The sequence below is a fragment of the Pseudomonas sp. GW101-3H06 genome, assembly GCF_059424605.1.
The window spans coordinates 513,049-628,391 of record NZ_JBWKZO010000001.1 but is presented as its reverse complement, the minus strand read 5'-3'; the positions used below and the strand labels follow the sequence as shown (position 1 = coordinate 628,391).

Annotated in this window: 103 protein-coding genes and 3 pseudogenes (2 of these 106 only partly in view); 53 read left to right on the top strand and 53 right to left on the bottom strand. The window is 58.9% G+C overall.

The window, feature by feature from the left end:
• On the bottom strand, nt 1–263 hold the start of the coding sequence (gene putP / locus AC07ZE_RS02905; RefSeq protein WP_207261071.1) for a sodium/proline symporter PutP. 1,222 nt of this gene lie to the left of the window's left edge; 263 of the gene's 1,485 nt are visible here — the first part of the coding sequence; the start codon lies at nt 261–263; its stop codon lies beyond the left edge, outside the window.
• Nucleotides 264–724: 461 nt separating this feature from the next.
• On the opposite strand from putP, the gene putA reads away from it, so the two are divergent.
• The 3 genes from putA to AC07ZE_RS02890 all read left to right on the top strand — a co-directional run bounded on the left by putA (nt 725) and on the right by AC07ZE_RS02890 (nt 7,007).
• On the top strand, nt 725–4,678 hold the full coding sequence (putA, locus tag AC07ZE_RS02900) for a trifunctional transcriptional regulator/proline dehydrogenase/L-glutamate gamma-semialdehyde dehydrogenase (protein ID WP_207261069.1): 3,954 nt from the start codon (nt 725–727) through the stop codon (nt 4,676–4,678).
• 188 nt (nt 4,679–4,866) lie between these two features.
• Nucleotides 4,867–5,073 (top strand): hypothetical protein, encoded by a 207-nt coding sequence (locus tag AC07ZE_RS02895; protein WP_207261060.1) that lies wholly within the window; start codon nt 4,867–4,869, stop codon nt 5,071–5,073.
• Nucleotides 5,074–5,204: 131 nt separating this feature from the next.
• Nucleotides 5,205–7,007, top strand: a complete 1,803-nt coding sequence (locus tag AC07ZE_RS02890) for an acyl-CoA dehydrogenase (protein WP_207261058.1) — start codon at nt 5,205–5,207, stop codon at nt 7,005–7,007.
• A 114-nt stretch (nt 7,008–7,121) separates the two neighbouring features.
• Here AC07ZE_RS02890 and AC07ZE_RS02885 read toward each other — a convergent pair whose 3' ends face one another.
• The 4 genes and pseudogenes from AC07ZE_RS02885 to AC07ZE_RS02870 all read right to left on the bottom strand — a co-directional run bounded on the left by AC07ZE_RS02885 (nt 7,122) and on the right by AC07ZE_RS02870 (nt 9,710).
• Complete coding sequence (locus tag AC07ZE_RS02885; RefSeq protein WP_404940883.1) at nt 7,122–7,853, bottom strand: methyl-accepting chemotaxis protein; 732 nt, start codon at nt 7,851–7,853, stop codon at nt 7,122–7,124.
• Nucleotides 7,854–7,985: 132 nt separating this feature from the next.
• Nucleotides 7,986–9,026: pseudogene (locus tag AC07ZE_RS02880) on the bottom strand (HAMP domain-containing protein); the annotation flags it as partial.
• Nucleotides 9,027–9,171: 145 nt separating this feature from the next.
• Nucleotides 9,172–9,471: a cell division protein ZapA gene (locus AC07ZE_RS02875; RefSeq protein WP_095192202.1), complete on the bottom strand. Its 300-nt coding sequence runs from the start codon at nt 9,469–9,471 to the stop codon at nt 9,172–9,174.
• Nucleotides 9,468–9,710 (bottom strand): hypothetical protein, encoded by a 243-nt coding sequence (locus AC07ZE_RS02870; protein ID WP_207261053.1) that lies wholly within the window; start codon nt 9,708–9,710, stop codon nt 9,468–9,470. Before AC07ZE_RS02870 ends, AC07ZE_RS02875 begins: the two co-directional genes overlap by 4 nt.
• Nucleotides 9,711–9,880: 170 nt before the next feature.
• Between AC07ZE_RS02870 and AC07ZE_RS02865 the strand changes: the two are divergent.
• From AC07ZE_RS02865 to trxC, 6 genes and pseudogenes are all read left to right on the top strand, one after another.
• A pseudogene (locus AC07ZE_RS02865) lies at nt 9,881–10,756 on the top strand (MCP four helix bundle domain-containing protein); the annotation flags it as partial.
• Nucleotides 10,739–11,611 carry a methyl-accepting chemotaxis protein gene (locus AC07ZE_RS02860; protein WP_372242162.1) on the top strand — a complete coding sequence of 291 codons (873 nt, stop codon included), beginning with the start codon at nt 10,739–10,741 and terminating at the stop codon, nt 11,609–11,611. The pseudogene AC07ZE_RS02865 and the gene AC07ZE_RS02860, both read left to right, overlap by 18 nt.
• Nucleotides 11,612–11,801: 190 nt before the next feature.
• Nucleotides 11,802–13,544 (top strand): potassium/proton antiporter, encoded by a 1,743-nt coding sequence (locus AC07ZE_RS02855; protein WP_207261049.1) that lies wholly within the window; start codon nt 11,802–11,804, stop codon nt 13,542–13,544.
• A 35-nt stretch (nt 13,545–13,579) separates the two neighbouring features.
• A complete protein-coding gene (mscK, locus tag AC07ZE_RS02850) occupies nt 13,580–16,933 on the top strand; it encodes a mechanosensitive channel MscK (RefSeq protein WP_207261047.1) in 3,354 nt (1,117 codons plus the stop codon).
• Between the two features lie 48 nt (nt 16,934–16,981).
• Nucleotides 16,982–18,445, top strand: coding sequence for a protein adenylyltransferase SelO (gene selO, locus AC07ZE_RS02845; protein ID WP_207261044.1), 1,464 nt, complete (start codon nt 16,982–16,984; stop codon nt 18,443–18,445).
• A gap of 73 nt (nt 18,446–18,518) precedes the next feature.
• Entirely contained in the window at nt 18,519–18,953 is a 435-nt protein-coding gene (trxC, locus tag AC07ZE_RS02840; RefSeq protein WP_207261042.1) for a thioredoxin TrxC, read from the top strand.
• 112 nt (nt 18,954–19,065) lie between these two features.
• Here trxC and AC07ZE_RS02835 read toward each other — a convergent pair whose 3' ends face one another.
• Nucleotides 19,066–19,836: a ParA family protein gene (locus tag AC07ZE_RS02835; RefSeq protein WP_095192209.1), complete on the bottom strand. Its 771-nt coding sequence runs from the start codon at nt 19,834–19,836 to the stop codon at nt 19,066–19,068.
• A 355-nt stretch (nt 19,837–20,191) separates the two neighbouring features.
• Between AC07ZE_RS02835 and AC07ZE_RS02830 the strand changes: the two genes are divergently transcribed.
• The 19 genes from AC07ZE_RS02830 to AC07ZE_RS02740 all read left to right on the top strand — a co-directional run bounded on the left by AC07ZE_RS02830 (nt 20,192) and on the right by AC07ZE_RS02740 (nt 37,556).
• Entirely contained in the window at nt 20,192–20,917 is a 726-nt protein-coding gene (locus tag AC07ZE_RS02830; protein ID WP_207261040.1) for a beta-ketoacyl synthase chain length factor, read from the top strand.
• On the top strand, nt 20,893–21,696 hold the full coding sequence (locus tag AC07ZE_RS02825; RefSeq protein WP_207261038.1) for a lysophospholipid acyltransferase family protein: 804 nt from the start codon (nt 20,893–20,895) through the stop codon (nt 21,694–21,696). Before AC07ZE_RS02830 ends, AC07ZE_RS02825 begins: the two co-directional genes overlap by 25 nt.
• A complete protein-coding gene (locus AC07ZE_RS02820) occupies nt 21,683–21,943 on the top strand; it encodes a phosphopantetheine-binding protein (protein ID WP_095192212.1) in 261 nt (86 codons plus the stop codon). Before AC07ZE_RS02825 ends, AC07ZE_RS02820 begins: the two co-directional genes overlap by 14 nt.
• Before the next feature lie 9 nt (nt 21,944–21,952).
• Nucleotides 21,953–22,207, top strand: a complete 255-nt coding sequence (locus AC07ZE_RS02815) for an acyl carrier protein (protein ID WP_028622164.1) — start codon at nt 21,953–21,955, stop codon at nt 22,205–22,207.
• Nucleotides 22,204–22,749 carry a COG4648 family protein gene (locus AC07ZE_RS02810; protein ID WP_207261036.1) on the top strand — a complete coding sequence of 182 codons (546 nt, stop codon included), beginning with the start codon at nt 22,204–22,206 and terminating at the stop codon, nt 22,747–22,749. Before AC07ZE_RS02815 ends, AC07ZE_RS02810 begins: the two co-directional genes overlap by 4 nt.
• On the top strand, nt 22,746–24,425 hold the full coding sequence (locus tag AC07ZE_RS02805) for an acyl-CoA synthetase family protein (RefSeq protein ID WP_207261035.1): 1,680 nt from the start codon (nt 22,746–22,748) through the stop codon (nt 24,423–24,425). Before AC07ZE_RS02810 ends, AC07ZE_RS02805 begins: the two co-directional genes overlap by 4 nt.
• Entirely contained in the window at nt 24,418–25,152 is a 735-nt protein-coding gene (locus AC07ZE_RS02800) for a glycosyltransferase family 2 protein (protein ID WP_207261033.1), read from the top strand. Before AC07ZE_RS02805 ends, AC07ZE_RS02800 begins: the two co-directional genes overlap by 8 nt.
• Complete coding sequence (locus AC07ZE_RS02795) at nt 25,149–26,090, top strand: lysophospholipid acyltransferase family protein (protein WP_207261031.1); 942 nt, start codon at nt 25,149–25,151, stop codon at nt 26,088–26,090. Before AC07ZE_RS02800 ends, AC07ZE_RS02795 begins: the two co-directional genes overlap by 4 nt.
• On the top strand, nt 26,071–27,615 hold the full coding sequence (locus tag AC07ZE_RS02790) for an HAL/PAL/TAL family ammonia-lyase (protein WP_207261029.1): 1,545 nt from the start codon (nt 26,071–26,073) through the stop codon (nt 27,613–27,615). The genes AC07ZE_RS02795 and AC07ZE_RS02790 overlap by 20 nt, the downstream gene beginning before the upstream one ends.
• Nucleotides 27,608–28,033 (top strand): acyl-CoA thioesterase, encoded by a 426-nt coding sequence (locus AC07ZE_RS02785; protein WP_207261027.1) that lies wholly within the window; start codon nt 27,608–27,610, stop codon nt 28,031–28,033. Before AC07ZE_RS02790 ends, AC07ZE_RS02785 begins: the two co-directional genes overlap by 8 nt.
• Complete coding sequence (locus AC07ZE_RS02780; protein WP_207261025.1) at nt 28,030–28,632, top strand: outer membrane lipoprotein carrier protein LolA; 603 nt, start codon at nt 28,030–28,032, stop codon at nt 28,630–28,632. The genes AC07ZE_RS02785 and AC07ZE_RS02780 overlap by 4 nt, the downstream gene beginning before the upstream one ends.
• Nucleotides 28,616–30,955 carry an MMPL family transporter gene (locus AC07ZE_RS02775; RefSeq protein WP_207261023.1) on the top strand — a complete coding sequence of 780 codons (2,340 nt, stop codon included), beginning with the start codon at nt 28,616–28,618 and terminating at the stop codon, nt 30,953–30,955. The genes AC07ZE_RS02780 and AC07ZE_RS02775 overlap by 17 nt, the downstream gene beginning before the upstream one ends.
• Nucleotides 30,952–32,112, top strand: coding sequence for a cation:proton antiporter (locus AC07ZE_RS02770; RefSeq protein ID WP_207261020.1), 1,161 nt, complete (start codon nt 30,952–30,954; stop codon nt 32,110–32,112). The genes AC07ZE_RS02775 and AC07ZE_RS02770 overlap by 4 nt, the downstream gene beginning before the upstream one ends.
• Entirely contained in the window at nt 32,099–33,346 is a 1,248-nt protein-coding gene (locus AC07ZE_RS02765) for an NAD(P)/FAD-dependent oxidoreductase (protein WP_207261018.1), read from the top strand. The genes AC07ZE_RS02770 and AC07ZE_RS02765 overlap by 14 nt, the downstream gene beginning before the upstream one ends.
• A gap of 113 nt (nt 33,347–33,459) precedes the next feature.
• The gene (locus AC07ZE_RS02760; protein ID WP_404940882.1) at nt 33,460–33,942 is read left to right on the top strand and encodes a hypothetical protein; all 483 of its coding nucleotides are present in this window, start codon (nt 33,460–33,462) and stop codon (nt 33,940–33,942) included.
• Nucleotides 33,939–35,135: a beta-ketoacyl-[acyl-carrier-protein] synthase family protein gene (locus AC07ZE_RS02755; protein WP_207261014.1), complete on the top strand. Its 1,197-nt coding sequence runs from the start codon at nt 33,939–33,941 to the stop codon at nt 35,133–35,135. Before AC07ZE_RS02760 ends, AC07ZE_RS02755 begins: the two co-directional genes overlap by 4 nt.
• Nucleotides 35,132–35,605, top strand: coding sequence for a hotdog family protein (locus tag AC07ZE_RS02750; RefSeq protein ID WP_207261012.1), 474 nt, complete (start codon nt 35,132–35,134; stop codon nt 35,603–35,605). Before AC07ZE_RS02755 ends, AC07ZE_RS02750 begins: the two co-directional genes overlap by 4 nt.
• On the top strand, nt 35,602–36,330 hold the full coding sequence (fabG, locus tag AC07ZE_RS02745) for a 3-oxoacyl-ACP reductase FabG (protein ID WP_207261010.1): 729 nt from the start codon (nt 35,602–35,604) through the stop codon (nt 36,328–36,330). The genes AC07ZE_RS02750 and fabG overlap by 4 nt, the downstream gene beginning before the upstream one ends.
• The gene (locus tag AC07ZE_RS02740; RefSeq protein ID WP_207261008.1) at nt 36,330–37,556 is read left to right on the top strand and encodes a beta-ketoacyl-ACP synthase; all 1,227 of its coding nucleotides are present in this window, start codon (nt 36,330–36,332) and stop codon (nt 37,554–37,556) included. Before fabG ends, AC07ZE_RS02740 begins: the two co-directional genes overlap by 1 nt.
• Nucleotides 37,557–37,759: 203 nt before the next feature.
• Here AC07ZE_RS02740 and AC07ZE_RS02735 read toward each other — a convergent pair whose 3' ends face one another.
• Both AC07ZE_RS02735 and AC07ZE_RS02730 read right to left on the bottom strand, forming a co-directional pair.
• Entirely contained in the window at nt 37,760–38,023 is a 264-nt protein-coding gene (locus AC07ZE_RS02735; protein ID WP_207261006.1) for a DUF6124 family protein, read from the bottom strand.
• Nucleotides 38,024–38,455: 432 nt separating this feature from the next.
• A complete protein-coding gene (locus AC07ZE_RS02730; protein WP_207261004.1) occupies nt 38,456–39,352 on the bottom strand; it encodes a LysR family transcriptional regulator in 897 nt (298 codons plus the stop codon).
• A 168-nt stretch (nt 39,353–39,520) separates the two neighbouring features.
• On the opposite strand from AC07ZE_RS02730, the gene AC07ZE_RS02725 reads away from it, so the two are divergent.
• The gene (locus AC07ZE_RS02725) at nt 39,521–40,735 is read left to right on the top strand and encodes an MFS transporter (protein WP_219739469.1); all 1,215 of its coding nucleotides are present in this window, start codon (nt 39,521–39,523) and stop codon (nt 40,733–40,735) included.
• Nucleotides 40,736–40,780: 45 nt separating this feature from the next.
• Here the strand turns inward: AC07ZE_RS02725 and AC07ZE_RS02720 are convergent, their stop codons facing one another.
• The 23 genes from AC07ZE_RS02720 to AC07ZE_RS02610 all read right to left on the bottom strand — a co-directional run bounded on the left by AC07ZE_RS02720 (nt 40,781) and on the right by AC07ZE_RS02610 (nt 67,777).
• Nucleotides 40,781–41,233 carry a type II secretion system protein M gene (locus AC07ZE_RS02720; RefSeq protein WP_219739370.1) on the bottom strand — a complete coding sequence of 151 codons (453 nt, stop codon included), beginning with the start codon at nt 41,231–41,233 and terminating at the stop codon, nt 40,781–40,783.
• A complete protein-coding gene (gspL, locus tag AC07ZE_RS02715; protein WP_207261000.1) occupies nt 41,230–42,330 on the bottom strand; it encodes a type II secretion system protein GspL in 1,101 nt (366 codons plus the stop codon). The genes AC07ZE_RS02720 and gspL overlap by 4 nt, the downstream gene beginning before the upstream one ends.
• Nucleotides 42,327–43,157 carry a type II secretion system minor pseudopilin gene (locus tag AC07ZE_RS02710; protein ID WP_207260997.1) on the bottom strand — a complete coding sequence of 277 codons (831 nt, stop codon included), beginning with the start codon at nt 43,155–43,157 and terminating at the stop codon, nt 42,327–42,329. Before AC07ZE_RS02710 ends, gspL begins: the two co-directional genes overlap by 4 nt.
• A complete protein-coding gene (locus AC07ZE_RS02705; protein WP_207260995.1) occupies nt 43,154–43,684 on the bottom strand; it encodes a type II secretion system protein GspJ in 531 nt (176 codons plus the stop codon). Before AC07ZE_RS02705 ends, AC07ZE_RS02710 begins: the two co-directional genes overlap by 4 nt.
• Nucleotides 43,677–44,060, bottom strand: coding sequence for a type II secretion system minor pseudopilin GspI (gene gspI / locus AC07ZE_RS02700; RefSeq protein WP_207260993.1), 384 nt, complete (start codon nt 44,058–44,060; stop codon nt 43,677–43,679). The genes AC07ZE_RS02705 and gspI overlap by 8 nt, the downstream gene beginning before the upstream one ends.
• On the bottom strand, nt 44,053–44,520 hold the full coding sequence (gene gspH / locus AC07ZE_RS02695; protein ID WP_207260982.1) for a type II secretion system minor pseudopilin GspH: 468 nt from the start codon (nt 44,518–44,520) through the stop codon (nt 44,053–44,055). The genes gspI and gspH overlap by 8 nt, the downstream gene beginning before the upstream one ends.
• A gap of 3 nt (nt 44,521–44,523) precedes the next feature.
• Entirely contained in the window at nt 44,524–44,970 is a 447-nt protein-coding gene (gene gspG, locus AC07ZE_RS02690) for a type II secretion system major pseudopilin GspG (protein ID WP_207260972.1), read from the bottom strand.
• Nucleotides 44,971–44,973: 3 nt separating this feature from the next.
• A complete protein-coding gene (gspF, locus tag AC07ZE_RS02685; protein ID WP_207260961.1) occupies nt 44,974–46,179 on the bottom strand; it encodes a type II secretion system inner membrane protein GspF in 1,206 nt (401 codons plus the stop codon).
• Between the two features lie 2 nt (nt 46,180–46,181).
• Nucleotides 46,182–47,663, bottom strand: coding sequence for a type II secretion system ATPase GspE (gene gspE / locus AC07ZE_RS02680; protein WP_207260954.1), 1,482 nt, complete (start codon nt 47,661–47,663; stop codon nt 46,182–46,184).
• Nucleotides 47,660–49,588 carry a type II secretion system secretin GspD gene (gene gspD, locus AC07ZE_RS02675; protein ID WP_207260952.1) on the bottom strand — a complete coding sequence of 643 codons (1,929 nt, stop codon included), beginning with the start codon at nt 49,586–49,588 and terminating at the stop codon, nt 47,660–47,662. The genes gspE and gspD overlap by 4 nt, the downstream gene beginning before the upstream one ends.
• Before the next feature lie 8 nt (nt 49,589–49,596).
• Nucleotides 49,597–50,136 carry a type II secretion system protein N gene (locus AC07ZE_RS02670; RefSeq protein WP_310650354.1) on the bottom strand — a complete coding sequence of 180 codons (540 nt, stop codon included), beginning with the start codon at nt 50,134–50,136 and terminating at the stop codon, nt 49,597–49,599.
• 75 nt (nt 50,137–50,211) lie between these two features.
• A complete protein-coding gene (gene gbpA, locus AC07ZE_RS02665) occupies nt 50,212–51,678 on the bottom strand; it encodes an N-acetylglucosamine-binding protein GbpA (protein ID WP_207260938.1) in 1,467 nt (488 codons plus the stop codon).
• Between the two features lie 292 nt (nt 51,679–51,970).
• Nucleotides 51,971–53,038 carry a uroporphyrinogen decarboxylase gene (gene hemE, locus AC07ZE_RS02660; protein ID WP_096513788.1) on the bottom strand — a complete coding sequence of 356 codons (1,068 nt, stop codon included), beginning with the start codon at nt 53,036–53,038 and terminating at the stop codon, nt 51,971–51,973.
• 253 nt (nt 53,039–53,291) lie between these two features.
• On the bottom strand, nt 53,292–54,710 hold the full coding sequence (locus AC07ZE_RS02655) for an FAD-dependent oxidoreductase (protein ID WP_137804125.1): 1,419 nt from the start codon (nt 54,708–54,710) through the stop codon (nt 53,292–53,294).
• A 32-nt stretch (nt 54,711–54,742) separates the two neighbouring features.
• Nucleotides 54,743–59,191 carry a glutamate synthase large subunit gene (gltB, locus tag AC07ZE_RS02650; RefSeq protein ID WP_207260928.1) on the bottom strand — a complete coding sequence of 1,483 codons (4,449 nt, stop codon included), beginning with the start codon at nt 59,189–59,191 and terminating at the stop codon, nt 54,743–54,745.
• 349 nt (nt 59,192–59,540) lie between these two features.
• Nucleotides 59,541–61,142 carry an AAA family ATPase gene (locus tag AC07ZE_RS02645; RefSeq protein WP_207260926.1) on the bottom strand — a complete coding sequence of 534 codons (1,602 nt, stop codon included), beginning with the start codon at nt 61,140–61,142 and terminating at the stop codon, nt 59,541–59,543.
• A 10-nt stretch (nt 61,143–61,152) separates the two neighbouring features.
• Nucleotides 61,153–62,253 (bottom strand): 3-dehydroquinate synthase, encoded by a 1,101-nt coding sequence (gene aroB, locus AC07ZE_RS02640; protein ID WP_207260924.1) that lies wholly within the window; start codon nt 62,251–62,253, stop codon nt 61,153–61,155.
• 152 nt (nt 62,254–62,405) lie between these two features.
• Entirely contained in the window at nt 62,406–62,924 is a 519-nt protein-coding gene (aroK, locus tag AC07ZE_RS02635) for a shikimate kinase AroK (protein WP_056725695.1), read from the bottom strand.
• A gap of 4 nt (nt 62,925–62,928) precedes the next feature.
• Nucleotides 62,929–64,992, bottom strand: a complete 2,064-nt coding sequence (locus AC07ZE_RS02630; RefSeq protein ID WP_207267750.1) for a type IV pilus secretin PilQ — start codon at nt 64,990–64,992, stop codon at nt 62,929–62,931.
• 13 nt (nt 64,993–65,005) lie between these two features.
• Nucleotides 65,006–65,533, bottom strand: coding sequence for a pilus assembly protein PilP (locus AC07ZE_RS02625; RefSeq protein WP_207260923.1), 528 nt, complete (start codon nt 65,531–65,533; stop codon nt 65,006–65,008).
• Nucleotides 65,530–66,153, bottom strand: coding sequence for a type IV pilus inner membrane component PilO (gene pilO, locus AC07ZE_RS02620; RefSeq protein WP_207260920.1), 624 nt, complete (start codon nt 66,151–66,153; stop codon nt 65,530–65,532). Before pilO ends, AC07ZE_RS02625 begins: the two co-directional genes overlap by 4 nt.
• Complete coding sequence (locus tag AC07ZE_RS02615; protein ID WP_207260910.1) at nt 66,150–66,716, bottom strand: PilN domain-containing protein; 567 nt, start codon at nt 66,714–66,716, stop codon at nt 66,150–66,152. The genes pilO and AC07ZE_RS02615 overlap by 4 nt, the downstream gene beginning before the upstream one ends.
• The gene (locus AC07ZE_RS02610; protein ID WP_207260908.1) at nt 66,716–67,777 is read right to left on the bottom strand and encodes a pilus assembly protein PilM; all 1,062 of its coding nucleotides are present in this window, start codon (nt 67,775–67,777) and stop codon (nt 66,716–66,718) included. The genes AC07ZE_RS02615 and AC07ZE_RS02610 overlap by 1 nt, the downstream gene beginning before the upstream one ends.
• 217 nt (nt 67,778–67,994) lie before the next feature.
• Between AC07ZE_RS02610 and AC07ZE_RS02605 the strand changes: the two genes are divergently transcribed.
• Nucleotides 67,995–70,433 carry a penicillin-binding protein 1A gene (locus AC07ZE_RS02605; protein ID WP_404940881.1) on the top strand — a complete coding sequence of 813 codons (2,439 nt, stop codon included), beginning with the start codon at nt 67,995–67,997 and terminating at the stop codon, nt 70,431–70,433.
• 262 nt (nt 70,434–70,695) lie between these two features.
• Here the strand turns inward: AC07ZE_RS02605 and AC07ZE_RS02600 are convergent, their stop codons facing one another.
• The 3 genes from AC07ZE_RS02600 to rpmE form a co-directional block, all read right to left on the bottom strand.
• Nucleotides 70,696–71,964: a malic enzyme-like NAD(P)-binding protein gene (locus AC07ZE_RS02600; protein WP_095192240.1), complete on the bottom strand. Its 1,269-nt coding sequence runs from the start codon at nt 71,962–71,964 to the stop codon at nt 70,696–70,698.
• A gap of 179 nt (nt 71,965–72,143) precedes the next feature.
• Nucleotides 72,144–72,935, bottom strand: coding sequence for a thermonuclease family protein (locus AC07ZE_RS02595; RefSeq protein WP_207260904.1), 792 nt, complete (start codon nt 72,933–72,935; stop codon nt 72,144–72,146).
• A 35-nt stretch (nt 72,936–72,970) separates the two neighbouring features.
• On the bottom strand, nt 72,971–73,189 hold the full coding sequence (rpmE, locus tag AC07ZE_RS02590; RefSeq protein WP_008047849.1) for a 50S ribosomal protein L31: 219 nt from the start codon (nt 73,187–73,189) through the stop codon (nt 72,971–72,973).
• A gap of 293 nt (nt 73,190–73,482) precedes the next feature.
• Between rpmE and AC07ZE_RS02585 the strand changes: the two genes are divergently transcribed.
• Complete coding sequence (locus AC07ZE_RS02585) at nt 73,483–75,702, top strand: primosomal protein N' (RefSeq protein WP_207260902.1); 2,220 nt, start codon at nt 73,483–73,485, stop codon at nt 75,700–75,702.
• A gap of 90 nt (nt 75,703–75,792) precedes the next feature.
• Here AC07ZE_RS02585 and AC07ZE_RS02580 read toward each other — a convergent pair whose 3' ends face one another.
• Entirely contained in the window at nt 75,793–75,915 is a 123-nt protein-coding gene (locus tag AC07ZE_RS02580) for a hypothetical protein (RefSeq protein WP_256660392.1), read from the bottom strand.
• Between AC07ZE_RS02580 and argS the strand changes: the two genes are divergently transcribed.
• The 9 genes from argS to AC07ZE_RS02535 all read left to right on the top strand — a co-directional run bounded on the left by argS (nt 75,914) and on the right by AC07ZE_RS02535 (nt 86,463).
• Nucleotides 75,914–77,650 carry an arginine--tRNA ligase gene (gene argS / locus AC07ZE_RS02575; RefSeq protein WP_095192243.1) on the top strand — a complete coding sequence of 579 codons (1,737 nt, stop codon included), beginning with the start codon at nt 75,914–75,916 and terminating at the stop codon, nt 77,648–77,650. The genes AC07ZE_RS02580 and argS overlap by 2 nt on opposite strands.
• Before the next feature lies 1 nt (nt 77,651).
• Entirely contained in the window at nt 77,652–78,362 is a 711-nt protein-coding gene (locus AC07ZE_RS02570) for an SPOR domain-containing protein (RefSeq protein ID WP_095192244.1), read from the top strand.
• Between the two features lie 233 nt (nt 78,363–78,595).
• The gene (gene hslV, locus AC07ZE_RS02565; RefSeq protein WP_207260899.1) at nt 78,596–79,135 is read left to right on the top strand and encodes an ATP-dependent protease subunit HslV; all 540 of its coding nucleotides are present in this window, start codon (nt 78,596–78,598) and stop codon (nt 79,133–79,135) included.
• 53 nt (nt 79,136–79,188) lie between these two features.
• Nucleotides 79,189–80,526, top strand: a complete 1,338-nt coding sequence (gene hslU / locus AC07ZE_RS02560; RefSeq protein ID WP_207260897.1) for an ATP-dependent protease ATPase subunit HslU — start codon at nt 79,189–79,191, stop codon at nt 80,524–80,526.
• Nucleotides 80,527–80,673: 147 nt separating this feature from the next.
• Nucleotides 80,674–81,051, top strand: a complete 378-nt coding sequence (locus AC07ZE_RS02555; protein WP_095192247.1) for a gamma-butyrobetaine hydroxylase family protein — start codon at nt 80,674–80,676, stop codon at nt 81,049–81,051.
• A gap of 258 nt (nt 81,052–81,309) precedes the next feature.
• Nucleotides 81,310–82,989: a class II poly(R)-hydroxyalkanoic acid synthase gene (gene phaC / locus AC07ZE_RS02550; RefSeq protein WP_095192248.1), complete on the top strand. Its 1,680-nt coding sequence runs from the start codon at nt 81,310–81,312 to the stop codon at nt 82,987–82,989.
• Between the two features lie 145 nt (nt 82,990–83,134).
• A complete protein-coding gene (gene phaZ / locus AC07ZE_RS02545) occupies nt 83,135–83,989 on the top strand; it encodes a poly(3-hydroxyalkanoate) depolymerase (protein WP_095192250.1) in 855 nt (284 codons plus the stop codon).
• A gap of 113 nt (nt 83,990–84,102) precedes the next feature.
• A complete protein-coding gene (gene phaC, locus AC07ZE_RS02540) occupies nt 84,103–85,785 on the top strand; it encodes a class II poly(R)-hydroxyalkanoic acid synthase (RefSeq protein WP_207260895.1) in 1,683 nt (560 codons plus the stop codon).
• 60 nt (nt 85,786–85,845) lie between these two features.
• On the top strand, nt 85,846–86,463 hold the full coding sequence (locus tag AC07ZE_RS02535; RefSeq protein WP_207260893.1) for a TetR/AcrR family transcriptional regulator: 618 nt from the start codon (nt 85,846–85,848) through the stop codon (nt 86,461–86,463).
• Between the two features lie 71 nt (nt 86,464–86,534).
• On the opposite strand, the gene AC07ZE_RS02530 is transcribed toward AC07ZE_RS02535, so the two are convergent.
• From AC07ZE_RS02530 to AC07ZE_RS02520, 3 genes are all read right to left on the bottom strand, one after another.
• Nucleotides 86,535–87,383, bottom strand: coding sequence for a phasin family protein (locus AC07ZE_RS02530; protein ID WP_207260891.1), 849 nt, complete (start codon nt 87,381–87,383; stop codon nt 86,535–86,537).
• A 10-nt stretch (nt 87,384–87,393) separates the two neighbouring features.
• Nucleotides 87,394–87,816: a phasin family protein gene (locus tag AC07ZE_RS02525; protein WP_207260889.1), complete on the bottom strand. Its 423-nt coding sequence runs from the start codon at nt 87,814–87,816 to the stop codon at nt 87,394–87,396.
• A gap of 243 nt (nt 87,817–88,059) precedes the next feature.
• Nucleotides 88,060–88,335 carry a polyhydroxyalkanoic acid system family protein gene (locus AC07ZE_RS02520; protein ID WP_207260887.1) on the bottom strand — a complete coding sequence of 92 codons (276 nt, stop codon included), beginning with the start codon at nt 88,333–88,335 and terminating at the stop codon, nt 88,060–88,062.
• A 155-nt stretch (nt 88,336–88,490) separates the two neighbouring features.
• Between AC07ZE_RS02520 and ubiE the strand changes: the two genes are divergently transcribed.
• The 11 genes and pseudogenes from ubiE to AC07ZE_RS02465 all read left to right on the top strand — a co-directional run bounded on the left by ubiE (nt 88,491) and on the right by AC07ZE_RS02465 (nt 96,587).
• Complete coding sequence (gene ubiE / locus AC07ZE_RS02515) at nt 88,491–89,261, top strand: bifunctional demethylmenaquinone methyltransferase/2-methoxy-6-polyprenyl-1,4-benzoquinol methylase UbiE (protein ID WP_033045331.1); 771 nt, start codon at nt 88,491–88,493, stop codon at nt 89,259–89,261.
• Nucleotides 89,261–89,884 (top strand): ubiquinone biosynthesis accessory factor UbiJ, encoded by a 624-nt coding sequence (locus AC07ZE_RS02510; RefSeq protein WP_207260878.1) that lies wholly within the window; start codon nt 89,261–89,263, stop codon nt 89,882–89,884. Before ubiE ends, AC07ZE_RS02510 begins: the two co-directional genes overlap by 1 nt.
• Nucleotides 89,881–91,485, top strand: a complete 1,605-nt coding sequence (ubiB, locus tag AC07ZE_RS02505; RefSeq protein WP_207260876.1) for a ubiquinone biosynthesis regulatory protein kinase UbiB — start codon at nt 89,881–89,883, stop codon at nt 91,483–91,485. The genes AC07ZE_RS02510 and ubiB overlap by 4 nt, the downstream gene beginning before the upstream one ends.
• A gap of 80 nt (nt 91,486–91,565) precedes the next feature.
• Nucleotides 91,566–91,967 (top strand): phosphoribosyl-AMP cyclohydrolase, encoded by a 402-nt coding sequence (gene hisI, locus AC07ZE_RS02500; RefSeq protein ID WP_207260867.1) that lies wholly within the window; start codon nt 91,566–91,568, stop codon nt 91,965–91,967.
• Nucleotides 91,960–92,292: a phosphoribosyl-ATP diphosphatase gene (locus AC07ZE_RS02495; RefSeq protein ID WP_046816939.1), complete on the top strand. Its 333-nt coding sequence runs from the start codon at nt 91,960–91,962 to the stop codon at nt 92,290–92,292. Before hisI ends, AC07ZE_RS02495 begins: the two co-directional genes overlap by 8 nt.
• A 25-nt stretch (nt 92,293–92,317) precedes the next feature.
• Nucleotides 92,318–92,596, top strand: a complete 279-nt coding sequence (locus AC07ZE_RS02490; RefSeq protein WP_095192258.1) for a twin-arginine translocase TatA/TatE family subunit — start codon at nt 92,318–92,320, stop codon at nt 92,594–92,596.
• Nucleotides 92,597–92,606: 10 nt separating this feature from the next.
• Nucleotides 92,607–93,050: a Sec-independent protein translocase protein TatB gene (tatB, locus tag AC07ZE_RS02485; protein ID WP_207260857.1), complete on the top strand. Its 444-nt coding sequence runs from the start codon at nt 92,607–92,609 to the stop codon at nt 93,048–93,050.
• Complete coding sequence (tatC, locus tag AC07ZE_RS02480; RefSeq protein WP_207260855.1) at nt 93,047–93,841, top strand: twin-arginine translocase subunit TatC; 795 nt, start codon at nt 93,047–93,049, stop codon at nt 93,839–93,841. Before tatB ends, tatC begins: the two co-directional genes overlap by 4 nt.
• The gene (locus tag AC07ZE_RS02475; RefSeq protein WP_207260845.1) at nt 93,838–94,545 is read left to right on the top strand and encodes a 16S rRNA (uracil(1498)-N(3))-methyltransferase; all 708 of its coding nucleotides are present in this window, start codon (nt 93,838–93,840) and stop codon (nt 94,543–94,545) included. Before tatC ends, AC07ZE_RS02475 begins: the two co-directional genes overlap by 4 nt.
• A gap of 104 nt (nt 94,546–94,649) precedes the next feature.
• A pseudogene (locus tag AC07ZE_RS02470) lies at nt 94,650–95,732 on the top strand (methyl-accepting chemotaxis protein); the annotation flags it as partial.
• Nucleotides 95,724–96,587, top strand: coding sequence for a methyl-accepting chemotaxis protein (locus AC07ZE_RS02465; protein ID WP_404940880.1), 864 nt, complete (start codon nt 95,724–95,726; stop codon nt 96,585–96,587). The pseudogene AC07ZE_RS02470 and the gene AC07ZE_RS02465, both read left to right, overlap by 9 nt.
• A gap of 60 nt (nt 96,588–96,647) precedes the next feature.
• On the opposite strand, the gene AC07ZE_RS02460 is transcribed toward AC07ZE_RS02465, so the two are convergent.
• From AC07ZE_RS02460 to AC07ZE_RS02440, 5 genes are all read right to left on the bottom strand, one after another.
• A complete protein-coding gene (locus AC07ZE_RS02460; RefSeq protein ID WP_207260834.1) occupies nt 96,648–97,418 on the bottom strand; it encodes an ABC-2 family transporter protein in 771 nt (256 codons plus the stop codon).
• Nucleotides 97,419–98,141: an ABC-2 family transporter protein gene (locus AC07ZE_RS02455; RefSeq protein ID WP_207260824.1), complete on the bottom strand. Its 723-nt coding sequence runs from the start codon at nt 98,139–98,141 to the stop codon at nt 97,419–97,421.
• A gap of 69 nt (nt 98,142–98,210) precedes the next feature.
• Nucleotides 98,211–99,221: an ABC transporter ATP-binding protein gene (locus AC07ZE_RS02450; protein WP_207260814.1), complete on the bottom strand. Its 1,011-nt coding sequence runs from the start codon at nt 99,219–99,221 to the stop codon at nt 98,211–98,213.
• Between the two features lie 90 nt (nt 99,222–99,311).
• Nucleotides 99,312–100,772 carry an ABC-F family ATP-binding cassette domain-containing protein gene (locus AC07ZE_RS02445; RefSeq protein ID WP_207260806.1) on the bottom strand — a complete coding sequence of 487 codons (1,461 nt, stop codon included), beginning with the start codon at nt 100,770–100,772 and terminating at the stop codon, nt 99,312–99,314.
• Nucleotides 100,773–100,774: 2 nt separating this feature from the next.
• Nucleotides 100,775–102,187 (bottom strand): phenylacetate--CoA ligase family protein, encoded by a 1,413-nt coding sequence (locus tag AC07ZE_RS02440; RefSeq protein ID WP_207260804.1) that lies wholly within the window; start codon nt 102,185–102,187, stop codon nt 100,775–100,777.
• A gap of 190 nt (nt 102,188–102,377) precedes the next feature.
• Here AC07ZE_RS02440 and AC07ZE_RS02435 point away from each other — a divergent pair, with 190 nt between their 5' ends.
• The gene (locus AC07ZE_RS02435; RefSeq protein ID WP_207260802.1) at nt 102,378–102,815 is read left to right on the top strand and encodes a bleomycin resistance protein; all 438 of its coding nucleotides are present in this window, start codon (nt 102,378–102,380) and stop codon (nt 102,813–102,815) included.
• Nucleotides 102,816–103,007: 192 nt separating this feature from the next.
• Here AC07ZE_RS02435 and AC07ZE_RS02430 read toward each other — a convergent pair whose 3' ends face one another.
• The 3 genes from AC07ZE_RS02430 to AC07ZE_RS02420 are packed head-to-tail and all read right to left on the bottom strand — an operon-like array spanning nt 103,008 to nt 105,094.
• Nucleotides 103,008–103,541: an NAD(P)-dependent oxidoreductase gene (locus AC07ZE_RS02430; RefSeq protein WP_259332001.1), complete on the bottom strand. Its 534-nt coding sequence runs from the start codon at nt 103,539–103,541 to the stop codon at nt 103,008–103,010.
• 15 nt (nt 103,542–103,556) lie between these two features.
• Complete coding sequence (locus AC07ZE_RS02425; protein ID WP_207260798.1) at nt 103,557–103,958, bottom strand: Rossmann-fold NAD(P)-binding domain-containing protein; 402 nt, start codon at nt 103,956–103,958, stop codon at nt 103,557–103,559.
• On the bottom strand, nt 103,955–105,094 hold the full coding sequence (locus tag AC07ZE_RS02420) for an aminotransferase class I/II-fold pyridoxal phosphate-dependent enzyme (protein ID WP_207260796.1): 1,140 nt from the start codon (nt 105,092–105,094) through the stop codon (nt 103,955–103,957). The genes AC07ZE_RS02425 and AC07ZE_RS02420 overlap by 4 nt, the downstream gene beginning before the upstream one ends.
• A 579-nt stretch (nt 105,095–105,673) precedes the next feature.
• Here AC07ZE_RS02420 and AC07ZE_RS02415 point away from each other — a divergent pair.
• Nucleotides 105,674–106,693: an RHS repeat-associated core domain-containing protein gene (locus AC07ZE_RS02415; RefSeq protein ID WP_207260784.1), complete on the top strand. Its 1,020-nt coding sequence runs from the start codon at nt 105,674–105,676 to the stop codon at nt 106,691–106,693.
• Between the two features lie 65 nt (nt 106,694–106,758).
• Here AC07ZE_RS02415 and AC07ZE_RS02410 read toward each other — a convergent pair whose 3' ends face one another.
• The 7 genes from AC07ZE_RS02410 to pip all read right to left on the bottom strand — a co-directional run.
• A complete protein-coding gene (locus AC07ZE_RS02410) occupies nt 106,759–107,493 on the bottom strand; it encodes an amino acid ABC transporter ATP-binding protein (RefSeq protein ID WP_095192263.1) in 735 nt (244 codons plus the stop codon).
• The gene (locus tag AC07ZE_RS02405) at nt 107,486–108,445 is read right to left on the bottom strand and encodes an amino acid ABC transporter permease (protein WP_207260781.1); all 960 of its coding nucleotides are present in this window, start codon (nt 108,443–108,445) and stop codon (nt 107,486–107,488) included. Before AC07ZE_RS02405 ends, AC07ZE_RS02410 begins: the two co-directional genes overlap by 8 nt.
• Nucleotides 108,446–108,576: 131 nt before the next feature.
• The gene (locus AC07ZE_RS02400) at nt 108,577–109,374 is read right to left on the bottom strand and encodes a transporter substrate-binding domain-containing protein (RefSeq protein ID WP_095192265.1); all 798 of its coding nucleotides are present in this window, start codon (nt 109,372–109,374) and stop codon (nt 108,577–108,579) included.
• Between the two features lie 188 nt (nt 109,375–109,562).
• Nucleotides 109,563–112,133, bottom strand: coding sequence for a glucans biosynthesis glucosyltransferase MdoH (gene mdoH, locus AC07ZE_RS02395; protein ID WP_207260778.1), 2,571 nt, complete (start codon nt 112,131–112,133; stop codon nt 109,563–109,565).
• Nucleotides 112,126–113,943 carry a glucan biosynthesis protein G gene (locus AC07ZE_RS02390; protein ID WP_207260775.1) on the bottom strand — a complete coding sequence of 606 codons (1,818 nt, stop codon included), beginning with the start codon at nt 113,941–113,943 and terminating at the stop codon, nt 112,126–112,128. Before AC07ZE_RS02390 ends, mdoH begins: the two co-directional genes overlap by 8 nt.
• 321 nt (nt 113,944–114,264) lie before the next feature.
• Nucleotides 114,265–114,702 (bottom strand): D-aminoacyl-tRNA deacylase, encoded by a 438-nt coding sequence (dtd, locus tag AC07ZE_RS02385; RefSeq protein ID WP_207260772.1) that lies wholly within the window; start codon nt 114,700–114,702, stop codon nt 114,265–114,267.
• Nucleotides 114,699–115,343: the 3' portion of a prolyl aminopeptidase gene (pip, locus tag AC07ZE_RS02380; RefSeq protein ID WP_207260757.1), read on the bottom strand. The gene runs 327 nt beyond the window's last position; 645 of the gene's 972 nt are visible here — the last part of the coding sequence; its start codon lies beyond the right edge, outside the window — the gene reads right to left on this strand; the stop codon is at nt 114,699–114,701. Before pip ends, dtd begins: the two co-directional genes overlap by 4 nt.

The following is a 115,343-nucleotide window of genomic DNA, read 5'->3' as shown; positions in this document are numbered from 1 at the left end:
AGGTACGCACCGACGATCAGGCCGATGGCGATCCAGCTTTCGGAAAGACCGGACATGTAGATGGCGCCCGGCAGGCCCATCAACAACCAGCCGCTCATGTCGGAAGCACCGGCGGACAATGCGGTCACGACGCTGCCCAGGCTGCGACCGCCCAGAATGTAGTCGGAAAGGTTGTTGGTGGAGCGATAGGCCATGAAACCGATCAGCACCATTGCAGCGATGTAGATCACGAACGTGATCAGGGTTGGATTCGTTACGCTCATTAAGTGACGCCCTGGCTTTGTTTTTATGTAGCGGCGGCTGGTGAACCGCTCGCAAACGATGACGTTTGACAGACGATCCGGGATCCCGCGCATTTATGACTGATGTTTCCCCAGGAAAGCCATCAGCCGGCACACCCGCCTTTTCGACGGGTTGCACCTTGGGGCGCGAATGCTATTCAACAAAGCAAATGAGGTGCAACCCATTTTTCGGGAATTAGTTGCACCTAGTCGGATTTACCGCAAAAGTCATTGTTTTTGCTCCCTTTTAGTGCAGTCACGATGCTTTTCTAGAAGTAAAAGCACCAAGCGGGAGCCGCACGTTCGTCCCAGAATTTAATTCCTGACGAGGCGCCGATTTTTCCGACAAAAAAGGGTTGCACCCGGTTGCACCTCTCTCAACGCACGGCTAATCTTGCCGCCAGCTGATGCCACGCAGTCGTGGCAAACATGAGGATAAAAACATGGCTACCACCACCCTTGGGGTCAAACTTGACGACCCGACCCGCGAACGCCTCAAGGCGGCCGCGACCTCGATTGATCGCACGCCGCACTGGCTGATCAAGCAGGCAATTTTCAATTACCTGGAAAAACTCGAGGGTGGTGCAACCCTGACCGAGCTGAACGGTTTGACCACCAGGGACGCTGACGACGCGGGCGAAGTCCATGTCGATCACGCACACCAGTGCTTCCTTGAATTCGCCGAAAGCATCCTGCCGCAATCGGTGCTGCGCGCATCGATCACCGCCGCTTACCGTCGCCCGGAACCCGAAGTGGTGCCGATGCTGATCGAGCAGGCGCGTCTGCCGGCGCCGATGGCCGAAGCCACCAACAAACTCGCCGCCTCGATTGCCGAAAAACTGCGCAATCAGAAGAGTGCTGGCGGTCGCGCAGGCATTGTTCAGGGGCTGCTGCAGGAGTTTTCCCTGTCGTCCCAGGAAGGCGTGGCGCTGATGTGCCTGGCCGAAGCGCTGTTGCGTATCCCGGACAAAGGTACCCGCGACGCACTGATTCGCGACAAGATCAGCACCGGTAACTGGCAGCCACACCTGGGCAACAGCCCGTCGCTGTTCGTCAACGCCGCCACCTGGGGTCTGCTGCTGACTGGCAAGCTGGTCTCCACCCACAACGAAGCCGGCCTGACTTCCTCCCTGAGCCGCATCATCGGCAAGAGCGGCGAACCGATGATCCGCAAGGGCGTCGACATGGCCATGCGCCTGATGGGCGAGCAGTTCGTCACCGGCGAAACCATCGCCGAAGCCCTGGCCAACGCCAGCAAGTTCGAAGCCAAGGGCTTCCGCTATTCCTACGACATGCTCGGTGAAGCCGCACTGACCGAACATGACGCGCAGAAGTACCTGGCCTCGTACGAGCAAGCCATCCACTCGATCGGCAAAGCCTCCCACGGTCGTGGGATTTATGAAGGCCCGGGCATCTCCATCAAGCTGTCGGCACTGCACCCGCGTTACAGCCGCGCGCAGTACGAGCGCGTGATGGACGAGCTGTACCCACGCCTGCTGTCGCTGACCTTGCTGGCCAAGCAGTACGACATCGGCCTGAACATCGACGCCGAAGAAGCCGACCGCCTCGAGTTGTCGCTGGACCTGCTTGAGCGCCTGTGCTTCGAGCCGCAACTGACCGGCTGGAACGGCATCGGCTTCGTGATCCAGGCTTACCAGAAGCGTTGCCCGTACGTGATCGACTACGTGATCGACCTGGCTCGCCGCAGCCGCCATCGCCTGATGATCCGCCTGGTGAAAGGCGCTTACTGGGACAGCGAAATCAAGCGCGCCCAGGTTGAAGGCCTGGAAGGCTACCCGGTCTACACCCGCAAGGTGTACACCGACGTTTCCTACATCGCTTGCGCACGCAAACTGCTGTCGGTGCCGGAAGTCATCTACCCGCAGTTCGCCACGCACAACGCCCACACCCTGTCAGCTATCTATCACATCGCCGGTCAGAATTATTACCCGGGCCAGTACGAGTTCCAGTGCCTGCACGGCATGGGTGAACCCCTGTACGAACAGGTCGTAGGCAAGGTTTCCGAAGGTAAGCTGAACCGTCCGTGCCGCGTGTACGCTCCGGTCGGCACCCACGAAACCCTGCTGGCCTATCTGGTGCGTCGTCTGCTGGAAAACGGCGCGAACACTTCGTTCGTCAACCGCATCGCCGACCAGTCTATTTCGATCCAGGAACTGGTCGCCGATCCGGTAGCCAGCATCGAGCAAATGGCGACGCTGGAAGGCGGTTTCGGCCTGCCGCACCCGCGCATCCCGTTGCCGCGTGACCTGTACGGTTCCGAGCGTGCCAACTCCAGCGGCATCGACATGGCCAACGAACATCGTCTGGCCTCGCTGTCCTGTGCCCTGTTGGCCACCGCACACAATCACTGGAAAGCCGCGCCGATGCTCGGTTGCGCTTCCAGCAACGAAGCACCGGCACCGGTCCTGAACCCGTCCGACCTGCGCGACGTGGTCGGTCACGTACAGGAAGCCACGGTCGACGACGTCGACAACGCCATCCAATGCGCCCTGAACGCCGCACCGATCTGGCAGGCCACCCCGCCGGCCGAACGCGCCGCGATCCTGGAACGCGCCGCCGACCTGATGGAAGCCGAGATCCAGCCGCTGATGGGCCTGCTGGCTCGTGAAGCCGGCAAGACCTTCGCCAACGCCATCGCTGAAGTGCGCGAGGCCGTGGACTTCCTGCGTTACTACGCAGTGCAGGCACGCAACGATTTCACCAATGACGCCCATCGCCCATTGGGTCCGGTGGTGTGCATCAGCCCGTGGAACTTCCCGCTGGCGATCTTCAGTGGCCAGGTGGCCGCCGCACTGGCCGCCGGTAACCCGGTGCTGGCCAAGCCTGCCGAACAGACTCCACTGGTCGCTGCTCAGGCTGTGCGCCTGCTGCTCGAAGCCGGGATTCCGGAGGGTGTGCTGCAACTGCTACCGGGCCGTGGCGAAACTGTCGGCGCCGGCCTGGTCGGCGACGATCGCGTCAAAGGCGTGATGTTCACCGGCTCCACCGAAGTGGCGCGCCTGCTGCAGCGCAACATCGCCGGTCGCCTGGATAGCCAGGGCCGTCCGATTCCGCTGATCGCCGAAACCGGCGGTCAAAACGCCATGATCGTCGACTCCTCGGCGCTGACCGAACAAGTGGTCATCGACGTCGTATCCTCGGCCTTCGACAGCGCCGGTCAACGTTGCTCGGCCTTGCGCGTGCTGTGCTTGCAGGAAGATTCCGCCGACCGCGTCATCGAAATGCTCAAGGGCGCGATGGCTGAAAGCCGGCTCGGCAACCCGGAACGCCTGTCCGTGGACATCGGTCCGGTGATCGACGCTGAAGCCAAGGCAGGCATTGAGAAGCACATCCAGGCCATGCGCGACAAAGGTCGCAGCGTGTACCAGGTGGCCATCGCCGACGCCGAAGAAATCAAACGCGGCACCTTCGTGATGCCGACGCTGATCGAACTGGAAAGCTTCGACGAACTTCAACGGGAGATCTTCGGCCCGGTGCTGCACGTGGTTCGCTACAAGCGCAAAGACATCGATCAACTGATCGGCCAGATCAACGCTTCCGGCTACGGCCTGACCCTGGGCGTGCACACCCGCATCGACGAGACCATCGCCAAGGTGATCGACACCGTCAATGCCGGTAACGTCTATGTGAACCGCAACATCGTCGGCGCCGTGGTCGGTGTGCAGCCATTCGGGGGCGAAGGCTTGTCGGGTACTGGTCCTAAGGCGGGTGGCCCGCTGTACCTGTACCGTCTGTTGTCGACCCGTCCTACCGACGCCATCGAACAATCCTTCGCTCGCGGCGATGCCGCCGTGGCACCGGATGTGCGCCTGCGCGACGCCATGAGCAAGCCGCTGACCGCCCTGAAAGCCTGGGCCGACAGCAACAAGTTCGCGGACCTGAGCGCGTTGTGCGTGCAGTTCGCCGCGCAATCGCAAAGCGGTATCACCCGTGTCCTGGCGGGTCCGACCGGCGAGCGCAACAGCTATGCGATCCTGCCGCGTGAGCACGTGCTGTGCCTGGCAGAAGTCGAAGGCGACCTGCTGACGCAACTGGCAGCGGTACTGTCGGTAGGCGGTTCGGCGGTATGGCCGGAAACTGACCTGAGCAAGGTGCTGTTCGCACGCCTGCCGAAGGACATTCAGGCGCGTATCAAGCTGGTTTCCGACTGGAACAAGGACGAAGTGGTATTTGATGCGGTTCTGCATCACGGCCATTCCGATCAGTTGCGTGCGGTCTGCCAGCAGGTGGCCAAGCGTGCTGGCGCGATTGTTGGTGTGCAGGGTCTGTCGCAAGGGGAATCCAACATTGCGCTGGAACGCCTGGTGATCGAGCGGGCATTGAGCGTTAACACTGCGGCGGCGGGTGGTAATGCAAGCTTGATGACAATCGGCTAAATAGCTATCTAATGATCGTCCCCCATTTTTTGGGGGACGATCACGTCGCACCCAGCCTACCATCCTCCTCGCTGTCAGCAACCTATCACTTTTGATAGGTAGTCAACCTCTTTCATTGGCGTATTTTAAGTCGAGCCTGAGTGGATCTTTTCGCTGTTTTCGGGCATCCCCAAAAACGGAGAACGATCATGGAAAATGAAGGCGGTACTACATTCGACACTATTAAAGGCGAAGCACTGAATGAGCCTATTACTTCACGCGACTACGCTCTAAACGTCCAAGCCGGAGATCTCATCACTTTCCCCAATGGAGAAACTAAAAAGCTCACCAGAAAACATTGGACAAATAACGGGGACGGGACCTTTACCATTCTGTATCACACCCAAAATCCTTAGCTAGAACCTTACGGGAGGCGAATATTTTGTGCGCCTCCCTGTTCTAATCGCCCATCACCCACATCAATCTTACTACCCACTCTCAATTCCCCGACTTAGACTCAGGCGCACTCCAATACAGGTAAGCCGCCATGTCCGAGACGTTGCTCAGTTCCCGCAATCTGGCTTTCGAGCTGTATGAAGTCCTCGATGCCGAGGGCCTGACCCAGCGTGAGCGTTTCGCCGAACACAATCGCGAGACTTTCGATGCCGCCCTCGGCACCGCCCGCAGCATCGCCGAGAAGTTCTTCGCCCCGCACAACCGCAAGGGTGATGAGAACGAGCCGCGCTATGAGGACGGTCAGGCGATTCTGATTCCGGAAGTGAAACCGGCGGTGGACGCTTTCCTCGAGGCCGGATTCCTTAACGCCGCGCGCAGTTTCGACGTTGGCGGTATGCAGCTTCCTACACTGCTCTCCCAGGCCTGCTTCGCGCACTTTCAATCGGCCAATGCGGCATCGACTTCGTACCCGTTCCTGACCATGGGCGCGGCGAACCTGATCGAAAGCTTCGGCACCGAGGAGCAGAAACGGCGTTTCCTGCAACCGATGATCGACGGGCGCTTCTTCGGGACCATGGCCCTCACCGAACCGCACGCGGGTTCATCGCTGTCGGATATTCGTACCCGCGCCGAGCCTGCGTCTGACGGTACTTATCGACTCAAGGGCAACAAGATCTTCATCTCCGGCGGCGATCACCCGTTGTCGGAAAACATCGTGCACATGGTCCTGGCCAAACTGCCGGATGCACCGGCCGGGGTGAAGGGTATTTCGCTGTTTATCGTACCCAAGTTCCTGGTCAACGATGACGGCAGCCTGGGCAAGCGCAACGATGTGTTGCTGGCTGGCCTGTTTCACAAGATGGGCTGGCGTGGCACCACGTCCACCGCACTGAATTTCGGCGATAACGGCGAGTGTGTCGGCTATCTGGTGGGCAAGCCGCACCATGGCTTGAGCTACATGTTCCAGATGATGAACGAAGCGCGGATCGGCGTCGGCATGGGCGCGGTGATGCTCGGGTATGCCGGTTACCTGTATTCGCTGGAGTACGCCCGCGAGCGACCGCAGGGTCGTGTGCCGGACAGCAAGGACCCGAACACCGCACCGGTGGCGATCATTCAGCATGCCGACGTCAAGCGCATGCTGCTGACCCAGAAGGCGTACGTAGAAGGCTCTTTCGACCTGGGGCTGTATGCCGCGCGACTGTTCGACGACACCACTACCCTCGGGACCGAAGCCGAGCGCAAACAAGCCCATGAGTTGCTGGATTTGCTGACGCCGATCGTCAAATCCTGGCCATCGGAGTTCTGCCTGAAAGCCAACGAACTGGCGATCCAGATCCTCGGCGGCCACGGTTATACCCGCGAATACCCGGTGGAACAGTACTACCGTGACAACCGTCTGAACCCGATCCATGAAGGCACTCACGGTATTCAGTCGCTGGACCTGCTGGGTCGCAAACTGGCGCAAAACGGCGGCGCGGGACTCAAGCAACTGACCCGCCTGATCGCCGACACCGCCGAGCGCGCCCAGGCCCATGAGTCGCTGACCGCACTGCGTGAACCGCTGGAGAAACTGGTGGCGCGCCTGCAAACCGTAACCATCGGCCTGCTGACCGATCTGGCCCAGGGCAAGGTCAACAGCAGCCTGGCGAATTCGGCGCTGTACCTGAAAGTGTTTGGCCACACGGTGATTGGCTGGCGCTGGCTGGAACAGGCGATTCGCGCCGAGGAAGGATTGGCCAGGGGCAATGCGGCGGATGTGAACTTTTATAAAGGCAAGTTGCAGGCAGCGCGGTATTTCCTGACCTGGGAAATTCCGGGGTGCCACCATGAATTGGCGATTCTTGAGGCGCGGGATGATGTCTGCCTGAATATGCAGGATGAGTGGTTCTGACCAAAGCCTTGTTGCGCCGCTGAAATCCATTCGCGAGCAGGCTCGCTCCCACAGTGGTTCACGCTCAACTGTGGGAGCGAGCCTGCTCGCGAAGAGGCCAGCACAGGCAACACATCACTTCAACTTGAACCCACCCATCTGCCGCGCCAGATCATCCGCCAACCGCTGCAACGTCTGGCAATCCTCACGACAAGCTCGGACTTCCCCCGCCGTCGCCCGCGCCAGATCGGAAATCCCCTGCACGTTGCGGTTGATTTCTTCGGTCACCGCGGACTGCTCTTCCGTCGCCGTCGCGACTTGGTGGTTCATATCGCTGATGCGTTCAACCTGCCCCGTGATCGCAGTCAACGACGCCCCGGTGCGCTGGCTCGACTCAACACCGGTTCCGGTGGCCGCCTGCCCGGTGTGCATCGACGAAACCGCATTCTCCGCGCCTTGCTTGAGGCTGCCGATCATCTGCTGAATTTCATCGGTGGACGTTTGCGTACGTCGCGCCAACGTGCGCACTTCATCGGCAACCACCGCAAATCCGCGCCCCATATCCCCGGCCCGCGCCGCTTCGATCGCCGCATTCAAAGCCAGAAGATTGGTCTGCTCGGAAATCCCGCGAATCACCGCCAACACCTGATCGATGGAAGCGACCTGATCGGCCAACTCACCCACGGCGCGGGCAGCGATACCGATTTCATCGGACATGCTTTCGATATGGCGAATCGAGCCGCCCACCACTTCCCGCGCTTGCATGGCTTCATCTCGGGCGTTTTGCGAAGCCACTGCAGCATTACCGGCGTTTTGCGCAATTTCCTGGACCGTCAGGCCCATTTCGTGGACAGCGGTAGCGACCATGTCGGTCATTTCCTGCTGACGCCCGGAACGCTCGGCAGTGTTATCCACCACCTTGGCCACCTGACCGACGGCCGTGCGCAGGTGTTCGCTGGTGGTCAGCACTTCGCCAATCATGTCGCGTTGACTATCGAGGAAGCGATTGAAGCCGCGAGCCAGATCGCCCAGCTCATCGGCGCGGCTGGAATCTAACCGGTGAGTCAAATCTCCACCACCGCTACCGATGGCTACCAGTGCAGCTGTTACCTGACGAATCGGCCGCACCAACCCACGGGCCAGCAACACCACGAGTAACAGGCACACCAGCGCCACCGCCAGGCCAATGCCACTGCTCATCCACATCGCGCGTCGCGCTTCAGCGTAGATCTGCGACTGCGGCACTTCGGCCACCAAAGTCCAGCCCAGATCCCGCAACGGCAGGCTCAACGCCAGATAATCCTCGCCATCGCGGGTAAAGCTGCTGGTGGCGGATGCAGTGGAGGTGGAGAGTTGCCCCATGACGGCTTGCGCCGCCGACTCGCCAATCTGTTCGCTCAGGGTACGTTTGCCGCTGAATTGCGCCACGGGATGTACCTGGATCAATCCATCGGAACGCACAAGATAGACCTTGCCGCGCTCTCCGAAGGCGAAATTGTGAATCAGCTCGGACAGCTCTTTCATGCTCAATCCAAGCCCGGCGACACCCACGACTTTACCGGCCTGTTCGACCTTGATGTCGATGAACAGCGCCAACTCTCCCGTGGCCGTGTCGTTGTCAATGTTGAGGGTGCGCGGCTGGCTGCTGTCGAGGAACGAATAGAACCAGGCGTCTTTGGGATTGGAACGGCTCAGGGTCCGGTCCAGACCTTTTTCAGTGAAATAGTGGTTTGAGGCTGTGCCGACAATCAACGCGGTAAAAGCCTTGTGTTCGGCGCGGATACCTTCGAGATACTGCACGAACGACGAAGTCCGGGCGGGATTTTCACCCCCGGCCAACCAGTCGCGCACCATGCTGTTACTGGCGATATCCTTGGCGGCAGTGAGGGGCTGGACGAGGATGCGCTCGATGTCGTTGCGCATCGCTTCGATGCTCGACGGCAGTGCCTGTTCGACCAAATAGCGCTGGGCGAGGCGATTGACCACGAGGGTATAAATGCCAACCACAATCAGGATACTGACCAGCAGGGCGGTGCCCATGCTGAGGATCAACTGCCATTGAATACTGCGTCGCCAGAACTGCATGGAGCACCCCCAAAGAATAAGAGGCTGAAACACTGCAACAGCCATGCCGATTGTATACAACCAGATCGACAATCTATTCTTTGGTTGTGCGCAAAGCCGATCAGGCCTGATTGATCGTCTTGGTGATCACTTCAACCGTGGCGCTGACTTGCTCTTGGTAACGGTCGAGTTCGAGTTTGTGCTGCTTCTGCATTTCGATCTGTTGCGAGCACAGGTTCATGGCGGCCAGCACCAGCAGTCGGTCACCGATCAGGGTCGGGTACTTCTTTTTGGTCTCGGCCAGGGCAGCCTTCAACATCAAAGCAGCATCGAGCAGGGTCTGTTCTTCCCCGGCCGGCGCCTTGATCGAATAGTCCTCCCCCAGGATCGAGACGACTTTTACCCCTGCGCCATAACTCATGCGCTGACTGATTCGACTAGAGGCCCAGCGCTGACGCGCTCAACCAAAGCCTGAATGCGCGCGGCGGTGGCGCCTTGTTTCTCTTCCTGTTCCATCAGGCTCAGTTGCAGGCTTTCGTTTTCATCCTTGGCCTGGGCCAGTTCGGCGCTCAGGGCTTGGTTGGTACCGAGCAGGGTCTGGTTCTGTTGTACCAGGTCGCTGACCAGTTGTTCCAATTGGCTTAGGGATGCTTCCAACATTTTGATTTTCCAGGCATTTTCAAAGGGCGCGTACGATAAAGAAAAGTCACCGTGGATGCCAGGGTTAAACGGGCGCAAAGCCTTGATTTTCCTGACGAGTGACCTATCTCGCGAACTTTAAAGACTGTGATTGGCCGATCTGGTTCCTGCACTTCGTCGCCGTAGCGCTTATGCGGCAAAACCGCGCAGGGACTCAAGACTTTAGTCGTATGACCGATAAGTCATTCATACGTCAGCCTCGGCACCGCTCAGGTGCGCTCTTTTCGGTAATCACCATGTCCCTTCGTAATATGAATATCGCGCCGCGAGCGTTCCTCGGTTTTGCCTTGATTGGCGGCTTGATGCTGGTGCTGGGCGTGTTTGCCCTGAACCAGATGAGCAAGATCCGCGGTGCCGCCGAGAACATCACCGTCAGTAGCGTGCCGAGCATCAAGAGCCTCGACGAGTTCACTCAACTGACGCTTCGCCTGCGCGTGCTGTCTTATCGCCTGCTGGTGAACCGCGAGCCGGACGTGCAACAGAAAACCATCGAGCTGCTGGAATTGCGCAACCAGCAGATTCGCGCCGCCCAGGCCACCTACGAAAAACTGATCGCCAGCCCGCAGGAACGTGCGGCCTACGATCAATACGTACAGCTGCTCGGGCAGTACCGCCAGATCGAAGACCGGATGAAGACCCTGTCGCGCAATAATCAGGTCGACGAACTGCGCAGCCTGCTCAACGCCGATCTGCTGAGCAACTCCGAAGCGATCAACGCTGTGCTGAGCAAGCTGTTGGAGATCAATACCCAGCAGACCCTCGACACCAACCAGCAAGCCGCCGATCAATACGATTCGGCGTTCAATCTGGTCATTACCCTGTTGGTGATCGCCACTGGCCTGACGATTCTGTTCGCCTGGCTGCTGACCAACAGCATCACCAAACCGATCGCCAACGCGCTGAACGCTGCCGAGCAAATCGCCGAGGGCAATCTGACACGCCCGATCACGGTCGACGGCGAGGACGAAGCCGGCCGCTTGCTGCTGGCGATGTCGAAGATGCAGGACAAGCTGCGCGACACCCTGCAGCGAATTTCCGGCTCCGCCACTCAGCTGGCTTCTGCCGCCGAAGAGCTCAACAGTGTCACCGATGAAAGCGCCCGTGGCCTGACCCAACAGAACAACGAGATCGAACAGGCCGCCACGGCAGTCAACGAGATGACCAGCGCCGTGGAAGAAGTCGCGCGCAATGCGGTCAGCACATCCGAAGCATCGAAAAACGCTACAACTTCCGCCGGTGACGGCCGCGATCTGGTGCAGGAAACCGTCAGCGCCATCGAGCGCATGAGCGCCGATGTGCAAAGTACCGCCACCCTGATCGGCGACCTGGCCAATGAATCCCGCGATATCGGCAAAGTGCTGGATGTAATTCGCGGCCTGGCCGACCAGACCAATCTGCTGGCCCTGAACGCCGCCATCGAAGCGGCGCGCGCCGGTGAAGCCGGCCGCGGCTTTGCGGTGGTAGCGGACGAGGTCCGGGCCCTGGCGCACCGCACCCAGCAGTCGACCAGCGAAATCGAACGCATGATCGGCAGCATCCAGAGCGGCACCGAGCACGCGGTGGATTCGATGCGCAACAGCACCGAGCGCGCCGAATCGACCCTGAACATTGCCCGCGGCGCCGGATTGTCGCTGGACACCATCAACAGCGCCATCGTCGAAATCAACGAACGCAACCTGGTCATCGCCAGCGCCGCCGAAGAACAGGCGCAAGTGGCCCGCGAAGTGGACCGCAATCTGGTGAACATTCGTGATTTGTCGGTGCAATCGGCCACCGGCGCCAACCAGACCAGTGCGGCCAGTAGCGAGCTGTCGCGATTGGCAGTGGACCTGAACACGATGGTTGGGCGGTTCAGCCTGTAATCCGCCAACACCGCCCCCTGTGGGAACTGGCTTGCCAGCTCCCACAGGGGATCGGCTGTACCAGCAGGTTGTGTTCTTTTAATCTGCAAAAAGCTTTTTGACAGCATCACATTTCAACAGGTTAGAATCGCTGGCACGCAGACTGCATGGTCAGTTTGTGCCCGTCTTTCAGCTTTCCGGAGTACTGCCTTTGAATGCGACGACCATCAACAGCCTGTTCTTGATCGGCGCGTTGCTGGTAGGTGCGAGCATTCTGGTGAGTTCACTTTCCTCGCGCCTCGGCATCCCGATTCTGGTGATCATCCTGGCGGTGGGCATGGCCGCCGGGGTCGATGGCGGCGGCATCATTTTTAATAACTACCCCACGGCTTACCTCGTCGGCAACCTTGCACTGGCGGTGATCCTGCTCGATGGCGGTTTACGCACCCGAGTGTCGAGTTTCCGCGTGGCGTTGTGGCCAGCATTGTCGCTGGCAACGGTTGGCGTATTGATTACCACCGGGCTGACTGGCATGGCCGCCGCCTGGTTGTTCGACCTGAACATGATTCAAGGCCTGCTGATCGGCGCTATCGTTGGCTCAACCGACGCCGCTGCGGTGTTCTCCCTGTTGGGTGGCAAAGGTCTGAACGAGCGGGTGACCGCAACCCTGGAAATCGAATCCGGCAGCAACGACCCGATGGCGGTGTTCCTCACCGTGACCTTGATCGACATGCTCGCCAGCGGCCAGACCGGCCTGCACTGGAGCCTGTTGACCCACTTGCTGCGCGAGTTTGGCATCGGTGCCGTCATCGGCCTGGGCGGCGGCTGGCTGATGCTGCAAATGGTCAACCGCATCAACCTGGCCACCGGCCTGTATCCGATTCTGGTCATCGCCGGCGGCCTGGTGGTGTTTGCCCTGACCAACGCCCTGCATGGCAGCGGCTTCCTGGCGGTGTATTTGTGCGGACTGGTGATCGGCAACCGGCCGGTGCGCAGCCGCCACGGCATCCTGCACATGCTCGACGGCATGGCCTGGCTGGCGCAGATCGGCATGTTCCTGGTGCTGGGGCTGCTGGTCACGCCCCACGACTTGCTGCCGATAGCATTGCCGGCACTGGGCCTGGCGCTGTGGATGATTCTGTTTGCCCGGCCGCTGTCGGTACTGGTCGGCCTATTGCCATTCAAAGCTTTCCATGGCCGCGAAAAAGCGTTCATTTCCTGGGTAGGCTTGCGTGGCGCGGTACCGATCATTCTGGCAGTGTTCCCATTAATGGCAGGCCTGCCCAACGCCCAGCTTTATTTCAACCTCGCTTTCTTTATCGTGCTGGTGTCGCTGCTGGTACAGGGCACGAGCCTGCCGTGGATCGCCAAACTGTTGAAGGTGACGGTGCCACCGGAGCCTGCGCCGATCTCCCGTTCGGCCCTCGAAGTTCACGTCACCAGCGAGTGGGAGCTGTTCGTTTATCGCCTCGGCGCCGAAAAATGGTGCATCGGTTCGCACCTTCGCGAGCTGAAAATGCCCGAAGGCACCCGTATCGCAGCCCTGTTTCGGGGCGAGCAACTGCTCCATCCGTCGGGTAGTACGGTGCTCGAAGTCGACGATTTATTGTGCGTAATCGGCCATGAACACAATCTGGGAGCCCTTGGAAAACTCTTCAGCCAGGCACCGCAACGAGGCCTCGATTTGCGCTTTTTCGGCGACTTCGTACTCGAAGGAGATGCCCAGTTGGCCGCGGTTGCTGCCCTGTACGGCTTGAAGGTCGAAGGCATCGATCCAAGCATGTCCCTGGGCCACTTCATTGCCCAGAAAGTGGGGGGTGCACCGGTAGTCGGTGACCAGGTGGAATGGAACAACACCATCTGGACCGTAGCGGTCATGGAGGGGAACAAGATCGGTAAAGTGGGCGTCAGATTTCCCGAAGGAAGTCGCCCGGGTCCTGGACTCTTCCTCTAAACTCCATACTTCGTCCTGTTTTTTGATCGGTCTTTATGTCAAGCCTGCGCACCTTTTTTGTCCTGGTCCTGTTGGGCCTGAGCCTTTCCGTCGGCACGCTGCAAGCCGCCGAGTCACCCACCCGCGAAACCGTGCAGGCGAGCCTGGACAAGATCGCCGACCGCAAACTGCCGGAGGCCGATCAAAAAGCCCTGCAGTCGGTCCTGCAAGGCACGCTGACGCAGCTCAACAACCAGCGTGATTACGAGCAGAAGCTCAGCGACCTCAAGCAGCAACTGGCCACGGCCCCCAAACAGACCGTCGAGAACCAGCGTGAGCTGACGCGTCTGAAGGCCAGCAACGTGGTGCCGGTTGCGCAACGCTTTACCAAAGAGTCGATTCAGCAGCTTGAGCAGATGCTCACCGAGCGCTCTACCCAGCAAAGCGATCTGCAAAAGGCACTGGCCGAAGCCAACAGCCTGATCATTACCGCCCAGACTCGCCCCGAGCGCGCCCAGGCGGAAATTTCCGCCAGCCAGACGCGCATCCAGCAGATCAACAATATCCTCAAGGCCGGCAAGGACGCCGGCAAGACCTTGAGCGCCGAGCAGCGTGACCAGCTCAATGCTGAACTCTCGGCACTCAACGCCCTGATTCCCCTGCGTCGCCAGGAACTGGCCGGCAACACTCAGCTGCAAGACCTGGGCAATAGTCAGCATGATTTGCTGTCGGAGCGATCCGACCGGCTGGATCGGGAAATCCAGGAGCTGCAAAACCTGATCAACCAGAAGCGCCTGGCTCAATCCCAGGAGACGGTGACGCAGCAGTCCATCGAAGCGCAAAAGGCCGGTGGCAGCAGCCTGCTGGCGACCGAAAGCGCGGCCAACCTGAAACTCTCGGACTACTTGCTCAAAAGCACTGACCGCCTCAACGAAGTCACCCAGCAGAACCTGCAGACCAAGCAGCAACTGGACAGCGTGACCCAGAGCGATTCGGCCCTGGACGAACAAATCAACGTACTCAAGGGCAGCCTGCTGCTCTCCAAGATTCTCTACAAACAGAAACAGGCCTTGCCGCGTCTGCGGGTCGACCGTGATCTGGCCGACCAGATCGCCGACATTCGTCTGTATCAGTTCGAAGTCAGCCAGCAAAGGGAGCTGCTCAGCAACCCGACCACCTACGTCGACAACCTGCTGTCGACCCAACCACCCGAGCAAGTTACCCCGCAGCTGCGCAAGAGCCTGCTGGAGCTGGCCACCACCCGTGCGGACCTGTTGGAGCGGCTCAACCGCGAACTGAGCGCCGTACTCAACGAATCCATCACCCTGCAACTGAACCAGAAGCAACTGCTCAGCACCGCGCAAAGCCTGCGCGCGACGCTCGATGAGCAGATGTTCTGGATTCCCAGTAACAAGCCGCTCGATCCTGAATGGTTCCGCAGCGTGCCGGACCGCCTGAAACGTCAGATCGATACGCTTCCCCTGGCCTCCAGCCTGAGTGAATTGACCGACGGCCTGACCCAGCGACCGTTGCTGTTCCTGCCTCTGGCACTGTTGATCGGCGCCTTGCTGTGGCGCCGCGAGAGCCTGTACGCCCGACTGAACAAGGTTCACCAGGACATCGGTCACTTCAAGCGCGACAGCCAGTGGCATACGCCGCAGGCGATTCTGATCAACATTCTGCTGGCGATGCCGGTGTCGCTGGGCCTGGCCTTGTGTGGCCTGGCCCTGCAAATCGACGCTCGCGGGCAAAACGCCAACATGGGTGCAGCGTTGCTGCAAATGGCCCAGGCATGGTTGGTGTTCTACACCGCCTATCGGATCCTCGCGCCGGGCGGCGTGGCGGAACTGCATTTCCGCTGGGAGAAGCCCCAGGTCGAATTCCTGCGCGGCTGGGTCCGCCGGCTCGGCATGGTGGTGATGGCACTGGTCGCAGTGGTCGCAGTTGCCGAACTGCAACCGGCGGCGCTCGCCGACGACGTGATGGGCATGCCGGTGGTGCTCATCTGCTACGCCTTGATGACTTGGTTGCTCAGCCGACTGCTCTGGAGCAGCCCGACCCACGAGAACGCATCACTGTTCCGCAAGGCCGTGGCCATCATGTTCACCGCCTTGCCGATCGCTTTGTTCGTGGCAGTGTGCTTCGGTTACTACTACACCGCGCTGAAACTCAGTGACCGGTTGATCAACACCCTGTACCTGCTGATGTTCTGGCTGGTGATCGAAGCCACCTTCGTGCGCGGTCTCAGCGTGGCAGCACGTCGCCTCGCCTACCAGCGAGCCCTGACCAAACGTCAGGCAGCGAAAGAGGCCGGCGACGGTGAAGCGGTGATCGAAGAACCGACCCTGGACATCGAGAAGGTCAACGAACAGTCCCTGCGCCTGATCCGCCTGGCCCTGCTTGGTGGCTTCATGGCTTTGCTGTACTGGGTCTGGGCCGACCTGATCACGGTGTTCTCGTACCTGGACAACATCACCCTCTACGAATACACCAGCGGCACCGGCGCCAACATGAGCATGGTGCCGATCAGCATCGGCGACATGCTCGGCGCCCTGATCATCATCGGCATCACCTTCGCCCTGGCGCGCAACCTGCCGGGTCTGCTGGAAGTCTTCGTCCTGTCGAAGCTGAACCTGGCCCAGGGCAGCGCCTACGCCACCACCACGCTGCTGTCCTACGTGATCGCCGGCGTCGGCTTTGTCTCGACCCTGTCGACCCTCGGCGTCAGCTGGGACAAATTGCAGTGGCTGGTAGCGGCGTTGTCGGTAGGCCTCGGTTTCGGCATGCAGGAGATCTTCGCCAACTTCATCTCCGGCATCATGATTCTGTTCGAGCGCCCGGTGCGGATCGGCGACACCATCACCATCGGCAACCTGTCGGGCACAGTCAGCAAGATCCGCATCCGCGCCACGACCATCACCGACTTCGACCGCAAGGACATCATTGTTCCGAACAAGACGTTCATCACCGGACAACTGATCAACTGGTCCCTGACCGACACCATCACCCGGGTGACGCTCAAACTTGGGGTCGATTACGGCTCGGACCTGGACCTGGTGAAGGAACTGCTACTCAAGGCCGCGCGGGAAAACCCACGAGTGCTCAAGGAACCGGAGCCGCACGTGTATTTCCTGAACTTCGGTGAAAGCACCCTCGATCACGAACTGCGCATGCATGTACGTGACCTCGGCGACCGTAACCCGGTACTGGATGAAGTTAACCGCTTCATTAACCGCGAGTTCAAGAAGCAGCACATCAACATCTCGTTCCGGCAGATGGAGGTCTACCTCAAAAATCTCCATGGCCAGGAATACAAAATGGTACCCATCGAACCGGAAGCGAAAACCATTGTGCCACTCAACGATGACAGGCAACCGCCGTTGGTACCGCCCGCCGCCAAACTCGACTAACCGGCCAATCCCCAGCAGAATGCTCGGACATTCTGCTGGAGACGGCCTTTGAAAGCCCTCGACGAACTGACCTTCGATAATCGCTTCGACCGCCTGGGCGATGCGTTTTCCGCCCATGTGCTGCCCGAACCGATCGACAACCCGCGTCTGGTGGTGGCCAGCCCCGCCGCCATGGCGTTGCTGGATCTTGACCCGGCCGTCGCCGAAACCCAGGAATTCGCCGAGCTGTTCAGCGGCCACAAGCTCTGGGCCGACGCGGTCCCGAGGGCGATGGTCTATTCAGGGCATCAATTCGGTTCCTACAACCCGCAGCTGGGCGACGGCCGTGGCCTGTTGCTGGGTGAGGTGTACAACGAAGCCGGCGAGCATTGGGACCTGCACCTCAAGGGTGCCGGGCAGACGCCCTTCTCGCGCATGGGCGACGGACGGGCGGTACTGCGTTCCTCGATCCGCGAATTCCTCGCCTCCGAAGCCCTGCATGCGCTGAACATCCCGACCACCCGCGCGCTGTGCGTGATCGGCTCCGACACGCCGGTCTGGCGCGAGAAACAGGAGCGCGCAGCCATGGTCCTGCGCCTGTCGCCGAGTCATGTGCGCTTCGGGCACTTCGAGTATTTCTACTACACCAAACGCCCCGAAAAACAGAAAGAACTTGGCGACCACATCCTCGCCATGCATTTTCCAGAATGCCTCGAACAGCCAGAACCTTATCTGGCGATGTTCCGCGAGATCGTCGAGCGCAATGCCGAACTGATTGCCAAGTGGCAAGCCTACGGCTTCTGCCACGGGGTAATGAACACCGACAACATGTCGATCCTCGGTATTACCTTCGACTACGGCCCGTTTGCCTTCCTTGATGACTTCGATGCCAACTTCATCTGCAACCACTCCGATGATCAGGGCCGCTACTCCTTCAGCAACCAGGTACCGATTGGCCAATGGAACCTCAGCGCCTTGGCCCAGGCCCTGACGCCATTCATCAGCGTCGAGGCCCTGCGCGAAACCCTCGGCCTGTACCTGCCGCTGTTCCAGGCTCACTACCTGGACCTGATGCGCCGTCGCCTGGGCTTCACCACCGCTGAAGACGACGACCAGAAATTGCTGGAGCACCTGCTGCAACTGATGCAGAACAGCGGTGTCGACTACAGCCTGTTCTTTCGCCGGCTGGGCAATGAATCACCTGAAGCGGCTGTGCGTCGCCTGCGCGATGACTTCGTCGATCTCAAGGGCTTCGATGCCTGGAGCGAGCTCTACGTCGCCCGGGTAATCCGCGAAGGCACGCTTGACCAGGAGCAACGTCGCCACCGGATGCACGCGGTCAATCCGCTGTACATCCTGCGCAACTACCTGGCGCAAAACGCCATCGATGCAGCAGAAAAGGGCGACTACTCGGAAGTCCGCCGCCTGCACGCGGTGCTCAGTCATCCGTTCGAGGAACAAACGGGGATGGAGAGCTACGCGCAGCGACCGCCCGAGTGGGGCAAGCATCTGGAGATCAGTTGTTCGTCGTGATGTACCGCGCAATTGAAAATTCAAGCGGGTGTCTCCAGATAAGGACTACCCGCTTCTCATTGGACCATCTTTCATGTCAGACCCACTCCTCATCCCCTGCCCTCACTGCAACGGCCTCAACCGCATCCCCGCCGAGCGCCTCAACGACCACCCAAAATGCGGTCGCTGCAAGTCCGAGGTGCTGCTGAACAAACCCTTCGAACTGAAACAGGGTGACTATGCCAGTCAGATCAAGGGTGATCTGCCTCTGTTGGTGGACGTTTGGGCGGATTGGTGCGGGCCGTGCAAGTCGTTTGCACCGATATTCGAGCAAGCGGCCGGGCAGTTGGCGGGCAAGTGTCGACTGGCCAAGCTGGACAGCGAGGCGAATCAGCAGTTGTCGGCGCAGTTGGGGATTCGCTCGATTCCGAGCCTCATCCTGTTCAAGAACGGACGGGAAATCGCACGCCAGAGCGGGGCCTTCCCGTTGCCGCAATTGATGAGTTGGTTGCGTAGTCAGGGGATTTGAAGCTACCACAAGCTAATGTGGAGCGGGCTTGCTCGCAAAAACGGTCTGACAGTCGACATTGATGGTGACTGACACTTCGCTTTCGCGAGCAAGCCCGCTCCCACATTGGGGATCAGGCGTTTTCCAGCAGGTTGTGCAGTTCGACGAACTGTTGCGTCAGCTTGTGCCGCGGGTCGAGGTGGATCAGCGGTGTGTTGGCCTGGTGGGATTCGCGCATACGCACAGAACTGCCCAGGTACACCGGCAGCACCGGCAAACCTTCGGCGATCAATTCGTCGAGAATTTGCTGAGGCAGGCTGGCGCGAGCCTGGAACTGGTTGACCACGATGCCTTCAACTTCCAGGCCTTCGTTATGGTCATCCTTTAATTCGTCAATTTCCGCCAGCAGGCCGTAAAGCGCCTGACGAGAAAAACTGTCGCAATCGAAAGGGATCAGTACGCGATCAGCGGCTATCAGCGCTGAAACCGCATAAAAATTCAGCGCTGGCGGCGTATCGAGGTAAATTCGGTCGTAATCTTCGTCCAGCTCTTCAAGCAATTTACGCAGCTTGTTGATTTTGTGTTTGGCCTCAAGCTTGGGCTGCAAATCCGCCAGCTCGGCTGTAGCGGTGATGACGTGGAGGTTATCGAATGGAGTTTCGTAGATGTCGACCTGGTTTTTCCTGGCGAAAGGCCCGGATGACAAAGTCTGCTTGAAGAAATCGGCAATACCCATCGGAATATCATTGCCAGTGAGTCCCGTCAGGTATTGAGTGGAGTTGGCCTGGGCATCGAGATCCACCAACAGGGTGCGATAGCCCTCGCTGGCGCTGACCGCCGCCAGATTGCAGGCAATGCTGGATTTGCCCACGCCACCTTTCTGATTGAACACCACGCGCCGCATGTGAAAAACCTCCGTGTATCAAAGAATGACCGAGTGTAGTAGTCCACGGCATGGCTTAGCTACCTCGCTGAGACAAGGACTACGCAGTCATCGGCAATCTCCCGCCAAATAAACGGCAAACTCGTGCATAGACCTCCATCAGAGCCGACAGACGGGCCGATAGGGATGTGAATAATTGTCAAACGTTCGGTTTTTTCGAACTGATCGGTACATCTTACTGTGCAAAATGTAACCAGCATTTGCTACACGTTCCCGGCACCGGGATAATGCGCACCACTCGGCGCCAGGCGCCACGTAGAGTGGGTCGTGGTCTTCTGCCACTCACCGCGTCAAGAAGCCCGCAGGGGCGGGATGAATGTCTGTGATCAATTTCAACATCGCCCAGTGGCGCGCGTGGGCCCCGGGGCTCGAAAGCGTGGACGACTGGCAGGCCTGGAGCCAGCAACCGGTGGTACTGCCGGTCAGCGACGCTGCTCCCGACGTCTCGTTCCTGCCAGCCATGCAACGCCGGCGCCTCAGCCGTCTGGCGCGGATGGCGTCCAGTGTCGCCTGGCCGTTGGCCGAGGGTCGTCAGGACCTGCCGCTGGTATATGTTTCCCGTCATGGAGAAACCCCGCGCACCTTCGACATTCTCAGTGATCTGGCCGTCGACCAGCCGCTGTCCCCGACACAGTTCAGCCTGTCAGTCCATAACGCGATCATTGGCCTGTGGTCGATCATGCGCGGCGAAACCAGCGAAATGACCGCTCTGGCCGCTGCCGGTGATGGCCTGGAACATGGCATGCTGGAAGCCGCTGCCCTGCTTAAGGAAGGCGCACCCGCGGTATTGTTGGTAGTGACCGAAGAACGACCGCCCGAGGCTTACTCGACCTGGATCGACGACGTGCCTTTTCCTTATGCCGTAGGCCTGCTGATCACGCCCGGCAATGACTGGCAGTTGTCCCTGAACAGCCCCGCGGATGCGTTGTCCAAACCCCGTTGGCCGCACGCGCTGAATCTGTTGCGTACGTTGCTTGGCCAGCAAACCAATTGCCAACATGCCTGGAAAAATCGTGTATGGACCTGGCAACGCAACCCGTGACCGAAAAAAACCGCGACGCCTACTACTGGCGCCTGCTGGCCACCGCCGCAAGCTTCGCCCTGTTCGGGCTGGGCGGGCTGTGCCTGCGCCTGGTGGTTTTCCCTTTGCTGAGTTGCCTGCCGGGCGATGCCCAGACCCATCGGTTGCGCGCACGACAAACCGTCAGTCGCTGCTTCTGGTTTTTTGTCCGCTTCATGGCGCGCGCCGGTGTGCTGACCTACGACATCCAGGGCGCGGAAAAACTTGGACGTCCCGGGCAAATGATCGTCGCCAATCATCCTTCGCTGATCGATGTGGTGTTTCTCATCGGTCTGGTGCGCCACGCTAATTGCGTGGTCAAGCAGAGCCTGTGGGAAAACCCGTTTACCCGTGGTCCCCTGCGCCGTACCGAATACATCAGCAACGATGGCAGCATGGACATGCTCGATGCCGCCGCCACTGCACTGAAAAGTGGCCAGACTCTGATTATCTTTCCCGAAGGCACCCGCACCCGACCAGGGCAGGCGCCGGCCTTTCATCGGGGGGGTGCGGCAATTGCCGTGCGGGGTGCGAAAATCCTCACCCCAGTGGTCATAAAGGTCAACCCGAGCACTCTGACCAAGGCCGAGCCTTGGTATCGGATCCCAAAACGCCGTGTGCACTTCAGTTTTCGTGTCGGCGCCGATATAGACCCACAGACCTTCGCCGCGCTGGGTCCGCCCCCTCAGGCCTCGCGCAAGCTCAACGACTATTTGCATTCTTACTTCATCAAGGAGCTCGCCGAAGATGAGCGATCTTAACCGTGAAATAAAAGATCTGATCATCGAAGCCCTCGGCCTCGAAGACATCAGCGCCGACGACATCGGCGATCAACAGACGCTATTTGGCGAAGGCCTGGGCCTGGACTCGGTGGACGCACTGGAACTGGGCCTGGCCATCCAGAAAAAGTACGGCATCAAAATCGACGCCGATGCCAAGGACACCCGTAACCACTTCAGCAACGTGGCGAGCCTTGCGGCGTTCGTCACCGCAAAACAGGCAGCTTGAGACCGGACCATGCAAACTCGTGACGATATTTTCAACACATTGCGCGATGCCTTGGTCGAGCTGTTCGAACTGGAGCCCGAGCGCGTGAGCCTCGAATCCAACCTGTACCAGGACCTGGAAATCGACAGCATTGATGCGGTCGACCTGATCGATCACATCAAACGTCAGACCGGCAAGAAAATCGCCGCCGAGGAATTCAAATCGGTGCGTACCGTCAGTGACGTGGTCGAGGCGGTCTACCGTCTGGTTCAACCGGCCGCATGAGCCGACTGATCGGCCTCGGCCTGCTGCTGGCAGGCCTGCTGTACCCCTTCGTGGTGTATTTCGGCATGGAACATTTCGCGCCGTGGCAGTTCGGCTTGCTGCTGGGCAGCCTATGGCTGGCGCGAGCGCTGACCGGACGGCGGCGACCGGGCAGTCTGTGGATGGCCGTGGTGGCCATCGTGTTCTGTCTGTTGCTGGCGCTGTTCGACAGCCCGGCCCTGCTGCGCTGGTACCCGGTCCTGATCAGCGGTTTCATGCTGGTGCTGTTCGCAGCGAGCCTGATCTATGGCCCGCCGATGGTTGAACGCCTGGCCCGTCTGCGTGAGCCGCACCTGCCGGCCAAGGGCGTTCGCTATACCCGCCAGGTGACTATCGCCTGGAGTGTGTTTTTTCTGTGCAACGGTTTGTGCGCCGCCGCCCTGACGCTTTGGGCGCCGCTGAGCTGGTGGATGTTGTACACCGGCCTGATTTCCTACGGATTGATAGGCCTGATGTTTGCCATTGAATGGCTTATACGACAACGGGTACGAGGCCACCCATGAATTGGATAAAACTTGAGCACCTGTTGCTCAAGGCTCAGCCGGAGCGTGTCGTAACGGCCGAACCGGCGTTGAATCACGCACAACTGTGCGAACAGGCCCTGAACCTGGCCGCCGGCCTGCAAGCCAAAGGCGTACAGCGCATCGCCGTGCACCTTGAGGACGCCGCCGACCTGGCGATTGCCCTGCTCGGCGCTTGGCGTGCCGGGGTCAGCGTTTTGTTGCCGGCCGACCTGCAAGCCCAGAATCGCCAGCGCTGGTCGGGCGAAGTCGACCTATGGCTCACCGATCAACCCGATGACGCCCGTCTGGGCGATTTCCAGCACTCGCCACTGGCCGCTGCGGCACTGGATCTGGATCACTGCTCCCTGAGCCTGTGCACCTCCGGCTCCAGCGGCGAACCCAAGCGCATCGAGAAAAGCCTGCGCCAACTGGCCAATGAAATCCAAGCCCTGGAGCAACTGTGGGGCGCCAACCTTGGGCCGGCGTGCATCATTGGCAGCGTTGCCACCCAACACATTTACGGCCTGCTGTTTCGGGTACTTTGGCCGCTCTGCGCCGGGCGCCCGTTCGTGCGCAAGCAATTGGCCTTTCCGGAAGACCTGCAACGCGCCAGCCGTTTGCACCCGGCCTTCGCCTGGGTTGCCAGCCCGGCGCTGCTCAAACGGATGGGTGACAACCTCGACTGGCCAGCCTTGAGCGCGGTGCGTCAGGTATTTTCATCCGGCGGTGCATTGCCAGGCGAGGCCGCACAGAGCCTGCATGAGCGCCTGCATCAATGGCCAACCGAAATTTTCGGCAGTTCGGAAACCGGTGGCATTGCCTGGCGTCAGGGGCACGATCTGTGGCAGCCCTTCGCCGATGTCGCGCTGAGACAGGACAAAGACGGCGCACTGCTCATCACCTCGCCCTACTTGCCCCCCGGCCATGTCGAACACACCGCCGATGCGGCGCGAATCGAACCTGATGGCCGATTCGAACTGCTCGGGCGGCTGGACCGGATCGTCAAACTGGAAGAAAAACGCATTTCGTTGCCGATGCTGGAGCAGGCGCTGACGAGCCACGACTGGGTCGGCGAAGCGCGGCTCGGTGTCGTTCAGGAAAACCGCGCCTCACTGGGGGCACTGCTGGTACTCAGCGACGCGGGGTTGCATGCCCTGCGCAATCAAGGTCGACGCAGCGTCACCGAAGCTTTGCGCCAACACCTGAGTCAGCATTGCGAAGCCCTGGCCCTGCCCCGGCGCTGGCGTTTGCTGCGGCAACTACCGCTGAACGCTCAAGGCAAACTGCCCCAGGCCGATGTCGAAGCCCTGCTGCTGGCGCCGCGTCCCAAGGCACCGCAGGTGCTGGAACAGATCGAAAACGAGGGCGAGTGGAGCCTGCAACTGGCCGTGCCACCGGACTTGGCCTATTTCAGCGGCCACTTCCCCCGCGCACCGGTGCTGCCAGGCGTGGTGCAAGTGGAGTGGGCGTTGAGCCTGGGCCAGCAATTGATGGACCTGCCGAAAAAATTCGCCGGCATGGAAGTGCTGAAGTTCCAGCAACTGGTGCGTCCCGGCGATGAAGTGCAATTGCATCTGCGCTTCGATCCGACCCGCAGCAAACTGTATTTCGCCTATCGCAATGAAACCGCCACCTGTTCCAGTGGGCGGATTCTGCTGGAGGCTGTGCATGCATAACCCCTGCGCTGTCATCCCGGTCTACAACCACGAAACCGCGATCACCACGGTGGTCGAGGCGCTGCTCTCCAGCCAGTTGCCGTGCATTCTGGTGGACGATGCCAGCGATAAAGCCTGCGCCGTGGTCCTGGATCAACTGGCCCAGCGCGACAAGGTTCACCTGATCCGCCTGGCCGCCAATCAGGGCAAGGGCGGCGCGGTGATGAGCGGCCTGCGTGAAGCGTCGCGCCTGGGATTCAGCCACGCCTTGCAGGTGGACGCCGATGGTCAGCACGACCTGCAAGACGTCCAACGCTTCATCGAACACTCGCGCGCTCATCCCGAAGCCGTGATCTGCGGCTATCCACTGTACGACGCCAGCGTGCCGAAGGGTCGCCTGTACGCCCGCTACCTGACCCACGTCATGGTCTGGATCAATACCTTGTCACTGCAAATTCGTGATTCCATGTGCGGCTTCCGCGTCTATCCGCTGCCGCCGGTACTGGCGCTGATCGACACCGCGAAGATCGGCAAGCGCATGGATTTCGATTCGGACATTCTGGTACGCCTGGCCTGGCGCGATCAGCCGATGCAATGGCTGCAAACCCGGGTTCACTACCCTCTGGACGGCGTTTCGCATTTCCGCATGTTCCACGACAACGTGCTGATTACGAGCATGCACACCCGGTTGTTCTTCGGCATGCTGCTGCGCTCGCCCCTGATTCTCTGGCGGCGGTGGCGAACATGAACGTCGACAAGCAACATTGGGCGGACCGCGAGGAACGCGGCAGCTTCTGGCTGATGAAATTCACGGCGTTCGCCGCCAAAGTCCTCGGCCGTCGCCTGTTGAGCCCGTTGCTGTACGGCATCGTGTTGTACTTTTTCCTGTTCGGTCGCAGCGCCCGTCACAGCGCCTGGCAGTACCAGCAGCGGCTTGCCGACTGGAGCGGCCGCAGCGAATTGCGTCCGACCCATTGGCGGGTATTCAGCCAGTTCATGGCCTTCGCCGACTCCATGCTCGACAAGCTCGACGTGTGGAACGGCAAGCTGAGCATCGAACAGATTGAGATCATCGACCCGGCGCTGTTGCGCAACCAGTTGCGCGGCACCCGCGGACAGATGCTGGTGGGTGCGCACCTGGGCAACCTGGAAGTCTGCCGCGCGCTGGCCGAGATCGGTGAGAAGGTGACGATGAACGTGCTGGTGCACACCAAACACGCCGAACAATTCAATCGCTTGCTGGGCGAAGCCGGTGCCACCAATCTGCGCCTGATTCAGGTCAGCGAATTGGACCCGGTGATCATGCTGCAACTGCACGAACGCCTGGAGCGTGGCGAATGGCTGGCGATTGCCGGCGACCGCGTGCCGCTGCATGGCGGACGCAGCGTGACCGTGGATTTCCTGGGGCACCCGGCGAAATTTCCGCAGGGGCCGTGGCTGCTGGCCGGCCTGCTGAAATGTCCGGTCAATCTGCTGCTGTGCCTGAAGAAACCCGACGGCGGTTATCGACTGACCCTGGAGCCGTTCGCTGAGGCGATCACCTGGAAACGCGGAGACCGCGAGCAGGTCATTCATCAGTGGGCATCCCGTTATGCCGGGCGCCTGAGTCACTATTGCCTCGAAGCGCCCCAACAATGGTTCAACTTTTACCCTTTCTGGAAGACCGATGACGACGCCAACGCTTGAGCCGGTAACCTTCGGCGAACTCCCTTTGCGCATCGAAGACGTGCTGGCCCTGGCCAACCGCCAGGCACCCACGCAGCTGCAGAGCGACCCCGCGTACCGCGAGCGCATCGCCAAGGGTGCGCGCTTCCTCGATTCCCTGCTGGACAAGGAAGGCGTGATCTATGGCGTGACCACCGGTTACGGCGATTCCTGCGTGGTGGCGGTGCCGCTGCATCACGTCGAGGCGCTACCGCGTCATCTGTACACCTTTCACGGCTGCGGGCTGGGCAAACTGCTCGACGCCCAGGCCACCCGCGCGGTGCTGGCGGCGCGGTTGCAGTCATTGTGCCACGGTGTTTCCGGGGTGCGCGTAGAGCTGCTGGAGCGCCTGCAAGCGTTTCTTGAACACGACATCCTGCCGCTGATTCCGGAAGAAGGTTCGGTCGGTGCCAGCGGCGATCTGACGCCATTGTCCTATGTCGCCGCGACCCTGTCCGGCGAACGCGAAGTGATGTTCCGTGGCGAGCGCCGGCAGGCCGCCGATGTGCATCGCGAACTCGGCTGGCAACCCCTGGTGCTGCGCCCGAAAGAAGCCCTGGCGCTGATGAACGGTACGGCGGTAATGACCGGTCTTGCCTGCCTGGCCTACGCCCGCGCCGATTACCTGCTGCAACTGGCGACCCGCATCACCGCGCTGAACGTGGTCGCCTTGCAAGGTAACCCGGAGCACTTCGACGAGCGTCTGTTCGCCACCAAGCCTCATCCGGGGCAGATGCAGGTCGCCGCGTGGTTGCGCAAGGACCTGGCGATCGACGCACCGACCGCACCATTGCATCGCCTGCAGGATCGCTACTCCCTGCGTTGTGCGCCCCACGTCCTCGGCGTGCTGGCCGACAGCCTGAACTGGCTGCGCTCATTCATCGAGACCGAGCTCAACAGCGCCAACGACAACCCGATCATCGACGCCGAGGCCGAGCGCGTACTGCACGGCGGGCACTTCTATGGCGGCCACATCGCCTTCGCCATGGACAGCCTGAAAAACCTCGTGGCCAACGTCGCCGACCTGCTCGATCGCCAGCTCGCGCTGCTGGTGGACGAGCGTTACAACCATGGTTTGCCGAGCAACCTGTCCGGTGCCTCCGCCGAGCGGGCCATGCTCAATCACGGCTTCAAGGCGGTGCAGATCGGCGCCAGTGCGTGGACCGCCGAAGCGCTGAAAAACACCATGCCGGCCAGCGTGTTTTCGCGTTCCACCGAGTGTCACAACCAGGACAAGGTGAGCATGGGCACCATCGCCGCCCGTGATGCGATTCGCGTGCTGGAATTGACCGAACAGGTCGCCGCCGCCACGCTGTTGGCCGCCAATCAGGGCGTCTGGCTGCGCGAACAGTCCGCAGACTCTCGTCCGTTGCCGCCAGCGCTGGCCGCCATGCACGAAGAGTTGGCCAAGGATTTCCCGCCGGTCATCGAAGACCGCGCGCTGGAAGGCGAATTGCGCCTGTGCCTGCAACGTATCGCCGAACAACACTGGAGGCTGCATGCGTAGCAAGGGAGTGCTTCACACCGATACGGAAATCCTCGTGCCGTTCTTTGACGTCGACAGCATGAACGTCGTCTGGCACGGCCACTACGTCAAATACCTGGAAATCGCCCGCTGCGCGTTGCTGGACAAGATCGGCCACAACTACAGCGCCATGTCCGAATCGGGCTACGCCTGGCCGGTGATCGACCTGCAATTGCGCTACGTGCGGGGCGCGGTGTTCGGTCAGAAGCTGAATGTGCGCGCCAATCTGGTGGAGTGGGAGAACCGACTGAAGATCAACTACCTGATCAGCGACCTGGAAACCGGCGAACGCTTGACCCGCGCCGTTTCCGTGCAAGTCGCCGTCGACATGGGCAGCCGCGAGATGCAACTGGCTTCGCCGAAGATCTTTACCGAAGCAGTTGAAAGGATGCTGGCATGAACCCGTTCTGCAAATGCCTCGGCGCTTTGGCACTGCTCGCCTTGTCCTCCCTTGCCCACGCCTTCGACTTGCAACAGCTCAGCGATCAACTGTCCAGACCCGAGGTGATCCATGGCAACTTCATCCAGGAAAAATATCTGCGCGCCTTGCCGCAGCCGCTGACCAGCAAGGGCTCCTTCGTCCTGGCAAAAAAGCACGGTTTGCTGTGGCTCTTGAAAACACCGCTGCAGCAGGATTACCGCATCACCACCAAGGGCATCGCACGACGTGATGCCAGCGGTTGGCAGATGCTGCCGGCTAAAAGCGCCGGTGCCGAGCAGAACCGTTTGTTCCTTGCCGTACTGCAAGGCGACAGCAGTGGACTGCAACGGGATTTCGAACTGTCACTGAGCGGCGACGCCCAGAACTGGAAACTGACACTGTTGCCACGCTCGATGCTGCTCAAGCAGGTGTTCAACCAGATCAACATCACCGGCGGCGAACTGGTGCACAGCATCGAATTGCAGGAAACCCAGGGCGACAGCACCCTGTTACGCATGCAGGACAGCACCAGCGCCCAACCATTGAGCGACGCGGAGCAACATGACTTTGCCGAGTGAACGGATGCTCCCACGGTTGTTCCTGATCCTGCTGCTGGCGGTGCTGGCGCTCGCGGGCTGGCAATGGCGCGACGGCGCACCGCTGTCGGCCAACCTGATGGAATTGGTGCCCGGCACCGCGCCGGACGCCCTGGAGCTGCGCGCCGAACAACGCATGCAAGAACCGCTGAACCGCGAAATGCTTGTACTGGTCGGCCATGAACATCGCGAACAAGCCATCAACATGGCGCAGAAACTGGGGGATCAATGGCAGGCCAGCGGCCTGTTCGAGAAGGTCCAGTGGAACTTGCAAGCCGATTTGCCGGCGCTGCGCACGCAGCTGCTGCAAGGCCGATTGGCGATGCTTTCCGCGCAAGATCGCCAGCAACTGATCGAACATCCCGACGCCTTTATTCAGCAACGGGTGCAGGCACTGTTCGACCCCTTCACCGGTTTCAGCCTGGTACCAAGCCAGGACGACTGGCTGGGCCTGACCGGGCGCATCCAGAACAGTCAGCCGCAACACGGCGCGGTGCAACTGGACATCGGCAGCGGCGCCTTGATTGCCGAGGCCGACGGCAAACATTGGGTACTGCTGCGCGCGCGGACCACCGGCAACGCCTTCGACATGAGCCTGCCGCTGCAAGTGGCCGACCTGCTCCAGCACAGCCGCGAAGAAGCTGCCGAGTCCGGCGTGCAGCTGCTGGCGGCCAGCGGCCTGCTGTATGCCGCCAACGGTCAGAAGCAAGCCTCCCGTGAAATGACCTGGGTCGGCGGCGGTGCCACGGTCGGAATTCTGTTGCTGCTGTTGTTGGCCTTCCGTCGCTGGCGCGTGCTGCTGGCCTTTGTTCCGGTGCTGGTGGGCATGTTGTTCGGCGCAGTGGCTTGCGTGGCGCTCTTCGGTCACATGCATGTGATGACCCTGGTGCTGGGTTCGAGCCTGATCGGTGTCGCCGTCGATTACCCGTTGCATTACCTGTCCAAGAGCTGGAGCCTGAAACCCTGGCACAGCTGGCCGGCCCTGCGCCTGACCTTGCCGGGCCTGACCCTGAGCCTGATCACCAGCGCCATCGGCTACCTGGCCCTGGCCTGGACGCCATTCCCGGCGCTGACCCAGATCGCAGTGTTCTCCGCCGCCGGCCTGTTGGGTGCCTATCTGTCTGCCGTGTGCCTGCTGCCGGCATGGCTCAAGGGTGTGGAACTGCGTCCGGCACAGTGGCCGCTACGCATTTCGGAGTCGTTGCTGAGCTGTCGAGAAGCACTGCTCAAGCGCCTGCATACGCCGGTGTTGCTGGCGCTGCTGATTGCCTTCTGCGTCGGTGGTCTGGTGCAGCTGGAAACGAAAAATGACATCCGCCAATGGGTCGGCGCACCGCAGCAATTGACTGACGAGGCGCAAACCATTGCGCGGATTACCGGTTATCAACCCACCAGCCAATTCTTCCTGGTGAAGGCGGCCGATCAACAGCAATTGCTTGAACGTCAGTCCGCCTTGAGCGAACGCCTGGATCAACTGGTCAACCTGGAAAAACTCCAGGGTTTCCTGTCGCTCAATCAACTGGTCAGCCCGCCGAATGAACAGCAGCAGGTACGCGAAGCGCTAGGCAAACTGCCGAAGTTCTGGCAGCCGTTGCTCGATGTCGGCGTTCCGGTCGAGGCACTGCAGGCGGAGCTGACGGCATTGCAGGCGCTACCCACCGAAGACATCGACGCCGCGCTGACCGGCCCCTTGGCCGAGCCTTATCGCCTGTTGTGGCTGGGACCGACCGCTGATGGCGTGGCGGCGATGGTCAGCCTGCAAGGCCTGAACAACCCTGCCCTGCTGCGGGTCCAGGCCGAAGATTTGCCGGGCGTGCAGTTGGTGGACCGGCTGGGTGAATTGAACAAGGTCTTCGCTGACACACAAATCAGTGCCGCCGAACTGAAACTCGCGTCCTGCGTACTGATTGTGCTGGTATTGATCCTGCCGTTCGGCTTCGGCGGCGCATTGCGCATCGTCTCCTTGCCGCTGCTCGCCGCGCTGTGCAGCCTCGCCAGCCTCGGTTGGCTGGGGCAACCGTTGACCCTGTTCAGCCTGTTCGGCCTGCTGCTGGTGACGGCGATCAGCGTCGACTACGCAATCCTCATGCGCGAACAGGTGGGTGGCGCCGCCGTGAGCTTGCTGGGCACCTTGCTGGCGGCGCTGACGACCTGGCTGTCGTTCGGCCTGCTGGCGGTGTCGAGCACGCCGGCGGTGAGTAACTTCGGCCTGTCGGTCAGCCTGGGCCTGGTATTCAGCTTCATGCTCGCACCCTGGGCCGGTCGCCAGGTGCATGCGGCCACGGTCGCGGAGCCGACAGCATGATGATCGCCTTGTTTTGGGTAATGGCCCTGACCCTGTTTGCCGTGGCGACACGGGTCGGTCGCCACTTCGGCCTCATCCCGATCGTCAGCCAGTTGCTGTTGGCGACCGTTGGCCTGCCGCTGCTGATGTATTTCTGGATCGAACCACAATGGCAGTTGAGCGGCGCGGCGCTGGTGTCGCCGCTCTGGCTGAAGAACCTCTACAGTCTGAGTTTCGCGCTGTTGCTGGGGTACATCCTCAGCGACGTGATCGACCTGCACCTGGACCGCCAGAGTCTGAAAATCGCCCTGCCGAGCTTCTGCATTCCGTTCGCCTGCGGCCTTGCCACGGCGATCTGGCTATTGCCGCCGCAGCCCTGGATCAGCTCCCTGGCGGTGGGCCTGCTGTTCGCCATTACCGCGATCCCGGTGCTGTACCTGTACCTGCGGCATATCGATTACCCACCCGCCGCCACCCGGCGGCTGGTGCAGACCGCGATCCTCATCGACCTCACCTGCTGGACCCTGTTCGCCGTCGCCCAAGGCACCCTGCACCTGAGCAGCCTGTTGCTGCCACTGGCCGGCGCCTGTCTTCCCGTACTGCTGAGGCTGTTGGGCCTGCGCCAACTGTGGCTGTACAGCCTGAGCTTTTTTGCCTTGCTGGTGGTCGCCGAGCACTACAAGCTCAATGCGTTGATTTTCGGCATCGGTTATGTGCTGATCATGGCCGCACTGAAAGCACCGCTGGTTCTACCGCTGCCGGCGATCTGGATGAGTCGCTTGCAGACCTACATGGCCATTCCGTTGATCCTCACCTTCGGCATCGTGCAGATCAACGTGCACAGCGCCATGGACAGCCTCGGCTGGGTGCAATTGGCGGCGCTGCTGCTGTTGCCGATTGCCAGCAAACTGCTGGGCAACTGGCTCGGCCTGGGCTGGGCCGGCGCCTCGTTCCAGGGCGCCAGCCGCTGGCGGGAAAGTGTGCTGCTAAACATTCGAGGCTTGAGCGAAATCGTCTTTCTCAACCTGCTACTGCAACAACAGCTTATCAGCCCGGCGTTGTACTTTGCGCTGATGCTGATGGGCCTGATCGCCACATTGCTGCCGGCATTGGCCGGCATGCACCGGCCCCCCCTGAAAGCTGCCGTCTCGGCAAGGAGCCCCCATGCCAACCGTTGAAACGGAACATCGCCAGATCGTGGTCATCGGTGCAGGCCCCTCGGGGGCCATTGCCGCCGCGCTGCTCAAGCGCAAGGGACACGATGTGCTGGTCATAGAGCGTCAGCATTTCCCACGCTTTTCCATCGGTGAAAGCCTGCTGTCCCATTGCCTGGATTTCGTCGAAGAAGCGGGCATGCTCGACGCTGTCAACGCCGCCGGTTTTCAGCTCAAGACCGGCGCCGCATTTGCCTGGGGCGAGCGGTACAGCGCCTTCGACTTCGGCGACACCTTCACCCACGGCAAGCCGACGACCTTCCAGGTCCAGCGCGCCGATTTTGACCAGTTGCTCGCCGATCAAGCGGCACTGCAAGGCGTGGAAATCCGTTACGGGGAAGCCATCGTCAGCGTCGATTTCGAACACGCCAAACCGCAGCTTGGCGTGCGTCGCGAGGACGGCAGCGAATACCGCGTCGAGGCCGATTTCATGCTCGACGCCAGCGGTTACGGTCGCGTACTGCCACGCCTGCTCGATCTCGAGGCACCGTCGAACTTCCCGGTGCGCCAGGCGGTATTCACCCACGTCGAAGACCATATCGACCACCCGAATTTCGACCGCACCAAAATCCTCATCACCACCCATCCGGTTCATCGCGACGTCTGGTTCTGGACCATTCCGTTCAGCAATGGCCGTTGCTCGGTAGGCGTAGTCGCGGCCGCCGAGCACTTCGAAGGTCGCACCGACAATCTGGATGACTGCCTGCGCGGTTTCATTGTCGAGACGCCAAGCCTGGCCAGCGTGCTGGACAATGCCGTGTGGGATACACCAGCGCGTACCATCGGCGGTTATTCGGCCAACGTCAAAACCCTGTACGGGCCAGGTTTCGCGCTGCTGGGCAACGCCGCGGAATTCCTCGACCCGGTGTTCTCCTCCGGCGTCACCATCGCCATGCGTTCGGCGAGCATGGCCGCCGGGGTGTTGCACCGTCAGCTGCAAGGCGAAACCGTCGACTGGCAAAAGGAGTTCGCCGAACCGCTCAAGCGTGGCGTCGACACCTTCCGTTGCTACGTCGAAGGCTGGTACGCCGGGACATTCCAGGACGTGATTTACCATGAGGGCGGCTCGCCGGATATCCGTCGCATGATCAGCTCGATCCTGGCCGGCTATGCCTGGGACGAGCGCAACCCATTCGTCAGCGAAGCCAAGCGTCGCTTGAAAATGATCTCGGAACTCTGTGCAAGGGATGCCACATGAGCTATTCAACCTGTGGGAGCGGGCTTGCTCGCGAAAGCGGTGCATCCTTCAACAGTGATGTTGGATGTAATGCCCTCTTCGCGAGCAGGCTCACTCCCACAAGGGTTCCGAGTATTCTGCGATTACTGCTGTTGGGATGTGTTCTGCTATTGAGTGCCTGCACCAGCCGGGCACCATTGCCGGAGCAAACCCCAAGCTTGCCGTTGCCGCTGCAATTGCACATCCAGCGACTGCAAGCCGAACAGCGCCAGGACTGGGTGCTGGTGATCCAGCGTGAAGGCCCGGCCATTCGCTGGTCGATGATGGACCTTCTGGGCATTCCACAGGCGCGTCAGAAACTGGTGGATGGAGCATGGCAGGCTGATGGCCTGCTGCCGCCCAACCCGGAGGCCCGGGAGTTGTTCGCGGCGTTGTTATTCGCGCTGACGCCCAAGGATGAGCTTTCCGGCAACTACCCTGCCGCTTGGCAACATGGCGCACAACGCTCCCTGCCCGCGCGCTGGGACGTGCGCTATTCACAACCGATGAGCTTTGAATTGAACCTGCCCGAAGGCCCGAAGTACCGAGTCACGCCGCTAAGCGGGGAGACACCATGACCGCCTACCTGAATGCCCTGGGGATCATCTGCTCTCTGGGCCGTGACAAACAAGGAGTTGCGCGCAACCTGTTTGCCGGCGACTGCTCCGGCATGCGCAGTGAAACTGGCTGGGTGGTGCAGCGTTCGTTGCCGGTGGGCGCGGTGCGTGGCGAACTGGTGGCTATCCCGGCCGAACTGTCCCGGCAAGACACCCGCAACAATCGGTTGTTGATGGAAGCCGCCCTGCAAATTCGCCCGGACATCGACCAAGCCATCCAGACCTACGGCCGCGACCGTATCGGCGTCGTTCTGGGTACCAGCACTTCGGGCATCGACGAAGCCAGCCAGGGCCTGTCCCATTACATCCGCGAGCAGCAGTTCCCGGCCGAATATGATTACCAGCAACAGGAACTCGGCGCGCCGGCCAGCTTCCTCGCCGACTGGCTGCAACTGAGCGGTCCGGACTATGTGATTTCCACCGCCTGCACCTCCAGCGCCCGAGCACTGATGAGCGCCCAACGCCTGCTCGACCTCGGCGTATGCGACGTGGTGCTGTGTGGCGGCGTCGACAGCCTGTGCAAACTGACCCTCAATGGCTTCTCGGCGCTGGAAGCGGTGAGCGATCAGCGCTGCAACCCGTTCTCAGTGAATCGCAACGGCATCAACATCGGTGAAGCGGCCGTGCTGTTCCTGATGAGCAAGCAGGCTGGTGGCACTCATCCGATTGCTCTACTCGGCAGCGGCGCCAGCTCCGATGCACACCATATTTCCGCGCCGGAACCCTCGGGCCGTGGAGCCCAGCAGGCAATGCGCAAGGCGTTGACCCGAGCCGGGCTGCAACCACAACAAATCAGTTACCTGAACCTGCACGGCACTGCCACCCAGCATAACGACGCCATGGAAAGTCAGGCGGTGGCCGCATTGTTCCCGACCGGTGTGCCCTGCTCTTCTACCAAACCCATGACCGGCCACACCCTCGGCGCCGCTGGCGCGCTGGAAGCGGCGTTCTGCTGGTTGAGCCTGAGCGCAGGCAACCGCGAACGGGCTTTGCCGCCGCATGTGTGGGATGGCCAACCGGACCCTGCGCTGCCCGCCCTGAAATGGGTGACCCCGGCCGATCGCCTGGCGTCCACAGGTCCTCGCTACCTGATGAGCAACTCTTTCGCGTTCGGTGGCAACAACGTCAGCCTGATTATCGGAGACGCCCCATGACTGACTGGCCGCTCGCCGAACTGATCCCCCACGCGGGTGACATGATCCTCATCGACCGAATCCTGGGGTTCGATGAGGAGCAGATTCACACCTGCCTCGCCGTCAAACCCGACGGATTGTTCAACCACCCGGACGGCAGTTTGCCGGCCTGGGTCGGCATCGAACTGATGGCCCAGAGCGTTGCCGCCTTCGCCGGTTGCCATGCACGCCAGCGTGGCGATGCGGTGGAGCTCGGTTTTCTGCTCGGCAGTCGCAAGTTCGAATGCAACGTCGAAAGTTTTCCGGCCGGCACCGAACTGACCATCCACGGCATTCGCTCGCTGGAAGACGACAATGGCATGGGCGTGTTCGAATGCCATATCAATGCGCCTGGCATTCACGCCAGCGCCCGTCTGAACGTGTATCGCCCGCCCCAGGCGGCTCAGTATCTACATGAACCCCAAGGTTCTTCACAAGGAACACAGCCATGACTGAATCCGTACTGGTCACCGGTTCCAGCCGTGGTATCGGCCGCGCCATCGCCTTGCGCCTGGCCCAGGCTGGACACGACATCGTGCTGCACTGCCGCAGCGGCCTGATAGACGCAATAGCGGTACAAGGTGAAATCGAGGCCTTGGGGCGCAAGGCGCGCATCCTGCAATTCGACGTGTCCGACCGTGCCGCCTGCAAAGCCATTCTGGAGGCCGACGTGGAAACCCACGGCGCCTATTACGGTGTGGTACTCAACGCCGGCCTGACCCGTGACGGTGCTTTTCCGGCGCTGAGCGAGGATGATTGGGATGTGGTGATGCGCACCAATCTCGACGGTTTCTACAACGTGCTGCACCCGTTGATGATGCCGATGATCCGTCGTCGCGCTGCCGGGCGGATTGTCTGCATCACCTCGGTGTCCGGTCTGATCGGCAACCGTGGCCAGGTCAACTACAGCGCCTCGAAGGCCGGGCTGATCGGCGCAGCGAAGGCGTTGGCGATCGAACTGGGCAAGCGCAAAATCACCGTCAACTGTGTCGCACCCGGCCTGATCGACACCGCAATGCTCGATGAAAACGTGCCGGTGGAAGAACTGATGAAAATGATCCCTGCGCAGCGCATGGGCACCCCGCAAGAGGTGGCCGGCGCGGTCAATTTCCTGATGTCGGCGGAAGCCTCGTACATCACCCGGCAGGTACTGGCCGTCAATGGAGGCCTGTGTTGATGAAACGCGTCGTCGTCACCGGCATGGCCGGTATCACATCGCTTGGCAGTGACTGGGACACCATCGCCGGGAACTTCGCTGCCAACCGCAGCGGCATCCGCCGGATGGATGAGTGGGATCGTTTCACCGAACTCAACACCCGCCTGGCCGGCCCCATCGATGACTTCAAGGTGCCGAGCCACTGGACCCGCAAGCAGTTGCGCAGCATGGGCCGAGTCTCGCGGCTGGCGGTCGGCGCGGCGGAACAGGCGCTGGCCGACGCCGGATTGTTGGGTGACGAATCGATCAAGGACGGGCGCATGGGCGTCGCTTGTGGCTCGTCCACCGGCAGCACCGACGAGATCAAGGCGTTCGGCAACATGCTGCTCAACTCGGTGGCCGAAGGCCTGAACGCCAACTCCTACGTGCGCATGATGCCGCACACCACGGCGGCCAATATCAGCATCTTCTTCGGCCTTACCGGCCGGCTGATCCCCACCTCCAGCGCCTGCACCAGCGGCAGCCAGGGCATCGGCTACGCGTATGAGGCCATCAAGTTCGGACGCCTGCCGCTGATGCTCGCCGGTGGCGCCGAAGAGCTGTGCCCGACCGAGGCCATGGTCTTCGACGCGCTCTACGCCACCAGCCTGAAAAACGACACCCCGCAAAGCAGCCCACGCCCGTATGACAAGGGGCGCGATGGTCTGGTGATCGGTGAAGGCGGCGGCATGCTGGTGCTCGAAGAACTGGAACACGCCTTGGCACGAGGCGCGCGCATCCATGCCGAGATCGTCGGTTTCGGCAGCAACGCCGACGGCCAGCACACCACCCGTCCGGAGCAAGTCACCATGCGCCGGGCCATGGAACTGGCGCTGGAAGACGCCGGACTCAAACCGTCGGACATCGGCTACGTGAATGGCCACGGCACCGCCACTGAACAAGGCGACATCGCCGAAACGCTGGCCACCAGCAGCCTGTTCGGCGAACACATGCCGATCAGCTCGCAAAAAAGCTTCCTCGGCCACACCCTCGGCGCCTGCGGTGCACTGGAATCCTGGTTCAGCATCGAAATGCTCAACCGCGACCTGTATGCCCACACCCTCAACCTCGACGAAGTCGACCCGCACTGCGGCAAACTCGACTACCTGCGAGGCGAGTTTCGGCAGATGAGCAATCAGTTTGTGATGAACAATAACTTTGCGTTTGGCGGGGTGAATACGTCGTTGATCTTCAAGCGCTGGCTGTAGGAGCTGCCGCAGGCTGCGATCTTTTGATCTTGCCTTTGAACATCAAAAGATCGCAGCCTCGTTGCTCTCGACAGCTCCTACAGAGGAACGCCTATCTCCTTGTGGGAGCGAGCTTGCTCGCGATGGTCGTCAACGATGACGCTTACTGCCTGAATGTACGCGTTGTTTGGACGTTTTTCGCGAGCAGGCTCGCTCCCACAGGCTCATGGCGGATCGAGGTTATCCAACACCCGATTCACTGCCAGTTCCCCCAGCATGATCGACTGCTGAATCCCCAACAGTTTCTGGCCCTGCGACCCTTGTAAATCCCTCGCAAAATCACTCGCCATGACATTCGCCGAAGCCAGCGATACGCACGCGTATTCCAGCAAGGTGTGGTTGTCGATATCAGGGGCGATGAGGAAGATCGGGCTGGGTTGGCGGGGCGCGTCCGGCTCGGTGTCCGGTGGATTAGGCGTATGGGTCATGAGTCAGCGTCCTGAAAATGAAGGGTGGCAGCTGTACGCAGGTTAGTAGACCGGGCCTCGACGAAACCGGCGCGCCCAAGGGCGCCCTGCGCACAGCTACCGTCAAGGGCAGGTATGGACATACCTGCCTATCAGGAGCGCAAATGCGCTTCGTCGGGGACACGGGCTACTAAACCCGATCACTGACCATCAGTGACCCGATTCAAGTTAGCGACGACCCTCAAAGCGCACAAGCCGGCGGATTCTGGAGTAGTTGTAGGTAACGCCGCAAGGCGCTGTAGCCTGTTCGAAGGCTTTCAGAAATGTCTTACGGCCAGCGGTGATGTTTCTGATTTCCTGTAGGAGCGAGCTTGCTCGCGATGATCGTGAACGATGGTGCATGCTTCCTGAGTACACGCGGTGCTCTTTAGTCCATCGCGAGCAAGCTCGCTCCTACAGTGACTCGACCTTGCGCGTGAGCAGTTCGACAAACGCCCGCGCCATCGCCGACTTCTGATCCTTGCGCTGCACCAGCCACACCGCCGACACCGCCGCCGGATCCAGCAACGGTCGATAAACCACGCCATCAATGCGCATCCGCTGGTAAGACGCCGGCAGTACCGACACGCCTAACCCCGCCGCCACCAACCCGATGATGGTCATCGCCTCGCCAGCCTCCTGGGCGAAGTGCGGGCTGAAGCCGGCATCCCGAGCCAGGCTGAGCAATTGTGCGTACAGGCCACTGCCGTAGCTGCGCGGGAAAAACACGAAAGGTTCCAGGGCCAGGGCCGACAGGTACAAGCCTTCTTCACTGTCCTTTACCAGCGGATGCTTGGAGCTGAGTACCGCGACCAGCGGCTCGCGCATCAGCTCGACCACGCTAAGCGAGTCAGGCAGCCCCAATGGCCGCATGATTCCGACTTCGATGGATTCATCCACCAATGCATCGGCCACTTGGGTGCTGCTCATTTCCCGCAGGTTCAGGTGCACCGCCGGGAAACGCTGGCGAAACGAGAAGATCGCCTGGGGGATCGTCGAGTTGAACGGCGCCGACGAGGTAAAGCCGATTTTCAGTTCGCCCAACTCACCCAACTGCGCCCGACGCGCAACATCTGCCGCCTTGTCGACTTGCGCCAGCACCAGACGCGCTTCCTCCAGGAACAACCGACCGGCTTCGCTCAGCTCGACCCGACGATTGGTACGCTCGAACAGTCGCGCGCCGACCTCCTGTTCCAGCGCTTGAATCTGCTGGCTCAACGGCGGTTGAGAGATGCCTAGCACCTGTGCGGCGCGGCCAAAATGCAGTTCTTCGGCGACGGCGATGAAGTAGCGCAGATGACGCAATTCCATGGAAACCCCATTAGGTCGTTAAAGCTATCAAACAGGTCGAACAATATATTGGATTGAATCATTAGCCAGCTATATGCTTTTTTCATTGCCTGACCGGCTGTGCTCTTTTCGAGGTCCAACGTGAAATCTGCTGTCGCTCCACTTGCCCATGAAGTTTCCCCCTCAGCGCTGGACGATGTTGCCGTCGAACTGAAGGAGATCTACATCGAAAAAGGCACACCGGCGTTCATGCGTACGGTGCTGGCGCTGTTCTGCGGTGGCTTCGCGACTTTCGCCCTGCTCTATTGCGTGCAGCCGATGATGCCGCTGTTGTCCCAGGAGTATTCCATCAACGCGGCCCAGAGCAGCCTGATCCTCTCGGTGGCCACCGGCCTGCTCGCCATTGGCCTGCTGATCACCGGCCCGATCTCTGATCGCGTCGGGCGCAAACCGGTGATGGTCGCGGCACTGTTTGCCGCCGCGCTGTGCACCATGGCTAGCGCGATGATGCCGAGCTGGCATGGCGTACTCTTTATGCGCGCATTGATCGGCTTGTCGTTGAGTGGTCTGGCGGCGGTCGCCATGACTTACCTGAGTGAAGAAATCCACCCACAACACATCGGCCTGGCCATGGGCTTGTACATCGCTGGCAATGCGATCGGCGGGATGAGCGGACGCTTGATTACCGGGGTGCTGATCGACTTCGTCAGCTGGCATTCAGCGATGCTGGTGGTCGGTGGCCTGGCGCTGATTGCAGCGGCGGTGTTCTGGAAAATCCTTCCCGAATCGCGCAACTTCCGCGCCCGTTCGCTGCATCCGCGCAGCCTGCTCGACGGTTTCACCATGCACTTTCGCGACGCCGGTCTGCCGCTGCTGTTCCTCGAAGCCTTTGTACTGATGGGGGCGTTCGTCACGCTGTTCAACTACATCGGCTATCGCCTGCTGGCCGAGCCGTACCACATGGAACAGGCTTTCGTCGGCTTGCTTTCGGTGGTGTACCTGTCGGGCATCTATAGTTCGGCGAAAATCGGCTCCCTGGCCGACAAGCTGGGACGGCGAAAAGTGCTTTGGAGCACCATCGTGCTGATGATCGCCGGCCTCGCCCTGACGATGTTCACGCCGCTGCCGCTGGTGATATTCGGCATGTTGGTATTCACCTTCGGCTTCTTCGGCGCCCATTCGGTGGCGAGCAGCTGGATCGGCCGCCGCGCCACCAAGGCCAAGGGACAGGCGTCGTCGCTTTACCTGTTCAGCTACTACGCCGGATCGAGCATCGCCGGCACGGCAGGCGGGGTGTTCTGGCATCTGGGTGGCTGGAACGGCATCGGCCTGTTCATCAGCGGGTTGCTGGTGGTGGCATTGTTGATCGCGTTGAAACTGGCCAAGTTGCCGCCGTTGCGCTAAAGCGGTGAAAGCCGCGCTGCCCCCTTGTGGGAAATGTGGTGGGTATCACTGTCTGAGCACCACCTGCGCGTGCAGCACCGTATCGCGCTTTTCCAGAGTCAGAGATCGCAGCGCAACACCCTCGCGCTCGATCTGGTCCAGCCACGACAACAAGGCCTTGGCGTCGCCGCTGAGGGTCAGGCGCAGCAGGTCGGCGTCGGTGTCCATCTGATGCAATTCCAACCCCGCCGTGGCGGCACTTTCGTTGAGGCGCAGCGACAGGGGTTGGTCGGTAGGTTCGGGAACACTGCTATGGGGCCGCGCTCGTTGCAGCAGAGCCGCCAGTGCCAGTTGGTGTTGATACTGGCGCTCGGCGATCGCCAGCCGTTGCTGCACCGGTTGCCAGATCAGATTGAATGCCGCGACGCTCAGGACAAAAACGCCAAGCACCCGCAACGCCCATTGCTCGCGGGCGGACAGACGCTGCCAACGCAGGATCACCGCCTTCCATGGCGTCATACGTCTTGCTCCATGCTCAACGTCGCTTGAACCCGGTCACGATCCTTGCTCGCGTTGTCGACCCGCACAGGCAAGCCTTGCTGTCGCCCGCGCTCGCGAAGCAGTTCCAGCTCGGCAAAGCTGTTGATTGTCAGCTGGATTTTCCAGCCATCGCCATCACGAAACTCGATGCGCTTGACTTCGACAGGGCTGGCGCCGATGACTTGCTCGACCCGTTTGACCAGGCCGGCGATATGACCGCCCCGAGACTGCGTACCCTGGCCTTGCAGTGCCGTGAGTTGCGCAGCGAGGTCGACGATGCGGGTCTGCTCCGGGTACAGCGCCCTGAACTGCTGTTCACTATGGCTGTAGAGCTGGCGACTTTCATTTTCCAGATAGCGGATTCGCGTTTCACTGGCGCCCCAGTTCAGCAGCAACAGCATCAGTATTGCCACCCCTCCAACCCGCCACGGCAGTGGTCTTCGCTTTTTGGCAAAGTCACCGTGCAGCAGGTTGATTGCTTGCCCATGGCCGTCAATCAGCCATTGATCGACATCCCCCTCACGTTCGTCGCGCCATTGTCTGTCCGATGACAACATCGGCCTGATGAGCGCCAATCCGTCGTCTGACAATGTCAGGCGAGCCGCCAGACCGCCGCCCAGTACCCAGCGACCAAACCACCAAACGCCCAGAGCCTGATCCTGCGGCAAGAGATCGGCATCGACAAAAACGGAGCGCACTTGCACACCTGCCTCGGTCAACAATGTAAGCACAGCGGCAAAGCGCTCGCGGCCAATCACCATCACCGGATAGCGCCCTTGCGCATCGCGGGTACCAACGCTCAGATGCAGCTGCTCGAGCGTCTCGCTCAGTTGCTCTTCAATGGCGAATGCGATGGCTTGTGCATTGGGTCGACGGGCGGAAGGCCACGGCTCGCTGCGCAACCAACTGCACAGTTCCATGGGCAACAGCAGGTCGACGGGATTGCCGTTCAGCGTCTGGGCCGCCTGATTCATAGGCATGAGCTGTCGTTGACCCGTCGATGACCACAGGCAGCAGGGCCAGCCGGCCGATGGCGCGGCCAGTCCTTCGGGCGACAGGTAGAGCCAGGTTTTCATGGGGTTTTCTCTTGGGTATTCGATGGCAGCAAACGTCGTTGCAGGACTTTCAGTCGGCGTGTCTTGGGATCGCGTTCGACATCGGTAGCCAGGCGCAGTCCTCTTTGCCCCAGGGTCACCTCAACGGTGATCCGATACCAGCGACTGCCGATGCCCAGGCCATGACTGCTCAAGCCCAGACCCGATAGCAACGGGTCTTGGGTAAAAGCCTGAACGCTTGGCCAGGGGGATTTCGAGCGCTGGCGCAGCAGGTCTTCAGCCAGTACGGGTTCGACGCCATCGAGCGTGCGCAATATCAGCGCCGGTGCCGTATTGATGTTCAACGCCGCGTCCGTGGGCAGCAGGGCGACCCAGGGTTCCAGTTGACGCAGCCGTTCACCATCGACGCCCGCCAGCAAACGCAGCTGACTCAGCTCTCGCAATACGCCTACCTGCTCAAGCGGCAATGGCGGAAGTTGAAGCACACTCAGCAAACGCGCCCAGCGATTGAGCGTGACCTGATCGATCTGGCCCTGATTCAGCAACGCATTAAGATTGAAGCGTCCGGCCAGGTCTTCAATATCAACGTGGATTTGCGCGTTTTCGATATCCAAGCCAGGCGACTGATCAGGGATCGGATCGCTGTTGTTCTGCTGCATCCGCAACCGTGAAATTGCCCAGGCTTCCCCAGCCGCAGCGAGCTGACGCAGGTGCAACTGCTGCAGCTGCTGCCCGCTGCTTTGCAGCAACGAATGATGGCTGCGCAGCACGCCGCCGATGATCAATAGCGCCAGGCTCATGACCAGCAACACGCTGATCAATGCCACGCCACGTTGCCGTGTCTTCATTTTGGTACACCCGGCAACAACAGCACCCGACGGATCGCGTCGAAACGTCCCGCCGAGACTTCCATTTCCAGCGCCAGCGGCGTCTCCACGCGGCCATCGCCACGCCAGCCCACCTGACCGTCGAACAGCCGCCAGCTCAGGTGCCGAACCTCGTCGAGCAGTTTTTGCCGATGCAGGATCAGCGAGCCTTCTCCCTGGCTCTCGCGCCACAGCACGCCGTTGGCGATTCGATAGGTCAGTGCCTGCCGCTCGCTGCGCGGCTGATCCAGCGGATTTCGCCAATTGCTGCGTTGCAAGTGCAACTGCCCTTGATCAAGCACGATGGGTTGTTCGGTGATGTGCAACAGGTCGCGTTCGATCACGGCCACGGCACGTTGCAGGCTTCGCCACTCCCGCTCATGGGTCATGGTGCCCTGTTGCACGCGCGCCACACCGTCGAACAGCGTCCAACTCGCCAGACCCAGCAAGGCGAAGATCGCAATGGCGATCACCAGCTCGATCAAGGTGAACCCGGCCTGTTTATTCATGAGGTCCGAGTATCCAGCCACTGGCGCGATGCACGGTCTGATCGCGCCCGCTCAGGCTGACATCGACATCGACCTTGAACAGGCGTTCGCGGCTTGCCGCCTGGACGTGTTGCCGAACGACCCAATCGCGACGATCCATCCGCACTATCCGCTGAGACTGTCCAATGTCCAGGCCAGGTTGCAGGCGCAGTTCATTCAATCGGTTGTCCGCCACCCACGCCGCGATAAGCCGTTCCTCGAGGTTGCCGGCTTGCTTCACCACGTATTGGCTCGCCGACAGCACCGCTGTCGCCAGGGTCGCGAAAATTGCCAGCGACACCATGATTTCCAACAAGGTGAAGCCACCCATGGGCGGTACGAAAGACGGCTTAGCCATCGATCCGCACCTCGCCGATACCATCGCTGGACAGGGTCAACCAGCTTCGGCCCCCGGTTTCGAACGTCAAGGTGAACACGCTGGTTTCATCGCTGCTGAGCATCAACAGCTGAGGAGGTCCTTCGTCAGCACCCAAACTCACGAAATACCCGTCGTGATCCAGTCGTGGGCGCAAGTCATCGGGCCATCGATAGAACGCCGTCACCGGTTCCCAGCCGCGCCTGTCAAGCCGCATTGCCCGGTAACCGTCGGTGCTCAACCGTACACCGTACTCCTGACTCTCGAGCACCGCCCGCTCACGCAACTGTCGAATCATCCCCGCGAGGGCTTGCGCTTCTTGGCTGGCCTGACGTGCCGGGTTCATGCCGGTGGCAAAGCTCACCATGCCCACCAGCACACCGATCAACACGATCACGATCATCAATTCCAGCAAGGTAAACCCCCGACAGCGACGCGGCATGCATCACCCCCCGTTGCCGATGTCGGCCGCGTGCCCTTCGCCACCCACCACGCCATCGGAACCGAGGGAGTACAGGTCGTAGGTGCCATCGACCGATTTCACACCGGGGTTGAGGTATTGATAAGGGGTACCCCACGGATCCACGGGCAGGCTTTTCAGGTAACCCTGAGGATTCCAGTTACGCGCCGCCGGCAACCCGGAAGGACGTTTGTGCAACGCCTCCAGTCCCTGCTGCGTCGAGGGGTACTGGAAGTTGTCGAGGCGATACATTTCCAGAGCAGTGGCGATGGCCTGGATATCGGTTTTGGCCGCCGTGACTTTGGCCTGATCAGGACGGCTCATGAACTGGGGCACCACGATGGCCCCCAGGATGCCGATGATGACGACCACCACCATGATTTCGATCAGGGTAAAACCACGCTGGGAAGCGCTGTGACGTAAAGCGTTCATGGGTCAATTCACCAATTGGTTGAGGCTGAGAATGGGTAGCAGGATGGCCAGGACGATCAGCAGCACAATGGCGCCCATCAGCACGAGCATGGCCGGCTCGAACAGGCTCACCACCAGGGAAATGCGCGCCGCCAGGCTGTTTTCCTGTTGTTCGGCGGCGCGGGCCAGCATGCGGTCGAGTTCTCCGGCCCGTTCGCCGCTGGCGATCATGTGCAGCATCATCGGCGGGATGTCGCCGCTCAATTCCAGGCCTCGGGTCAAGGTGCCACCCTCGCGGACCGAGCGGGCGACATCGGCCATGCGCGCACGAATGGTCAGGTTGCCAATGACGGCGGCGGCGATTTCCAGCGCGTCGACCAAAGGCACCGCACTTTTGCCGAGGATCGCCAGCGTGCTGGCAAACCGCGCCGCTTCGATGGCCCGTAGCACTTCGCCAATCACCGGAAGCTTCAACACCAGACGATGCCAGCGCAGCCGCCCTGCCGGCTGGCGAAGGCTCCAGCGCCAGAGGCTGATCAGCATGGCCAAGCCGCCTATCAGCAGCAGCCCATGATTGCGCAAGCCGTCGCTCACGCTGATCAACGCCATGGTCAGCCAAGGCAATGCCTGGCCACTGTCGACGAAAATCTTCACCACGTCCGGCACTACATAACCGAGCAGAAAGCCGACGATCACCACGCTGGTCAGCATCAGGATCAACGGGTACACCAGGGCCATCTGGATTTTCTGTCGCGAGGCCTGACGCGCCTGCGTGTAAGCCGCTAGCTGCTCAAGCACATCACCCAAATGACCGGAGCGCTCACCGGCAGCAACGGTGGCACGAAACAATTCGGGAAACGCTTTGGGAAACAGACCCAACGCTGTGGAAAGGGCATGGCCTTCCATCACCCGACTGCGGACCGCCGATAACAGACCGATAACCTTTCGTTTGGCACTCTGTTTCGCTACCGCCTCAAGGGCTTCCTCAAGCGGCAGACCGGCTTGAACGAGGGTGGACAGTTGCAACGTCAACAGCGCCAGGTCCGCGGCACTGAGGCCTGCGCTGCGTCGCTGCGTTCCCTCGTCGCCACCCCTGGTTTCATGCAATTGGCGCGGCCATAAGCCTTGCTCACGCATCAGCTGCCGGGCATGACGCGGGCTATCCGCCTCAAGCCGGCCCTTGCAACGTCGGCCCTTTGCATCATCAGCGCGGTAATCGAACGTCGGCATGCCTAGTCCTCCTGAGTCACGCGCAGTAACTCATCGAGACTGGTCACGCCGTCCAGCACCCGTTGGCGGCCATCCTGAAACAGGCTGCGTGATACCTTGCGCGTTTCACCCATCAACGCCTGCTCACTGGCGCCTTGATGAATCAGCGTCGAGACGACAGGCGTCACCTCGATCAGCTCATAGATCCCGATCCGCCCGCGATAACCGTGCTGACACTGATCGCACCCCACCGCTCGGAACAGCATCGGCGGTGACGCCGAGTCGAGCCCCAGCCGCTGGCACGCCGCTGCATCCGCGCAGTACGACACCTTGCAATGACCACACAACCTGCGCAGTAAACGCTGGGCCAGAATGCCCACCAAAGACGACGCCAGCAGATAGGCATCGACGCCCATGTCCACCAAACGCGTCACCGCGCCGACCGCACTGTTGGTGTGTAAGGTCGAAAGCACCAAATGCCCGGTCAGCGAAGCCTGGACGGCAATTTCCGCAGTCTCGCGGTCGCGGATTTCACCGACCATCACCACGTCCGGATCCTGTCGCAGAATCGCCCGCAAACCTCGAGCGAAAGTCATGTCGACCTTTGGATTGACCGGCATCTGGCCGATCCCCGGCAAGTGGTATTCGATGGGATCTTCGACCGTAAGAATGTTGCGGGTCTGATCGTTCAGACTGCTCAGCGCGGCATACAGACTGGTGGTTTTCCCGGAGCCGGTGGGTCCGGTAACCAGCAGGATGCCATGGGGTTTGCCCAGCAATCGGCGCAACGCCGCGAGGATGTCGTCCGGCATGCCCAGGCGCTGCAATTCCAGGCGTCCGGCCTGTTTATCGAGCAACCGCAACACCACCCTTTCTCCGTGCGCCGAAGGCAGCGTTGAGACTCGCACATCGACTTCATGCCCTGCCAGCCGCAGGGCCATCCGTCCGTCCTGGGGAATTCGCTTTTCCGCGATGTCCAGCCGCGCCATGACTTTGATCCGCGACACCAGCAGCGTCGCCAGTTCGCGTCTTGGCCGAAGCATTTCACGCAACTGCCCGTCGATGCGCATGCGCACCGACAAGTACTGCTCGAAGGTTTCCAGATGCACGTCGGACGCATGCTCGCGTACAGCCTCGCTGAGCAACGCATTGATCAGACGGATGATCGGCGCATCACCCTGTTGCTCCAGCAGGTCGGCGGTTTTTGGTACCTGGTCCACCAGGCTCAACAGGTCAAGCTCTTCGTCCAGCCCTTGTGCAACCTGCTCGGCGGCGCTCTGCCCTTCGCGATACGCAGCCGCCAGCCGAGCCGCAAACACCTCGGGTTGCAGCAATCGCAGCCGTAGATCCTGGCCACACACGCGACGCGCCTCGGCCACGGCGGTGAGCGGCGTATCGGTGCATATCACCAAGGTCCATTCATCGTCCTCGCGCTCCAGCAGGACACCAAACCTGCGGGCAAACCCGAAAGGCAGCGGCTCGCAAATTACGCTCGAGTCAGTCATGGTGCATTCGGCGCCGGCTGGCGCAAGTCGAGCAGCGGCGCATCGGACACCGGCTCGAACAACTGACGCGCATCGGCGGGAAGGAGCAACGAGTTGTTGTCCCGCGCCCCGCGCTGACTCAGGTCACGCAGCGCGTTGTAACGCTGCTGGCTGACGTCGGTCAGGTCTTCCTTGCTGCGCACGATGGTCGGCCGCAAAAACACCATCAGATTGCTCTTGGTCTGGGTGTCGCGGGTCCAGCGGAACAGGGCGCCGAGGTATGGAATGTCGCGCAGCAGCGGCACCCCGCTTTTCTGGGTGCGCACGCTATCGCGGATCAGGCCGCCAATCACGATGATTTCGCCATCGTCAGCCAGGATGGTGCTCTTGAGCGCCCGTTTGTTGGTGATCAGGTCAGAGGAATCAATGCCCGATACCGAAGGCGCAATGTCCGACACCTCTTGCTCGACTTCCAGGCGCAGGCTGGAGCCGTCGTTGATATAAGGCTTGATCTTCAGGCTGATGCCCACATCCTTGCGTTCGACCGTGGTAAACGGATTGTCCGCGCCGCTGCTGTTGGTGGCGTAGGAACCGGTTTTGAACGGTACGTTCTGACCAACGATGATTTCTGCTTCCTGATTGTCCAGGGTCAGAAGACTCGGCGTGGAGAGCAGATTGCTGCGGGTGTTGCTGGCCAGGGCAGAAATCAACGCACCGAAACGGTCACCGCCCAGCTGCAGAATTGCGCCTTCCGGCGCCGATTTTTTCTCGTCGAATTTCAGTCCGCCGACGATGGGAATATCAGTGCCGGGGAAGTTGATGAAACCCTTGGCATCACCGGTGTTAATGCCCCATTGCACACCCACCGCTTCGGCGATGTCCCCGGAAATTTCGACGATGGCGGCATGGATCAGCACTTGCGCCCGAGGCTGATCCAGCTGTCGCACGATGCTTTCGATGATCTTGACTTGCGCTGGCTCGGCCATCAGCACCAGCGCATTCTGGCTTTCGTCGGCCTTGATCATGAAGGTCGTACCAGAGGACGCTTCCTTCACGCCAGCAAGGGTCGCAGGTGCCTTTCTGCCCTGCCCCATGGATTCCAGAATCTCGGCCAGTTGCCCGGCATCACTATGGCGCAGGCGCAGCACACGGGCGTTATCAGGACTCGCCGTGGCACGGATGTCTAGACCGCGAGCAAGCTCGGTCAAGCGTTGGCGAACTGCAGGGGGGCCGATAAGGATCAGACGGTTGGTCCGATTGTCGGCCAGAACCTGGATCGCGGTGTCGGCGTTGCGTTTGCCTAGAGAAGCCCCCATCAACGACGCCACATCGCCGGCTTGGGCGTGCTGCAATTGAACCACCGCATGCATGTCGCCCTGCCCGGAGTCCAGTTGCCGAACCACTCGGGCAATGCGTTGAACATTGGCGGCCGTGTCCGTCACCACCAGCGCATTGGCCGACACTGACGGGCCGACATAGCCGTTGACCGAGATCAGCGGTCGCACCAGTCCGGCGATGTCTGCGGCGCTGCTGGTATTGAGCTCGATGACCCGGGTGACAAATTGCGAGGCGGTGACGTTTTTTGCGGACCCGCTGCCGGCACGGGTTTTAGCTTCTGCCACTGGCGTAATCAGAATCCGGTCACCCTCGTCGATCACCGTGAAGTTGTGGGCATCGAGCACCGAATAGAACAACCGGCGAACGCCTTCGCGATCAAGGGCCTGGCGAGACATCACGGTGATGCGCCCGGAGACTCTGGGGTCCAGCACCACAGTGATCCCGAGAATGGACGAAATTTCTTCGACGATGTCGCGCAACTCGGCGTTGTTCATCGCCAACTGCCATTTCTCTTGCTCGGCCTGCAACGTGCCCGGCAAGGTCGCTGCTGACAGTACGGCAAGAAGAAGCATGGAGCGCAGGAGCTGCGCGCCAATGAAACTGTTCATGAATTCGATCACTCTGACGGCCCAGTGAGCGGGCGTAGATAACGTGCGGAAGCGGTTGGAGCCTTTACGTTGACTGAGGCTTCGAATGGGTGCAGAAAAGGTGTGGCGTGCGATTGCAGCGTCAGCCGTTCTTCACGGCCCTTGTTCCATAACAGCACTTGATTAGCCTCGACTCGACGCAGAACGCTTCCCCCCGGCAATCGCTCGCCTACCTGATAGAGACGCGGACCTTGAGCGTCGGCCAGCAACGCTTTGGACAATCCATTGCTGACGACAAAACTGGCCTGCAAGGTGAACGGTTCGGTACTGACCTGCGGCGTGGCCTCACTCGCCAAACCAAACACCATCGCCACCCCTGTCGCATCCAGTGGCATACGCTCAGGTGAGGGTGTCGTCGCCGCTACGACCGATGAAGGTCGAGGTAGCTGCTCACGAAAGTGCCACTCCTGCCACACCACAAACACAGTGCAGCCCACCGATAAAACCAACAGGCCAACCACGTTCATTTGCCGGACGAAAAGGATCACCACCTTCAGTGAAAAATTCACGACGGGTTACTCGATGTTCAATAGGGATTTCAACCTTCAGGCAACCCTTCACGGGCTGCCTGAAGTGGCGCGGACTTAAATCTTGTTCCAGGCCATGTGCCAATGCGCACCAATGCCTGGTTCAAAACCGTTGGCGGTGGGGCTGTATTGCTTGCAATAGCCCGATTCAGGGAACGGCTTGCATTCAAAGACTTCGTTGGTCTTCGGTTGCAGCACTTTGGTGCCCGCCTTGTAGTCACTGAGACCTTCAGGGAACACAAAGTCATAGTCGGCACCGGCGCCTTCACCGGTCAGGTTGGTAGTCTGGGTATCCTGGCGTGTAGTGCGGCCATCCAGAGTAGTGCCGACCAGTGTCAGGGTGTGCTTGCCAGGATTACTGCGAACATCCATGACGAGATTGGTAATGCCGCTTTCCGCACGTGCCGCCGTAGATCCGACCGGCTTGTTTTTCTCGTCGAACAAGGTCGCTTCAACGTTCATCTGGCGGTTGGAGATCATGCTGAAGTCGACCTTGACCAGACCTTTTTCCAACACGTATTCGGCTTGCTGGGAGGCTACCGACATGCGCGCAGCAGCGTCTTCTTTCATGTCCAGCTGAACTTCGTAACGGGCTACGCCGCTCTCTTTTTGAGCGTACAAGCTATTGTTGCCCTTGACCGGTTCGATGGCGCCGTTTTCATCACGAACGCCAGCGCGGATGAGGGTGTGAGCCTTGTTGATGGCCTCTGCCAGCTTGAACGACCAGTTGTTCGGCAAACCTTGTTCAGCGGTATCGATGGAAATTTCAACGCTGTATTGCGGGTTTTCGCCGTTGGCCGAGAATGCGCGGGCCTTGACCTTGTCGCCGACCAGTAACTGAGTCGAAGGCGCAATGCTGCCCACGGAGGACCAGCCACCCGGCAGCTCCGGTTCCGCCAGAATGTTCACGTCCGCGGCGTTGTAAAACGCTGCATCGGTGTCGCCGACGGTCCAGATTGCAAGAATCACATGCTGACCGGATTTGTCGGCCGGAATGGTGCAATTGTGTTTGTCGCTGTTGGATGGTTTCTGATTGCCACCGTCTACAGTGCAGAACGGCGTGCTTTCGAAAGTGGCGCGCTTGAGGGATTCGTTCGGGTTCCAGCCGTTGCGGGTAATGAAGTACTCATGTTTGGTCGCAGGGTGCACCGCCGTGTAATGCCATTGGAAATCGATGGTGCGGTCCTTGATTTCCGTCAGATGCCACCGTGTGGCGGACTGTGCGTCCAGAGCGGAGAACAACGAGTGACCGCCGCTCGGAATTTTGCCGTCAACCGGTCCTTGCAACGGAGCACCACCCGTACCGGCCGGGAAACCTTTAAAAGTCTCACCGACACTTTGCGGTTCGTATTGCGCACCACCACAGTTGGTATTCAAGCCTTTCTGGCAAAGCAGCGCACGCGAGGGCGGCACTTCCAGATAGCCATGAGCAGAAGCACCTTGAGACGCCAACATTGTCGATAACAGGATCATTGAAGAAGTGCAGACAGCTAACGCACTTCCCTTGTAAGAAGTATTTTTCATCACATGAGTTCCGGACTACATATCGAAGAGTAAGGCGCGAATTACTGGCGCCGATGTTTGCGATATTGCTCAGCACCGGGCTGGGCAAGGGTCCGAAACCTTACTTGGATGAATGAGTTTTCTATGTAGGGAAAGTCCCTGCTTACAGCAGGAAAAGTCTCTCTACTTCTGTATCCGACAACGGATTAGAAAATCTCTCACAGGATGCGACATCAACTAAACATAAAGTTGAATGGCATAAAAAAGCCTGTCCGGCAGCGGGCCGAACAGGCTTTTCTACAATTCAAGAATTTTACTCGTGATACTGCGCCGACAACTCATGTACCGCGCGCAGGAAAGCACCGGCGTGCTCCGGGTCGACTTCCGGTGTGATGCCATGGCCCAGGTTGAACACGTGGCCGCTGCCCTTGCCATAGCTGGCAAGGATGCGGCCGACTTCGGCGCGGATCGCTTCAGGCTTGGCGTAAAGCACGGTCGGGTCCATGTTGCCTTGCAACGCGACTTTACTGCCGACGCGCTCACGGGCGTTGCCGATATCGCATGTCCAGTCCAGACCCAAGGCATCTGCACCAGCATCGGCGATGCTTTCCAGCCACAGGCCGCCGTTCTTGGTGAACAGGATCACCGGCACCTTGCGACCTTCGTGCTCGCGGATCAGGCCGCTGACGATTTTGCGCATGTAGGCCAGGGAGAACTCCTGGTAGGCCGCCGCTGACAGATTGCCGCCCCAGGTGTCGAAAATCTGCACCGCTTGCGCGCCGGCCAGGATCTGGCCGTTGAGGTAGCTGGTGACCGACTGCGCGAGTTTATCCAGCAGCAGGTGCATGGCTTGTGGGTTGTCGTAGAGCATGGCCTTCGTCTTGCGGAAGTCTTTCGACGAGCCGCCTTCGACCATGTAGGTGGCCAGGGTCCATGGGCTGCCGGAGAAGCCGATCAGCGGCACACGACCATTGAGTTCGCGGCGGATGGTGCTGACAGCGTCCATCACGTAGCCCAGGTCTTTCTGCGGATCGGGAATCGGCAGGGCTTCGATGTCGGCCAGGGTACTGACGACTTTTTTGAAGCGCGGACCTTCACCGGTTTCGAAGTACAGGCCTTGGCCCATGGCATCCGGGATGGTGAGGATGTCGGAGAAGAGGATCGCCGCATCCAGCTGTGGATAACGGTCGAGCGGCTGCATCGTGACTTCGCAAGCGAACGCCGGGTTCATGCACAAGCTCATGAAATCACCGGCCTTGGCGCGGCTGGCGCGGTATTCCGGCAGGTAGCGGCCGGCTTGACGCATCATCCACACAGGGGTGACGTCTACGGGTTGCTTGAGCAGTGCGCGCAGGAAACGGTCGTTCTTCAGGGCAGTCATGTCGGCATCCGGAAAAAAAGTGCGGGCATTTTCTCAGAGCTCGACGCAAAAGGCACGGCAAGCGCCGCACCTTTTGTCTATCGGGTCAATTTGTCGCGGGGGAAAACGGTCTTCGCAACACCACAAAACCATTGTGGGAGCGAGCCTGCTCGCGAAGAGGGCATCAGATTCAACATCTCTATTGACTGATCCACCGCCTTCGCGAGCAGGCTCGCTCCCACAGGTTTACTGCATTTCAGTTTGGAATCGCAGTTTAGACGCCCAGGTAATCCAGGATCCCTTCAGCCGCATTACGGCCTTCGAAGATCGCCGTCACCACCAGATCGGAACCGCGCACCATGTCGCCACCGGCGAAGATTTTCGGGTTGCTGGTCTGGTGCTTGTACTGACCTTGTTCCGGTGCCACGACGCGGCCCTGGCTGTCGGTCTGGATGCTGAACTGCTCGAACCACGGCGCCGGGCTCGGACGGAAACCGAAGGCGATGACCACGGCGTCTGCCGGGATGATCTCTTCGGAGCCCGGGATCGGCTCGGGGCTTCGACGGCCACGGGCGTCCGGTTCGCCAAGGCGGGTCTCGACCACCTTCACGCCTTCGACCTTGTCTTCACCAACGATGGCGATCGGTTGGCGGTTGTAGAGGAATTTCACGCCTTCTTCCTTGGCGTTCTTCACCTCTTTGCGCGAGCCCGGCATGTTCGCTTCGTCACGACGATAGGCACAGGTCACCGATTTGGCACCCTGGCGGATCGAAGTCCGGTTGCAGTCCATGGCCGTGTCGCCACCACCGAGTACCACGACCTTCTTGCCTTTCATGTCGACGAAATCTTCCGGCGACTTTTCAAAGCCCAGGTTGCGGTTGACGTTGGCGATCAGGAAATCCAGCGCGTCATACACGCCCGGCAGATCCTCACCGGCAAAGCCGCCTTTCATGTAGGTGTAGGTGCCCATGCCCATGAACACGGCATCGTATTCTTCGAGCAGTTGCTCCATGGTCACATCCTTGCCCACCTCGGTGTTGAGGCGGAACTCGATGCCCATGCCGGTGAAGACTTCGCGGCGATTGCTCAGCACGGTCTTTTCCAGCTTGAACTCGGGGATGCCAAAGGTCAGCAGGCCGCCGATTTCCGGGTTCTTGTCGAACACCACCGGCGTCACGCCACCGCGCACCAGCACGTCGGCACAGCCCAGGCCCGCAGGACCTGCCCCGATGATGGCGACACGCTTGCCGGTCGGTTTGACCCTGGACATGTCCGGGCGCCAGCCCATGGCGAACGCGGTGTCGGTGATGTACTTCTCCACCGAACCGATGGTCACCGCGCCGAAGCCGTCGTTGAGGGTGCAGGCACCCTCGCACAGACGGTCCTGCGGGCACACCCGGCCGCAAACTTCCGGCAAGGTGTTGGTCTGGTGCGACAGCTCGGCGGCGGCGAGGATGTTGCCCTCCGCCACCAGTTTCAGCCAGTTGGGAATGAAGTTGTGCACCGGGCACTTCCATTCGCAATACGGGTTACCGCAGCCCAGGCAGCGGTGGGCCTGATCGGCCGACTGCTGGGGTTTGAACGGTTCGTAGATTTCCACGAACTCTTTCTTGCGTTGACGCAACAGTTTCTTCTTCGGATCCTTGCGCCCGACCTCGATGAACTGGAAGTCATTATTCAGACGTTCAGCCATTTTAAAACCTCATCAAACTCTTCAGGCGCATATCACTGCGGGTTGGCACGGGTGCTGGAAAGCAACGATTTCAGGGAGGCAGCCTTGGGCTTGACCAACCAGAAACGACGCACGTAATCATCGAGGTTCTCGGCGAGTTCACGACCCCACTCGCTGTCGGTTTCCTCGACGTACTCGTTCAGCACGCGTTGCAGATGGCTACGGTAGGCTTCCATCGCCTCGCCGCTGATACGCTGGATTTCCACCAGTTCGTGGTTGACCCGGTCAACGAAGGTGTTGTCCTGGTCGAGCACGTAGGCGAAACCACCGGTCATGCCAGAGCCGAAGTTGTAACCGGTCTTGCCCAAGACGCAGACGAAACCACCGGTCATGTACTCGCAGCAGTGATCGCCAGTGCCTTCCACCACGGTGTGGGCACCGGAGTTACGCACGGCGAAACGCTCGCCCGCGGTGCCGGCGGCGAACAGCTTGCCGCCCGTGGCGCCGTACAGGCAGGTGTTGCCGATGATGGCACTGTCCTGAGTCTTGTACACGCTGCCCTTGGGCGGAACGATGACCAGTTTGCCGCCGGTCATGCCCTTACCAACGTAGTCGTTGGCATCGCCTTCCAGGTACATGTTCAGGCCACCGGCGTTCCACACACCGAAGCTCTGGCCAGCCGTGCCCTTGAAGCGGAAGGTGATGGGCGCATTGGCCATGCCCTGGTTGCCGTGTTTGCGGGCGATTTCGCCGGAGATCCGCGCGCCGATGGAACGGTCGCAGTTGCAGATATCCAGCTCGAACTCAGCGCCGCTCAGGTCGTTGATTGCCGAGGTGGCCATGTCGACCATTTTCTCGGCCAGCAGGCCCTTGTCGAACGGTGGGTTGCGCTCGACGCCACAGAACTGAGGCTTGTCTGCCGGCACGTGATCGCTGCCCAGCAACGGGGTCAGGTCCAGGTGATGCTGCTTGGCGGTCTGGCCTTCGAGCACTTCCAGCAGATCGGTACGGCCGATCAGCTCTTCAAGGGAGCGCACGCCCAGCTTGGCCAGCCACTCACGGGTTTCTTCGGCGACGTAGGTGAAGAAATTCACCACCATGTCGACGGTACCGATGTAGTGATCCTTGCGCAGCTTCTCGTTCTGAGTCGCAACGCCGGTGGCGCAGTTGTTCAGGTGGCAGATGCGCAGGTATTTGCACCCCAGGGCGATCATCGGCGCGGTGCCAAAGCCGAAGCTTTCAGCGCCGAGGATGGCCGCCTTGATCACGTCGAGGCCGGTTTTCAAGCCACCGTCGGTCTGCACCCGGACTTTGCCGCGCAGATCATTGCCGCGCAGGGTCTGGTGGGTTTCGGCCAGGCCGAGCTCCCACGGAGCGCCCGCGTATTTGATCGAGGTCAGCGGCGAAGCACCGGTGCCGCCGTCGTAGCCGGAAATGGTGATCAGGTCGGCATAGGCCTTGGCCACACCGGCGGCGATGGTGCCGACGCCCGCTTCTGCTACCAGCTTCACCGAGACCAGCGCCTTCGGGTTGACTTGTTTCAGGTCGAAAATCAGCTGCGACAAGTCTTCGATCGAGTAGATGTCGTGGTGCGGCGGTGGCGAAATCAGGGTCACGCCCGGTACCGCGTAACGCAGCTTGGCGATCAGACCGTTGACCTTGCCGCCTGGCAGTTGACCACCTTCGCCGGGCTTGGCGCCCTGGGCGACCTTGATCTGCAGCACTTCGGCGTTGACCAGGTACTCCGGGGTCACACCGAAACGGCCGGTGGCAACCTGCTTGATTTTCGAGCTCTTGATGGTGCCGTAGCGCGCCGGGTCTTCGCCGCCTTCGCCGGAGTTGGAACGCGCACCGAGGCGGTTCATGGCCTCGGCCAGGGCTTCGTGAGCTTCCGGCGACAGGGCGCCCAGCGAGATACCGGCGGAGTCGAAGCGCTTGAGCACCGATTCCAGCGGCTCGATCTCACTCATGTCCAGAGGTGTGTCGAGGGTTTTGACTTTGAGCAAGTCGCGGATCATCGACACCGGGCGGTTGTCCACCAGCGACGTGTATTCCTTGAACTTGCTGTAGTCGCCCTGCTGCACCGCGGCTTGCAGGGTGTTGACCACGTCCGGGTTGTACGCGTGATATTCGCCACCGTGGACGAACTTCAGCAGGCCGCCTTGCTGGATCGGCTTGCGCGGGCTCCAGGCTTCGGTGGCCAGGGCTTTCTGCTCGGCTTCGATGTCGACGAAACGCGCACCCTTGATGCGGCTCGGTACGCCACGGAAGCTCAGGTTGCAGACTTCCTCGGACAGGCCGATGGCTTCGAACAGCTGTGCACCACGGTACGAGGTGATGGTCGAAATGCCCATCTTCGACAGGATCTTGAGCAGGCCTTTGGTGATGCCCTTGCGGTAGTTCTTGAACACCTCATAGAGGTCGCCCAGCACTTCACCGGTGCGGATCAGGTCGCCCAGCACTTCATAAGCCAGGAACGGATAAACCGCCGAGGCGCCGAAACCGATCAGCACCGCGAAGTGATGTGGATCACGAGCGGTCGCGGTTTCCACCAGGATGTTGGAATCGCAACGCAGGCCTTTTTCGGTCAGGCGGTGGTGTACCGCACCGGTCGCCAGGGACGCGTGGATCGGCAGTTTGCCCGGGGCAATGTGACGGTCACTGAGCACGACCTGAGTACGACCGGCGCGTACGGCTTCTTCAGCCTGGTCGGCAACGTTGCGGATCGCCGCCTCGAGGCCGACGCTTTCGTCGTAGTTGAGGTCAATGATCGCGCGCTCGAAGCCCGGACGATCGAGGTTCATCAACGAACGCCACTTGGCCGGGGAAATGACCGGCGAGCTGAGGATCACGCGCGAAGCGTGTTCCGGCGACTCCTGGAAGATGTTGCGCTCGGCACCGAGGCAGATCTCCAGCGACATGACGATGGCTTCACGCAGCGGGTCGATCGGCGGGTTGGTGACCTGCGCGAACTGCTGGCGGAAATAGTCGTACGGCGTGCGCACGCGCTGGGACAGCACGGCCATCGGCGTGTCGTCGCCCATGGAACCCACGGCTTCGTAGCCTTGTTCGCCGAGCGGACGCAACACCTGGTCGCGCTCTTCGAAGGTGACCTGGTACATCTTCATGTATTGCTTGAGCTGATCGACGTCGTAGAACGCCGAACCGTGGTCGTTGTCTTCCATGGTCGCCTGGATGCGCAGGGCATTCTTGCGCAGCCATTGCTTGTACGGATGACGGGACTTCAGGCGGTTGTCGATCGCATCGGTATCGAGGATCTGACCGGTTTCGGTGTCCACGGCAAAGATCTGGCCCGGGCCAACGCGACCTTTGGCAATCACGTCTTCAGGCTGGTAGTTCCAGACACCGATTTCCGACGCCAGGGTGATGAAACCGTTCTTGGTGGTGACCCAACGCGCCGGACGCAGACCGTTACGGTCGAGCAGGCACACCGCGTAGCGACCGTCGGTCATTACCACGCCGGCCGGACCGTCCCACGGTTCCATGTGCATCGAGTTGTACTCGTAGAACGCACGCAGATCCGGGTCCATGGTTTCGACGTTCTGCCACGCGGGCGGAATGATCATCCGCACGCCACGGAACAGGTCGATGCCACCGGTGACCATCAGCTCGAGCATGTTGTCCATGCTGGATGAGTCGGAACCGACACGGTTGACCAGCGGACCGAGCTCTTCGAGATCGGGCATCAGGTCGTTGGCGAACTTGGTGCGACGGGCCACGGCCCAGTTGCGATTGCCGGTGATGGTGTTGATCTCGCCGTTGTGCGCCAGGAAGCGGAACGGTTGAGCCAGCGGCCATTTCGGCAGGGTATTGGTGGAGAAGCGCTGGTGGAACACGCAGATGGCGGTTTTCAGGCGCTCATCGCTCAGGTCTGGATAGAAGGCGGTCAAATCCGCCGGCATCATCAGGCCTTTGTAAATGATGGTCTTGTGGGAAAAGCTGCAGATGTAGTGATCGACGTCGGCAGCGTTGGCCACGGACGATTTACGACGCGAACTGAACAGCTTGATCGCCATTTCCTGGTCGCTCAGACCTTCACCGCCGATGAACACTTGCTCGATCTGCGGCAGGCGCTCAAGGGCCAGGCGGCCGAGGACGCTGGTGTCGATCGGCACTTTTCGCCAGCCGACCAACTGCAGGCCGGCGGCCAGAATCTCGCGGTTCATGTTCGCGCGAGCGGCTTCGGCTTTGACCGGGTCCTGGTTGAAGAAGACCATGCCCACGGCATATTGCTTGGGCATTTCGACGCCGAACGTTTCCTGGGCGATAGCTCGCAGGAACACGTCCGGCTTTTGAATCAGCAGACCGCAACCGTCACCGGTCTTGCCGTCGGCATTAATCCCACCGCGGTGGGTCATGCAGGTCAGGGCCTCGATGGCCGTTTGCAAAAGGGTATGACTGGGCTCGCCCTGCATATGGGCAATCAGGCCGAAACCGCAGTTATCCTTGAATTCATCTGGTTGGTACAGACCTGCTTTCATAGACACTTTCTCACCAGGCTGCCTCTTGTCGAGGCAAATTTCTTTTCAATTCAACCACTTGCCATCCGCGCCGAACGTACGCCAGCTTTGCGGGGACAAAAGGGAGGTCATTGTACACACCGACACTTGGCCCCACAAATTTGACGACGAAATGTCGCAAATCTATGTCGCATTTGTGAAAGGTTTAAAGCGATCTGCTGTGCTAGTCAAAACTTTTTTAATTTTGACCGCAACGACTCAAAGACTACTGTGACGCAGACACCACAACGCACGCGCCCCGAAGGTCGCATGCGTTGCAGAAATTTTGAGGTGCCGGGAGAGAGGCGACCTGGGTAAGGCCGCCGAATCTTCAGCGAGCTGTTGCCAGTTCCTGTTGGACACTGGCGACAGAGCGTGGCCAAGGTTTACCAGCCTGAACCTTCGCTGGCAAGGCCTTGATGGCGGTAACAGCTGCATCGCGGTTGGCGAAGCTACCGTAAGTGATGACGTAAAGCGGTTTGCCGTTGAGGACTTTCTTGAAATAACGGTACTCGCCGCCCTGCTCCTTGACGAAGCTTTGCGCGGTCGCCTCGGAGCTGGTGCCGAGGATCTGTACCACGTAATTACCCGGCGCCTGACCGGCGTACCAGGTACCGCCGGCGGCCTTGGCCGCGGTGGCCGGCTTCTCAGCAGGCTTGGCAGCAGCGGCAACGGCCGGCTTGGCCGGTGCAGGAGCAGGCTTGGCAGCAGGAACCGGCGCCGGCTTGGCGGTAGCGACCTGAGTCGGCGCGGGAGCCGGTTTGGTCACTGGCGTTGGCGTTGGCGTTGGCGTTGGCGCCGGGCCAGCCGGGGCACCCTCAGGTGGCGCGATCGTGGTCACGGTAGGCGGCGTTGCGCTGGAGCCTTCCACCGGCACGCCATCGTCGCCCTCGGTGATGCCACCGGCGGCTTCGGCGAGCGGGCCACGCATGACCGGTTGAGAATTACCGACCAACGGCAGTGGCATCGGTTGCGTGTTGCCGGCGAATTCGACGGCAGGTGCGCCGCCGTTCGACGAACCCTGGCCGAGCGGCAATTGCGCCTGCTCGTTGGCGGGTGCCCCCGCGGTCGGTGTTTTGGTGCGACCCGGCATCAGCCAGGCGGCGGCTACCGCGACCACAACGACGGCGGAAATCGCCAATACGTGTTTCTTCGGCATATTGAACCCCATACTTGGACGCTTGACCGCTGAGCGGCTGGCAATCATGGCTTCGATCATTGCATCGCGGGCGACCTGGTTGATGTTGCCAGGCCAACCGTCGGAGCTTTCGTGAATATCAGAGATCTGATCCGCGGTGAAAAGTTCGATACCCCGACCCGCGCCCTCAAGACGCTGCTCCAGATATTCGCGGGTTTCTTCTTCGGTGTAAGGCTGTAACTCGATGACGTGGAAGCGTTCTTCTTCGAGATGCAAAGCCTCAAGCTGGGCAATGAACGACGACTCGCCGAACAGAAACACATGCGGACGACCTTCCGGCGCACCGGCGGCCAGCGCCATCAAGGCTTCGAGCGCAGACTCGTCGAGTTGCTCGGCATCATCCACCAGCAAATAGACTTCCTGTCCCGTGAGAGCGAGCTGCACCACCTGATCCAGAATGGCACCGATCTCGGCCTGGGCAATGTCCAGCGCCTGGGCGACCTGACGCAGTACGCCAGCCGAATCCCCCGCGCCACGGGCGGAAACCACCACGCTCTGCACCGACTGCTTGTTGGTGCTGGCCACCAGGGCCTGACGCAGCAAGGTCTTGCCACTGCCATGCGGGCCAGTGACTACCAGCAGCAACTGACTGTAGCGCGCCAGGTGATGCAACTGCCCCAGCACCGGTTTGCGCTGGGCCGGGAAAAACTTGAAGCCAGGTACCCGCGGAGCAAAAGGGTCATGACTCAACTGGTAATGGCCAAGGAAAGCCTCGTCGGCATGCAAACTAGTCATTGTGTTCTTATTAACCTTTAAGCTGAGCCAGGGCGCGGTAATCCGCTCCCAGCGTGGCCTGTAGAACCTCTTTCGGATAATCGTCGGTCACCACTGCTTCGCCCATGCGGCGCAGCAGCACCAGGCGCAATCGACCGTCGATCACTTTTTTATCAATTGCCATGTGTTCGAGGAAATCGGCTTCGTTCATCTCTTCAGGCGGGATGACCGGCAGGCCGGCGCGCTGGAACAGGCGAATGCCACGATCGCGGTCATGTTCGCTGATCCAGCCCAGACGTGCGGACATTTCCAACGCCATCACGGTTCCAGCGGCGACCGCTTCGCCATGCAGCCAGACACCGTAACCCATATGGGTTTCGATGGCGTGACCAAAGGTATGACCCAGGTTGAGCGTGGCTCGCACCCCGGTCTCTTTTTCGTCAGCCCCGACGACCGCCGCCTTGGCTGCGCAGGAGCGCTCGATGGCATAAGTCAGTGCTTGTTGATCAAGATTGCGCAACCGATCGACGTTATCTTCGAGCCAGGTCAGGAACGGCTCATCGCAGATCAGTCCGTACTTGATGACTTCGGCCAGGCCCGCGGACAGCTCGCGGGGCGGCAGGGTCTTGAGGGACGCCGTATCGATCAGCACCACGTTCGGCTGGTAGAAAGCGCCAACCATGTTCTTGCCCAGCGGGTGATTGATACCGGTCTTGCCACCCACCGAAGAGTCGACTTGCGACAGCAAGGTGGTCGGGACCTGGATGAAATCGACGCCGCGCTGGTAGCAGGCAGCCGCAAAGCCGGCCATGTCGCCGATCACACCGCCACCGAGTGCGATCACCGTGGTACGGCGGTCATGCCGTGCGGTCAGCAGACCATCGAAAATCAGTTGCAGGGTTTCCCAGGTCTTGAAGGCTTCACCGTCGGGCAGCACCACGGAGATCACTGAGAACTGCGCGAGGCTGCGAGTCAGACGCTCGAGATAGAGCGGCGCAACAGTTTCGTTGGAGATGATGGCTACTTGCCGTCCGCGGATATGCGGGGCCAGCAGCTCGGGCTGATCCAACAAACCTTCGCCAATATGAATCGGGTAGCTGCGCTCGCCTAGATCGACCTTGAGTGTCTGCATGTGTCCCCACAGTGAAGATGGAATCAGGCATCCTGCCTTTGAGTTAACGAATGTCCACGGCCTCTGCTGGTGTGACGCCGTTCGGTAGCTGTTCGCCACAACCTTGAGCGGTCGTGGCAGGACGCCGAGGATAGCGCATTTCGCGCTACGCATTAACGGGGAGGCAGCTGCTGCAAGCGTTCGAGAATATCGAGCACGACCATTCGCGGTGGCCGCTCATCGGTTTCCACCACCAGATCGGCGATTTCCCGATAAAGCGGATCGCGAATTGCCAGCAGATCCCGAAGGGTCTTGGCCGGATCGGCGGTGCGCAACAAGGGTCGATTGCGATCACGGGATGTACGTCCGACCTGCTGCTCGACGGACGCATGCAGATAGACCACCCGTCCGCCGGCATGCAGTGCCCGGCGATTGGCTTCGCGCATGACCGCGCCACCACCAGTCGCCAGCACTACACCGTCGTAATCGCAGAGTTCGGCAATCATTGCCTGCTCGCGGTCACGAAAGCCCGGCTCGCCTTCCTTGTCGAAGATCCATGGGATATTGGCGCCCGTGCGTAATTCAATTTCCTTATCGGAATCTTTGAATGGCAAGCGCAGCTCTTTGGCCAGCAACCGGCCGATGGTGCTTTTTCCAGCACCCATCGGTCCTACAAGAATCAAATTTCGCACAGAATCAACGACTCACAGCAATCGCCTGGTTATTCATGATACGCGGTGTGAGAAACACCAACAGCTCGGATTTTTTCTCCGAAACCACGTCACGCCGGAAAAGGCGGCCAAGATACGGCACATCGCCAAGAAATGGCACCTTATCTACAACCTTGCTTTGAGTATTTGAGAAAACGCCACCAATGACGATGGTCTCGCCATCGTTGACCAGAACCTTGGCGTTGACCTCGTTTTTCTTGATGGGCGGCACATCCTGCACCTTGTTCAGGTAGTCCGGTTCGTCCTTGGTGACCTTGACCTCCATGATGATCCGGTTGTCCGGGGTGATCTGCGGCGTCACCTCAAGCGACAGCGAAGCTTCCTTGAAGGACACCGAGGTAGCGCCGCTGGAACTGGCTTCCTGATAGGGAATTTCGGTGCCCTTGAGGATCTTGGCGGTCTCCTTGTCCGAGGTGACTACCTTGGGTTGCGAAACAATTTCGCCGTTGCCGGTTTTTTCCATCGCCGTCAGCTCCAGATCAAGCAACACGTTATCGGTGATGAACGCGATGCCGATACCCGAGGTATTCCCTGCAGCCCCCAGGTCGACGAACGGCGTATTGGTGCTGGTGCTTCCCGGCGTGCCGATGGTTGTGGAACCGTTCGCACCGTTACTGACGCCGGATGTGTTCCAGTTGCCTTTGTTCTGGATCGAACCGCCCCAGCGCACGCCGAGACTCTTGTCATAGTCGACGTTGGCTTCGACGATACGCGCCTCGATCATCACCTGTCGTACCGGGATATCCAGTTGTGCCACGATTCGACGCAGTTCATCGAGCCGATCCTGGGTCTGGTAGGCAATGATGTTGTTGGTCCGCTCATCGACAGTGATCGATCCCCGCTCGTCGACCTTTGCCTCGGCGCTGGTCACCGACTGGAACAGCTTGGCGATATCGGCAGCCTTGGCGTAATTGACCTGAAGCAACTCGCGCCGCAATGGCGCCAACTCCTCGATCTGCTTCTGCGACTCCAGTTCCTGACGTTCCCGGGCGGCGATTTCATCGGCCGGCGCCACCAGCAGGACGTTACCGATCCTGCGCTTGTCCAACCCCTTGGTTTTCAACACCAGATCCAGCGCCTGATCCCACGGCACGTTTTGCAAACGCAGGGTGATGCCCCCTTGCACCGTGTCACTGGCCACCAGATTGAGATTGGTGAAGTCGGCGATTAGTTGCAGTACCGAGCGCACATCGATGTCCTGGAAGTTCAGCGAGAGCTTTTCACCACTGTAGGCGTAGCGGTCGGCATTGCGCTTTTGCAGTTCATCGACCGCCATCGGGCGAATGCTGACAGTCAGCTTGTTGTCGGTCTGATAGGTCGAATAGTCGAAGGCACCGCCGGCTTCGATCGTGATCGTGGCCCTCTCACCTGTGGCGCCGGCATCGACGAACTGCACCGGCGTGGCGAAATCCTTGACGTCCAGGCGAACGCGCAGTGGCTCGGGCAATCGGGTCCTGGCGAAACTCAGGACGATCTTGCCATCACGTTCCTGTATGTCTGGCGCAATGGATGGGTCCGACAAATCGATCACCACATTGCCTTCGCCCTGGGTGCCGCGCTGAAAATCCACTGCGCGGATGGCCTTCGTCGTCGACGCAAGCCCACGCGCCGGGGCCGCCGCGGCTGGTGGCCTGGGCGGTGTACTTTTGGCACCCTGGCCCACCATCACAAACAGGTTGTTGCCTTCGACCCGTGTGTTGTAAGGGGTCAACTGGGTCAGATTGATGATCAGTCGCGTGCGATCCTTGGCTTCGGCCACTGTCGCACTTCGGGCATTGCCACTGCCCAGCTCGCGCGTTTTGTTCGCCAGCTGACTGACGACACCGGGCAAGTCCAGCGCGATCCGCGCAGGGGACTCCGTCGTATAGCCATGGGGTATCGGAGGTTGTTCATCGAACACCAGCTTTAACTCGACTCGGTCCCCAGGCAGCGAGGCGACATCCACGGCCTTGAGGTTGACCGCTTGTACCATCGGCGACAGCAGCGCTATCCATAGCGACACTCCGAGGGTGGAGAAAATCCTGCTCATCATTCGAGTTCCACTATGTATGTTCTTTCAAAGGAATGGTCCGCGGCCTTTCCAGCCAGGCGCCTTCGCCGTCGGGGACGATTTCGACCACATCGACTTGTGAGGCGCTGATGGCGACAATCCGACCATCGTTGCGCCCCAGATAATCTCCGACTTTCAGCCGATGCACCCCGCCGGCCCCGCGCAGCAGCGCAAAGGAGCCTGTTGCATTGGAGATCGTGCCGACCATTTCAAACTGCTCGATGTTGAAACCTTCGAGGTATTGCCTGACCCGATCGGGGTCGGGCTTGACGTTGCGCGAGCCTTGTCCCTGCCCGGCCAGGTCGATTCTGACTTGCCGGGAAAACGGGCTGCGCAGGTTGGCGGCGTTGTAAGTGAATGAGGGGTAAGACAGGAATGTCGGCGTTGGTTCAATCTTGCCCGGCGCCTGCAGGCGCCTATCGTTCATGTAAGCATCGAGATCACTGACGTCATCGCTGCCACCACAACCGGCCAGGACGACCAAGGCCACGACCATGGAAAAGACACGAATCGGGCTCATGGGTGCAGCCCCTTGTCGTTATAGCGATAAGTCTTGGCCAGGACGCTCATGCGCAGCTTCGGCCCGCCGTCGGGATTTGCCGGCGCCAGGTCGAAATCATGCAGAGTGACGATACGCGGCAGGCCGGCTACACCGCTGACGAAAGTGGCCAGGTCGTGATAGGCGCCGGTGACGGTAATCTGGATAGGCAGTTCGATGTAGAACGGCTGGGTGACTTCCGGCAATAGTTTGATCTCTTCAAACTCCAGGCCGCTGCCCAAGCCGGTACGGGTGATGTCTTCAAGCAGGCCGGGCACTTCGGTGTCACTGGGCAGTTGCCGCAGCAGCACGCCAAAGGCGTTCTCCATCTCCTTCATCTGCTGGGTGTAAAGCTCCAGATTCGCCGCCATATGGGCCTTGGTGGCAAATTGCTCCTTGAGGGTCGATTCTTCCTCGCGCTTGAGATGGAGCTGACTCTCAAGCCCGCTCGTGGATAAGCTGTAACCGACTGCCAATACCAGAACCATGAGCAGTGCGCCCACTAAGACCTTGATCGCGGGCGGCCAGGAACCGATGTTGTTAGTGTCCAGATCGTTGATGTCGATCTTGCGCAAGCCTTCGAACCAGTCGGACAGACTCATTTTCCGTCCTCCAGGGCTGCAGGCTGAGTCTGACGAACGGTCAACCGGAAAACATTGGCCTGGTCCAGTTGGCCGGCGGTGGTTGCCTTTACTTCCGTCAGGCTGGGCGCGTCGAACCAGTCGGAGGCATCCAGATTGCGCATCAGGTCGGAAACACGGTTATTGGATTCTGCCGCACCGGTGATGGACAAGGTCTTGCCAGCCATTTTCACTTCGGTGAAGTAGACCCCTTCAGGCAGGGTCCGCGCCAACTGATCAAAAATTCGCCCACTGATCGGCCGGTTGCCCTGCAAGTCCTGGATGATGCGCATGCGCTCGACCAGTTGCTGGCGACGAATCTTGAGTTCACTGATCTGCTTGATCCGCTCATCGACCACGACGATTTGCTTGCCAATGTAATCGTTGCGAGCAATCTGCCGATTGATGGCGGCATTGATCGCCTGATTTGCGATCAATACAGCGCCAACCGCCCCTGCCAGTGCGCCGACCAGAATCAATAAAAACCGCTTGCGGCGCCTTTCACGTTGCTCCTCGCGCCAGGGTAAAAGATTGATCCGCGCCATCAGTCGAAACTCCTGAGGGCGAGCCCGCAGGCGATCATCAGGGCCGGCGCGTCACTGGCCAATGCTGCAGCATTGACCTTACTGCTCAGCGCCATGTCGACAAACGGATTGGCCACCTGCGTCGGCGTGCCCAATTGCTGCTCGATCAACTGACCCAGTCCGCAGACAGACGCCGTGCCGCCCGCCAACAAAATGTGGTCGACCGAGTGATATTGACCAGAGGCAAAGAAAAACTGCAATGAACGCGAAACCTGCTGCACCAATGCTTCGCGAAACGGCTGCAACACCTCACTGATGTAATCGTCAGGCAACCCGCCCTGCTTCTTCGCCAGCCCCGCCTGCTCAACGGTCAGGCCATATCGACGCTGTATCTCTTCGGTCAACTGTCGACCGCCGAACAATTGCTCCCGGGTGTAGATGATTCGCCCGCCGAGCAGCACGCTCAGGGTGGTCATGGTGGCGCCGATGTCGACCACCGCCACCAGCCTTCCCTCGGAGATGGCCGATCGATTCACCAGCAGGCCGAAGGATCGCTCCAGGGCATAGGCCTCCACGTCGACCACACGGGCGGTCAGGCCAGCCAGGGTCAGCGCCGCTTCACGGACTTCTACGTTCTCCTTGCGACAGGCCGCGAGCAGCACGCTAACCCGTTCAGGGTTGCGTGCTGATGCGCCCTGAACCTCGAAATCGATAGCGACTTCGTCCAAGGGATAAGGGATGTACTGATCGGCCTCGATCTTCAGCTGGTTTTCCATCTCGTCGTCGGAAAGACCTGCATCCATCTCGATGGTCTTGGTGATCACTGCCGACCCGGCAACGGCCACGGCGACGTTCTTGAGACTGGTTCTGGCCTTGATCAGCACACGAGAGAGCGCCAGGCCCACACCTTCGAGTTCGGCGATGTTTTTCTCGACAACCGCGCTGGCAGGCAGCGGTTCGACCGCATAGGCTTCGACCCGATAGCGCTCGCCATGACGGCTCAGCTCAAGAAGTTTTACCGATGTGGAACTGATGTCGATACCCAAAAGCGTGTTGGCTTTTTTGTTGAAGAGTCCTGGCACTCGCAATTCCCTATGACTATCCGTGAGTTACGGACTCTGTAATGTGTGTTGCGTTCAATCCACCCGTCTTGACAACAGCCTTCAATGACGCCCGAGGTGGAAAAATGCTTATAATGCCCAGCGTTTTTTTCCGGTTTTTCTCAAGCGCGGGTCGTTCGCCTTTAGCCTGAACCCTGATGCCTAATTCATTTTTTGCCCTGGATATCCAAAAGCCTTGATTCGTCTGCTGAAATTTTTCGGTTGGTCCATCGTCGCGGTTTTCTGCGGACTGCTTCTGGGTCTGAGCGGGGCGTTTCTTTACCTTAGCCCCGGTTTGCCGTCGGTGGAGGCGCTGAGAAGCATCCAGTTGCAGATTCCATTGCGGGTCTACAGCAGCGACAACAAGTTGATCGCAGAGTTTGGCGAAATGCGCCGTACTCCCATCCGTTTCGCCGACATTCCCCCCAATTTCATCAATGCGTTACTAAGTGCTGAAGACGACAATTTCGCCAATCACTATGGCGTCGACCCCAGCAGCCTGATGCGGGCCGCCACCCAGCTGGTCAAAAGCGGTCACATTCAGTCCGGCGGCAGCACCATCACCATGCAGGTAGCGAAGAACTTCTTCCTGACCAGCGAGCGCAGCTTTTCGCGCAAAACCACTGAAATCCTCCTGGCCTTGCAGATCGAACGGCAGTTGACCAAGGACGAAATCCTCGAGCTTTACGTCAACAAGATCTATCTGGGCAACCGCGCCTACGGCATCGAGGCGGCGGCGCAGGTTTACTATGGCAAGTCGATTCGTGACGTCAGCCTGGCGCAGATGGCCATGATCGCCGGCCTGCCAAAAGCCCCGTCACGCTTCAACCCGCTCGCTAACCCCGCACGCAGCAAGGAGCGACGTGACTGGATCCTGGGGCGCATGTACAAGCTCGGAAAAATCACCGAAGCCGATTACACCGCCGCGATCAACGAACCGCTGAACGCCAGCTACCACGTGCCGACACCGGAAGTGAACGCCCCTTACATCGCCGAGATGGCTCGCGCCGAAATGGTCGGCCGCTATGGCAGCGACGCGTACACCGAAGGCTTCCGCGTCACCACCACGGTGCCGAGCAACCTTCAGGAAATGGCCAACACCGCCCTCCATGAAGGCCTGATGACCTATGATCAGCGTCATGGCTATCGCGGCCCTGAATCACGCCTGCCGGGCAAGACCCGCGAGGCGTGGGCCACCGAACTGACCAAGCAGCGCACCATCAGCAGCCTTGAGCCGGCCATCGTCACCCAGGTCGACAAGAACGGCCTGCAGGTTCTGACTCGAACCGGCAGCGAGCATGTGAACTGGGACACCATGAAGTGGGCTCGCCCATTCCTGAACACCAACAGCATGGGACCCAATCCGAAGCAGCCGTCGGATGTAGCCCAGGTCGGCGACCTGATTCGCGTTCAGCGCCAGCCGGACAACTCGTTGAAGTTCAGCCAGATCCCCCAAGCCCAAGGCGCGCTGGTATCCCTCGACCCACAGAACGGTGCGATCCGCGCGCTGGTCGGCGGTTTTGCCTTCGAGCAGAGCAACTACAACCGCGCATTGCAGGCCAAGCGCCAGCCGGGTTCGAGTTTCAAGCCATTCGTCTACAGCGCCGCGCTGGATAACGGCTATACCGCCGCCAGCCTGGTGAACGACGCACCGATCGTGTTCGTCGATGAGTATCTGGACAAGGTCTGGCGCCCGAAAAACGACACCAACACCTTCCTCGGCCCGATCCGTCTGCGCGAAGCGTTGTACAAGTCGCGCAACCTGGTGTCGATCCGCCTGCTGCAAGCACTGGGCGTCGACCGCACCATCGACTACATCAGCAAGTTCGGTTTCAACAAACAGGACTTGCCGCGCAACCTGTCCCTGGCCCTCGGCACCGCCACCCTGACCCCGATGGAAATCGCCACCGGCTGGAGCACCTTCGCCAACGGCGGCTACAAGATCACCCCGTACATCATCGACAAGGTCGAAAGCCGCAATGGCGATACGCTGTTTGTCGCTAATCCGCCGAGCGTTCCGAAGGGTGGTGTCGCCAGCGATGGTATTGCTGCGCCAGTCGCTGAAGCCTTTACGGTCAATGCCACGCCAGGTGAAACCCTGACCGCCCAACCGGCGCCTCAGGCTCCAGCGGTGGCTGAGCGCATCGTCGACGGCCGCACCACCTACATTCTCAACAGCATGCTCGAGGATGTGATCAAACTCGGCACCGGCCGCCGCGCCCTGGCCCTTGGCCGCAGCGACATTGCCGGCAAGACAGGCACCACCAACGAATCCAAGGACGCCTGGTTCTCCGGCTACAACGCCGATTATGTAACCACGGTCTGGACCGGTTTCGACCAGCCCGAAAGCCTGGGCCGCAAGGAATTCGGCGGAACAGTCGCGCTGCCAATCTGGATGAACTACATGGGCGCCGCGCTCAAAGACCTGCCGCCTCATACGCAACCAGAACCGGAAGGCATCCTGAGCCTGCGGGTCGACCCGATCAGCGGCCGTGCGGCGACTCCAGGCACGCCAGGGGCGTATTTCGAACTGTTCAAGGCCGAAGACACGCCACCGTCGGTGAATGAACTGGGCAATGGCAATGCACCAGGCAGCCCGCTGCCAGCGGACGAAGCGGCGCCGATCGATTTGTTCTGATCGGAGTCAAAAAAGCCCTGCCCTCGAGAGAGTCGCAGGGCTTTTTACTGCCTGCCAGTTTTGCAGTGAATGACCGGGCTCTTCGCGGGCAAGCCCGCTCCCACAATGAATATCAGCGTGCTGAATTTCTATTAAGCAACAGAGATACCTGTGGGAGCGGGCTTGCCCGCGAAGAGGCCCTTCCATCCAGCGCAAATCTTCAAGCACAAAAAAACCCCGACTCAATACGAACCGGGGCTTTCGGTTGAAGCACTACAACGACTTAGCCGTTGAACACGTCATCCACGCTTTTGAGCGGGTAGTTCTTCGGATACGGCAGGGTTGCCACACCGGTCTCGATCGCAGCCTTGGCCACTGCGTCGGAGATCAGGGTGATCAGACGGGCATCCATTGGCTTCGGAATGATGTACTCACGACCGAATTCCAGTTTGATGCCGCCGTAGGCGTCGCACACTTCCTGAGGAACCGGCAGCTTGGCCAGTTCGCGCAAGGCATTGGCTGCAGCCACCTTCATCTCTTCGTTGATGCGCTTGGCGCGAACGTCCAAGGCGCCACGGAAGATGAACGGGAAGCCCAGTACGTTGTTGACCTGGTTCGGGTAATCCGAACGGCCGGTGGCCATGATCACGTCGCTACGGGTAGCGTGCGCCAGTTCCGGGGAGATTTCCGGATCCGGGTTCGAGCAAGCAAACACGATCGGGTTGGCTGCCATCGACAGCAGGCCTTCAGCGCTCAGCAGGTTCGGGCCGGACAGGCCGACGAACACGTCTGCGCCTTGCAAGGCGTCAGCCAGGGTGCGCTTGTCGGTCGCGTGAGCGAAGACAGCCTTGTACTGGTTCAGATCGTCACGGCCGGAGTGGATCACGCCGGTACGGTCGATCATGTAGATGTTTTCGATGTTGGCGCCCATGCTCACCAGCAACTTCATGCAGGAGATGGCGGCAGCGCCGGCACCCAGGCAGACGATCTTGGCTTCCGGCAGGGTTTTGCCGGCGATTTCCAGGGCGTTGATCATGCCGGCCGCGGTGACGATTGCGGTGCCGTGCTGGTCATCGTGGAAAACCGGAATGTCGCACTGCTCGATCAGAGCGCGTTCGATCTCAAAGCACTCAGGCGCCTTGATGTCTTCCAGGTTGATGCCACCGAACGTGATGGAGATGCGCTTGACGGTGTCGATGAAGGCTTGCGGGCTTTCGGAGTCGACTTCGATGTCGAAGACGTCAATGCCGGCGAAACGCTTGAACAGAACGCCCTTGCCTTCCATCACTGGCTTGGAGGCCAGTGGGCCGAGGTTACCCAGGCCGAGAATCGCGGTGCCATCGGAAATGACTGCAACCAGGTTGCCTTTGCCGGTGTATTTGTAGGCCAGTTCAGGATCGCGGGCGATTTCGCGTACTGGTTCGGCTACGCCGGGGCTGTAGGCCAGCGACAGGTCGCGGGCTGTAGCGGTGGCCTTGGTGAGCTCGACGCTCAGCTTCCCTGGACGAGGATTGGCGTGATATTCGAGAGCGGCAGTTTTCAGATCAGACATGTGGGCATTCCGCTTTTACTGTTGGACAGACTGGTCAGCGAGGATACGCGCCTCACAAAATCCCCACAAGACTGACCGGTCACCCCTGTCAACTGCCCTGCCCTACGACTTTTGGCCAAGAGCCGCGGAACACAAGGGATAGACTGTTCACAATCAATGCAAAAAATGTCTACAATTTTTTATCGCTGCACCCATTCAAGCATCGCCGGGTCCGTCAGCGGCAACATCCAGCGCGCCTGTCCCTCCTTGAGCCCACCACGGCGCGAACGATCCAGTACCCAACCGCGCGCCTCGATTTGCCTGCCTTCGAGCTTTTCAAGCGAGGCCGCATCGAAGCGAGTGAGCAAATTGGGTGCAACGCGCAATACAACCGAATCCTGCAACTCGATCCAAACGCCGCCACGATTGCGCTGAACCTTGCTCACACGGCCGCTGAGCACAGCAAAACCGGCCGCGCTGATCTGATCCGCTTTCAGTACAGGTGATTGACGCCACAGACCTAGCCCGGCTTGGCGGGCAGCGCGTTCCGCAGCTTGCTGACAGCCGACCAAATCGACATTGGGAGCGACCGCCACCAGAAAACCGAGGCCTTCGGCGAGCATTTGCGCTTCGAGGTTGGCACCGTTGGCACCGTAGACGTGGGCCAGGGTCCGACCATAGCGGTCTTTGCTTTCTTTACCGGGCAGTAAAGCGACTTGCCCGTCGCTCGCCGCCACCAAGGCTTCGAGACGCTTGCGCGCAGCCACGGCGAACGGCTCATCGGAACGGCCTTGCTTGCCCAACTCCGGCGTATTCAAGCCGATCATGCGTACATTGCGACCATCGCTCAGGCGCAGCGTATCGCCATCCACCACCCGCTGCACCGCGACGGATGTCAGGCCGCCCGGCGCCGGGCAGAAGGCCTGGGCAGCGGATAGCCAAATCGCGGACACAAAAAAGGCGCCCGCAAGGGACGCCTTTTTCATCAGCATGGAAAAACCCGAACGGCTTCCCAAGTTGATCGGCCTTAGGCCTTTTTCGCGCCGAAAGCACCGAAACGGTCGGCGAAGCGCTGAACGCGGCCGCCAGTGTCCAGAGTCTTCTGCTTACCGGTGTAGAACGGGTGGCATTCGTTGCAAACGTCGATCGCCAGGGCTTTGCCGAAGGTCGAACGGGTTTCGAACTTGTTGCCGCAGCTGCAGGTAACAGCAACTGCTGGGTATTCTGGATGGATATCAGCTTTCATGGTGTCTTCCTCGGGCTAGCGTGCCGCCACCCAACACTATTGTTGAATACCGCACGTAATTAGGCCGCGGATTCTACCAGACAATCCTGATCACGCAAGCTGTCACTCAGACCGACCGTCTGCTAGGCTCCCGACCCTATGCGCCACCCCAGTGGGAGCGAGCCGGCTCTCGAAAGCGGTGCATCAGACAACAGAAATGCTGGCTGATACCCCCTCTTCGCGAGCAGGTCACTCCCACAGGTTATGAGATTGCCCCCTGCTTCTATTTTGTCCGCTGATCGAGAACCCCCCGCGTGCCCGACGCCATATTGCGCCTAGCCCTGCCTTCGCCCCTGCGCCGCCTGTTCGACTACCGCGCGCCGGCTGGCGTCCTGCGCGCCCAGTTGCATCCTGGCATGCGCTTGCGGGTGCCGTTCGGGCGCCGGGAGATGATCGGGATTCTGGTAGAAGTCACCGATACCAGCGAAGTGCCAGCAGAGAAACTCAAACCGGCATTGGCACTGCTGGACGCCACGCCCCCCCTGCCCCCCACGCTGTTCAAGCTGTGCCTGTGGACTGCCCAGTATTACCAGCACAGCCTCGGCGATACGCTGAGCTGGGCGCTACCGGTATTGCTGCGTCAGGGTGAACTGGCCGAAGCCCGCCAGGAACGGTTCTGGTCCGCCGCTCCCGGTGCCAGCCTCGATGATCCGCGCATCGCCCGCGCCCCGCGCCAGCGTGAAGCCCTGGCAACACTGGCCCAACATCCCCATGGTGTCGCCCATCAGTTGCTGAGCAAACTGATGCTGAGCAAGGACAGCCTCGATCTGTTGCTGGCCAAGGACCTGGTGCGAGTCGAAGTCCGCAGGCACGCCCCCGGCGCCCGCCACGAGCATTGGCTGGCCCAACCGGAGTTACCACTCAACCCGGAACAACGCGCCGCCTGTGAGGCGATTCGCGCTGGTTTCGACAGTTATCACGCATTCCTTCTCGCCGGCGTCACCGGCAGCGGCAAGACCGAAGTGTATTTGCAGCTGATCCGCGAAACCCTGGAGGCCGGCAAACAGGCGCTGGTGCTGATTCCGGAAATCAACCTGGGCCCGCAAACCCTGGCGCGCTTCGAACAGCGTTTCAATGCGCGCATCGCGCTGATCCACTCAGCGGTGAATGATCGCGAACGCCTCGACGCCTGGCTCGCCGCCCGCGACGGTGAGGCCGACATCATTATCGGCACCCGCTCGGCGCTATTCACGCCAATGAAAAACCCGGGGCTGATCATCATTGATGAAGAGCACGACGGCTCTTATAAGCAGCAGGAAGGATTGCGCTATCACGCCAGGGATTTGGCACTGGTGCGTGCCCGGCAAGAAAACATTCCGATTGTGCTCGGATCGGCCACTCCGTCACTGGAAAGCCTGCAGAACGCCTACACCGGCCGATACGGCCTGCTACGCCTGAATGAACGTGCCGGCGGCGCCAAGCAGCCGCGCTTCCTGCGCCTGGATGTGAAAAGCCGTCCGCTGGACAGTGGTATTTCCGGGCCGATGCAACAAGCCATCGGCCAGACCCTGGCTGCCGGCCAGCAAGTGCTGGTATTCCTCAATCGCCGCGGCTTCGCCCCGACGCTGCTTTGCCACGACTGCGGCTGGATGTCCGAATGCCAGCGCTGCGACGCACGCATGACCGTGCACCAACGCTATGGCGAACTGCGCTGCCACCATTGCGGCTACGTCGAGCGCGTGCCGCGCCAGTGCCCAAAGTGCAACAAGGTCGATTTGCGCCCGGTGGGGGCCGGCACCGAACGGGCCGAAGAGCGCTTGGGCATCCTGTTCCCGGACTACCCCGTATTACGGGTCGACCGGGACAGCACGTCGCGCAAGGACGCAATGAATCAACTGTTCGCAACGATCCAAAAGGGCCAGCCATGCATCCTGGTGGGCACGCAAATGCTCGCCAAGGGCCACCACTTTCCAAGGGTGACCCTAGTGTCGATTCTCGATGCCGATGGCGGGCTGTTCTCCGGTGACTTCCGCGCCAGTGAGCGCATGGCGCAATTGATCGTCCAGGTCGCCGGGCGCGCCGGTCGGGCCGAGGAACCGGGCAAAGTGATCATCCAGACGCACCTGGCCGACCACCCACTGCTGGTGCAATTGACCGAGCAGGGCTATTTCGCATTTGCGGAGCAGGCCTTGAGCGAACGTCGCGCGGCGGGCCTGCCGCCGTTCGCGCACTTGGCGCTACTGCGGGCCGAAGCACACAAACCGGGTCAGGCCGAAGGCTTTCTCGATGAAGCGTGCAGCGAGGCCGAACGCTTGCTGGCCGAACAGAAACTGACCGGAATCGAACTGCTGGGGCCGGTGCCCGCACCGATGGAGCGCCGGGCCGGGCGCTATCGTGCGCAGCTGTTGTTACAGGCTACCGCCCGCTCCCCCTTGCACCGATTGCTTGCCAGCTGGTTGCTGGTGCTGGAGCAAATGCCGAGCGGGCGGGCGGTGCGCTGGTCTTTGGATGTCGATCCCGTGGATTTGTATTGATTTCAAGATCGCCTTCGCGAGCCGGCCCGCTCCCACAAGTGTCCGCATTCCAATAGGGGAGCGAGCCTACTCGCGAAGGGGCCAGATTTGTCACCACATATCCATAACCCGCCCGCTATAGTTGGCAAGCCCGCCTTGGCAACGGATAATGCCCAGTTTTTCCACCAGCGCATCGAAGCGCCCGCCGCGCCTGCGGTTGAAAGAGAAGACCATGAAAGACACCATTCGCCAGCTGATCCAACAAGCCATCACCCAACTCGTCAACGAAGGTGTGTTGCCTGAAGGCCTGTCGCCGGCGATCCAGGTGGAGAACTCCCGCGACAAGACCCACGGTGACTTCGCCAGCAATATCGCCATGATGCTGGCCAAACCTGCGGGCATGAAGCCGCGCGATCTGGCGGAAAAAATCATCGCCGCGCTGCCGGCCGACGAAAACGTCACCAAGACCGAAATCGCCGGTCCGGGCTTCCTGAACTTCTTCCAGAACACCCAGGCCCTGGCCACCCGCCTGGACGCCGCCCTCGCCGATGCACACATCGGCGTACGCAAGGCCGGCCCGGTACAGCGCACGGTGGTTGACCTCTCGGCACCGAACCTGGCCAAAGAGATGCACGTCGGTCACTTGCGCTCGACCATCATTGGCGATGGCGTGGCTCGCGTTCTGGAGTTCCTCGGCGATACCGTGATCCGTCAGAACCACGTCGGCGACTGGGGCACCCAGTTCGGCATGCTGATGGCTTACCTGCAGGAAAACCCGATCACCAGCGACGAGTTGTCGGACCTGGAAAACTTCTACCGCGCCGCCAAGCAACGCTTCGACGAATCCGAAGAGTTCGCCGACCGGGCCCGCGGCCTGGTGGTCAAGCTGCAGGCCGGCGATGCCGATTGCCTGGCGCTGTGGACCAAGTTCAAGGACATTTCGCTGTCCCATTGCCAGAAAATCTACGAACTGCTGAACGTCAAGCTGACCATGGCCGACGTGATGGGCGAAAGCGCTTACAACGACGATCTGATCAACGTGGTCAACGATCTGAAAGCCGCCGGCATGCTGGTCGAAAGCAACGGCGCCCAGTGCGTGTTCCTCGACGAATTCAAGAACGCCGACGGCGATCCGCTGCCGGTGATCATCGTCAAGGCTGACGGCGGCTACCTCTACGCCACCACCGACCTGGCCGCCGTGCGCTACCGTAGCGGCAAACTCAAGGCCGATCGCGCCCTGTACTTCGTCGACCAGCGTCAGGCCCTGCACTTCCAGCAAGTGTTCGCCGTGGCGCGCAAGGCCGGTTTCGTGACGCACCCGATGGAAATGGAACACATGGGCTTCGGCACCATGAACGGCGCCGATGGCCGTCCGTTCAAAACCCGTGACGGCGGCACCGTGAAGCTGATCGACCTGCTGACCGAAGCCCAGGAACGCGCCTACACCCTGGTCAAGGACAAGAACCCGGAGCTGGCCGAAGCCGACCTGCGCAACATCGCCAAGGTCGTGGGCATCGGCGCGGTGAAGTACGCCGACCTGTCCAAGCACCGCACCAGCGACTACAGCTTCAACTTCGACCTGATGCTGAATTTCGAAGGCAACACTGCGCCGTACCTGCTGTACGCCTATACCCGTGTGGCCGGTGTATTCCGCAAACTGGGCAAGGACTTCAGTGAGGTCGAGGGCCAGATCGTTCTCGAAGCTGCGCACGAACACGAACTGGCGGCGAAACTCGCGCAGTTCGGCGAAGTGCTGAACAATGTGTCGGAGAAAGGCACACCGCACATTCTCTGCACTTACCTGTACGACGTCGCCGGCCTGTTCTCCAGCTTCTACGAGAACTGCCCGATCCTCGCCGCCGACACTCCGGAACAAATGCAGAGCCGTCTGCGCCTCGCCGCGCTGACCGGGCGCACTCTCAAGCAAGGCCTGGAACTCTTGGGCCTGGAAACTCTGGAGCGTATGTAAGTTGGCTGCCAAGAAAAAACCTGCACCCAAGCGTGGCGCCAGCCGTTACCAAGCTCCGGCAAAGCAACCGATCCCGGGTTGGCTGTGGATGGCTATCGGCCTGACAGTCGGTGCCTTCATCGTGTTCCTGATGAAGCTGGAACCGGGCAAGGGCAGCGACACGGTCAAACGCGAGAAGGTCGAGCAGCAACAGAAAGCCACCAAGATCGCCGAAGCCAACAAGACCCCGCCGAGCCCGACGCAACCGGTGAAGCCGAAGTACGACTTCTACACCCTGCTGCCGGAGTCGGAAGTCATCGTGCCGCCGGATGCTGTGCCGGAAAAAACCTTGCCGACGCCACAAGTGCCTGCCATTCCGACCACGCCGGTGACCCCGGCGGAAGCGGCGAAAATCGACACAGCCCGCGCTCAGGCTGCTTTGGCGGGGATCACGCCGCCGCCGGCACCGCCCGTCACCAAGGCCGCGCCAGTGACCAGGTTCTTCCTGCAGGCCGGTTCGTTCCGCAAGGAATCTGACGCGGATAAGGTACGCGCGCAGATCATCCTGCTCGGCCAGGCGGTGGCGGTAGAGTCCGGCACAGTCAAGGACGAGACCTGGTATCGGGTATTGGTGGGACCGTTCAGCAATCGTGAACAGCTGACCACTGCACAGAAGCAACTCTCTGGTGCCGGTTTCAGCAACCTGTTGTTACAACAACGCCAGAGCCGCTGACCCCCTTCAGAAATACCGCGTCATCGTTCATCGCCAGCAGGCTGGCTCCCACAGGTTTTGCACAGCCCCTGTGGGAGCCAGCCTGCTGGCGATGGCGTCATGTCCAACACCACATATCCCCGTTTGACAAACACCACTCGTCCCCTCTCCCGCCCCGCAGTTGAAATCCTCTCCACCACCCCCATATGTATCGGGATAAGGCACTTTCGCCCCGCTGCGTGGAGACTCTTCCCTTGACCACCATCGTTTCAGTCCGCCGCCACGGCAAAGTCGTCATGGGCGGCGACGGCCAGGTATCCCTCGGCAATACCGTGATGAAAGGCAACGCCAAGAAGGTCCGTCGCCTGTACCACGGCGAAGTCCTTGCCGGTTTTGCCGGTGCCACGGCTGACGCCTTTACCCTTTTCGAACGTTTCGAGGGTCAACTGGAGAAACATCAGGGCCACCTGGTTCGTGCCGCCGTCGAACTCGCCAAGGAGTGGCGCACCGATCGCACCCTCAGCCGCCTCGAAGCCATGCTCGCAGTCGCCAACAAAGACGCCTCCCTGATCATCACCGGCAATGGCGATGTGGTCGAACCTGAACATGGCCTGATCGCCATGGGCTCCGGTGGTGCCTTTGCCCAGGCCGCCGCCAGCGCACTGCTGAAAAAAACCGACCTGTCCGCCCGGGAAATCGTCGAGACCGCACTCGGCATCGCCGGCGACATCTGCGTATTCACCAACCACACCCAGACCATTGAGGAGCAGGACTGCGCCAAAGGCGACGAGTAAGTCTGTTTCGGCCAAGCGCCACGACTCCTCTTGTTCAAAGTCCGTCAAATATTATGTCCATGACTCCCCGTGAAATCGTCCACGAACTCAATCGCCATATCATTGGCCAGGACGACGCCAAGCGCGCCGTCGCCATTGCCCTGCGCAATCGCTGGCGCCGGATGCAGCTGCCTGAAGAGCTGCGCGTTGAAGTAACCCCGAAAAACATCCTGATGATCGGCCCGACCGGTGTCGGTAAAACCGAGATCGCCCGTCGTCTGGCCAAGCTGGCCAATGCGCCGTTCATCAAGGTCGAAGCGACCAAGTTCACCGAAGTCGGCTATGTCGGCCGTGACGTCGAGTCGATCATTCGCGACCTGGCCGATGCAGCGATCAAGCTGCTGCGCGAGCAGGAAATCACCAAGGTTCGCCACCGCGCCGAAGACGCCGCCGAAGAGCGCATCCTCGACGCGTTGTTGCCACCGGCCCGCATGGGTTTCAGCAGCGACGATGCCCCGACGACCGATTCCAACACCCGTCAGCTGTTCCGCAAGCGCCTGCGCGAAGGTCAGCTGGACGACAAGGAAATCGAGATCGAAGTCGCCGAAATGTCCGGCGTCGATATCTCCGCGCCACCGGGCATGGAAGAGATGACCAACCAGTTGCAGAGCCTGTTCGCCAACATGGGCAAGGGCAAACGCAAGAGCCGCAAGCTCAAGGTCAAGGAAGCGCTGAAACTGGTGCGCGACGAAGAAGCCAGCCGCCTGGTCAACGACGAAGAGCTGAAAGCCAAGGCGCTGGAAGCGGTCGAGCAGCACGGCATCGTGTTCATCGACGAAATCGACAAGGTGGCCAAGCGCGGCAATGTCGGTGGCGCCGATGTGTCCCGTGAAGGCGTACAACGCGATCTGCTGCCACTGATCGAAGGCTGCACCGTGAACACCAAACTGGGCATGGTCAAGACCGACCACATCTTGTTCATTGCTTCCGGCGCGTTCCACTTGAGCAAGCCGAGCGACCTGGTACCGGAGCTGCAAGGCCGCCTGCCGATTCGGGTAGAACTCAAAGCACTTTCTCCACAAGACTTCGAGCGCATTCTCAGCGAGCCGCACGCATCGCTCACCGAGCAGTACTGCGCGCTGCTGAAAACCGAAGGCCTGACCATCGAGTTCCAGCCGGACGGTATCAAGCGCCTGGCGGAGATCGCCTGGCAGGTCAACGAAAAAACCGAAAACATCGGTGCCCGTCGCTTGCACACCCTCCTCGAGCGCCTGCTCGAAGAAGTATCGTTCAGCGCCGGCGACCTGGCCAGCGCCCACGATGACAAGGCGATCCTGATCGACGCCGACTATGTCAACAACCACCTGGGCGAATTGGCGCAGAACGAAGACCTGTCTCGTTATATCCTGTAAGCCATACTTACGGTAATCGCGGACCCTGTGGGAGCGGGCTTGCTCGCGAAGACGGAGTTTCAGTCGACATAAACGTTGACTGTCACACCGCTTTCGCGAGCAAGCCCGCTCCCACATTGGGTGCCGCACAGAGACGGACATATGGCCATGACCCAACTTCCCACCGACATCAAGTTGCACAAAGCCTCGAAAACCCTGACGCTCAAGTACGCGTCCGGCGAGGAATACACCCTGCCCGCCGAGTTCCTGCGCGTGCACTCTCCTTCCGCCGAGGTCCAGGGCCACGGCAAACCTATCCTGCAATTTGGCAAGATCAACGTAGGCCTGTCCAAGATAGAACCGGCCGGTCAGTACGCACTGAAATTGACCTTTGACGATGGCCACGACAGCGGCCTGTTCACCTGGGAATACCTCTACGAACTGGGGCGTCGTTACGACGCACTCTGGGAGGATTATCTGGCTGAGCTCAAAGCCGCCGGAAAAACCCGCGACCCTAACGAATCTGTCGTCAAGCTGATGCTCTAACCCAAGCCTTTTGCTCATTAGAAGGCATTTTCTAATTCCATCTGTTTGAATGCTCCGCTTCGATGCCGGTGATTGGCCTGCTTGCGAAAAAAATTAAACTCGGGTAACCAATGGAGCTGGCAAGTTCCCTGCAGTGCTCTCTGCGAAGAAAAAGCAGCAATGCAGAATTAACGGTCACCCGAGCAGCAGTACCTGGAATTGGTTGTGTGACTGCACAGCGGGACCGGGTACTCGTCTCAGGACAATGGAGCGTCGTAGATGAGTAACAAGAATAACGATGACTTGAAGTATCAGGCCTCGGAAAACACCTTGGGACTGAATCCTGTCGTTGGGCTGCGTGGAAAGGATCTACTGGCTTCTGCTCGAATGGTGCTCAGGCAAGCCATCAAACAACCGGTGCACAGCGCCAGGCATGTCGCGCATTTCGGCCTGGAACTCAAGAACGTGTTGTTCGGCAAGTCCGAGCTGCAACCGACCAGCGACGATCGCCGCTTCGCCGATCCAGCCTGGAGCCAGAACCCGCTCTACAAACGTTATTTGCAAACCTACCTGGCGTGGCGCAAGGAACTCCACGACTGGATCGACGACAGCAACCTCTCGGCCAAGGACGTCGCCCGCGGGCACTTCGTGATCAACCTCGTGACCGAAGCCATGGCCCCGACCAATACGGCGGCCAACCCGGCAGCGGTCAAGCGCTTCTTCGAAACCGGCGGCAAGAGCCTGCTCGACGGCCTCTCGCATCTGGCCAAGGACATGGTGCATAACGGCGGCATGCCGAGCCAGGTCAACATGGGTGCGTTCGAAGTCGGCAAGACCCTGGGCGTGACCGAAGGCGCGGTGGTGTTCCGCAACGATGTGCTGGAGCTGATCCAGTACAAACCGATCACCGAGCAGGTTCACGAACGTCCGTTGCTGGTGGTGCCGCCGCAGATCAACAAGTTCTATGTTTTCGACCTGAGCCCGGACAAGAGCCTGGCGCGCTTCTGCCTGCGCAACAATGTGCAGACCTTCATCGTCAGCTGGCGCAACCCGACCAAGGAGCAGCGCGAGTGGGGCCTGTCGACCTACATCGAGGCGCTCAAGGAAGCGGTCGATGTGGTCACCGCCATCACCGGAAGCAAAGACGTGAACATGCTCGGCGCCTGCTCCGGCGGCATCACCTGCACCGCGCTGCTGGGCCACTACGCTGCGATCGGCGAGAACAAGGTCAACGCCCTCACCCTACTGGTGAGCGTGCTGGATACCACCCTGGACAGCGATGTAGCCCTGTTCGTCGACGAGCAAACCCTCGAGGCAGCCAAGCGCCACTCGTATCAGGCCGGCGTGCTGGAAGGTCGCGACATGGCCAAGGTCTTTGCCTGGATGCGCCCCAACGACTTGATCTGGAACTACTGGGTCAATAACTACCTGCTGGGCAACGAGCCACCGGTTTTCGACATCCTGTTCTGGAACAACGACACCACGCGATTGCCGGCAGCGTTCCACGGCGATCTGATCGAAATGTTCAAAAACAATCCTTTGATCCGCCCGAATGCACTGGAGGTGTGCGGTACCGCCATCGACCTCAAGCAAGTGACGGCCGATATCTTTTCCCTGGCCGGCACCAACGACCACATCACCCCGTGGAAGTCTTGCTACAAGTCGGCGCAGTTGTTCGGCGGCAATGTTGAATTTGTGCTGTCCAGCAGCGGGCACATCCAGAGCATCCTGAACCCGCCGGGCAACCCGAAATCCCGTTACATGACCAGCACCGAAATGGCAGACAGTGCCGAGCAGTGGCAAGAGAACTCCACCAAACACACCGATTCCTGGTGGCTGCACTGGCAAGCCTGGCAGGCCCAGCGCTCGGGCGAGCTGAAAAAGGCCCCGGCAAAACTGGGCAACAAGGCTTATCCGGCAGGCGAAGCATCGCCGGGTACTTACGTGCATGAACGGTAACTGACACACCCCGCCCCACTGTGGGAGCGGGCTTGCTCGCGAATGCGGTTGAACATTCAACATCGAGGTCGACTGACCCGACGCTTTCGCGAGCAGGCTCGCTCCCACAGGGACTCGGGGATGAATTCATAAACAGGGCTAGAGCATGCCGCAACCGTTCATATTCCGTACCGTCGACCTGGATGGCCAGACCCTCCGCACGGCGGTGCGCCCCGGCAAGCCTCACTTGACGCCCTTGCTGATCTTCAACGGCATTGGCGCCAACCTGGAGCTGGTGTTTCCGTTCGTCGCTGCGCTGGACCCGGACCTGGAAGTCATCGCTTTCGACGTTCCCGGTGTCGGTGGTTCGTCGACGCCCAATCGCCCCTATCGCTTTCCCAGCCTGGCGAAGCTCACGGCACGCATGCTCGACTACCTCGACTACGGGCAGGTCAATGTAATTGGTGTCTCCTGGGGTGGCGCCCTGGCCCAACAGTTCGCCTATGACTATCCGGAGCGCTGCAAGAAGCTTGTACTGGCAGCGACGGCGGCGGGCGCGGTGATGGTGCCGGGCAAACCGAAAGTGCTGTGGATGATGGCCAGCCCTCGGCGCTACATCCAGCCTTCACACGTGATCCGGATTGCACCGATGATCTACGGCGGCTCGTTCCGGCGCGATCCCACGCTCGCTGCCAGCCACGCAGCCAAGGTGCGTTCGGCAGGCAAGCTTGGGTACTACTGGCAGCTGTTCGCCGGTCTCGGCTGGACCAGCATTCACTGGCTGCACAAGATCAACCAGCCGACCCTGGTCCTGGCCGGCGACGACGATCCGCTGATCCCGCTGGTCAACATGCGCTTGCTGGCATGGCGGATTCCCAACGCCCAGTTGCACATCATCGATGACGGCCATCTGTTCCTGATTACCCGGGCCGAAGCCGTGGCGCCGATCATCATGAAGTTCCTTGAGGAAGAGCGCCAGCGTGCGGTCATGCACCCGCATCCGTCACCATTGGGCGGTTAACCGACGCATTGTCGGTCGGCAGGACGCCGCGCCGCGCAACAACCCGCTACAGCGTCTATGGTGTTCTGGTTCGGTTGTTTGTTTTTGGCCTGAAGACGAAGGAGTGTTGACTCATGCGTGACAAACCAGCGCGGGACTTTTTGCCCACTCCCGCCGCGTTCATCAACGCACAGAGTGCGATTACCGGCCTGCGCGGGCGGGATCTGTTTTCGACCCTGCGCAGCGTCGCTGCCCATGGTTTGCGCAACCCGGTGCACAGCGCCCGGCATGCCCTGAAACTGGGCGGCCAACTGGGCCGCGTACTGCTCGGTGAAACCCTGCACCCGACCAACCCGCAGGACAGCCGTTTCGCCGACCCGGCATGGAGCCTCAACCCGTTTTATCGCCGCAGCCTGCAGGCCTACCTGAGCTGGCAGAAGCAGGTCAAAAGCTGGATCGACGAGAGCAACATGAGCCCGGACGATCGTGCCCGCGCGCACTTTGCGTTCGCCCTGCTCAACGATGCCGTGTCGCCGTCCAACAGCTTGCTCAATCCGCTGGCGATCAAAGAGATCTTCAACTCGGGTGGTAACAGCCTGGTGCGCGGGATCAGCCATCTGGTGGACGACTTCCTGCACAACGATGGCCTGCCCCGGCAGGTCACCAAGCAGGCCTTCGAAGTCGGCAAGACCGTCGCGACCACCACTGGCGCGGTAGTGTTTCGCAACGAACTGCTGGAATTGATCCAGTACAAGCCGATGAGCGAAAAGCAGTATTCAAAACCGCTGTTGGTGGTGCCGCCGCAGATCAACAAGTTCTACATTTTCGACCTGAGCCCCCACAACAGCTTCGTCCAGTTCGCGCTCAAAAATGGCCTGCAAACCTTCGTGATCAGTTGGCGCAATCCGGATGTGCGCCACCGCGAATGGGGTCTGTCGACCTACGTTGAAGCGGTGGAAGAAGCCATGAATGTCTGCCGGGCGATCACCGGTGCCCGCGAGGTCAATCTGATGGGCGCCTGTGCCGGCGGGCTGACCATTGCCGCGCTGCAAGGTCATCTGCAGGCCAAGCGCCAGTTGCGGCGAGTGTCCAGTGCGACCTACCTGGTGAGCCTGCTCGACAGCCAACTGGATACGCCGGCGACCCTGTTTGCTGACGAACAGACCCTGGAAGCCGCCAAGCGCCGCTCCTATCAGAAAGGTGTGCTCGACGGCCGGGACATGGCCAAGGTCTTTGCCTGGATGCGCCCCAACGACTTGATCTGGAGTTACTTCGTCAACAACTACCTGCTGGGCAAGGAGCCACCGGCGTTCGACATTCTCTACTGGAACAACGACAACACGCGCCTGCCGGCAGCCCTGCATGGCGACTTGCTGGACTTCTTCAAGCACAACCCGCTGAGCCATCCGGGCGGCCTCGAAGTGTGCGGCACGCCGATCGATTTGCAGAAGGTCACTGTCGACAGCTTCAGCGTGGCGGGCATCAACGACCACATCACCCCATGGGATGCAGTCTATCGCTCGACGCTGCTGCTGGGGGGCGACCGCCGCTTCGTGCTGTCCAACAGCGGTCACGTGCAGAGCATTCTCAATCCGCCAAGCAACCCCAAGGCCAATTACGTCGAGGGCGCCAAACTGAGCAGCGACCCACGGGCCTGGTACTACGACGCCAAGCAAGTCGACGGCAGTTGGTGGACGCAATGGCTGGGCTGGATTCAGGAACGCTCGGGTGCGCAAAAGGAAACCCTGATGACCCTCGGCAACCAGAACTATCCACCGATGGAGGCGGCGCCCGGTACTTACGTGCGCGTGCGCTGACGTTCAAACGACCCACGGCCGCTACCGGCCGTGGCATGACCCGAACATTAAGAAGACTGGATGAAAACCCGCGACCGCATCCTCGAATGTGCCCTGCAATTGTTCAATCAGAAGGGCGAACCGAACGTCTCCACCATGGAAGTCGCCAACGAAATGGGCATCAGCCCGGGCAACCTCTACTACCACTTCCACGGCAAGGAGCCGTTGATTCTCGGGTTGTTCGAGCGCTTCCAGGCCGAACTGTCCCCCCTGCTCGATCCACCCGCCGACGTCGAACTGTCCCCCGAGGATTACTGGCTATTCCTGCACCTGATCGTCGAGCGCCTGGCCCATTACCGCTTTCTGTTCCAGGACCTGTCGAATCTGGCCGGACGCCTGCCAAAACTGGCCAAGGGTATTCGCAACTTGCTCAATGGGCTCAAACGCACATTGGCTTCGCTGCTGGCACGATTGAAAGCTCAGGGGCAATTGGTCAGCGACACCCAGGCCTTGGGCCAACTGGTGGAACAGATCACCATGACTTTATTGTTCTCGCTGGACTATCAGCGGATTCTCGATCGAGAAGGTGAAGTGAGGCTGGTGGTGTACCAGATCATGATGCTGGTGGCGCCGCATCTGTTGCCGCCGATCAAGGTGGCGACCGAACAAATGGCGCTTCAGTACCTCGAAGAACATTAAGATCTTTTTCAATCCTCAAACAAAAACGCCCGACCTTGGCAGGCCGGGCGTTTTTTTGGAGCCCTGAAGAATCAGGACTGACTGGTTGGCGTCGATGGAGCTGGCGCGGCAGTCGGGGTCACAGCAGGGGTCGGCGCGGTAGCGGAGTTCGATGCGCTGACCGGAGCGGCCGGGGTTGCCGGTTTGGCGGCTGCCACTGCCGGTTTTGGTGCGGCGGCTTTTGGAGCGGCCGGCTTTTTCACTGCTGGCTTCTTCGCGGCGGCAGGTTTTGCTGCAGGTTTCGCGGCTGCGGTTTTTGCTGCTGCAGGCTTGGCAGCAGGTTTCGCTGCCGGTTTAGCCGCGGCTTTTGCTGCTACCGGTTTGGCTGCAGTCTTGGCAGCAGGTTTTGCCGCAGCCGTTTTGGCAGCGGGTTTAGCCGCCGCTTTGGCCAGTGGCTTGGCTGCGGATTTGGCGGCCGGTTTGGCAGCGGGTTTGGCTGCCGCGGTTTTCGCCGCAACAGGCGCAACCTTGGCACCGGTCAGTTTTTCGATTTGCTTGGTGAGGGTATCGACCTTGCTGTGCAGTGCCTTGACCTCATTGCGGCTCGGCACGCCCAGACGCGAAATGGCGCTGTTCAGACGCTTGTCGAAAGCCCCTTCCAGCTCATCCCACTTGCCCAGCGCCTTGTCTTTCACGCCGCTGATGCGCGACTTGGCCGAAGAGGCAGAGCCCTTGGCGCTGTCCTTGGCAGTGTCGACTTTCTTGCCAATCGCCTTCTCGGCCTTCTCGCCGTCTTTAACCAATGCATCGAAGATTTTGCTGCCGTCAGTGTCGATCTTCGAGTACACGCCTAAACCAGCCAGCCAGATCTTGCGGGAGTAGTCTTCGACTTTCCCGATCCACGAGCTGCCTTCTTTTTCGGTGTTCTTTTTAACAGCCATCCCGTTCTCCTTAAGATTTACGCGCGACGCGTTCGAGCAATGCCGTCAGCTCATCGAGCTTGACAGAGAGTGTCTCCACGTCATGTTTAGACGGAATGCCGATACGATTCAAGGCACTTGCAACACGCGAGTCAAAAGCCTTCTCGACCTTGTCGAGCTGAACTTCAACCTTGCCCTTGAATGTACTCACTTCGTTCTTGGCTTCATCGATCTCGGCATTGGCCGCTTCGAGCTTCTCGGCAACTGCTCTTTTTCCTTTCGTTTCAACAGTTTGACCAGCCTTGATCAACTCTTGAAAGTACTCGCTGCCCTCTTGGCCAACCTTGGCGTAGGCGCCCAGGCCTGCCAGCCAGATCTTGCGGGCATACGATTTGACGTCGCCCAGAGCGGTAGTCGAAGCGTCGATTTTTTTCTTCAAAATAACTTTGGCCATGGTGCACCTCACGCGCAGAAGGTTTGAGGAACTGCCCGCGAAAGTGTCGGGCTCCGGCACAAAGTAGGGAGAAAAATTAGAAACGGCACCCTAACAACTGACATGAAACTTTGGGCACACCACAAACAAATTTGGGAGCCAGCCTGCTGGCGATAGCGATTTATCCATCAACACCAATGTTGACTGATGCACCGTCATCGCCAGCAGGCTGGCTCCCACAGGGGATGTGGTTCGACTCGGAAATCAGACGAGCGCTTTATCCAGCGCCTTTTCGATTTCCGATTTGATCATGCCGCTCATGGCCGACATCATCAGGCCCAACTCCACATCGACCCTGATCGAGCCCTCGCTTACATACACGGCACCTTTCACACCCGGGCGCGTCAGGTTCAGGGTGTCGCCGGACCATTGCGGCGCCAGGCCATACTGGTCGGAGAGTTTCTGCGCCAGCTTGTCAGCCTTCTCGCGTGCCGCTTCCTTACCCAGGCCGTGGGCACGCTCAACACTAATACGGGCCATCGATTGACTCCTGTTCTATGAATACTGATTCGGTGGGTCCTGACCGCTGCTGCGGCAAAACGTCCCGAGGTTGACCCATCTTACCTTCAGCCTTGCCAAGACAAAGCATCCCATGGGGATTAGAATGTCGCGCATTCTCTTTTGGTGACAGCGATATGACTGATCAGCGCAAAGGCAACGATGCCGAACCCACCACTCACTTCGGCTTCAAAAACGTTCCGGAAAGCCAGAAAGCGGAAAAAGTCGCTGAGGTTTTCCATTCGGTAGCCGCCAAGTACGACTTGATGAACGACCTCCTGTCGGGCGGCATGCACCGTCTGTGGAAGCGTTTCGCGATCGAACTGTCGGGCGTGCGCACCGGCAACCGCGTGCTGGACATCGCTGGTGGCACCGGTGACCTGACCCGCAAGTTTTCCCACCTGGTAGGCCCGACCGGCCAAGTGGTGCTGGCCGACATCAACGAGTCCATGCTCAAGGTCGGTCGTGACCGTCTGCTGGACCTGGGTGTGGCCGGCAACGTCGAATTCGTCCAGGCCGATGCGGAAAAACTGCCGTTCCCGGACAACCATTTCGACTGCGTGACCATCGCCTTCGGCCTGCGCAACGTGACGCACAAGGAAGACGCCCTGCGCTCGATGCTGCGTGTACTCAAGCCCGGCGGCCGCCTGCTGGTGCTGGAGTTCTCCAAGCCGACCAACGCGCTGATGTCCAAGGCCTACGACGCCTACTCGTTCGCCTTCATGCCGCTGATGGGCAAGCTGATCACCAATGATTCGGAAAGCTATCGCTACTTGGCCGAATCGATCCGCATGCACCCGAACCAGGAAACCCTGAAGTCGATGATGGTCGAGGCCGGTTTCGATCGCGTGACCTATCACAACATGACCGCAGGCATCGTCGCCTTGCATCGCGGCATCAAACCCTGATGCTGCTCGCCGGCCTGCTCGCCAGCGTTGAACTCGGTCTGAACCGGGTGCTGCGACTCGACAGCACGGCGCTGCCGCGGCTCGCGCATTTGAGCGGCAAAGTGATTGCCGTCGATTGCCGCAGTCCGGCGCTGCAACTGTTCATCCTGCCCAGCGATGAAGGCCTGATGCTCGCCTCCCAATGGGATACCGGCGCCGATTGCACCTTGCGTGCACCGGCCTCCAGCCTGCTGAAACTGGCGATGAGCAAGGACAAGACGGCGGTGCTGCATGCACCCGAAGTCGAGCTCGATGGCGACAGCGGTGTGCTGCTGGAACTGGCGGCTATCCTGCAGGACCTCGAGCTGGACTGGGAGTATGAACTCTCACGCTGGCTCGGCCCCGTCGCCACACAACTGGTCGGCGGCCACCTGCGCAGCCGCGCCCGCTGGTATCAACAAGGATTTGCCAGCCTCAACCAGAACCTCGCCGAATACCTGGCCGAAGAGTCGCGCACCCTTGTCGGGCAGCGCGAAGCTGAAGCCCGATTCAGTGAACTGGACCGGATCAAACTCGATCTGGAACGACTTGAGGCGCGTTTCGAGCGCCTTTCCCGATCCCTCGACCCAAGCGATAACGCATGAAGCTGCTTGCCGTCCGCCGTCTGTTGCGCATCCAGCGCGTCGTGATCCGCTACCGCCTCGATGACCTGCTGTTCGCCCTGCCGCTGCCCTGGTTTTTGCTGGTGCTGCGTTATGCCTTGCCGTGGCGCTGGTTCCCGCGCAAGACCCTGGACCTGAGCCGTGGCGCCCGATTGCGCCTGGCGCTCCAGGATCTGGGGCCGATCTTCATCAAGTTCGGGCAGATTCTGTCCACTCGTCGCGACCTGCTACCCGAAGACATCGCCGATGAATTGATGATGTTGCAGGACCGGGTACCGCCGTTCGACTCGCAAGTGTCGGTCAAGCTGATCGAAGAGCAGCTGGGCAAAAAGATCAGCGAGGTGTTCAGCCGTTTCGACGTTGAACCGCTGGCCTCGGCCTCGGTGGCGCAGGTGCATGCCGCGCAACTGAAAACCGGCGAAGAAGTGGTGGTCAAGGTGATCCGCCCGGGCCTCAAACCGGTGATCGCCCAGGATCTGGCGTGGCTGTTCATCCTGGCCCGCGCCGCCGAAAAAGTTTCGGCCGATGCGCGCCTGCTGCACCCGGTGGACGTGGTCAGCGACTATGAAAAAACCATCTATGACGAACTCGACCTGCTGCGTGAGGCGGCCAACGCCAGCCAGCTGAAACGCAACTTCGAGGGTTCGCCGCTGCTGTACGTGCCGCAAGTCTATTGGGACTGGTGCCGGCCGAAAGTGCTGGTGATGGAGCGCATCTACGGAATTCAGGTTACCGACCTGGCCACCCTGGCCGACCAGCGCACCGACATGAAAATGCTCGCCGAGCGCGGCGTGGAAATCTTCTTCACCCAGGTATTTCGCGACAGCTTCTTTCACGCCGACATGCACCCCGGCAACATTTTTGTCAGCACCGTGCAGCCGTGGAGCCCGCAATACATCGCGATCGACTGTGGCATCGTCGGCAGCCTGACCCCGGAAGACCAGGATTATCTGGCCCGCAACCTGTTCGCGTTCTTCAAGCGCGATTACCGTCGTGTCGCGCAATTGCACATCGATTCGGGCTGGGTACCAGCGCAAACCAAACTCAACGAATTTGAAGCGGCAATCCGTACTGTGTGCGAACCGATCTTCGAAAAACCGTTAAAAGATATTTCCTTCGGTCAGGTGTTGATGCGCCTGTTCCAGACGGCCCGGCGCTTTAACATGGAAGTCCAGCCGCAGCTTGTTCTTTTGCAGAAAACGCTGTTGAACATCGAAGGCCTCGGCCGGCAGCTGTACCCGGACCTCGACCTGTGGAACACCGCGCAACCGTTCCTCGAGCGCTGGATGCGCGAGCGCGTCAGCCCCAAGGCCTTGTTTGGCAACGTTCAGGGCCAGATCGAGCAGATCCCGCACCTGGCCAACATGACCCGCGACTTGCTCGAACGCCTGTCCCAGCCCCACGCCAGCGACCCGTCACCGCCCTGGCACCGACGCCGCGACGACTGGTTCCTGCGGTTGCTCGGCACCGCCCACTTGGCCGGCGGCGCGATCCTGGCTGCAGGCGGGCCGTTGAACGACCTGGCCTACTGGCCGGCAGGCATCATGATGGCCGTCGGCTTGTATCTGGTCGTTCGCCGATAGCCAGTTGTGCTGCGCACTGGCACACTGTTTCAACGTTGAGCCCGGCTAATGAAGTGCCGGGCTCGCTGTCGGAGTCGAAGATGAAAAACTGGCTGGATGAGATCAAGTGGGACGCCGACGGCCTGGTGCCGGCAATTGCCCAGGATCACAAGACCGGGCGCGTCCTCATGATGGCCTGGATGAACCGCGAAGCGCTGGAACTGACCGCTGCCGAGAACCGTGCGATCTACTGGTCACGCTCTCGTGGCAGACTGTGGCGCAAGGGCGAAGAATCCGGCCATGTGCAGGCCCTGCACGAGATGCGACTGGACTGCGACGCTGACGTCATCATTTTGATGGTCGAGCAGATCGGCGACATCGCCTGCCATACCGGCCGTCAGAGCTGCTTCTACCGCGTCTACGAAAACGGCGACTGGACAACCGTCGACCCGGTCCTCAAAGATCCGCATGCCATTTACTCCGCAGGACACAAACATGAGTGACACACTGACCCGTCTGGCCCAGGTACTGGAAGAGCGCAAAGGCGCCGCCGCCGACAGTTCGTATGTCGCCAGCCTATACCACAAGGGCTTGAACAAGATTCTGGAAAAAGTCGGCGAAGAGTCGGTCGAAACCATCATTGCCGCCAAGGATGCCGCCGTCAGCGGCGACTGCAGCGATGTGATCTACGAAACCGCCGATTTGTGGTTCCACAGCATGGTCATGCTCGCCCAATTGGGGCAGCATCCACAGGCTGTACTCGATGAACTGGACCGTCGCTTCGGTCTGTCCGGACACGCTGAGAAAGCCTCGCGTCCATCCGCCTGAATAACTATTAGAGAGGAGCAGCAATATGGGCATTTTTGACTGGAAACACTGGGTCGTCATCCTGGTAGTTGTCGTGCTGGTATTCGGTACCAAAAAGCTGAAAAACCTCGGTACCGACGTTGGCGAATCGATCAAGGGCTTCCGCAAGGCCATGAACGACGACGAAAAGCCGGCCGATCCGACAGCGACTCCAGCCCAACCGGTTCCGCCTGTTCAGCCACAAGCCACGCAGTCGGTAAACCAGCCGCACACCATCGACGTGCAGGCACAGAAAGTCGAAGAGCCGATCCGCAAAGACGTGTGAGCACTGACTAATGTTTGGTATCAGCTTCTCTGAACTGCTGCTCGTCGGCCTCGTTGCCCTGCTGGTACTGGGTCCCGAGCGCCTGCCGGGCGCTGCGCGCACCGCCGGACTGTGGGTCGGGCGCCTGAAGCGCAGCTTCAATGCGATCAAACAGGAAGTTGAACGTGAAATCGGTGCCGACGAAATTCGCCGGCAACTGCACAACGAACACATTCTGTCTCTGGAGCAGGAGGCGCGGAAGATTTTCACGCCGATCCAGCAGGAGCCGACACCGGTCGAGCCTGTAGCGACGCCGACGATTCATGCGCCTGTCGCCACCGAGTCAGCACCGGTTACAGCGAGCGTGGAACCCGCGCCCGTTGTTGCAGCGCCCTCGACTGAACCTGTTGCTCCAGCCGCTGCGCCTGTCGCGCCGGCCCCTCAAGACCCAACATTGCCGCCGCGAGCCTCATGAGCGATCTTCCTGAAAACGACCAGCACATGCCGCTGGTTTCGCACCTCACCGAGTTGCGTACCCGCCTGCTGCGCTGCGTAGCGGCGGTGTTCATCATCTTCGCCGGGTTGTTCGCCTTCACCCAGCAGATCTACACCTTCGTCTCCACGCCTCTGCGCCAGTACCTGCCAGAAGGCGCAACGATGATCGCCACCGACGTATCGTCGCCGTTCCTGACGCCACTGAAGCTGACGATGATGGTGTCGCTGTTCCTGGCGATTCCGGTGATCCTGCACCAGATCTGGGGTTTCATCGCGCCGGGCTTGTACAAGCATGAAAAACGCATCGCCGTGCCCTTGCTGGTTTCAAGCATCATGCTGTTCTACGCCGGCATGGCCTTCGCCTATTTCCTGGTGTTCCCGCTGATCTTCAAGTTCTTCGCGGCCGCCACCCCGGCCGGTGTGGAAATGATGACCGACATCACCAGCTACCTCGACTTCGTCATGACGCTGTTCTTCGCGTTCGGCGTGGCGTTCGAAATCCCGGTGGCCGTGGTGCTGCTGGTATGGATCGGCGTGGTCGACGTCAAATACCTGAAGAAAATCCGCCCGTACGTGATCATCGGCTGCTTCGTGGTCGGCATGATCCTGACACCGCCGGACATCTTTTCGCAGACGCTGCTGGCCGTACCGATGTGGCTGTTGTTCGAAATCGGCATCCTGTTTGGCGGCTTGATCAGCAAGCGCGGCGAACATCCGGATGACCAGCCGGCTGACGATCACAACGACCAGCCGCCAGCGACCCAAGCGTGAACCTGCTGCTCCTCGAAGAGGCCGATTTCATTGCGGCTGACCGTGTGGTGCTGCGCGATCGCCGGTTGACCCACATGCAGGAAGTCCATCGCTGTGAAGTCGGTGACAGCATGCGTGTCGGGCGAATCGGCGGGTTGATGGGCTCGGCCGAAGTGCTGCGCCTGGACGCCGCCGAAGCGGAATTGCGCGTCAATCTCGACCAGCCGCCACCGGCCAAGCTGCCATTGACCCTGATTCTGGCCCTGCCACGGCCCAAAATGCTGCGTAGGGTGTTCCAGACCGTGGCCGCCATGGGTGTGCCGCGCATCGTGCTGGTGAACAGCTATCGCGTCGAGAAGAGCTTCTGGCAAACCCCGTTCCTGGAACCGGAAGCCATTCGCGAGCAGTTGATCCTCGGCCTCGAGCAGGCCCGGGACAGTGTGTTGCCGGAAGTCATCATCGAAAAGCGCTTCAAGCCTTTCGTCGAAGACCGTCTGCCGGCGATAAGCGAAGGCACCCTCGGCCTGGTTGGCCATCCCGGTAACCACCCGCCCTGTCCCCGAGCGCTGACTGAACCGGTGACACTGGCCATCGGCCCGGAAGGCGGATGGATTCCTTACGAAATCGATTTACTCGGCAAATCCGGCCTGCAACCGGTTCAGTTGGGTGAACGCATTCTGCGCGTGGAAACAGCCGTTACGGCGCTGCTGGCACGCCTTTTCTAACAGCAGACACTTTCCCACTGGTCATCAGTTGCACCCGCCCGTCCATCGGGTGCCGCCTACAGAACCCCACTCCCCTGCCGATACAACCCCCATAAAACCAATAGATGGTCCGAGGGAGTTGCAGCATGTACCAATGGCTGGCCGAGAAACTAGGGAATGTAAGCGTCAATCGCAAACTGGGCGTCGGCTTTGGCCTGGTGCTGCTGCTGACATTGCTGATCACCGTCACCGGTTGGACCGGCCTGAGCGATGTGACCAGCCGCGGCGACAAGCTGGGGTTCATTTCCGATATCAACGGATTGACCAAAGACCTGCGCATCGCTCGCCTGGACTACGAAATGCGTCGCGGCGAGCAAGGCCCCGGAATCGTCAACGACTTGCTGGCCAAGATCGACACCAGCCTGCAAGCCGCTCGCCAGATGATCGAGCAGCCAGCCGACGTCGCCATGATCGACCAACAACTGGCCGCCCTCAGCCAATACAAACAAGCCTTCGGCGCCATGACCCAGGCCGGCGCCAACCGTGAAGACGCCCGCAGCAAACTTGGCGCTACTGCCGACAATGCCGTGGCCAAGGTCGCCGAAGTTGAAAAATCCATGTTGCAGGGCGACAGCGTTGCGCAGTTCAACAGCGTGATCGACCTGAGCAAACTGATCCAGCAAGCACGCTTCCAGGTGCGCGGCTACACCTACAGCGGCAAATCCGAGGCCGAGCAGCCCGCGCTGGATGCCATCGACAACGCCCTGAAATACCTCGAAAGCCTGCCATCGAAACTGCCGGAACAACACATCGCCAACCTTCAGCAAGCCACAGACTCGCTCAAGGCCTACCGCGCGGCCGTCAGCCAGTACCGGGATTCCCAGGTCGCCGCAGCCGAAGCGCTCAAACGCATGGCTGCCCAAGGTGAAATCCTGCTCGATGTCAGCAAGAAGCTCACCGCCTCACAAACCCTCGTACGTGATACCGACGTGGTGCACGCCAAGAATATGCTGCTGCTGGCCACCGTCCTGGCTTTGATTTTCGGTCTGTTCGCCGCCTGGGCCATCACCCGCCAGATCGTGATTCCGCTGAATCAAACCCTCAAGGTGGCCGAACGCATCGCCGCCGGCGACCTGACCCACAACCTGACCTCCAAACGTCAGGACGAATTGGGCCAGCTGCAACGCGCCATCCAGAGCATGACCCAAGGCCTTCGCGAACTGATCGGCGGCATTAGCGACGGCGTCACGCAAATCGCCAGCGCCGCCGAAGAGCTGTCAGCGGTCACCGAGCAGACCAGCGCCGGGGTCAACAACCAGAAGGTCGAGACAGACCAGGTGGCCACTGCAATGAACGAAATGACCGCCACCGTGCAGGAAGTCGCGCGCAACGCCGAGGAAGCCTCCGAAGCCGCCGTCGCCGCTGATCAGCAGGCTCGCGAAGGCGACAAGGTGGTCGGCGAAGCCATCGCCCAGATCGAACGCCTGGCCCTGGAAGTCGGTAACTCCACCGAAGCCATGGGCGAACTCAAGCGCGAGAGCGACAAGATCGGCAGCGTGCTCGACGTGATCAAGTCCGTGGCCCAGCAAACCAACCTGCTGGCGCTCAACGCCGCCATCGAAGCCGCCCGCGCCGGTGAAGCCGGGCGCGGGTTTGCCGTGGTCGCTGACGAGGTCCGCAGCCTGGCCCAACGCACCCAGAAATCCACCGAAGAAATCGAAGAGCTGATCGTCGGCTTGCAAAACGGCACCCAGCAAGTGGCGACCATCATGGACAACAGCCGCAGCCTGACCGACAGCAGCGTCGAACTGACCCGCCGCGCCGGCGGCTCACTGGAGAGCATCACCCGCACAGTGTCGGCGATCCAGGCCATGAACCAGCAAATCGCCGCCGCTGCCGAGCAACAAAGCGCCGTGGCCGAGGAGATCAACCGCAGCGTGCTGAATGTGCGCGATGTGTCGGATCAGACGTCGGCGGCGAGTGAAGAGACAGCGGCGTCCAGTGTTGAGCTGGCGCGGTTGGGGACGCATCTTCAAATGCTGGTGGGCAAATTCAAAACCTGACGCTATTAGTTGGAACATCGCACAATCGCTACAGGCTGAGCCTGCGAAAAAAGAAACGGCTCAGCCTCCAATGCTATCGAAGCGGTTAAATAAATTATAAACAACTTTTAACGCCAAACAAAATGCGAGACTGACCGCAAACAAGAATGTCAGCACAAACGGTGTCAGTCCATTGTAGAGTGCGTCCATTGCCACAGAAGCAAACACAATCATTGGCAAAACTGACACCAGAACGTACGACAGTGTTTTTGAGTAAAAATGTTCAGGCAACAACGCAAATGTAAATATCGAGGCGTGAATATAATCAACAGGCAATTCACGCTGGGTAATAAATGAAAACGAACTCAGCCCCAACAAAAAGGTTATACCCGCCATCACCCCAGCCATCAGCGCGATCACATAGAGTCCCGTATTAACCGCACTGACAGTGAAAGAATGAAAATCGATTTTTCCCGAAACGATACACATTACAATAAGCAGGAGAGCGACCAGCAGATAAGACACTTGGCACCACCTGAACAAAATCAACACAAGCAAGTTAACAGGCCGTACCAGAAGAACATCTACCCGCCCGAGGGTCAGCTGTCGAAAAAAGTCCGCAATACCTGCACTGAAAAAACTTATTACCAAACCTCCCAATGCATACGACATAAAGAAAATCAGCAACCAGTTGGCATCGGCTTTGTCAGGCTTGACCAATGACCCTATGACATCAAAGAAAATGAACTGCAGACTATAAAGAGTAAAAAGCGCTAGTATGGAGCCGATAAAGTTGGTCCTGTACCTTGCCTCCTCTTTGAATGAATTCAATATCAGATTGCGCACGCTCATTTAACCTCCCGACCCTGAGTATCTGCTACCGGCAATCCTGAATATGGCTTTACAGGACATTAGCAATATTAAAAACCAAATAACATAGAGGCATAAGAGCTCGAATAGCAAACCACTACTTGGGCGTAATAAAAACTCCGCAGGACCACTGATAATCAGTCGAAATGGATTATATCTCATGAGAGGCTCGAGATAGGCCGGCCAATATTCGAGAGGCAATAGAGTACCGCCAATGACGCTCGCCAGTACAACCTGAAAACTAAGTATCATATCGGGCCGAGTAAGCCAGAAAGCAAACAACGACATAAGAAACCCCAGCAAAAAACAAAAATACAAATTAACAACACTCAAAGAAACGAACCCCAGAACGCCAACCCACTCTCCGCGCCAGGCTATTACAAACAATGCAATAACAACCACAGGAATATAGTAGAGGATACTTCCACCGACAAAGAGAAAAAAATTGTATTTGAAATAGCTGATCGGCTTTACAAGTATCCCCTCCAACTGTCCTTCGTGTACATGCGTAGACACTCGCACAATAAGATCGTACGCATTGTTCAATCGATTGAGGGCCAACACTGCAATATAATAAAGATATGTTTCTTCCAGGCTGTATTGCGACATTGTATCAGCGACAGCTCCATCATAGACAAATCGCCAGATTGCAAACTGTATAAAAAATGGCACGCCCGTGGCAATTAAAAGATCTGTAATCAACATGGATCGATCTCTATAGACCGAGAGCAAACCTGTTCGCACTAATCTAAAATAAGCAGCACTATTCACAAATCACTCACCAGACCATGTCTTGAAAAGATCCACCACATTGCTTTCAAAATCCATGGGGGAAACCTCTAGACAATAAATCCCCCCCTGAAATCTATCAAAAACTGCTCCTAACAATTCCTTTGGCACTCGGTAAGTTAGTTGATTTTGCCCATCACTGATAATACCAACGCTTTGAAATGCCTCCATCGCTTGTTTGACCCCCATCAATTCGCCCCCACACGGGTCTGGATCGAGCGTGGTAACAGTCAACTTTACATTGGCTTTAAAATTGCCGCTGAGTTCGCGCATTGAACCATCAAATCGTATCTTTCCACTATCAATAATAATGGCACCATCACAACAAGACTCAATATCACCAAAGTCATGACTTGTTAGAAATATTGAAAGATTGTCCCGGCTTCTTTTATAATTCAAATACTTTCGTATCTCATACTTTGATGTAACATCCAGACCGACCGTAGGCTCATCCAGGAAAATAAGCTTCGGTGAATGCAACAGGTTCAATGTCAGCTCGCATTTTACGCGCTCGCCTAAACTTAAATTGCGCACAGGCTTGTGAAGGATCTTACCAAGGTTCAACGCTTCAGATAACTCCGAAAGTCGCTCGCAGTAATCAGCATCCTTGATGTTGTAAATTTCTTTATACGTCTCGAAACTGGTTTCTACCGGAAGATCCCACCACAACGATGTTTTATGACCAAATACAACGCCTATTTGATTCAGAAAATTTTTTTCGCGAAGTGCAGGATCATAACCAAAAATCCTTACAGAGCCTGATGTAGGTTTTTGTATCCCGCATAGAATTTTTATCAGACTGGACTTACCTGCTCCGTTCGGCCCGATAAACCCAACAGCCGCGCCTTTTGAAATATTGAAACTTACCCCACTCAACACCTGAAACGAAACATAGCTCGGCCATATCAATTGTTTGCACCACTCCATTGCACCGTGCGTTTCCTTGGCTGAATAATAGTTTTTTTCGACGCTCGTTACATTAATCAAAGTTTCCATAGGATTTTTATTTTCGCTCAAAGTACTGGCACACTATAATTCCAAGCTAATGCCGAACAGCAAGGAATAAGCCAGAATTGTTTTTGGTTTTTAATGTAACTCTGTCAGTTGCCCATTCGAAACTTCAAAAAAACGAGTACCTACGTTTTCGATGAATCGCACATCATGAGAAACAATTATTGCCGCGGAATCAACGCGTTGAATTTCACTTTCCAACAACTCTTGAGAGCTTATATCCAAATGATTGGTCGGCTCATCTAAAACCAGAAAATTTGGTGAACTCAATTGAAGTGCCAGCATGACAAGCCGTGCACGCTCACCGTAGCTAAGATGCCCAATTTTTTTTTGCGACTCCAAATAGGAAAAACCACAGGATGCGAGTTTGTTGATTACTTGTTGTTGGTCGAGCTCGAAATTAGCCGTAAAATAATCCAAAATCTGTAGATCTAGCGGTAACGAAGAAAGCTCTTGATCAATGACACCGACTTTGACTGATGGTCCAATTCGGATACAGGGCCCCGGATGCAATATCGCTTTAAGAAAAGTGCTTTTACCGCATCCATTAGCTCCAGAAATCACCAATCGGTCCCCCCTGTTGATCACCAGAGACTTAATAAAAAATAGCAATTCCCCTTCCGTTGATCGCAACAATAAATCATCAATCTGAAGAATTTTTCTAGCGCTGAACTCGTCTACCGCCAACGTGATATCTTTTTTTTGCAAAAAAGGTTTTTCGGGCATTACTGACTCAAGGCTTTTAATTTTTCGCTCTATTTTTTTTGCCTTTTGCAGCGCCTTGTCACTGTAATTATTTACGCCTAACTGACGTTGAAATTTCGCACTCTTTTTTAATCTTTGAATTTCGTTGACAGTTTCAACTCTTGTGCGCAACAACTCTTTCTCATTTTCTAGAAATAACATTCTAGACTGTGTGAAGGAAGCGTTAAAATGTGACATTGCTTTGTTATGTAAAATTAATGTACTCGTTGTTACGGAATCCAAAAAATCTCGATTATGACTCACCACAACGAATGTAGACACAACATTGCTGTCTCGAAGCAACCAAATAACCTTTTCGATATGCTCCTTATCCAGATGATTTGTTGGCTCGTCCAGCAACAAAAGATCTGGTTCCGAAAGTACCGCCCTGGCGATCATCAACATCTTTTTCCAGCCGCCGCTCAACTGGCAGAATCTCAGCGTACGGTAGCTCTTTGGAAAACCAAGTAACTCGAACACATACTCGGCTTTCCACTTATCGGAGGCACGATTTTTTAGGCAGCTCTCTAATATTTCCAACGCCGTTGAATCATCCCAGCCAGAGGAAAATCCCTGCGCTACGTATTGACAATTCAGCCATCTGGAATGACTAATGTTTCCTTCATGCTCATTCAACACTTTTGCCATGCTGCGCATTAATGAGCTCTTTCCAGAACCATTGTCACCAATAATACCTATTCTGTCTCCGCTATTTATGGAAAGGTTCAGATTCGAAAAAATTATTTTTCCGCCTAGAGATAGAGATACATTTTCCAATTTAACCAATGACATGGTCAATCCAACTCCCACTCTCGTACAATGCTTCTACGCTTGTACGATTTTTGTTCCGGGAGAGCGCCAACTTCTTGATGCAGAAGATTAACTGTATAACCGAATAATGAAGAGAACCGGATTTTCAACTGCTCTAACATTGTCGGCATATTTCTGTTTGTCTCACCATTATACTTAGTCAACAATTCTATCGTGTCTGAACTTTTCTGTACCAAACGGAACGCTTGCAGCGTCCTGTCGGTTGCAAGCAATATATCGTCCACTGCAGCAAGGAGTGATGCGCTGGGAACGAGTTTGTGCTCATGAGTACGGAAAGCATCATCTCGTCGGCCATTCACTTCTTTAAGCGAGGTACAAAAGCTACCGCAATCACAACGTGTTTGATTTTGAATTCCCTTCGCAACATCACCATGGTCATATCGGATCAATGGCATCAATTCATTACTCAGGCCTGTGCATATAACATTACCAAAGCCCTGTTCATCTTCATTCACAATCTCGAGGTATACGTTATCTTCAGCAACATGATATTGACCATGAGAACACTGTGTCGCAATCATGCCAATTTCCTCAGAACTATACTCGTCGAATATAGGAACCCCCAAGGCTTTCGAGTAATAGGCTCGTTCCAACTGCGTGCTACTTTCGGAGTTAGTTAGAATGGCCTCAACACCGCTCATTACAAATTCGGATTTATGCCGAAGTATTATAGGAAGGTAGCTCGGCAAGGTCACGACAACTTTTGGTCGCAAGAAAAGCAAGTGCTCACCCAATGGAGTGTTTGAAAGTAAATCTGGCAATTGAAACGTCCTGTACTTACCGTGCAGTGATGAAAATGCCAATCCTGCGTGATGGATCATATAAATCCAATCATGCGGTTGTAGGGGCTGTTGCAAGCATGCATTATAAAAACGCATCAGATGCAAATGCTCTAATACAATATAGTCATCATCCCTGTACACTGAAAATGGCTTACCGCTTGAGCCAGATGTTCGAGCGGTGTGCGCACTTTCAATAGCTCCCGGATCACTCACCCTAATGCTGTCATCAAAACTATTAAGAAGAGATTTAGAGACAATTGGTAGCTGTTCGAAATCGGAAAAGCTTGATATTCCTCCCTCAATATACCCGCACGCCCCATAAAGCTCCCGATAAAAGGGTACATTTTTGTACGCCTTATCAACCAGGTTACTGATTATTGACAACTGAATTCTTTTTATATCTTCTTTAGGCTTGAATAAAAATTCATTCATTGACTCCATGCTTGCCGACCACCGCTGGAGCGTTTCACCTTGAAGTCTATAATTATCAGTTGGTCGCTTGAACGCCTGCTTCGCTAATTCATCGATCAGCGTCAAATTGCCAGTCTTCAACTGCGAAGCATAGATTTCTTCTGACTTCTGAAATCCGCCCATTAGAAAACCTCCTATTTAAATAGTGAAGCCTGCCCAATACAAATAATCTGTATTTCATAGTGCGAGAATTTGGCGCTTACAAACAAACAGAAAACATCAAGATTTTTAATTAGACCTTTCCTCAAACATCGCCAATAGTGATTGCGCGTCATAACTTACGACTATTATTTTTCAAGGATGAAGATACTTCATGGTTAATTTCAACAAACTCATACCAGAACTGATCGTCTCAGACATAAAAACCAGTTTAAAATTTTATCGCAAAGTACTTGGTTTCAGTGTCGAGTACGAAAGGCCGGAAAATGGCTTTGCATTTATCTCTTATAACGGAAGCCAACTGATGTTGGAGCAAGACAATTTGGAGCCCTCACCATGGCGAGTGGAGCCTCTGGAGCAGCCCTATGGACGTGGGATGAACCTTTCAATCGATTGTCCGGATGTCGCTACGCTGGCGAAAGCAATAACCCTATCCGGGTACAAACTGCACAAGCCCATAGAAACATCATGGTATAGAGAAAATAAATCCCTTCTTGGTGAAAGTAATTTCCTTGTACTGGATCCTGACGGCTACCTGCTGCGATTTGCTCAGGCTCTAGGTTCAAAACCTGTTGCGCGTGATGAACTGTGATGCTTTATCGCAACTCACAAATTTAACGTTCAATATCCGCCGATTTTTGAAGTCTTCGCTACGGCGAGGTTCAAAAATCGGTGAATAATCAGATTTTTTATAAGTGGCTATATTAGCCTCATCTAGTTCATGGCCGATCTACAAATGCGTCAGTACAGGTGCGCTATAAGGCTACGACCGACTACGACTTGTTTATTTTATACGATCACAACCAAACTCAAGAATTCGCTCTGCTGCTTGAGCGAACAACTTATCAACGGTTTCTTTTTCTTGCGCCGCCAAGTGCGAGGTCACGATCAGACTTTTGCTGGGAAGCGCAAGCAAACCATGTGTATCATTGGACTGACCCTGGTTTTTAACCCACTCATTGTAATACCCGTCCATAAAACAGAATGCTTCAGGATTGCACAAGAGGAACTTCTTTAATGCGACAGGACAAATCACATTTGAATCAGACAGATTAAATATTTTCAACACTGATGATGCTTTTTCTAGAATCGCCTCATCAATCAAGTGGTAAGTCTCATCGCAACTCGTAACAAGAATGCATAAAACATCGACGGAGTTAGCTATATGCTCCAAAGATTCGTATCGTAGCCCAAACGAAGTCTCGAGCTCGACCTTCTGACTTCTGGACCAGTAACTAATCTTTCTGCACCCTCGCTGATGAAGCTGACGAGCCATCTCGCTACCGATGCCTCCCATGCCAACAAAACCAAAACTCAAGTCAGACAATGAACGCTAGGGTGTTTGGATCCACTGTGACCCGTCTTTCACTCGCTCCACACTTTCAAACACTTTTGCCAGGCAGGTTGTCATCATGGCCAGCGTGAACTCTACTACCGCATGGATGTTCATATGCGGGGTGTTGACTATTCGAACACCTCTTTTCGCTGCGTACTCGATGTCCACGAAACTCGCGGTGCCGGTTCCCATCACAACCAGGTTTTCCAGCCGAGTTGCGTGATCTAGAAAACGAGCAGACACATACTCAGGCCCACCCAGGATATAGTCCTGAACCTCAGGCAAGACGTCTAAAATTTGCTGTTCATCAATGGGGCATCGAATATGAATGAGTTCAAAATCTTCTGGAAATACATCATCTCCAATGGAAAAATCTCCTGTAACCAGAATTTTTCTCAACACACACTCTCCACCAAGTTCTTGTTACTCGAAGTCTTTACATCTTTAAGATTTGCCAGTGCCATCTTTAAACGCAAAATTGAAGGGCCGAATTGGTCGTCCGGTTTAAGAAGAGCAATTCGGATGCGATTATGTCCCGCGACTTGATGGCTATTCCAATAAAAGTACCTGCCTGGCAAGACTGCAACGCTGTAGGTTGCAAGATATTCAGTCAATTCAAGATCAGATAGCCCGGTTTTCTCAATATTTAGCCACATGATTGTCATCGTGGAGTCTGGTTCCAGCGCTTCGATGGTGATCATCGAATCTTTTAGCTCTGACGTCGCGATTTCGATATTTCTGGAGATGATCGACTGGATGTAAGAAAGCCCTCCTTTTTTCAGGGTCGCATCAATAAATGCGATGATCAATCTCAATGAAAAATTTGAACAACACAGGTATATCTCTTCATAAATATTACGGATATCACGCGCCAAATTTTCGCTATATGAAAGTAAGCTGGCTTTGGTATCCAATGTCGGCCACTGTTTGCCAGTGTCCTCCAGAATGATAAAGGAGCAGCCCTTTTCTATAAGTAGCGCATACTCATCTATGTCGGTCTTGTGGCAGAAGCGGAAAGAAGTGTCTAGTATCAATACCACGTCTAGCCGACTGCACAACTCGACAATGTTCGACATCGTGGCCGCATCGATAACTAAACCTGTTGGATTATTTGGGTTTACCATGAACAAAGCATCAAGCTGCTTGCTATATAGCAATTCTTCCAGCAAAGCCATGTCGGTAAGCACAACTTCAGAAATCGCTTCCAGCTCCACCTCTCTACGACGGAGCAACTGCGCGAGATTATCAAATGTGGGTTCGACAAGCCCAACTTTGTAGTTCATTGATCGAGCCCAGGCACCGACGATATCTATGCTATTGGATGCCGTCGGACATACCGAAAAATGTGTGTGCTTGCTTAAACCTTCCAGAGCGAAGTATTCTGCAAATTTGTTTTTGAAAAGCTTTTCCATCTCTGGCACGGGAGTTTCAACAGCCGAACTCCATAACAAAGGCAGTTCAGACAATACGTTACTGAAATATTTCTCCGCAGAAATATAACTGTGTCCATCTGCAAGATTATATTGTGCCGACAAGCCGAAAACCTCGAGCTCAGTCAGATTATTATGGTGACTAGAAAAAACTTTCATCTTTGATTGCGACCCCATCAGGTAGTTGGCATTCAAACAATAGCTATTCAGTTCCAGCCACTGAATCCTAATAATCTGAAATCTACATGTAAAGTTGATGGAGCCTGGTACTGTCTATCCAGATATTTCCACTACCCACCTGCCCCTTCACATCAATATTTTTAATTATTACCAACGCGATATTTTCAACAAAAATTTTCGTCCATTTGAATTTATCAATTGTCTTTTTATTTCTTAACTATTCTGACCGAGCTTATCCTCGACATATGTGACATATAGAATGTGGAATTCAACTCAAGGTATTTCCAGGTCATTCCCCATCAGTCGCATTACTTTACATGCATGCGGAAACAGTTTGCACAAGGTTATCCGGCACAGCATTCCATCATCTGCTACTCCTGATGCAAAAAAGCGAGTGGATGGCCATCTTTCGTGTGCGCGCGAGACCTATCAGATCTGATAGGTAGACATCATTCTCATTCCAGTGGAGTCTGCCTTCATAACCTGACTACCTGAAGTTGTCCTATGTCTCGCACTCCTGAAAACTTGTTAATTCACTACCATTACGATGCTCTCGACCGTTGCATCAGTTGCGTGCCCAATGGGCAGCTCCGGCAGAATCGCTTCTATCAAAACGAGCGGCTGGCTACGGAAGTCCAGGGAACCGTTGAGCAACAGATCTTCCAGTTCGAGGACGTATTACTAGCAGAACTGCATAAGGAGGGTATTCAACGGACGGCACTGCTGATGACCGATAAACAACGTTCGGTGTTACAGACTACTGACGGCGATTCGGCCTATACCCCTTACGGTCATCGCACCGTCAATGATGGATTACCCAGTCGTCTCGGTTTCAATGGCCAACGTTCGGAACCGGTCACCGAACATTACTTACTTGGAAATGGGCATCGTGATTTCAGTCCGGTACTCATGCGTTTCGCCCGTCACGACAGATTGAGCCCATTTGGAGAGGGTGGCTTGAATGGCTATGCGTATTGCGGGGGAGACCCCATCAATCGCACGGACCCCACAGGACAAACCTGGTACGGATGGGCGTGGTTTGCGAATAGCGCTTTGGGTATGGTGGACGATTACGTGATTCCCCGTGTCCCCAGGTGGCTGGCAAGGCGCATACCCGTCGTAGCAAATACCACCTTTGGCGGTGTCACCAAATCAATGGCAAAGGTCGGTGGATTTTCTGCTTCTGCACTTTATTTGGTCATGAACCGCGTGGAGGCCGCCTTCCCTCTATCACCAGTCAATGATCCGCTCTTTTACGCTTTTTTGACGACTAGTACATTCGCCACTATTAACAGCGCTGCTTATACTCTGCACCGATTGGCAGTCCGAGGAACTCGACCACTTCTGCCATCGACACTACCGCCGCTGAGACGAACCGCGTCACTACCCAACCTCAATACTCGAGGGCCAGTTTCCACCTCGATTCCAGATACATCCAATCTGAATATGCCGTTACAACAGGGTGAGTTCAAAGCTGGACCAAATAAACCTCCAAACGCCATTTCGATCCGGCAAGCCACATAGGAGTGCCTGTGCCGCAGACGACCGAGGGCCGCTTTGCGGCCCTCAAGATCGATTTGGGAGTGGGCTCACAACACCTGCCGTAAAAACGCCTGCGCCCGCGGGTCCTTCGGTGCATCGAAGAACTCCGCCGGCGAAGCATCTTCGAGCAACTTGCCGTGATCGAAGAACAGCACCCGGTCCGCCACTTCCCGGGCAAAGCCCATTTCGTGGGTGACGCAGACCATGGTCATGCCTTCCAGGGCCAGGTTTTTCATCACGTCCAGCACTTCGCCAACCATTTCCGGGTCCAGTGCCGAGGTCGGTTCGTCGAACAGCATGACCTTCGGCTCCATGGCCAGTGCGCGGGCAATCGCCACGCGTTGTTGCTGGCCGCCGGACAGGCGCGACGGAAACTCGTTGGCCTTCTGCGCAATCCCGACTTTCTCCAGCAGCGCCAGGGCCTTGGCCTCGCGCTCTTTCTTGCCGCGCTTGCGCACGACCTTCTGGGCCAGGCACAGATTCTCCAGCACAGTCATGTGCGGAAACAGGTTGAAGTGCTGGAACACCATGCCGACTTCGCGGCGATAGGCGTTCACATCGGTTTTCGGGTCGGCCAATTGCAAGCCATCGATGCTCACCGAGCCAGAATCGAACGCTTCCAGGCCATTGAGGCAGCGCAGGAAGGTCGATTTACCAGAACCGGACGGACCGATCACCACCAGCACTTCGCCCTTGGCTACATGGGTGGACACGTTATCCACCGCGCGCACCACCTGGCCGCGGGTGTCGAAGACTTTTACCAGATCGCGGACTTCAATCACTTTGCGCGAGCCTCCGCTCAAGCCGGCCGGCGATTTTCGACAGCGGCAGGTTGATCAACAAATACAGTCCGGCAACGCAGAACAGGATTTCGAACGGCGAAAACGACGTGGTGATGACTTCACGACCGCTTTTGAGCAGTTCGGTAATCGCGATCACCGACACCAGCGAGGTGTCTTTCACCAGACTGATGAACTGCCCGGCCAGCGGCGGCAGCACACGCTTGAAGGCTTGCGGCAGGACCACGTGACGCATCGACTGGCCGGCGCTCAAACCCAGGGAGCGCGCGGCTTCGTTCTGGCCACGGGCAATCGACTGCACGCCGGAGCGGATGATTTCAGCTACGTAAGCGCCGGTGAACAGTGACAGCGCGGCAATCCCGGCGAATTCCCGGGACAGGTTCATCACCGTACCGATGAAGAAATAGAAAATGAAGATCTGTACCAGCAGCGGCGTGCCGCGCACCAGTTCGACGTAAATGGTCGAGAGGTCGCGCAGGGTCGGGTTGTTCGACAGCCGGCACAGGCCGGTGGCGAGGCCGATCAGCAGACCGAGCACGCCAGACACCACGGACAACCACAAGGTCGTCCAAAGCCCCCACATCAATGGCCCTGCGGCCCAATGGCGGGTTACGCCGATCACATCGCCTTCAGCCACATCATCGCCCTGGGCGACTTGCAGGCTGTTTTCGTCAACGGTCAGGTGTTGCTCGTCGCCCGCGTCGTTGCGCAAGGTGATTTCAACCGTGTCGCCCTTGCGCACCAGTTCGCTGACGGTGGAGATGTCGGCGGCGCGCTGGGACTCTTCGGCGTGGTAGGCGAAGTACTGCGGCACACGGTTCCAGCGCCATTCGTAGGACATCAGCGAGGTGGCGTAATACAGCGCGCCGGCCAGGCCGATCAGCACCAGCACGGTCAATACGTGCCAGGGCCATTGGGCTTTTCTTTGTTTCATTGAGTGTTCCGGAATTTGTATTGCCTTGGAGGCCGTCATCGCCAGCAGGCTGGCTCCCACAGAGGAATGCATTTCATTGTGGGAGCCAGCCTGCTGGCGATTGGGCGTGACGCGGTCTATCTGACCGGGCCTTACTCCATGTCCTTGAGCCACTCGGTGCTCTTGAACCACTTGTCATGGATGCGATCGTAGGTGCCGTCTTCGTGGATCTGGTGCAGGAAGTTGTTGATGAAGTTGAGGCTGTCGTAGTCACCCTTCTTCAGACCGAAGGCCAGAGGTTCGTAGGTGAACGGTTTGTCGAGGAACACCAGTTTGCCGTTACCCACCTTGTTCAGCGCCACAACGTTGTAAGGCGCGTCGTAGATAAAGGCATCAGCCTTGCCGTTGACCACGTCGAGCACGGCTTCCTGCTCATTGTCGTAGCCGTGGTACTTGGCTTTGGAGATCAGCTTTTTGGCGACCATTTCGCCGGTGGTGCCGAGCTTGGAAGTGATGCGGTAATCGGCAGTGTTCAGGTCTTTGTAGGACTTGATGGTGCCTTCCAGCTCCTTGCGGATCAGCAGCGTCTGGCCGACCACAATGAAGGGGTCGCTGAAGTTCAGGCGCAGGTTGCGCTCCTGGGTCAGGGTCATGCCGCTGCCGATCATGTCGAACTTGTCGGTCAGGAGGGCCGGGATAATGCCGTCGTAACCGGTGGACACCAGCTCCAGCTTGACACCCATGGCCTTGGTCATGGCCTTGAGGATGTCGACTTCGAAGCCGATGATCTCGCCGCGTTTGTTGGTCATTTCGAACGGCATGTAGGTCGGATCCATGCCGACCTTCAATGTGCCGCGCTTGACCGCGTCATCAATGGCACCGGCCTGCGCCGCGCTGACTGCAACCAATGCCGTGACGCCGACCAACAGCATCGACAGATACTTCTTCATCTTCAAGTCCCCAAAACCATTGCGTTTGCGGCGCGAAATCGACAGTTTTCCAGTGAAAACCGATAGATACGGACACAAAACGGTCCGGGCGCACCAATTCGGGGACGGATGCTAACGCACTCGCTCGATTGCACAAGGGTTTAGGCGGGATTTTGGACAATAAAAAACCCGCTTTCGCGGGTTTTTTATCATGCCATCTGAGGCTGTACGCTCAGCGGCCTGAGCGGCAGCAGCGGTGCATGGGGATCGGCCTTGACCGACTTGCGCCATGCGCCCAGCCACTCGGCGTGACCTTCGTTCCAGACCTGATCATGCAGGCGGGCCAATGCCACCGGGTCGCTCAGCAACTGCACACGCTCGTTGTTGGTCAGGCCTTCCGGCCCGACCTTCATCGCGTGGCGTACCCGCTCTACCCGCAACCATTCGATTGGCTCTGCCTCGCGGTGACGGGAGGTCGCCAGCGAACACGCCAGGGCGTTCTGCTGTGGATCGACCACCGAACGGATGAAGCCGTCGTTCAGTGCGTGCCAGCGGTTTTCGTGGGTGTACTGGTCGGTCGCCAATAACGCCTGCGGCGGATTGTATTCCTCGGGGATGAGGAACAGGCTCTCGTCACGGGACTTGAGGCCCAGGCCGACACGACTGGAAATGACCGATACCGGGATCGACAGCATCAACGAACCGACGATCGGCACCAACCACCACAGGAAGCTCGGGTTCAGCCAAATCACCAGCAAGGCCCAGAAGAAGCCCAGCAAGGTTTGCGGACCGTGGCGCTTGACCGCTTCGCTCCATGGCGTGGAGTCATCGTCACGCTGCGGCGAGTTCCAGGTCGCGGCCCAGCCCAGGAACGCGGCGAGGACGAAACGGGTGTGGAAAATCATCCGCACCGGCGCCAACAGCATGGAGAACAGCATCTCCAGCAGCATCGACAACGTCACCTTGAACTTGCCACCGAACTCTTTCGCGCCCTTGGCCCAGATCAGGATGATGCTCAACAGCTTCGGCAGGAACAGCAGCACAATCGTGGTCGAGAACAGCGCAATTGCCTTGTCCGGGTGCCATTGTGGCCACAGAGGGTAAAGCTGGCGCGGTTCGAGGAAGTACTGCGGCTCCATCAGCGTGTTGACCGCCAGCAGCGCGGTCGACAACACAAGGAAGAAGAACCACAGCGGTGCCGACAGGTAAGACATCACGCCGGTCAGGAACACCGCACGGTGCACCGGGTGCATGCCCTTGACCAGGAACAGCCGGAAGTTCATCAGGTTGCCGTGACACCAGCGACGGTCTCGCTTGAGCTCGTCCAGCAAGTTCGGCGGGAGCTCTTCATAGCTGCCCGGCAAGTCGTAGGCAATCCACACACCCCAACCGGCACGGCGCATCAGCGCGGCTTCTACGAAGTCATGGGACAGGATCGCACCGGCAAACGCGCCTTTACCGGGCAGCGGCGCCAGGGCGCAGTGCTCGATGAACGGCTTCATGCGAATGATCGCGTTGTGGCCCCAGTAGTGCGATTCGCCCAACTGCCAGAAATGCAGACCGGCGGTGAACAGTGGACCGTACACCCGGGTAGCGAACTGCTGCATGCGCGCATACAAGGTGTCCATGCCCGACGCTCGCGGCGCGGTCTGTATGATCCCGGCATCCGGCGTGGCTTCCATCAGACGCACCAGACTGGTCAGGCACTCGCCACTCATCACGGAGTCAGCGTCGAGTACGACCATGTATTTGTAATCACCACCCCAGCGCCGGCAGAAGTCGTCGAGGTTGCCGCTTTTACGTTTTACGCGACGACGGCGGCGGCGATAGAAAATTTTGCCGAAGCCCTTGGCTTCGCGGCAGACGTCCAGCCAGGCCTGCTGCTCGGCAACGCAGATATCGGCGTCGTTACTGTCGCTGAGGACGAAGAAGTCGAAACGATCCAGGTCACCCGTGGCCGCGACCGACTCGAACGTCGCGCGCAGACCGGCGAACACCCGCGGCACGTCTTCGTTACAGATCGGCATCACCAGTGCAGTGCGCGCGTCCTTCGGAATCGGCTCATTACCGGCGCTTTTGCCGGAAATGCGGTATTTGTCGTGGCCGGTGAGCAACTCGAGGAAGCCCATCAGCGCCGTCCAGAAACCGGCCGAAACCCAGCAGAACAGAATCCCGAACAGGATCAGGATGCTGGTCTGCAACGCATACGGCAGCACTTGCGTGGCGGTTTGCAGGAGCGGTTGGTGCAGGACCTCTTCGAGGTCGACGAACGACCAGCCCTGATACGGCATGATGCCTTTCATGTACCAGCCGGCGACGATGGTCTGGCCGAGCATCAGCACCAGCAGGATGTAACGGCGGATCGAACCGACGGTGCGCCAGCGTGCCGCCGGAAGTACGTTTTCGTCTTTCGGCGGTTTGGGCGGATTGGTCCGGCCGGTCAGGCGCCGCCAGCCGCGCACCAGAATGTTGGTACGCCATGGCTCCGGCACAACCTTGGTCCGGCGAATCGGTGGGGTTGCCTTGAGGCAGACCCGACCGCTGGCGTCGAGGGCCAGCATTTCGGCGTCCTGCAATTCTTCGGCGGTGCTGAGTGTCAGGCGCTTGCCGACCGAAGCCTGGGCGGCCTCGGTCGGCGCGTCGAACGTCGAAGACGACAGACGCTCATGCAGTTCACTGAAGGACCTGCAGCCCGCGAGTTCCGCGCGCTGCTGGTCGGTCATCGGCAGATGCGCCAGATACTCGGAAAGCGTCTCTGGCTGTACTTGAGAATTACTCATCGGCAGGCAACTGATAGCTCCAGGTCTCGGTCAGGACTTCTTCAGTCGATGCCGATTCCGGTGTGGCTGGGGCCGCGTCGGCAGCAGCAGGCTGCTTGGCGTCATTGTTGTTCGCCTTGTCCTTGGCAGCTGCGACTGGCTTGGCTTCGGCCTGCTTGGCCTCGGCGGCCTTCGCTTCCTTGTCCGCTTTCTCCGCTTGCTTGGCAGCCACCTTGTCGGCCTTGGCAACGGAAGAGGTGGACGCAGGAATCGAAGTCTTGGCCAGATCGGCAGGCACGATGTTCTGCACCAGTGCAGCCCGCATCTCGGTGGACTTGCTCGGGTCCTTGATCTTCATGCGCAGGGTCAGGCGCCAGCCCTTTGTTTCAGGGTTGTAGCGCACGCTGTTTTCGACCAGTTCGGCGTTTTCGCCGACGCTGACCTGACTGCGCACATCGGTGTCCGGTGCCAATGCCGCCAGGGACGGACCTTCGAAGTCCACCAGATAAGCAACGCTGCCGTCCGGCTGACGAATCAGGTTGGACTGTTTGACGTCACCAGTGGATTTCAGCGTCTGACTGACCCAGGCACTGTCTGGTGCGTGCAGCGCCGCTTCGTCCATGGTCCAGTGCATGCGATAGGCGAAGTCCAGCGGCTGGCCTGGCTCCGGCATTTTTTCCGGGCTCCAGAAAGCCACGATATTGTCGTTGGTTTCGTCGGCGGTCGGAATCTCGACCAGATCGACGGTGCCCTTGCCCCAGTCGCCTTTCGGTTCGATCCAGGCGCTTGGACGCTTGTCGTAGCGGTCGTCGAGGTCTTCGTAGTGGCTGAAGTCACGGCCGCGTTGCAGCAAGCCGAAGCCACGCGGGTTCTCGACCGAGAAGTTGCTCACCGCCAGGTGTTTCGGGTTGTTCAGCGGACGCCAGATCCACTCGCCGTTGCCGGCATGGATCGCCAGGCCGCTCGAATCGTGCAGTTCGCGACGATAGTTGAGGATTTTCGACGGCTGGTTGGCGCCGAACAGGAACATGCTGGTCAGTGGTGCGATACCCAGTTTGCCGACCTTGTCGCGCAGGAACATCTGCGCCTTGACGTCGACAATGGTGTCGCTACCCGGACGCAGGGTCAGACGATAAGCACCGGTCGCCCGTGGAGAATCCAACAGCGCGAAGATCACCAGGTGCTTGTCGCCCGGCTTCGGCTGTTCGATCCAGAACTCGCGAAAACGCGGGAATTCTTCACCGGACGGCAACGCGGTATCGATCGCCATGCCGCGAGCGGACAAGCCATAGACGTGCCCCTTGCCGACCACGCGGAAGTAACTCGCGCCGAGCATGGTCATGATTTCGTCTTGCTTGTCAGCCTTGTTGACGGGGTACAGCACGCGGAAGCCGGCGTAGCCCAGTTGTTCGGTGGCTTTGGGGTCGAACTTGACGTCACCGAAATCGAAACGACTTGGGTCGTATTTGATCTCTTCGACGGTGTTCGCGGTAATTTCGTTGATTTTTACCGGCGTATCGAAGTGCATGCCCTGGTGATAAAAGGACAGCTTGAATGGGGTCTTCTGGTCCGCCCATTCGGCTTTTTCCGTCAGAAAACGAATTTTCTGATAATCGGCGAACTTCATTTCGCGGAATTCGGTCGGCAGGTTACTGCGCGGCGCTTCGTACTTCTGAGCGGCCAGCTCTTTTGCCTTGGCCGACACATCATCCAGATTGAATGCCCAAAGCTGGCCCGCGCTGAGCAGGCAGAGCATTGCCGAGCCCGCTACCAGAGCGCTACGTAACCGTTTGGCAGACAATTTTGGTGCGTTACAGGGACTAACAATCACGAGCAACCCTCGCCGAAAACAGATCAAAAAACCAACGGCCAGTTAAAGGGTCTGTACGGTGTCCGGTGTGAAAAACCCGGCCTTGCAGACCACTCTTGCCAAGTTGGCGAGCATTGTTCCGACTCCGATGGGGCGAAATGATTCCCCAAACGGTTCAGGACAAGTCTCTACCTAAGTCAAAATGGACCAACGAACGCTGATCCCCGTAGCGCGCGATTATCTAGTAGGCCGCGTTACAACGCATCAGGGGTAACAAAGTATTTATCGGGAAAAACGCCTGTTTTCAGTCGAAAAGCGCTTAAAAAGATGTTTCAAGCGCTTTCAGGTCTGTAACAGGAAGGTTACCGGGCCATCATTGACCAGGTGCACCTGCATATCCGCGCCGAATCTACCTGATGCCACAGTGCCATGCACCTGTTTCGCTTTATCTAATAGATAGTCGAATAGCTCCTCGCCCAAGGCCGGGGGGGCCGCGGTCGAGAAACTCGGGCGCAACCCGCTCTTGGTGTCGGCGGCCAGGGTGAACTGCGAGACCAGCAACAACCCGCCGCCCACATCCGACAGGGACAGATTCATCTTGCCCTCTGCGTCGCTGAACACCCGATAGTTAAGCAGCTTATTGAGAAGTTTGTCGGCGCTGGCCCGGGTGTCCTCGGGCTCAACGGCCACCAGCACCAGCAAGCCCTGGTCGACCGCACCCACTACCTGCCCCGCCACCTCGACTCGCGCGCCACGCACGCGCTGCAGCAGCCCTTTCATGCTTCGTCGGGAGCCAGATCGAGCAAGCGGCGCGCCATCCTATCGGCAGCACGCACCAATGCGTCGGTAATCCCGGGTTCAGCGGCGGCATGGCCAGCGTCACGGATGATTTGCAGTTCGCTGTTCGGCCAGGCCTGGTGCAGCTCCCAGGCGTTATCCAGCGGGCAAATCACGTCATAGCGACCATGGATGATCACGCCGGGCAAATGAGCGATTTTGCCCATGTCGCGAATCAACTGATTGGCCTCAAGGAACGCATTGTTGGTGAAGTAGTGGCATTCGATGCGAGCAATGGACAGCGCGCGCTGGGGTTCGGAAAAACGATCGACCACCAATGGGTTCGGCCGAAGGGTCGCGGTCCGGCCTTCCCACGTGGACCAGGCTTTGGCCGCGTGCATCTGAGCGATCTGATCGTTGCCGGTCAGGCGTTTGTGGAAGGCGGTGAGCAAATCGCCACGCTCGTCCAACGGGATCGGGGCGATATAGTCCTGCCAGTAATCGGGGAACAACCGGCTGGCGCCAGCCTGATAAAACCACTCGATTTCTTGCGGACGGCAGAGAAAAATGCCGCGCAGGATCAGACCGTGTACACGCTCCGGGTGGGTTTGCGCGTAGGCCAGCGCCAGGGTCGATCCCCAGGA

Excerpts from the sequence above, each read along its gene's own strand:
- putA (WP_207261069.1), top strand. The coding sequence starts at position 725 with ATGGCTACCACCACCCTTGGGGTCAAACTTGACGACCCGACCCGCGAA.
- AC07ZE_RS02895 (WP_207261060.1), top strand. The coding sequence starts at position 4,867 with ATGGAAAATGAAGGCGGTACTACATTCGACACTATTAAAGGCGAAGCA.
- AC07ZE_RS02890 (WP_207261058.1), top strand. The coding sequence starts at position 5,205 with ATGTCCGAGACGTTGCTCAGTTCCCGCAATCTGGCTTTCGAGCTGTAT.
- AC07ZE_RS02885 (WP_404940883.1), bottom strand. The coding sequence starts at position 7,853 with ATGGTCGCTACCGCTGTCCACGAAATGGGCCTGACGGTCCAGGAAATT.
- AC07ZE_RS02875 (WP_095192202.1), bottom strand. The coding sequence starts at position 9,471 with ATGAGTTATGGCGCAGGGGTAAAAGTCGTCTCGATCCTGGGGGAGGAC.
- AC07ZE_RS02870 (WP_207261053.1), bottom strand. The coding sequence starts at position 9,710 with ATGTTGGAAGCATCCCTAAGCCAATTGGAACAACTGGTCAGCGACCTG.
- AC07ZE_RS02860 (WP_372242162.1), top strand. The coding sequence starts at position 10,739 with ATGTCGAAGATGCAGGACAAGCTGCGCGACACCCTGCAGCGAATTTCC.
- mscK (WP_207261047.1), top strand. The coding sequence starts at position 13,580 with ATGTCAAGCCTGCGCACCTTTTTTGTCCTGGTCCTGTTGGGCCTGAGC.
- trxC (WP_207261042.1), top strand. The coding sequence starts at position 18,519 with ATGTCAGACCCACTCCTCATCCCCTGCCCTCACTGCAACGGCCTCAAC.
- AC07ZE_RS02835 (WP_095192209.1), bottom strand. The coding sequence starts at position 19,836 with ATGCGGCGCGTGGTGTTCAATCAGAAAGGTGGCGTGGGCAAATCCAGC.
- AC07ZE_RS02830 (WP_207261040.1), top strand. The coding sequence starts at position 20,192 with ATGTCTGTGATCAATTTCAACATCGCCCAGTGGCGCGCGTGGGCCCCG.
- AC07ZE_RS02825 (WP_207261038.1), top strand. The coding sequence starts at position 20,893 with ATGGACCTGGCAACGCAACCCGTGACCGAAAAAAACCGCGACGCCTAC.
- AC07ZE_RS02820 (WP_095192212.1), top strand. The coding sequence starts at position 21,683 with ATGAGCGATCTTAACCGTGAAATAAAAGATCTGATCATCGAAGCCCTC.
- AC07ZE_RS02815 (WP_028622164.1), top strand. The coding sequence starts at position 21,953 with ATGCAAACTCGTGACGATATTTTCAACACATTGCGCGATGCCTTGGTC.
- AC07ZE_RS02810 (WP_207261036.1), top strand. The coding sequence starts at position 22,204 with ATGAGCCGACTGATCGGCCTCGGCCTGCTGCTGGCAGGCCTGCTGTAC.
- AC07ZE_RS02805 (WP_207261035.1), top strand. The coding sequence starts at position 22,746 with ATGAATTGGATAAAACTTGAGCACCTGTTGCTCAAGGCTCAGCCGGAG.
- AC07ZE_RS02800 (WP_207261033.1), top strand. The coding sequence starts at position 24,418 with ATGCATAACCCCTGCGCTGTCATCCCGGTCTACAACCACGAAACCGCG.
- AC07ZE_RS02795 (WP_207261031.1), top strand. The coding sequence starts at position 25,149 with ATGAACGTCGACAAGCAACATTGGGCGGACCGCGAGGAACGCGGCAGC.
- AC07ZE_RS02790 (WP_207261029.1), top strand. The coding sequence starts at position 26,071 with ATGACGACGCCAACGCTTGAGCCGGTAACCTTCGGCGAACTCCCTTTG.
- AC07ZE_RS02785 (WP_207261027.1), top strand. The coding sequence starts at position 27,608 with ATGCGTAGCAAGGGAGTGCTTCACACCGATACGGAAATCCTCGTGCCG.
- AC07ZE_RS02780 (WP_207261025.1), top strand. The coding sequence starts at position 28,030 with ATGAACCCGTTCTGCAAATGCCTCGGCGCTTTGGCACTGCTCGCCTTG.
- AC07ZE_RS02775 (WP_207261023.1), top strand. The coding sequence starts at position 28,616 with ATGACTTTGCCGAGTGAACGGATGCTCCCACGGTTGTTCCTGATCCTG.
- AC07ZE_RS02770 (WP_207261020.1), top strand. The coding sequence starts at position 30,952 with ATGATGATCGCCTTGTTTTGGGTAATGGCCCTGACCCTGTTTGCCGTG.
- AC07ZE_RS02765 (WP_207261018.1), top strand. The coding sequence starts at position 32,099 with ATGCCAACCGTTGAAACGGAACATCGCCAGATCGTGGTCATCGGTGCA.
- AC07ZE_RS02755 (WP_207261014.1), top strand. The coding sequence starts at position 33,939 with ATGACCGCCTACCTGAATGCCCTGGGGATCATCTGCTCTCTGGGCCGT.
- AC07ZE_RS02750 (WP_207261012.1), top strand. The coding sequence starts at position 35,132 with ATGACTGACTGGCCGCTCGCCGAACTGATCCCCCACGCGGGTGACATG.
- fabG (WP_207261010.1), top strand. The coding sequence starts at position 35,602 with ATGACTGAATCCGTACTGGTCACCGGTTCCAGCCGTGGTATCGGCCGC.
- AC07ZE_RS02740 (WP_207261008.1), top strand. The coding sequence starts at position 36,330 with ATGAAACGCGTCGTCGTCACCGGCATGGCCGGTATCACATCGCTTGGC.
- AC07ZE_RS02735 (WP_207261006.1), bottom strand. The coding sequence starts at position 38,023 with ATGACCCATACGCCTAATCCACCGGACACCGAGCCGGACGCGCCCCGC.
- AC07ZE_RS02730 (WP_207261004.1), bottom strand. The coding sequence starts at position 39,352 with ATGGAATTGCGTCATCTGCGCTACTTCATCGCCGTCGCCGAAGAACTG.
- AC07ZE_RS02720 (WP_219739370.1), bottom strand. The coding sequence starts at position 41,233 with ATGACGCCATGGAAGGCGGTGATCCTGCGTTGGCAGCGTCTGTCCGCC.
- gspL (WP_207261000.1), bottom strand. The coding sequence starts at position 42,330 with ATGAAAACCTGGCTCTACCTGTCGCCCGAAGGACTGGCCGCGCCATCG.
- AC07ZE_RS02710 (WP_207260997.1), bottom strand. The coding sequence starts at position 43,157 with ATGAAGACACGGCAACGTGGCGTGGCATTGATCAGCGTGTTGCTGGTC.
- AC07ZE_RS02705 (WP_207260995.1), bottom strand. The coding sequence starts at position 43,684 with ATGAATAAACAGGCCGGGTTCACCTTGATCGAGCTGGTGATCGCCATT.
- gspI (WP_207260993.1), bottom strand. The coding sequence starts at position 44,060 with ATGGCTAAGCCGTCTTTCGTACCGCCCATGGGTGGCTTCACCTTGTTG.
- gspH (WP_207260982.1), bottom strand. The coding sequence starts at position 44,520 with ATGCCGCGTCGCTGTCGGGGGTTTACCTTGCTGGAATTGATGATCGTG.
- gspG (WP_207260972.1), bottom strand. The coding sequence starts at position 44,970 with ATGAACGCTTTACGTCACAGCGCTTCCCAGCGTGGTTTTACCCTGATC.
- gspF (WP_207260961.1), bottom strand. The coding sequence starts at position 46,179 with ATGCCGACGTTCGATTACCGCGCTGATGATGCAAAGGGCCGACGTTGC.
- gspE (WP_207260954.1), bottom strand. The coding sequence starts at position 47,663 with ATGACTGACTCGAGCGTAATTTGCGAGCCGCTGCCTTTCGGGTTTGCC.
- gspD (WP_207260952.1), bottom strand. The coding sequence starts at position 49,588 with ATGAACAGTTTCATTGGCGCGCAGCTCCTGCGCTCCATGCTTCTTCTT.
- gbpA (WP_207260938.1), bottom strand. The coding sequence starts at position 51,678 with ATGAAAAATACTTCTTACAAGGGAAGTGCGTTAGCTGTCTGCACTTCT.
- hemE (WP_096513788.1), bottom strand. The coding sequence starts at position 53,038 with ATGACTGCCCTGAAGAACGACCGTTTCCTGCGCGCACTGCTCAAGCAA.
- AC07ZE_RS02655 (WP_137804125.1), bottom strand. The coding sequence starts at position 54,710 with ATGGCTGAACGTCTGAATAATGACTTCCAGTTCATCGAGGTCGGGCGC.
- gltB (WP_207260928.1), bottom strand. The coding sequence starts at position 59,191 with ATGAAAGCAGGTCTGTACCAACCAGATGAATTCAAGGATAACTGCGGT.
- AC07ZE_RS02645 (WP_207260926.1), bottom strand. The coding sequence starts at position 61,142 with ATGACTAGTTTGCATGCCGACGAGGCTTTCCTTGGCCATTACCAGTTG.
- aroB (WP_207260924.1), bottom strand. The coding sequence starts at position 62,253 with ATGCAGACACTCAAGGTCGATCTAGGCGAGCGCAGCTACCCGATTCAT.
- AC07ZE_RS02630 (WP_207267750.1), bottom strand. The coding sequence starts at position 64,992 with ATGAGCAGGATTTTCTCCACCCTCGGAGTGTCGCTATGGATAGCGCTG.
- AC07ZE_RS02625 (WP_207260923.1), bottom strand. The coding sequence starts at position 65,533 with ATGAGCCCGATTCGTGTCTTTTCCATGGTCGTGGCCTTGGTCGTCCTG.
- pilO (WP_207260920.1), bottom strand. The coding sequence starts at position 66,153 with ATGAGTCTGTCCGACTGGTTCGAAGGCTTGCGCAAGATCGACATCAAC.
- AC07ZE_RS02615 (WP_207260910.1), bottom strand. The coding sequence starts at position 66,716 with ATGGCGCGGATCAATCTTTTACCCTGGCGCGAGGAGCAACGTGAAAGG.
- AC07ZE_RS02600 (WP_095192240.1), bottom strand. The coding sequence starts at position 71,964 with ATGTCTGATCTGAAAACTGCCGCTCTCGAATATCACGCCAATCCTCGT.
- AC07ZE_RS02595 (WP_207260904.1), bottom strand. The coding sequence starts at position 72,935 with ATGCTGATGAAAAAGGCGTCCCTTGCGGGCGCCTTTTTTGTGTCCGCG.
- rpmE (WP_008047849.1), bottom strand. The coding sequence starts at position 73,189 with ATGAAAGCTGATATCCATCCAGAATACCCAGCAGTTGCTGTTACCTGC.
- argS (WP_095192243.1), top strand. The coding sequence starts at position 75,914 with ATGAAAGACACCATTCGCCAGCTGATCCAACAAGCCATCACCCAACTC.
- AC07ZE_RS02580 (WP_256660392.1), bottom strand. The coding sequence starts at position 75,915 with ATGGTCTTCTCTTTCAACCGCAGGCGCGGCGGGCGCTTCGATGCGCTG.
- hslU (WP_207260897.1), top strand. The coding sequence starts at position 79,189 with ATGTCCATGACTCCCCGTGAAATCGTCCACGAACTCAATCGCCATATC.
- AC07ZE_RS02555 (WP_095192247.1), top strand. The coding sequence starts at position 80,674 with ATGACCCAACTTCCCACCGACATCAAGTTGCACAAAGCCTCGAAAACC.
- phaC (WP_095192248.1), top strand. The coding sequence starts at position 81,310 with ATGAGTAACAAGAATAACGATGACTTGAAGTATCAGGCCTCGGAAAAC.
- phaZ (WP_095192250.1), top strand. The coding sequence starts at position 83,135 with ATGCCGCAACCGTTCATATTCCGTACCGTCGACCTGGATGGCCAGACC.
- phaC (WP_207260895.1), top strand. The coding sequence starts at position 84,103 with ATGCGTGACAAACCAGCGCGGGACTTTTTGCCCACTCCCGCCGCGTTC.
- AC07ZE_RS02535 (WP_207260893.1), top strand. The coding sequence starts at position 85,846 with ATGAAAACCCGCGACCGCATCCTCGAATGTGCCCTGCAATTGTTCAAT.
- AC07ZE_RS02530 (WP_207260891.1), bottom strand. The coding sequence starts at position 87,383 with ATGGCTGTTAAAAAGAACACCGAAAAAGAAGGCAGCTCGTGGATCGGG.
- AC07ZE_RS02525 (WP_207260889.1), bottom strand. The coding sequence starts at position 87,816 with ATGGCCAAAGTTATTTTGAAGAAAAAAATCGACGCTTCGACTACCGCT.
- AC07ZE_RS02520 (WP_207260887.1), bottom strand. The coding sequence starts at position 88,335 with ATGGCCCGTATTAGTGTTGAGCGTGCCCACGGCCTGGGTAAGGAAGCG.
- ubiE (WP_033045331.1), top strand. The coding sequence starts at position 88,491 with ATGACTGATCAGCGCAAAGGCAACGATGCCGAACCCACCACTCACTTC.
- AC07ZE_RS02510 (WP_207260878.1), top strand. The coding sequence starts at position 89,261 with ATGCTGCTCGCCGGCCTGCTCGCCAGCGTTGAACTCGGTCTGAACCGG.
- ubiB (WP_207260876.1), top strand. The coding sequence starts at position 89,881 with ATGAAGCTGCTTGCCGTCCGCCGTCTGTTGCGCATCCAGCGCGTCGTG.
- hisI (WP_207260867.1), top strand. The coding sequence starts at position 91,566 with ATGAAAAACTGGCTGGATGAGATCAAGTGGGACGCCGACGGCCTGGTG.
- AC07ZE_RS02495 (WP_046816939.1), top strand. The coding sequence starts at position 91,960 with ATGAGTGACACACTGACCCGTCTGGCCCAGGTACTGGAAGAGCGCAAA.
- AC07ZE_RS02490 (WP_095192258.1), top strand. The coding sequence starts at position 92,318 with ATGGGCATTTTTGACTGGAAACACTGGGTCGTCATCCTGGTAGTTGTC.
- tatB (WP_207260857.1), top strand. The coding sequence starts at position 92,607 with ATGTTTGGTATCAGCTTCTCTGAACTGCTGCTCGTCGGCCTCGTTGCC.
- tatC (WP_207260855.1), top strand. The coding sequence starts at position 93,047 with ATGAGCGATCTTCCTGAAAACGACCAGCACATGCCGCTGGTTTCGCAC.
- AC07ZE_RS02465 (WP_404940880.1), top strand. The coding sequence starts at position 95,724 with ATGACCCAAGGCCTTCGCGAACTGATCGGCGGCATTAGCGACGGCGTC.
- AC07ZE_RS02460 (WP_207260834.1), bottom strand. The coding sequence starts at position 97,418 with ATGAGCGTGCGCAATCTGATATTGAATTCATTCAAAGAGGAGGCAAGG.
- AC07ZE_RS02455 (WP_207260824.1), bottom strand. The coding sequence starts at position 98,141 with ATGTTGATTACAGATCTTTTAATTGCCACGGGCGTGCCATTTTTTATA.
- AC07ZE_RS02450 (WP_207260814.1), bottom strand. The coding sequence starts at position 99,221 with ATGGAAACTTTGATTAATGTAACGAGCGTCGAAAAAAACTATTATTCA.
- AC07ZE_RS02445 (WP_207260806.1), bottom strand. The coding sequence starts at position 100,772 with ATGTCATTGGTTAAATTGGAAAATGTATCTCTATCTCTAGGCGGAAAA.
- AC07ZE_RS02440 (WP_207260804.1), bottom strand. The coding sequence starts at position 102,187 with ATGGGCGGATTTCAGAAGTCAGAAGAAATCTATGCTTCGCAGTTGAAG.
- AC07ZE_RS02435 (WP_207260802.1), top strand. The coding sequence starts at position 102,378 with ATGGTTAATTTCAACAAACTCATACCAGAACTGATCGTCTCAGACATA.
- AC07ZE_RS02415 (WP_207260784.1), top strand. The coding sequence starts at position 105,674 with ATGTCTCGCACTCCTGAAAACTTGTTAATTCACTACCATTACGATGCT.
- AC07ZE_RS02405 (WP_207260781.1), bottom strand. The coding sequence starts at position 108,445 with ATGAAACAAAGAAAAGCCCAATGGCCCTGGCACGTATTGACCGTGCTG.
- AC07ZE_RS02400 (WP_095192265.1), bottom strand. The coding sequence starts at position 109,374 with ATGAAGAAGTATCTGTCGATGCTGTTGGTCGGCGTCACGGCATTGGTT.
- mdoH (WP_207260778.1), bottom strand. The coding sequence starts at position 112,133 with ATGAGTAATTCTCAAGTACAGCCAGAGACGCTTTCCGAGTATCTGGCG.
- dtd (WP_207260772.1), bottom strand. The coding sequence starts at position 114,702 with ATGAAAGGGCTGCTGCAGCGCGTGCGTGGCGCGCGAGTCGAGGTGGCG.